The organism is Campylobacter sp. JMF_08 NE1 (assembly GCF_027737875.1).
Lineage (GTDB): Bacteria > Campylobacterota > Campylobacteria > Campylobacterales > Campylobacteraceae > Campylobacter_B.
The window spans coordinates 1-113,236 of sequence record NZ_JAOVUC010000005.1 but is presented as its reverse complement, the minus strand read 5'-3'; the positions used below and the strand labels follow the sequence as shown (position 1 = coordinate 113,236).

General features: G+C 39.0%; 130 protein-coding genes, 1 tRNA gene and 2 pseudogenes (1 of these 133 cut by a window edge). 70 read left to right on the top strand and 63 right to left on the bottom strand.

Annotated features, from left to right (window positions below):
• The 11 genes from rimM to OFN91_RS05685 form a co-directional block, all read right to left on the bottom strand.
• Positions 1–486: the 5' portion of a ribosome maturation factor RimM gene (gene rimM, locus OFN91_RS05735; protein WP_270858254.1), read on the bottom strand. 45 nt of this gene lie to the left of the window's left edge; the window shows 486 of its 531 coding nt (coding positions 1–486); it begins with the start codon at positions 484–486; the stop codon falls past the left edge of the window.
• The gene (locus tag OFN91_RS05730) at positions 479–721 is read right to left on the bottom strand and encodes a KH domain-containing protein (protein ID WP_270858253.1); all 243 of its coding nucleotides are present in this window, start codon (positions 719–721) and stop codon (positions 479–481) included. The genes rimM and OFN91_RS05730 overlap by 8 nt, the downstream gene beginning before the upstream one ends.
• A gap of 2 nt (positions 722–723) precedes the next feature.
• The gene (gene rpsP, locus OFN91_RS05725; protein WP_270858252.1) at positions 724–954 is read right to left on the bottom strand and encodes a 30S ribosomal protein S16; all 231 of its coding nucleotides are present in this window, start codon (positions 952–954) and stop codon (positions 724–726) included.
• Positions 955–1,034: 80 nt separating this feature from the next.
• The gene (gene ffh / locus OFN91_RS05720; protein WP_270865975.1) at positions 1,035–2,366 is read right to left on the bottom strand and encodes a signal recognition particle protein; all 1,332 of its coding nucleotides are present in this window, start codon (positions 2,364–2,366) and stop codon (positions 1,035–1,037) included.
• Between the two features lie 61 nt (positions 2,367–2,427).
• Positions 2,428–3,183: an RluA family pseudouridine synthase gene (locus tag OFN91_RS05715; RefSeq protein WP_270865976.1), complete on the bottom strand. Its 756-nt coding sequence runs from the start codon at positions 3,181–3,183 to the stop codon at positions 2,428–2,430.
• A complete protein-coding gene (gene waaA, locus OFN91_RS05710) occupies positions 3,164–4,327 on the bottom strand; it encodes a lipid IV(A) 3-deoxy-D-manno-octulosonic acid transferase (RefSeq protein WP_270865977.1) in 1,164 nt (387 codons plus the stop codon). Before waaA ends, OFN91_RS05715 begins: the two co-directional genes overlap by 20 nt.
• Positions 4,324–5,031: a zinc ribbon domain-containing protein gene (locus OFN91_RS05705; RefSeq protein WP_270873578.1), complete on the bottom strand. Its 708-nt coding sequence runs from the start codon at positions 5,029–5,031 to the stop codon at positions 4,324–4,326. Before OFN91_RS05705 ends, waaA begins: the two co-directional genes overlap by 4 nt.
• A gap of 10 nt (positions 5,032–5,041) precedes the next feature.
• Positions 5,042–5,764, bottom strand: coding sequence for a Nif3-like dinuclear metal center hexameric protein (locus tag OFN91_RS05700; protein ID WP_270858247.1), 723 nt, complete (start codon positions 5,762–5,764; stop codon positions 5,042–5,044).
• A complete protein-coding gene (gene glyQ / locus OFN91_RS05695) occupies positions 5,761–6,633 on the bottom strand; it encodes a glycine--tRNA ligase subunit alpha (RefSeq protein ID WP_270873577.1) in 873 nt (290 codons plus the stop codon). The genes OFN91_RS05700 and glyQ overlap by 4 nt, the downstream gene beginning before the upstream one ends.
• A gap of 9 nt (positions 6,634–6,642) precedes the next feature.
• Positions 6,643–7,137 (bottom strand): 5-(carboxyamino)imidazole ribonucleotide mutase, encoded by a 495-nt coding sequence (gene purE / locus OFN91_RS05690; RefSeq protein ID WP_270873576.1) that lies wholly within the window; start codon positions 7,135–7,137, stop codon positions 6,643–6,645.
• Positions 7,134–8,396 carry a peptidase U32 family protein gene (locus tag OFN91_RS05685; RefSeq protein WP_270873575.1) on the bottom strand — a complete coding sequence of 421 codons (1,263 nt, stop codon included), beginning with the start codon at positions 8,394–8,396 and terminating at the stop codon, positions 7,134–7,136. Before OFN91_RS05685 ends, purE begins: the two co-directional genes overlap by 4 nt.
• 72 nt (positions 8,397–8,468) lie before the next feature.
• Here OFN91_RS05685 and OFN91_RS05680 point away from each other — a divergent pair, with 72 nt between their 5' ends.
• Complete coding sequence (locus tag OFN91_RS05680; protein ID WP_270873574.1) at positions 8,469–9,254, top strand: histidinol-phosphatase; 786 nt, start codon at positions 8,469–8,471, stop codon at positions 9,252–9,254.
• A 15-nt stretch (positions 9,255–9,269) separates the two neighbouring features.
• Positions 9,270–10,325 (top strand): DUF3137 domain-containing protein, encoded by a 1,056-nt coding sequence (locus OFN91_RS05675; protein ID WP_270873573.1) that lies wholly within the window; start codon positions 9,270–9,272, stop codon positions 10,323–10,325.
• A 174-nt stretch (positions 10,326–10,499) separates the two neighbouring features.
• Here the strand turns inward: OFN91_RS05675 and OFN91_RS05670 are convergent, their stop codons facing one another.
• The 10 genes from OFN91_RS05670 to rpoD form a co-directional block, all read right to left on the bottom strand.
• Positions 10,500–11,390, bottom strand: coding sequence for an NAD(P)H-dependent glycerol-3-phosphate dehydrogenase (locus OFN91_RS05670; protein WP_270873572.1), 891 nt, complete (start codon positions 11,388–11,390; stop codon positions 10,500–10,502).
• 43 nt (positions 11,391–11,433) lie between these two features.
• The gene (locus OFN91_RS05665) at positions 11,434–12,390 is read right to left on the bottom strand and encodes a hypothetical protein (RefSeq protein ID WP_270873571.1); all 957 of its coding nucleotides are present in this window, start codon (positions 12,388–12,390) and stop codon (positions 11,434–11,436) included.
• 163 nt (positions 12,391–12,553) lie between these two features.
• Positions 12,554–14,017 carry an MBOAT family O-acyltransferase gene (locus OFN91_RS05660; protein ID WP_270873570.1) on the bottom strand — a complete coding sequence of 488 codons (1,464 nt, stop codon included), beginning with the start codon at positions 14,015–14,017 and terminating at the stop codon, positions 12,554–12,556.
• Positions 14,018–14,067: 50 nt separating this feature from the next.
• Positions 14,068–15,486 carry an Asp-tRNA(Asn)/Glu-tRNA(Gln) amidotransferase subunit GatB gene (gene gatB / locus OFN91_RS05655; RefSeq protein ID WP_270873569.1) on the bottom strand — a complete coding sequence of 473 codons (1,419 nt, stop codon included), beginning with the start codon at positions 15,484–15,486 and terminating at the stop codon, positions 14,068–14,070.
• A gap of 108 nt (positions 15,487–15,594) precedes the next feature.
• Complete coding sequence (locus tag OFN91_RS05650; RefSeq protein ID WP_270873568.1) at positions 15,595–15,780, bottom strand: hypothetical protein; 186 nt, start codon at positions 15,778–15,780, stop codon at positions 15,595–15,597.
• 25 nt (positions 15,781–15,805) lie between these two features.
• Positions 15,806–16,489 (bottom strand): F0F1 ATP synthase subunit A, encoded by a 684-nt coding sequence (locus OFN91_RS05645; protein WP_270858236.1) that lies wholly within the window; start codon positions 16,487–16,489, stop codon positions 15,806–15,808.
• Between the two features lie 78 nt (positions 16,490–16,567).
• Positions 16,568–17,902, bottom strand: a complete 1,335-nt coding sequence (locus OFN91_RS05640; protein WP_270873567.1) for a coproporphyrinogen III oxidase family protein — start codon at positions 17,900–17,902, stop codon at positions 16,568–16,570.
• A 64-nt stretch (positions 17,903–17,966) separates the two neighbouring features.
• Positions 17,967–18,305: an AzlD domain-containing protein gene (locus tag OFN91_RS05635; protein WP_270858234.1), complete on the bottom strand. Its 339-nt coding sequence runs from the start codon at positions 18,303–18,305 to the stop codon at positions 17,967–17,969.
• A 2-nt stretch (positions 18,306–18,307) separates the two neighbouring features.
• Positions 18,308–19,015, bottom strand: a complete 708-nt coding sequence (locus tag OFN91_RS05630) for an AzlC family ABC transporter permease (protein WP_270873566.1) — start codon at positions 19,013–19,015, stop codon at positions 18,308–18,310.
• Positions 19,016–19,058: 43 nt separating this feature from the next.
• A complete protein-coding gene (gene rpoD, locus OFN91_RS05625) occupies positions 19,059–20,936 on the bottom strand; it encodes an RNA polymerase sigma factor RpoD (protein ID WP_270872237.1) in 1,878 nt (625 codons plus the stop codon).
• 232 nt (positions 20,937–21,168) lie between these two features.
• Here rpoD and OFN91_RS05620 point away from each other — a divergent pair, with 232 nt between their 5' ends.
• The 13 genes from OFN91_RS05620 to OFN91_RS05560 are packed head-to-tail and all read left to right on the top strand — an operon-like array spanning position 21,169 to position 30,572.
• Positions 21,169–21,648: a 3-isopropylmalate dehydratase small subunit gene (locus tag OFN91_RS05620; RefSeq protein WP_270868740.1), complete on the top strand. Its 480-nt coding sequence runs from the start codon at positions 21,169–21,171 to the stop codon at positions 21,646–21,648.
• A 12-nt stretch (positions 21,649–21,660) separates the two neighbouring features.
• Positions 21,661–22,731 carry a 3-isopropylmalate dehydrogenase gene (gene leuB / locus OFN91_RS05615; RefSeq protein WP_270873565.1) on the top strand — a complete coding sequence of 357 codons (1,071 nt, stop codon included), beginning with the start codon at positions 21,661–21,663 and terminating at the stop codon, positions 22,729–22,731.
• A 12-nt stretch (positions 22,732–22,743) separates the two neighbouring features.
• On the top strand, positions 22,744–22,989 hold the full coding sequence (locus OFN91_RS05610) for a hypothetical protein (RefSeq protein WP_270873564.1): 246 nt from the start codon (positions 22,744–22,746) through the stop codon (positions 22,987–22,989).
• On the top strand, positions 22,979–23,398 hold the full coding sequence (locus OFN91_RS05605; RefSeq protein ID WP_270873563.1) for a CiaD-like domain-containing protein: 420 nt from the start codon (positions 22,979–22,981) through the stop codon (positions 23,396–23,398). Before OFN91_RS05610 ends, OFN91_RS05605 begins: the two co-directional genes overlap by 11 nt.
• Positions 23,379–24,476, top strand: a complete 1,098-nt coding sequence (locus OFN91_RS05600) for a CCA tRNA nucleotidyltransferase (protein WP_333720468.1) — start codon at positions 23,379–23,381, stop codon at positions 24,474–24,476. Before OFN91_RS05605 ends, OFN91_RS05600 begins: the two co-directional genes overlap by 20 nt.
• Before the next feature lies 1 nt (position 24,477).
• Entirely contained in the window at positions 24,478–25,089 is a 612-nt protein-coding gene (locus OFN91_RS05595) for a hypothetical protein (RefSeq protein WP_270873561.1), read from the top strand.
• A 60-nt stretch (positions 25,090–25,149) separates the two neighbouring features.
• Positions 25,150–25,638: a tRNA (cytidine(34)-2'-O)-methyltransferase gene (locus OFN91_RS05590; protein WP_270873560.1), complete on the top strand. Its 489-nt coding sequence runs from the start codon at positions 25,150–25,152 to the stop codon at positions 25,636–25,638.
• The gene (locus OFN91_RS05585) at positions 25,626–26,972 is read left to right on the top strand and encodes an endonuclease/exonuclease/phosphatase family protein (RefSeq protein WP_270873559.1); all 1,347 of its coding nucleotides are present in this window, start codon (positions 25,626–25,628) and stop codon (positions 26,970–26,972) included. The genes OFN91_RS05590 and OFN91_RS05585 overlap by 13 nt, the downstream gene beginning before the upstream one ends.
• The gene (locus OFN91_RS05580; RefSeq protein WP_270858223.1) at positions 26,969–27,103 is read left to right on the top strand and encodes a hypothetical protein; all 135 of its coding nucleotides are present in this window, start codon (positions 26,969–26,971) and stop codon (positions 27,101–27,103) included. Before OFN91_RS05585 ends, OFN91_RS05580 begins: the two co-directional genes overlap by 4 nt.
• Positions 27,087–29,108, top strand: a complete 2,022-nt coding sequence (gene glyS, locus OFN91_RS05575; protein ID WP_270873558.1) for a glycine--tRNA ligase subunit beta — start codon at positions 27,087–27,089, stop codon at positions 29,106–29,108. The genes OFN91_RS05580 and glyS overlap by 17 nt, the downstream gene beginning before the upstream one ends.
• Before the next feature lie 20 nt (positions 29,109–29,128).
• A complete protein-coding gene (locus tag OFN91_RS05570) occupies positions 29,129–29,518 on the top strand; it encodes a DUF4878 domain-containing protein (protein WP_270865118.1) in 390 nt (129 codons plus the stop codon).
• 19 nt (positions 29,519–29,537) lie between these two features.
• A complete protein-coding gene (locus tag OFN91_RS05565) occupies positions 29,538–29,930 on the top strand; it encodes a DUF4878 domain-containing protein (RefSeq protein ID WP_270873557.1) in 393 nt (130 codons plus the stop codon).
• A 3-nt stretch (positions 29,931–29,933) separates the two neighbouring features.
• A complete protein-coding gene (locus OFN91_RS05560; protein WP_270865120.1) occupies positions 29,934–30,572 on the top strand; it encodes a YiiX/YebB-like N1pC/P60 family cysteine hydrolase in 639 nt (212 codons plus the stop codon).
• A gap of 120 nt (positions 30,573–30,692) precedes the next feature.
• On the opposite strand, the gene OFN91_RS05555 is transcribed toward OFN91_RS05560, so the two are convergent.
• The 4 genes from OFN91_RS05555 to OFN91_RS05540 form a co-directional block, all read right to left on the bottom strand.
• Positions 30,693–31,742 (bottom strand): cytochrome-c peroxidase, encoded by a 1,050-nt coding sequence (locus OFN91_RS05555; protein WP_270858218.1) that lies wholly within the window; start codon positions 31,740–31,742, stop codon positions 30,693–30,695.
• Positions 31,743–31,919: 177 nt separating this feature from the next.
• Positions 31,920–32,639, bottom strand: coding sequence for a metallophosphoesterase family protein (locus tag OFN91_RS05550; protein WP_270873556.1), 720 nt, complete (start codon positions 32,637–32,639; stop codon positions 31,920–31,922).
• Between the two features lie 769 nt (positions 32,640–33,408).
• On the bottom strand, positions 33,409–33,846 hold the full coding sequence (locus tag OFN91_RS05545) for an ATP-binding protein (RefSeq protein ID WP_270873555.1): 438 nt from the start codon (positions 33,844–33,846) through the stop codon (positions 33,409–33,411).
• 37 nt (positions 33,847–33,883) lie between these two features.
• On the bottom strand, positions 33,884–34,381 hold the full coding sequence (locus OFN91_RS05540; RefSeq protein ID WP_270873554.1) for a hypothetical protein: 498 nt from the start codon (positions 34,379–34,381) through the stop codon (positions 33,884–33,886).
• 259 nt (positions 34,382–34,640) lie between these two features.
• Here OFN91_RS05540 and OFN91_RS05535 point away from each other — a divergent pair, with 259 nt between their 5' ends.
• The 9 genes from OFN91_RS05535 (at position 34,641) to OFN91_RS05495 (ending at position 38,839) form a co-directional block, all read left to right on the top strand.
• Positions 34,641–35,462: a hypothetical protein gene (locus OFN91_RS05535; protein ID WP_270873553.1), complete on the top strand. Its 822-nt coding sequence runs from the start codon at positions 34,641–34,643 to the stop codon at positions 35,460–35,462.
• Positions 35,463–35,536: 74 nt separating this feature from the next.
• Entirely contained in the window at positions 35,537–35,749 is a 213-nt protein-coding gene (locus OFN91_RS05530; protein ID WP_270872252.1) for a hypothetical protein, read from the top strand.
• 279 nt (positions 35,750–36,028) lie between these two features.
• On the top strand, positions 36,029–36,268 hold the full coding sequence (locus tag OFN91_RS05525) for a hypothetical protein (RefSeq protein ID WP_270873552.1): 240 nt from the start codon (positions 36,029–36,031) through the stop codon (positions 36,266–36,268).
• A gap of 3 nt (positions 36,269–36,271) precedes the next feature.
• Entirely contained in the window at positions 36,272–36,430 is a 159-nt protein-coding gene (locus OFN91_RS05520; protein WP_270873551.1) for a type II toxin-antitoxin system HicB family antitoxin, read from the top strand.
• A 3-nt stretch (positions 36,431–36,433) separates the two neighbouring features.
• Positions 36,434–36,709, top strand: coding sequence for a hypothetical protein (locus OFN91_RS05515; protein WP_270873550.1), 276 nt, complete (start codon positions 36,434–36,436; stop codon positions 36,707–36,709).
• Positions 36,710–36,715: 6 nt separating this feature from the next.
• Positions 36,716–36,937, top strand: a complete 222-nt coding sequence (locus OFN91_RS05510) for a hypothetical protein (protein WP_270872256.1) — start codon at positions 36,716–36,718, stop codon at positions 36,935–36,937.
• 1 nt (position 36,938) lies between these two features.
• On the top strand, positions 36,939–37,967 hold the full coding sequence (locus OFN91_RS05505; RefSeq protein ID WP_270873549.1) for a HipA domain-containing protein: 1,029 nt from the start codon (positions 36,939–36,941) through the stop codon (positions 37,965–37,967).
• Between the two features lie 48 nt (positions 37,968–38,015).
• Entirely contained in the window at positions 38,016–38,237 is a 222-nt protein-coding gene (locus OFN91_RS05500; RefSeq protein ID WP_270873548.1) for a hypothetical protein, read from the top strand.
• Positions 38,238–38,281: 44 nt separating this feature from the next.
• Entirely contained in the window at positions 38,282–38,839 is a 558-nt protein-coding gene (locus tag OFN91_RS05495) for a hypothetical protein (RefSeq protein ID WP_270873547.1), read from the top strand.
• A 443-nt stretch (positions 38,840–39,282) separates the two neighbouring features.
• Here OFN91_RS05495 and OFN91_RS05490 read toward each other — a convergent pair whose 3' ends face one another.
• The 13 genes from OFN91_RS05490 to OFN91_RS05430 form a co-directional block, all read right to left on the bottom strand.
• On the bottom strand, positions 39,283–39,510 hold the full coding sequence (locus tag OFN91_RS05490; RefSeq protein WP_270873546.1) for a hypothetical protein: 228 nt from the start codon (positions 39,508–39,510) through the stop codon (positions 39,283–39,285).
• Positions 39,511–39,563: 53 nt separating this feature from the next.
• Entirely contained in the window at positions 39,564–39,752 is a 189-nt protein-coding gene (locus OFN91_RS05485) for a hypothetical protein (protein WP_270872260.1), read from the bottom strand.
• Between the two features lie 258 nt (positions 39,753–40,010).
• Positions 40,011–41,504 (bottom strand): MobP1 family relaxase, encoded by a 1,494-nt coding sequence (gene mobP1, locus OFN91_RS05480; RefSeq protein ID WP_270873545.1) that lies wholly within the window; start codon positions 41,502–41,504, stop codon positions 40,011–40,013.
• A 12-nt stretch (positions 41,505–41,516) separates the two neighbouring features.
• On the bottom strand, positions 41,517–42,071 hold the full coding sequence (locus OFN91_RS05475) for a hypothetical protein (protein ID WP_270872262.1): 555 nt from the start codon (positions 42,069–42,071) through the stop codon (positions 41,517–41,519).
• Between the two features lie 383 nt (positions 42,072–42,454).
• A complete protein-coding gene (locus OFN91_RS05470; RefSeq protein ID WP_270872263.1) occupies positions 42,455–43,489 on the bottom strand; it encodes an AAA family ATPase in 1,035 nt (344 codons plus the stop codon).
• A 1-nt stretch (position 43,490) separates the two neighbouring features.
• The gene (locus OFN91_RS05465; RefSeq protein WP_270872264.1) at positions 43,491–43,736 is read right to left on the bottom strand and encodes a hypothetical protein; all 246 of its coding nucleotides are present in this window, start codon (positions 43,734–43,736) and stop codon (positions 43,491–43,493) included.
• A gap of 95 nt (positions 43,737–43,831) precedes the next feature.
• A complete protein-coding gene (locus OFN91_RS05460; protein WP_270872265.1) occupies positions 43,832–44,257 on the bottom strand; it encodes a hypothetical protein in 426 nt (141 codons plus the stop codon).
• Between the two features lie 106 nt (positions 44,258–44,363).
• Positions 44,364–44,648, bottom strand: a complete 285-nt coding sequence (locus OFN91_RS05455; RefSeq protein ID WP_270872266.1) for a type II toxin-antitoxin system RelE/ParE family toxin — start codon at positions 44,646–44,648, stop codon at positions 44,364–44,366.
• Positions 44,639–44,854 carry a hypothetical protein gene (locus OFN91_RS05450; RefSeq protein ID WP_270872267.1) on the bottom strand — a complete coding sequence of 72 codons (216 nt, stop codon included), beginning with the start codon at positions 44,852–44,854 and terminating at the stop codon, positions 44,639–44,641. Before OFN91_RS05450 ends, OFN91_RS05455 begins: the two co-directional genes overlap by 10 nt.
• A 459-nt stretch (positions 44,855–45,313) precedes the next feature.
• Complete coding sequence (locus OFN91_RS05445; protein WP_270872268.1) at positions 45,314–45,511, bottom strand: type II toxin-antitoxin system RelB/DinJ family antitoxin; 198 nt, start codon at positions 45,509–45,511, stop codon at positions 45,314–45,316.
• Between the two features lie 71 nt (positions 45,512–45,582).
• Complete coding sequence (locus OFN91_RS05440; protein WP_270872269.1) at positions 45,583–46,842, bottom strand: tyrosine-type recombinase/integrase; 1,260 nt, start codon at positions 46,840–46,842, stop codon at positions 45,583–45,585.
• 205 nt (positions 46,843–47,047) lie between these two features.
• Positions 47,048–47,123 (bottom strand) — tRNA-Lys (locus tag OFN91_RS05435).
• 161 nt (positions 47,124–47,284) lie between these two features.
• Positions 47,285–48,094: a lipid-binding SYLF domain-containing protein gene (locus OFN91_RS05430; protein WP_270866005.1), complete on the bottom strand. Its 810-nt coding sequence runs from the start codon at positions 48,092–48,094 to the stop codon at positions 47,285–47,287.
• A 110-nt stretch (positions 48,095–48,204) separates the two neighbouring features.
• On the opposite strand from OFN91_RS05430, the gene OFN91_RS05425 reads away from it, so the two are divergent.
• Positions 48,205–49,017: a M23 family metallopeptidase gene (locus tag OFN91_RS05425; protein ID WP_270865123.1), complete on the top strand. Its 813-nt coding sequence runs from the start codon at positions 48,205–48,207 to the stop codon at positions 49,015–49,017.
• Positions 49,010–49,888: a hypothetical protein gene (locus tag OFN91_RS05420; RefSeq protein WP_270873544.1), complete on the top strand. Its 879-nt coding sequence runs from the start codon at positions 49,010–49,012 to the stop codon at positions 49,886–49,888. Before OFN91_RS05425 ends, OFN91_RS05420 begins: the two co-directional genes overlap by 8 nt.
• A gap of 26 nt (positions 49,889–49,914) precedes the next feature.
• Here OFN91_RS05420 and OFN91_RS05415 read toward each other — a convergent pair whose 3' ends face one another.
• The 4 genes from OFN91_RS05415 to mobB are packed head-to-tail and all read right to left on the bottom strand — an operon-like array spanning position 49,915 to position 52,105.
• Positions 49,915–50,514, bottom strand: a complete 600-nt coding sequence (locus OFN91_RS05415; protein WP_270873543.1) for a LysE family translocator — start codon at positions 50,512–50,514, stop codon at positions 49,915–49,917.
• A gap of 35 nt (positions 50,515–50,549) precedes the next feature.
• Entirely contained in the window at positions 50,550–50,753 is a 204-nt protein-coding gene (locus OFN91_RS05410; RefSeq protein WP_270858212.1) for a hypothetical protein, read from the bottom strand.
• Positions 50,753–51,604, bottom strand: a complete 852-nt coding sequence (locus OFN91_RS05405) for a class 1 fructose-bisphosphatase (protein ID WP_270873542.1) — start codon at positions 51,602–51,604, stop codon at positions 50,753–50,755. The genes OFN91_RS05410 and OFN91_RS05405 overlap by 1 nt, the downstream gene beginning before the upstream one ends.
• Positions 51,605–51,616: 12 nt before the next feature.
• On the bottom strand, positions 51,617–52,105 hold the full coding sequence (gene mobB / locus OFN91_RS05400; protein ID WP_270873541.1) for a molybdopterin-guanine dinucleotide biosynthesis protein B: 489 nt from the start codon (positions 52,103–52,105) through the stop codon (positions 51,617–51,619).
• A 90-nt stretch (positions 52,106–52,195) separates the two neighbouring features.
• Between mobB and OFN91_RS05395 the strand changes: the two genes are divergently transcribed.
• From OFN91_RS05395 to OFN91_RS05385, 3 genes are all read left to right on the top strand, one after another.
• Positions 52,196–52,714: a hypothetical protein gene (locus tag OFN91_RS05395; protein WP_270873540.1), complete on the top strand. Its 519-nt coding sequence runs from the start codon at positions 52,196–52,198 to the stop codon at positions 52,712–52,714.
• Positions 52,715–52,785: 71 nt separating this feature from the next.
• Complete coding sequence (gene ypfJ / locus OFN91_RS05390; protein ID WP_270873539.1) at positions 52,786–53,670, top strand: KPN_02809 family neutral zinc metallopeptidase; 885 nt, start codon at positions 52,786–52,788, stop codon at positions 53,668–53,670.
• A 314-nt stretch (positions 53,671–53,984) separates the two neighbouring features.
• Positions 53,985–54,875 carry a hypothetical protein gene (locus OFN91_RS05385; RefSeq protein WP_270873538.1) on the top strand — a complete coding sequence of 297 codons (891 nt, stop codon included), beginning with the start codon at positions 53,985–53,987 and terminating at the stop codon, positions 54,873–54,875.
• A gap of 43 nt (positions 54,876–54,918) precedes the next feature.
• Here OFN91_RS05385 and OFN91_RS05380 read toward each other — a convergent pair whose 3' ends face one another.
• A complete protein-coding gene (locus OFN91_RS05380) occupies positions 54,919–55,152 on the bottom strand; it encodes a hypothetical protein (protein ID WP_270873537.1) in 234 nt (77 codons plus the stop codon).
• A gap of 124 nt (positions 55,153–55,276) precedes the next feature.
• On the bottom strand, positions 55,277–55,954 hold the full coding sequence (gene queC, locus OFN91_RS05375) for a 7-cyano-7-deazaguanine synthase QueC (RefSeq protein WP_270873536.1): 678 nt from the start codon (positions 55,952–55,954) through the stop codon (positions 55,277–55,279).
• 55 nt (positions 55,955–56,009) lie between these two features.
• On the opposite strand from queC, the gene ybeY reads away from it, so the two are divergent.
• Positions 56,010–56,429, top strand: coding sequence for an rRNA maturation RNase YbeY (ybeY, locus tag OFN91_RS05370; protein ID WP_270873535.1), 420 nt, complete (start codon positions 56,010–56,012; stop codon positions 56,427–56,429).
• Here ybeY and OFN91_RS05365 read toward each other — a convergent pair.
• The 6 genes from OFN91_RS05365 to mscL all read right to left on the bottom strand — a co-directional run bounded on the left by OFN91_RS05365 (position 56,426) and on the right by mscL (position 61,878).
• Entirely contained in the window at positions 56,426–58,300 is a 1,875-nt protein-coding gene (locus OFN91_RS05365) for a primosomal protein N' (protein ID WP_442868052.1), read from the bottom strand. The genes ybeY and OFN91_RS05365 overlap by 4 nt on opposite strands.
• Positions 58,288–58,734, bottom strand: coding sequence for a type II secretion system protein (locus OFN91_RS05360; protein ID WP_270873533.1), 447 nt, complete (start codon positions 58,732–58,734; stop codon positions 58,288–58,290). The genes OFN91_RS05365 and OFN91_RS05360 overlap by 13 nt, the downstream gene beginning before the upstream one ends.
• A 63-nt stretch (positions 58,735–58,797) precedes the next feature.
• Entirely contained in the window at positions 58,798–59,703 is a 906-nt protein-coding gene (asd, locus tag OFN91_RS05355) for an archaetidylserine decarboxylase (protein ID WP_270873532.1), read from the bottom strand.
• Positions 59,703–60,827 (bottom strand): metallophosphoesterase, encoded by a 1,125-nt coding sequence (locus OFN91_RS05350; RefSeq protein WP_270873531.1) that lies wholly within the window; start codon positions 60,825–60,827, stop codon positions 59,703–59,705. Before OFN91_RS05350 ends, asd begins: the two co-directional genes overlap by 1 nt.
• Positions 60,828–60,839: 12 nt before the next feature.
• A complete protein-coding gene (locus OFN91_RS05345; protein ID WP_270865135.1) occupies positions 60,840–61,478 on the bottom strand; it encodes a Crp/Fnr family transcriptional regulator in 639 nt (212 codons plus the stop codon).
• Position 61,479: 1 nt separating this feature from the next.
• The gene (mscL, locus tag OFN91_RS05340; RefSeq protein WP_270858204.1) at positions 61,480–61,878 is read right to left on the bottom strand and encodes a large-conductance mechanosensitive channel protein MscL; all 399 of its coding nucleotides are present in this window, start codon (positions 61,876–61,878) and stop codon (positions 61,480–61,482) included.
• Positions 61,879–62,002: 124 nt separating this feature from the next.
• Here mscL and gltX point away from each other — a divergent pair, with 124 nt between their 5' ends.
• From gltX to OFN91_RS05325, 3 genes are read left to right on the top strand one after another with little or no spacing between them, the layout of a single operon-like run.
• Complete coding sequence (gene gltX / locus OFN91_RS05335; protein ID WP_270873530.1) at positions 62,003–63,310, top strand: glutamate--tRNA ligase; 1,308 nt, start codon at positions 62,003–62,005, stop codon at positions 63,308–63,310.
• Positions 63,297–63,584, top strand: coding sequence for a YggT family protein (locus OFN91_RS05330; RefSeq protein WP_270858206.1), 288 nt, complete (start codon positions 63,297–63,299; stop codon positions 63,582–63,584). Before gltX ends, OFN91_RS05330 begins: the two co-directional genes overlap by 14 nt.
• Positions 63,581–65,239 (top strand): transglycosylase SLT domain-containing protein, encoded by a 1,659-nt coding sequence (locus OFN91_RS05325; protein WP_270873529.1) that lies wholly within the window; start codon positions 63,581–63,583, stop codon positions 65,237–65,239. The genes OFN91_RS05330 and OFN91_RS05325 overlap by 4 nt, the downstream gene beginning before the upstream one ends.
• A 191-nt stretch (positions 65,240–65,430) precedes the next feature.
• Here OFN91_RS05325 and tsaD read toward each other — a convergent pair whose 3' ends face one another.
• Complete coding sequence (gene tsaD, locus OFN91_RS05320) at positions 65,431–66,438, bottom strand: tRNA (adenosine(37)-N6)-threonylcarbamoyltransferase complex transferase subunit TsaD (protein ID WP_270873528.1); 1,008 nt, start codon at positions 66,436–66,438, stop codon at positions 65,431–65,433.
• Positions 66,439–66,599: 161 nt separating this feature from the next.
• Here tsaD and OFN91_RS05315 point away from each other — a divergent pair, with 161 nt between their 5' ends.
• From OFN91_RS05315 to OFN91_RS05245, 15 genes and pseudogenes are all read left to right on the top strand, one after another.
• Complete coding sequence (locus OFN91_RS05315; RefSeq protein WP_270866023.1) at positions 66,600–67,550, top strand: NAD(P)-binding domain-containing protein; 951 nt, start codon at positions 66,600–66,602, stop codon at positions 67,548–67,550.
• Positions 67,547–68,257, top strand: coding sequence for a tRNA1(Val) (adenine(37)-N6)-methyltransferase (locus OFN91_RS05310; RefSeq protein ID WP_270873527.1), 711 nt, complete (start codon positions 67,547–67,549; stop codon positions 68,255–68,257). Before OFN91_RS05315 ends, OFN91_RS05310 begins: the two co-directional genes overlap by 4 nt.
• On the top strand, positions 68,250–68,609 hold the full coding sequence (locus OFN91_RS05305; RefSeq protein ID WP_442867978.1) for a YkgJ family cysteine cluster protein: 360 nt from the start codon (positions 68,250–68,252) through the stop codon (positions 68,607–68,609). Before OFN91_RS05310 ends, OFN91_RS05305 begins: the two co-directional genes overlap by 8 nt.
• Entirely contained in the window at positions 68,588–70,021 is a 1,434-nt protein-coding gene (locus OFN91_RS05300) for a tetratricopeptide repeat protein (protein WP_270873526.1), read from the top strand. The genes OFN91_RS05305 and OFN91_RS05300 overlap by 22 nt, the downstream gene beginning before the upstream one ends.
• Positions 70,018–70,809, top strand: coding sequence for an indole-3-glycerol phosphate synthase TrpC (gene trpC, locus OFN91_RS05295; RefSeq protein ID WP_270873525.1), 792 nt, complete (start codon positions 70,018–70,020; stop codon positions 70,807–70,809). The genes OFN91_RS05300 and trpC overlap by 4 nt, the downstream gene beginning before the upstream one ends.
• Before the next feature lie 9 nt (positions 70,810–70,818).
• Positions 70,819–71,310: an HIT family protein gene (locus OFN91_RS05290; protein ID WP_270873524.1), complete on the top strand. Its 492-nt coding sequence runs from the start codon at positions 70,819–70,821 to the stop codon at positions 71,308–71,310.
• 2 nt (positions 71,311–71,312) lie between these two features.
• Complete coding sequence (locus OFN91_RS05285; RefSeq protein ID WP_270873523.1) at positions 71,313–72,308, top strand: bifunctional 3,4-dihydroxy-2-butanone 4-phosphate synthase/GTP cyclohydrolase II; 996 nt, start codon at positions 71,313–71,315, stop codon at positions 72,306–72,308.
• Positions 72,305–73,582 carry a DNA polymerase Y family protein gene (locus OFN91_RS05280; RefSeq protein WP_270873522.1) on the top strand — a complete coding sequence of 426 codons (1,278 nt, stop codon included), beginning with the start codon at positions 72,305–72,307 and terminating at the stop codon, positions 73,580–73,582. The genes OFN91_RS05285 and OFN91_RS05280 overlap by 4 nt, the downstream gene beginning before the upstream one ends.
• Before the next feature lie 9 nt (positions 73,583–73,591).
• Positions 73,592–74,131: a hypothetical protein gene (locus tag OFN91_RS05275; protein ID WP_270871015.1), complete on the top strand. Its 540-nt coding sequence runs from the start codon at positions 73,592–73,594 to the stop codon at positions 74,129–74,131.
• Between the two features lie 31 nt (positions 74,132–74,162).
• A complete protein-coding gene (lgt, locus tag OFN91_RS05270) occupies positions 74,163–74,981 on the top strand; it encodes a prolipoprotein diacylglyceryl transferase (protein ID WP_270873521.1) in 819 nt (272 codons plus the stop codon).
• Positions 74,982–75,077: 96 nt separating this feature from the next.
• Positions 75,078–75,779, top strand: a pseudogene (locus OFN91_RS05265) (fumarate reductase cytochrome b subunit); the annotation flags it as partial.
• Positions 75,780–75,807: 28 nt separating this feature from the next.
• A complete protein-coding gene (locus OFN91_RS05260; protein ID WP_270858185.1) occupies positions 75,808–77,826 on the top strand; it encodes a fumarate reductase flavoprotein subunit in 2,019 nt (672 codons plus the stop codon).
• Positions 77,819–78,541 (top strand): fumarate reductase iron-sulfur subunit, encoded by a 723-nt coding sequence (locus OFN91_RS05255; protein ID WP_270873520.1) that lies wholly within the window; start codon positions 77,819–77,821, stop codon positions 78,539–78,541. Before OFN91_RS05260 ends, OFN91_RS05255 begins: the two co-directional genes overlap by 8 nt.
• Positions 78,542–78,654: 113 nt before the next feature.
• The gene (locus OFN91_RS05250; protein ID WP_270873519.1) at positions 78,655–80,916 is read left to right on the top strand and encodes a dynamin family protein; all 2,262 of its coding nucleotides are present in this window, start codon (positions 78,655–78,657) and stop codon (positions 80,914–80,916) included.
• Positions 80,910–82,745 carry a dynamin family protein gene (locus tag OFN91_RS05245; protein WP_270873518.1) on the top strand — a complete coding sequence of 612 codons (1,836 nt, stop codon included), beginning with the start codon at positions 80,910–80,912 and terminating at the stop codon, positions 82,743–82,745. Before OFN91_RS05250 ends, OFN91_RS05245 begins: the two co-directional genes overlap by 7 nt.
• A gap of 15 nt (positions 82,746–82,760) precedes the next feature.
• Here OFN91_RS05245 and OFN91_RS05240 read toward each other — a convergent pair whose 3' ends face one another.
• Positions 82,761–83,174 (bottom strand): hypothetical protein, encoded by a 414-nt coding sequence (locus OFN91_RS05240; RefSeq protein ID WP_270865152.1) that lies wholly within the window; start codon positions 83,172–83,174, stop codon positions 82,761–82,763.
• Complete coding sequence (rarD, locus tag OFN91_RS05235) at positions 83,167–84,042, bottom strand: EamA family transporter RarD (protein WP_270873517.1); 876 nt, start codon at positions 84,040–84,042, stop codon at positions 83,167–83,169. Before rarD ends, OFN91_RS05240 begins: the two co-directional genes overlap by 8 nt.
• Positions 84,043–84,213: 171 nt before the next feature.
• Between rarD and OFN91_RS05230 the strand changes: the two genes are divergently transcribed.
• From OFN91_RS05230 to OFN91_RS05215, 4 genes are all read left to right on the top strand, one after another.
• Positions 84,214–85,554 (top strand): class II 3-deoxy-7-phosphoheptulonate synthase, encoded by a 1,341-nt coding sequence (locus tag OFN91_RS05230; protein ID WP_270873516.1) that lies wholly within the window; start codon positions 84,214–84,216, stop codon positions 85,552–85,554.
• 217 nt (positions 85,555–85,771) lie between these two features.
• Positions 85,772–88,048, top strand: a complete 2,277-nt coding sequence (gene phsA, locus OFN91_RS05225) for a thiosulfate reductase PhsA (RefSeq protein WP_270873515.1) — start codon at positions 85,772–85,774, stop codon at positions 88,046–88,048.
• A 9-nt stretch (positions 88,049–88,057) separates the two neighbouring features.
• Entirely contained in the window at positions 88,058–88,609 is a 552-nt protein-coding gene (locus OFN91_RS05220; RefSeq protein WP_270873514.1) for a 4Fe-4S dicluster domain-containing protein, read from the top strand.
• A gap of 3 nt (positions 88,610–88,612) precedes the next feature.
• The gene (locus tag OFN91_RS05215; RefSeq protein WP_270873513.1) at positions 88,613–89,542 is read left to right on the top strand and encodes a formate dehydrogenase subunit gamma; all 930 of its coding nucleotides are present in this window, start codon (positions 88,613–88,615) and stop codon (positions 89,540–89,542) included.
• Between the two features lie 81 nt (positions 89,543–89,623).
• On the opposite strand, the gene OFN91_RS05210 is transcribed toward OFN91_RS05215, so the two are convergent.
• Together OFN91_RS05210 and rpe are read right to left on the bottom strand one after the other, a co-directional pair.
• Positions 89,624–90,421, bottom strand: a complete 798-nt coding sequence (locus OFN91_RS05210) for a 3'-5' exonuclease (protein ID WP_270873512.1) — start codon at positions 90,419–90,421, stop codon at positions 89,624–89,626.
• Entirely contained in the window at positions 90,418–91,059 is a 642-nt protein-coding gene (gene rpe / locus OFN91_RS05205; RefSeq protein WP_270859291.1) for a ribulose-phosphate 3-epimerase, read from the bottom strand. Before rpe ends, OFN91_RS05210 begins: the two co-directional genes overlap by 4 nt.
• 150 nt (positions 91,060–91,209) lie before the next feature.
• Here rpe and rpmB point away from each other — a divergent pair, with 150 nt between their 5' ends.
• From rpmB to OFN91_RS05185, 4 genes are all read left to right on the top strand, one after another.
• On the top strand, positions 91,210–91,401 hold the full coding sequence (gene rpmB / locus OFN91_RS05200) for a 50S ribosomal protein L28 (RefSeq protein ID WP_270859292.1): 192 nt from the start codon (positions 91,210–91,212) through the stop codon (positions 91,399–91,401).
• 18 nt (positions 91,402–91,419) lie between these two features.
• A complete protein-coding gene (locus tag OFN91_RS05195; protein WP_270859293.1) occupies positions 91,420–92,550 on the top strand; it encodes a potassium channel family protein in 1,131 nt (376 codons plus the stop codon).
• On the top strand, positions 92,543–93,736 hold the full coding sequence (argJ, locus tag OFN91_RS05190) for a bifunctional glutamate N-acetyltransferase/amino-acid acetyltransferase ArgJ (RefSeq protein ID WP_270873511.1): 1,194 nt from the start codon (positions 92,543–92,545) through the stop codon (positions 93,734–93,736). Before OFN91_RS05195 ends, argJ begins: the two co-directional genes overlap by 8 nt.
• A gap of 77 nt (positions 93,737–93,813) precedes the next feature.
• Positions 93,814–94,323 carry a hypothetical protein gene (locus tag OFN91_RS05185; RefSeq protein WP_270873510.1) on the top strand — a complete coding sequence of 170 codons (510 nt, stop codon included), beginning with the start codon at positions 93,814–93,816 and terminating at the stop codon, positions 94,321–94,323.
• A gap of 121 nt (positions 94,324–94,444) precedes the next feature.
• Here OFN91_RS05185 and OFN91_RS05180 read toward each other — a convergent pair whose 3' ends face one another.
• From OFN91_RS05180 to ribA, 7 genes are all read right to left on the bottom strand, one after another.
• The gene (locus OFN91_RS05180) at positions 94,445–94,978 is read right to left on the bottom strand and encodes a type II secretion system protein (protein WP_270873509.1); all 534 of its coding nucleotides are present in this window, start codon (positions 94,976–94,978) and stop codon (positions 94,445–94,447) included.
• Positions 94,979–95,061: 83 nt separating this feature from the next.
• Positions 95,062–95,484 (bottom strand): peptidoglycan-binding protein LysM, encoded by a 423-nt coding sequence (gene lysM / locus OFN91_RS05175; RefSeq protein WP_270859298.1) that lies wholly within the window; start codon positions 95,482–95,484, stop codon positions 95,062–95,064.
• A gap of 480 nt (positions 95,485–95,964) precedes the next feature.
• On the bottom strand, positions 95,965–96,831 hold the full coding sequence (htpX, locus tag OFN91_RS05170) for a zinc metalloprotease HtpX (RefSeq protein ID WP_270873508.1): 867 nt from the start codon (positions 96,829–96,831) through the stop codon (positions 95,965–95,967).
• Positions 96,819–97,355 (bottom strand): hypothetical protein, encoded by a 537-nt coding sequence (locus tag OFN91_RS05165; protein WP_270873507.1) that lies wholly within the window; start codon positions 97,353–97,355, stop codon positions 96,819–96,821. Before OFN91_RS05165 ends, htpX begins: the two co-directional genes overlap by 13 nt.
• Complete coding sequence (locus OFN91_RS05160; protein WP_270873506.1) at positions 97,352–97,582, bottom strand: hypothetical protein; 231 nt, start codon at positions 97,580–97,582, stop codon at positions 97,352–97,354. Before OFN91_RS05160 ends, OFN91_RS05165 begins: the two co-directional genes overlap by 4 nt.
• A gap of 10 nt (positions 97,583–97,592) precedes the next feature.
• Entirely contained in the window at positions 97,593–98,168 is a 576-nt protein-coding gene (gene rsmG / locus OFN91_RS05155) for a 16S rRNA (guanine(527)-N(7))-methyltransferase RsmG (protein WP_442868051.1), read from the bottom strand.
• Positions 98,165–98,728, bottom strand: a complete 564-nt coding sequence (gene ribA / locus OFN91_RS05150) for a GTP cyclohydrolase II (RefSeq protein ID WP_270872441.1) — start codon at positions 98,726–98,728, stop codon at positions 98,165–98,167. Before ribA ends, rsmG begins: the two co-directional genes overlap by 4 nt.
• Positions 98,729–98,789: 61 nt before the next feature.
• Here ribA and hemB point away from each other — a divergent pair, with 61 nt between their 5' ends.
• Genes hemB through OFN91_RS05125 form a run of 5 tightly spaced genes read left to right on the top strand, consistent with a single transcriptional unit; the run spans position 98,790 to position 103,805 of the window.
• Positions 98,790–99,767 carry a porphobilinogen synthase gene (gene hemB, locus OFN91_RS05145; protein WP_270873505.1) on the top strand — a complete coding sequence of 326 codons (978 nt, stop codon included), beginning with the start codon at positions 98,790–98,792 and terminating at the stop codon, positions 99,765–99,767.
• Between the two features lie 14 nt (positions 99,768–99,781).
• The gene (gene argF / locus OFN91_RS05140; RefSeq protein WP_270873504.1) at positions 99,782–100,702 is read left to right on the top strand and encodes an ornithine carbamoyltransferase; all 921 of its coding nucleotides are present in this window, start codon (positions 99,782–99,784) and stop codon (positions 100,700–100,702) included.
• A complete protein-coding gene (locus OFN91_RS05135; RefSeq protein ID WP_270870545.1) occupies positions 100,703–101,185 on the top strand; it encodes a DUF2603 domain-containing protein in 483 nt (160 codons plus the stop codon).
• The gene (hemN, locus tag OFN91_RS05130; protein WP_270873503.1) at positions 101,172–102,536 is read left to right on the top strand and encodes an oxygen-independent coproporphyrinogen III oxidase; all 1,365 of its coding nucleotides are present in this window, start codon (positions 101,172–101,174) and stop codon (positions 102,534–102,536) included. The genes OFN91_RS05135 and hemN overlap by 14 nt, the downstream gene beginning before the upstream one ends.
• Positions 102,537–102,539: 3 nt before the next feature.
• Positions 102,540–103,805, top strand: coding sequence for a (Fe-S)-binding protein (locus OFN91_RS05125; RefSeq protein WP_270873502.1), 1,266 nt, complete (start codon positions 102,540–102,542; stop codon positions 103,803–103,805).
• Between the two features lie 31 nt (positions 103,806–103,836).
• Here OFN91_RS05125 and OFN91_RS05120 read toward each other — a convergent pair whose 3' ends face one another.
• Entirely contained in the window at positions 103,837–104,055 is a 219-nt protein-coding gene (locus tag OFN91_RS05120; protein WP_270859308.1) for a hypothetical protein, read from the bottom strand.
• A 130-nt stretch (positions 104,056–104,185) separates the two neighbouring features.
• Between OFN91_RS05120 and OFN91_RS05115 the strand changes: the two genes are divergently transcribed.
• The 9 genes and pseudogenes from OFN91_RS05115 to OFN91_RS05075 all read left to right on the top strand — a co-directional run.
• Positions 104,186–105,088 (top strand): helix-turn-helix transcriptional regulator, encoded by a 903-nt coding sequence (locus OFN91_RS05115; protein ID WP_270873501.1) that lies wholly within the window; start codon positions 104,186–104,188, stop codon positions 105,086–105,088.
• 65 nt (positions 105,089–105,153) lie between these two features.
• A complete protein-coding gene (locus OFN91_RS05110; RefSeq protein ID WP_270872435.1) occupies positions 105,154–105,459 on the top strand; it encodes a YtxH domain-containing protein in 306 nt (101 codons plus the stop codon).
• A gap of 17 nt (positions 105,460–105,476) precedes the next feature.
• The gene (locus OFN91_RS05105) at positions 105,477–106,031 is read left to right on the top strand and encodes a hypothetical protein (RefSeq protein WP_270872434.1); all 555 of its coding nucleotides are present in this window, start codon (positions 105,477–105,479) and stop codon (positions 106,029–106,031) included.
• A gap of 146 nt (positions 106,032–106,177) precedes the next feature.
• Positions 106,178–106,984, top strand: a complete 807-nt coding sequence (locus OFN91_RS05100) for a GTPase (RefSeq protein ID WP_270872433.1) — start codon at positions 106,178–106,180, stop codon at positions 106,982–106,984.
• Positions 106,984–107,418, top strand: a complete 435-nt coding sequence (locus OFN91_RS05095) for a hypothetical protein (RefSeq protein WP_270872432.1) — start codon at positions 106,984–106,986, stop codon at positions 107,416–107,418. The genes OFN91_RS05100 and OFN91_RS05095 overlap by 1 nt, the downstream gene beginning before the upstream one ends.
• Before the next feature lie 96 nt (positions 107,419–107,514).
• The gene (locus OFN91_RS05090) at positions 107,515–109,197 is read left to right on the top strand and encodes a dynamin family protein (protein WP_270872431.1); all 1,683 of its coding nucleotides are present in this window, start codon (positions 107,515–107,517) and stop codon (positions 109,195–109,197) included.
• Between the two features lie 69 nt (positions 109,198–109,266).
• The gene (locus tag OFN91_RS05085) at positions 109,267–111,471 is read left to right on the top strand and encodes a dynamin family protein (protein ID WP_270873500.1); all 2,205 of its coding nucleotides are present in this window, start codon (positions 109,267–109,269) and stop codon (positions 111,469–111,471) included.
• Positions 111,455–113,029 (top strand): dynamin family protein, encoded by a 1,575-nt coding sequence (locus OFN91_RS05080; protein WP_270873499.1) that lies wholly within the window; start codon positions 111,455–111,457, stop codon positions 113,027–113,029. Before OFN91_RS05085 ends, OFN91_RS05080 begins: the two co-directional genes overlap by 17 nt.
• 3 nt (positions 113,030–113,032) lie before the next feature.
• Positions 113,033–113,236: pseudogene (locus OFN91_RS05075) on the top strand (HP0729 family protein); the annotation flags it as partial.

Genomic DNA, 113,236 nt, shown 5'->3' with positions numbered 1-113,236 from the left:
GCGCTCATCAAGTGAAATTTGAACTACAAAATTATCTAGATATGGCACAAAAAATGTGCTAGCAAGCCCTAAATTTACAAGCTCACTCGCTGTTTTTACCTCGAAAAGATACGCGCTGCCACTCTCCATTATGTCGCTTACTTCGCCCAAAATTTCGCCATCTTCGCAAACGCTAAGCCCCAAAATATCAAAATAGAAAAATTCGCCTTTTTTTAGCGGGCAATTTTTTCTAGTGTTTTCGATAGTTTGATAAAGGGTTTTATTTACTAAATTTTGGGCTAGTTCAATGCTCTCAAAACCTACGAATTTCACAGTGGAATTTGATTGTAAAAATGCAGAAATTTCCAAAACGGTGCCATCTTGTAAATAAAATTTGGCACCTTTTTTAAATTGTTTTGGGAAATCGCTTTTATCGTGAAGTCGCAATGCGCCTTTTAGGCCGACTGTTTTGCCGAGCTTAGCGACTTCGAGCAGGTTTTCAGGCATCTTTGGCTTTAACCGTGATTTTGTAGTTACTCGGATCCTTGGCCTTATAGCCCATGATGACCGTTTTTATGGCGTTAATCATTTTGCCGTCTTTGCCGATAAGTTTGCCAGTATCGGCCTTATCAGCGTAGATGATAATCTCTGTGAAATTATCGCCAGATTTTAGCTCGGTAGAAATCGAGTCTGGGTGATCTACGATTAGCTTTGCGTATTCTTTTATAAAGTTTTCAACCATGATTATTTGCTTGTGATTTGAGCAACTCTATCGCTTAGTTTAGCGCCTACGCTTTTCCAGTAAGCTAGTCTTTCGCTATCTACTTTGACATTGTTTTCGTCTTTTAGAGGGTTATAATAACCGATAGTCTCGATAAAACCGCCGTCGCGTCTTTTTCTGCTATCTGTTACAACTATACGATAAAAAGGTTTTTTCTTTCTACCTAATCTTGTTAGTCTAACAACTGTTGCCATTTTTTCTCCTTGAAATTTTTAAAGTTTTAGAACTTGTAAATACCCAAAATTTGGGCATTGATAAGCTCTAAAACCGAGAATTATCTCGGTTTTTGCACAATCGAGGCTAGCCCTTGCATACCGCCTTTTGACGAGAATTTTTTAGCAAGTTTTGCCGCGTTTGTGAATTGTTTCAAAAATCTATTGACCTCGACTTGCGACAAACCTGCGCCTTGGGCAAGTCTGCGTTTGCGAGAGTTGTTCAATAAATCTGGATTTTCGCGCTCTTTTGGCGTCATAGAATCAATCATAGCTTTAATATGTCTAATCTCTTTTGAATTTTCCAAATCAATATCTTGGATTTTGTTTGCCATGCCAGAAAGTCCAGGAATCATGCCGATTAAATTTTTCATATTTCCTAGCTTTTTGACGCTTTCGAGCTGCGAAATAAAGTCGTTGAAATTAAATTCGCCTTTTTTGATTTTTTTGTTTAATTTTTTTGCCTCTTTTTCGTCGAAAACAGCCGCTGTTTTCTCGACCAATGTCGCTAAATCGCCCTCTCCCATGATACGGCTAGTGATACGATCTGGTATGAAACCCTCTAAATCAGCGACCTTTTCACCCGTTCCGATAAATCTAAGTGGAATTCCTAACTGATGTGCGATTCCAAGGGCGATTCCGCCTTTTGTATCGGCGTCAAATTTGCTCAAAATCACACCGCTGATTTCAAGCACTTCGTTAAATTTAGCCGCTGTTTTCACGCCGTCTTGACCGCTCATCGCGTCAGCGACATAGAAAATTTCATGCGGATTAATCTCTTTTTTGATATTTGAAATTTGCTCCATTAGCGCTTCGTCGATTGCGAGGCGTCCAGCAGTATCGACTAAAAGCACATCATATAATCCAGCTTTTGCTTTTACAAGGGCCTCTTTTGCGACTTTGATAGGGTTTGTTTCGTTATCTAGGGCAAAAAGATCTATCTCGTTTGCTTCGCAAAGTTGTTTTAGTTGCTCGACGGCTGCTAAGCGTTGCAAGTCGCAAGCTGCGATTAACACCTTCTTTTTTCTAAGTTTTAAGAAATTTGCGAGTTTTACAGTGGTGGTTGATTTACCGCTACCTTGCAAACCTGCCATAAGCACGATTGTAGGGTTCGTATCAGCAAAAACAAAGCCCTGATTGCTGCCTTTTGGCGCTGTTAAAATCATGGTTAGGTTGTTTTTGATTGAATCTAAAAATTGCTTTTGACCGATTCCGTTGATTTTGACATCGGCTTCTACTAATGCTATGAAATCTTTGGTTACTTTGTGATGAACATCTGCCTTCAAAAGTGCCTTTTTGAGGGTGTCAAGCGCGTTTTTGAGCGCTTTTTCATCATCGATTGTTTTTAGCTTATTAACCGCATTTTTAAATGATTCACTGATTATCTCAAACACTATCGTTCCCTTATAAAATTATTAAACCTACGATATTACCAAAATTTAACTTAAATAGCTGTTAATATTGCATATTTTTTGGTATATCAAAGCCAAATTCGTTAAATTCGCCTTTTAATGGAGCGATAAATTTAAGTCCTAAAATTTCGGTTTGGTATGAGTGCAAAAACATACGCTTTGATTTGCTTTTGGCGTATTTTTCATCGCCGATTATGCCGTGAGCGAGGCTGGCTAAATGCACCCTGATTTGGTGCGTTCGACCAGTTTCGATTGTGATTTTGACAAAGGATTTTTTACCGCTTACCATGAGCGGAAAAACATTTGTAATCGCCTCTTTGCCGTTTGGCGAAATTTTCGAAATCGCGCCGGATTTGCCCTTGATTGTGAGGATTGGGTCGGTGATTTTGATCTCTTCGCTGACTATGCCATTTACGAGGGCAAGATATGTTTTTTTTACGCGCATGGCTTTGAATTCGTTTATCGCTTTTTGGCGAAATTCCTCGTTTTTAGCCAGCATTATTACTCCGCTTGTCCCCTTATCAAGGCGATTTAAGAGAATTGCGTGATAAATTTTTTCTAAATTTTCGCACTCCAAAAACGCAGGTTTATCCACGGCGATGATGTTTTCGTCCTCGTAAATCAGCTTTGGTTTTTCCATTTTTGCGACGCTAAAAATGGTTTTTTCGCTCATCATTTCGCGCGCTACGCTAAGCTTTTTGCCGTGCGCGCTCACAAGCCCAGCATCTATTAGCGCCTTGGCTTCGTTGTTTGAAATTTTTTCTTGGATTGCTAGAAGTTTATAGGCTTTTTCTTGCATTGATTTCGTCCTTTATGATTTTTATAATGCGTTCTAAATCGCAAATTTGCAAAATTTCGCTCTTTTGGGGCGGGTTTTTTAGCGCGTCACCAAGCTCGCTAGCTTCGCAAATTTTGATATTTTTTACTAGATTATACAGCGCGTTTTGGTTGTGAAAATACCTGCCGCTGATGATTTTAGCGCCAAAGCTAGCAGGTTCGATTGGATTGTGTCCGCCGATATTTGGCACAAAACTGCCACCAAGGATTACAATATCGCTAATGGCGTAGAAATTTATCAGCTCGCCGATTGTATCAAGCAGTATAAAATCGCTTTTGAAATTTTTGTTTTCGCTAAATTTCTCAAAACTCAAATTTAGCTCATCTGCCCAAATTTTCGCGATTTTGGCGCAGTGCTCGAAACGGGCAGGGTGGCGTGGAGCAAGGATAAATTTGAAATTTTTGTTATTTTGCGCGAAATTTTTAAGTCCTGCTAAAATCAGCTCCTCTTCGCCCTCGTGCGTGCTAGCAATCGTGATAGTGGTGCAGTTTTGAAATTTTGGCAAATTTTTGCTTGGAGAGCTAGAATTTGCGCTTTTGATATTTCCAGCTACGATTATGTTTTTTGCGCCAAGCTCGCTAAGACGGGCCTTATCGCGCTCGCTTTGGGCTAAAACCAAATCAATATTTTCAAAAATTTTATTGTAGTAAAATTTAAATCGCAGATAGTTTTTGTAGCTTTTATCTGAAATTCTAGCGTTTAAAAGCACGATAAAAGAGCCGTTTTTTTTCGCGCTTCGCACTAAATTTAGCCACAACTCAGCCTCGAAAATCACGGTAACTTTGGCCTTTTCTAACCAAAATGGAAGCAGATTTTCAAATGGCAAAAAGCGCGAGTTTTGCGTGATTTGCTTCGCTGCTGCAAAGCCCGTGTCTGTGGTTGTGGTAAGGGCTAGGCTATCGAAATTTGAGATTAGGTTTTTAAGCGCATTTACCTCGCCAAGACTGCAAGCGTGAAAATGCACATCGCAGGGGTTGAATTTCGGATTTTTAAATAGCAAAAACCTAGCAGGAAGGCTTTTGCGATATTTTTTTTTGATGGCTAGCACCGCCAAAAACGGCAGTGCAAGTAGCCAGATAAGAAAAGAAAAAAGTGTATAAATCACTCTGCTTCTTTGTATAAAATTCTGCCACAATACGGGCAGGTTACGATATCATCGCTTTTGATAACTGCGCTATAAACTCTGTCGTTTAATCTCATGAAACAGCCATAGCAGGCTTGTTTGCGCACTGGAACGACAGCTGTGTTACTAGCCCATTTGCGGATTTTTTCGTAGAAGGATACGGTTTTTGGATCCATTGATTTGATTAGTTTTTCGCGAACTGAATAAATTTTCGATCTGCTCTCCTCGACCTCGCCCATTTGGGTGCTAACCTCTGCTTTGATCTCTTCAAGCTCTGTCTCAAATGCGCTTTTTTGCGCCTCTAAATCAGCGATTAGGGCTTTTTTTGTTTCGACATGTTTTTCTAATCTATCGATTTGCTCGTTTGCAGCACTTAACTGCTCTTTTGTGATATCGACCTCGACGCTAAGGGCTTTGATCTCTTTTTCTGTTTTTAGTGAGGCTGATTTTTTCGCGCTACTTTTTGATTTAGCGTTTAGCTCCGCGATTTGAGCGTTTGTGAGTGAAATTTGCTCACTTAGCTCCTCGATTTCAGTGTTTAGCACATCGATTTCGTTTTTGGCTTTGTCGATTTGATTAACTTTCGAATTTAGTCTTGCTTGGGCTGCTTCGATTTTTGGCTTGAAGCTGTCTAGTTCTTTGTCGTGTTCGCACAGCTCGACTAACTGATTTAGATATTTGTTCATGATTTTCCTTTTAGTAATATTTAAATGGATTTTTTTGTTCGTTTATTATAACTTTTATTTTATCTTTTGGCAAGTGTGGAGCGAGGCAAGCCCCAAAGTAGCGCTCACTTTCAAAGTGATTGATATCTATCAAACAGACCTTATTTTCTAAATTTTGTATCGCACTATGATATTTGATATCACCTGTGATGAAGCAATCCACGCCCAAATTTTCATTTAGCTCGCTTCCGCTTCCTGTGCAAAGCGCGATCGTTTTGATATGCGCTTTGGCATTTACAGCCCTGATTATAGGCATGTTAAATTTGGCTTTTATGTCGCTTACAAGCTCATAAAAGCTCATATCCACGCGCATGAATTCCAAAAATTCTCTGCTTTCATAAATTTCATAGCCCAAAATTTCACGCGCGACATATTTATTTAGCAGATGTTTGTCGAAATTCGTGTGCATGGCAATGACGCTGATGTTTTTTTGGATTAGTTGATAAATCAAATTTGAGGGATAAATTAGCGGATTTAGCGATTTTAATCCCTTAAAAATCAGCGGATGATGAACGATGAGAAGCGAGCCTGGCCAGGCTTTTTCTACTAATTCGCTAGTAACATCAAGGCTAAGATAAACTTCGCCTATCTCGCTTCCTGCTTCGCCTAGTAAAATTCCGCTATTATCCCAGCTCTCGGCGTCCTCAAAGGGCGCGAGAGTATTTAGAATTTCATAAATTTCGCCTAGTTTCACGAATTTTCCTTAGCCAAATTTTGCAAGTATTTTTCTGAATCGGCATAGCAAAGCGCGCAGTTTTTCGCCATATCACGGATTTTTAGGATATAGTCTTGTCTTTGGGTTACGCTGATTGCGCCTCTGGCATCAAGGACATTGAAGGTGTGTGCTGCTAGCATGCAGTAATCATACGCTGGTAGAGCCAGTCCCTGCGCTAGGATAGATTTGCACTCGGCTGAGGCGTTTTCAAACTGCGCAAAAAGCCTATTTGCGTCTGCGACTTCGAAATTGTATTTAGAAAACTCAAATTCGCTTCTTTTATGCACATCGCCATAAGTTACATTTTCGTCCCACGCTATGTCATAGACATTGTCCTTGTTTTGTAGATACATGGCAAGTCTTTCGAGCCCATAAGTGATCTCGCCACTGATTAGCTCGCAAGGGATTCCACCTACTTGTTGAAAATATGTGAATTGCGTAACTTCCATGCCATCTAGCCAAACCTCCCAGCCTAGCCCCCAAGCGCCAAGAGTTGGGCTCTCCCAGTTATCCTCGATGAAGCGAATATCGTGTTCTTTGAGATTTAGCCCCAAACGCTCCAAGCTTTTTAAATACAGCTCTTGGATATTATCTGGGCTTGGTTTTAAAATCACTTGAAATTGATAATATGCGCCAAGGCGGTTTGGGTTTTCGCCATAACGCCCGTCAGTTGGGCGGCGGCTCGGTGCTACATAGGCTACATTCCACGGCTTATTTCCGATAGCGCGCAAAAATGTAGCTTGGTGGTATGTGCCAGCTCCACTTGGCATGTCATAAGGCTGGACAAGTAAGCAGCCTTGCTCGTGCCAGTAGTTTTGAAGTGTTAAGATGATTTGTGAAAATGTCATAGTTTTCCTTTATAAAATTACTTCGATATTTTGTGAATCTTTTTGTAATGCTTCTGCTTGTTGCGCTCTGTTTGCAAGCAGTTTTGCAGCTAAGCTCTCATCACTTAGGGCTAGGATTTGCACGGCTAAAAACGCTGCGTTTTTCGCCCCTGCTTTGCCGATAGCTAGGGTCGCCACAGGTATTCCACCTGGCATTTGCACTGTGGCATATAGCGCGTCCATGCCTCCTAGCGCGCTTCCACCAAGAGGGATTCCAAGCACAGGTTTGGTTGTGTTTGCTGCCACGGCTCCTGCTAAATGAGCTGCCATGCCAGCAGCGCAGATAAAGACCTGCGCGCCCTTTTTCTCGGCGTTTGCGACATACTCGGCGGTGCGTTTTGGTGAGCGGTGAGCGGAGCTGATTATCATTTCATAAGCCACGCCAAATTCTTTTAGGATTTTCGCGCACTCATTTACGATTTCATAATCGCTTTTCGAACCCATTATTATCGATACAAATTTCACTTTATTTCCTTTCTTAAAAAGCTAAATTCTGGCAAATTTGCAGGAAGTTTGATTTCGTTTAAATTCCCGCTGTGAATTTCGCTAAATTCTTTGTTATTTCTGGCAATCAAACGGCTAAATTTGATAAATTTTTTACCCCCGTTTTCAAAAATTTCGCCAAATTCGTTTTGGCAAGGCTTAATTTGCGCTCCAAAAGGCGCGAAAATTTCATAAATTTCGCCTAGCGCGATTTTATCTTTGACGCTGATAAACTCGCCGTCATTTGAAATAGCGCAAACTTGGTGCGTGCCTTCTTCGATACTTGTGTTTAAATTTTGCGTATCGTCGCGCTCGTAAGGGCGTTTGATGAGGTATCCGTCGCTAAAACCGCGATTTTTCAGCGTCGCTAGCTCGCTTTCGTAAATTTCAGGCTCAAATTTACCGCTAGCTGCGTCATCAATCGCGCGTCTGTAAGCGTTCGTGGCGCATGCGACATAATATTCGCTTTTGGTGCGACCCTCGATTTTGAAGCTATCAATCGCGCCTGTTTGGAGGATTTTTTCGGCGTGGCTAGCTAGTTTGAGATCTTTGGCGTTCATTATGTAAGTGCCCTCGTTTTCGCACTCTTGCAGGCGAAATAGGGCGTTATTGTCGTTACTTTTGGCGTAAATTTCGTATTTGAAACGGCAATCGTTCGCGCAACTGCCTCTGTTGCTAAATCGCCCGCTTTGAACCGCGCTGATTAGGCAGCGCCCACTGTAAGCAAAGCACATCGAGCCATGCACGAAAATTTCGATTTCTAAATTTGGCAAATGCTCTTTGATTAGCACGGCGTCTTTTAGCGTCATTTCGCGCGCTGCTACTATGCGTGTAGCCCCTAGCTCGCTCCAAACCTGCGCGTCAAGCCAGTTTAGGACATTTGCTTGGGTCGAGATATGTAGCGGAATATCTGGGGCGAATTTTTTTGCCAAACGCGCTACGCCAAGGGTCGCGACCAAAATCCCATCTACGCGCAAATCTTGCAAGTATTCAAGGTGGCGCGCGAGAGTGTCGATTTGGACATTTGTGGGAAATCCATTTACCGTGGCGTAGATTTTTTTGCCCATTTTATGGGTAAAACAGACGCCCTCTTCAAAGCTAGTTTTATCAAATTCCTTTGCGCTTCTTTGGCGAAGCGAAAATGCCCCCGTGCTCGCATACACGGCGTCTGCGCCATAAGCGATTGCGATTTTTAGTTTAGTTAAATTTCCTGCTGGACTTAGAAGTTCTGGTTTTTTCAAAAATAATCCTATAAAATTTTTTAAAGCGTGATTTTACTACAATTTAGCAAAAAAATATTTTAAGGAAGCAAAATGAAGGTCGATTTACACAACCACACAACCCTTTGCAACCACGCTAGCGGGAGCGTTTGCGAGTATGTGCAAAGAGCGTGCGAGCTAGGGTTTGATATCTATGGATTTGCCGATCATGCGCCGATGAATTTCGATGAAAAGTATCGTATGAGCTTTTCGCAGATGAGCGAATATGAGCGCATGATAAATGAAGCAAGGTCGAAATTTGGGGATAAAATCGAAATTTTAACCGGCTATGAAGTGGATTTTATGCGAAATCGCGCGCTTATTGATGAGCGAGTTTTGACGCGCAAATGCGATTACTTAATCGGTTCGGTGCATTTTTTGGATAATTGGGGCTTTGATAATGAGGAATTTATCGCGCAGTGGAGCGAGCGCGATATAGACGATATTTACGCTGAGTATTTTGCGCTGATTTGTGCGCTGTGTGATAGCGGTAAATTTGACATTTTGGGACATTTTGATTTGATTAAAATTTTTAAATTTACCCCTAAAAAGGATATTAGAATTCTAGCGCGCGAAGCTGTGAAGGCTGTGAAAAAAAGCGGTATCACGCTAGAATTAAACGCCGCTGGACTTCGCAAAATGGTAGGTGAGATTTACCCAAGCGACGCGCTTTTGGCTGAGTTTGCGAGCGAGGGCGTGGATATTAGCTTTGGTTGCGATGCGCACGCTGTGGCACAAGTGGGCTTTGGATACGATGAGCTGATGCGCAAGGCTAGGGCGTTTGGCTGGGATAAGATTGCTTTGTATCGCTCACGAGATAAAGAGCTAGTGAAATTTTAAATTTAAGGCAAGAATTTGGATATTTACGAACTAGAAAATTTAAGAAAAAATACTTTAAAGGAAATTGATAATTTAAAGCCTTTTGTTATTTTGGGGACTTTTGTAATCCCGAGTTTGGTTTTGATAATTTTTCATTATTCTGGTTATGATGTAAAAAGTGCAAGTATTCCCATTGCTTTTATTTTATGTTTGCCTATGATTTTTTATATTGCGGATATTTTTGAGCTTGATAAAACGCCACAAATAAAATATATGTTGTTTGCCAGAATTACACCTATGATATTTTTTACAATAGCAACAAATTTGGCAGAAAAATATCCAAAATTTTTCTATATTGTAGTTATAATTTTTACTATTTTTTCAATGAATTTAATTTATAAAATGTGTATGAAAAGCATAAAAAAATCAAAACAGAAAAAGTATCAAAAAGAATTTAAAATTCAATCTTTGAAGCCTTATTTGGCAGAGTTTGGTTATGATTATAATGAAAATGGTTTAATAGAAAATATGTATTTAAGACATAGTAAAATTTTTAGAGAAAGTATTAATTATATAGAAAGTGGTAATGATAAAATTTGTGGAAAAGTCGATGGAATAAAATTTACTTTTGTAGATATAGCTCTTGTTGATACTATAAAAGGATATGATATTTACGGCGTATTTTTTCATGCTAGTTTTAACAAAAAGGCAAATTCAAATTTATTTGTAATTTCAAATGACACCACAAATGACAACGCCAAACAATTTAAAAAAATCACAATGGATAATAGCGAATTTAACGCTAAATTTAGCGTTTATTCAAATGATTTGCAAAATGCAATGTATATTTTAAGTCCTGCGTTTATGAAGCGACTTTTGGATTTGAAAAGACGGCTGAATTTCCCAATCAGCGTTAGTTTTGCGGGAGATAAAATTTACATATTTTTAGATACGGGCAAGGATAATTTTGAGCCAGACATCGATAAAAGTGTTTTACGCGCAAACCCAGCTTTTACCATAAAACGAGAACTTTCGCATTTTTTATCAATCGTTAAAACTCTAAATTTAAATACAAGAATTTGGAAAGCGTGAAATTTGGCTAAATTTTGCGTGGAATTTTGTAGAATTTTGCCATTTTGGTAGCTGTGAATTTAAAATTTGTAGATTGCCACGCTCGTTTCACTCGCTCGCAATGACACTTAAAAGCGAAATTTCGGTGCAGTATCCTAAAATTTGCGAAGCGAAATTTAAAAATTTCACTAAATTTTAGTGTTTTTTCAGCAAATCTTGCAAACTTTCCTTGACATTTTTGCCATTTAAAATTTTATTCACTTCGCTTGAAATCGGCGTGTAAATCCCATGCTCTTTGGCGATTTTTTCGACTGCGCGCGCAGTATATACGCCCTCTGCGACCTCGCCAAGCTCGCTTAAAATTTGCTCCAAACTTTTGTTTTTAGCTAGGCCTAGCCCCACGCGGTAGTTGCGCGAAAGCTCGCTAGAAGCGGTCAAAAACAGATCGCCAACCCCGCTAAGACCCAAAAATGTGTCGTCCTGCGCGCCAAAAAACTTGCCAAATCGTGCGATTTCGACGATTCCACGCGCGATGAGGCTGGCTCTGGCGTTGTTACCTAGCCCCAGTCCGTCGCAAATCCCGCTGGCTATGGCGATGACATTTTTATACGCGCCACAGATTTCTGCGCCGATGACATCGGTGCTGGCGTAGGTTTTCATGTATGGCGGGAAAAGCTCTGCAATCGCTTCGGCGAGGGCGAGGTTTGCAGAGCTTACCACGAGGGCACAAGGCAGTTTGCGCGTAACTTCGCTCGCAAATGAGGGGCCTGAGAGGTAGGCGAGGTTTTGCGCGCTCGTGTGGCGCTCGAAAATCTCGTTTAAAAACCTGCCACTGCTGGCCTCGATGCCCTTTGAGGCGACTAGGATTTTTTGGTTTTTGTTTGTGAAATTATGGGCTAAAAACTCCGCCGTGTGCTGAGCGGCGATGACAAATACTAGCATTTCGCAATCCAAGGCTTCTTCGATACTGACGAAATTTGGCAAATTTCGCGGTGTGCGCGAGGTTATGACGCACTCGTTTTTTTCGCTTAACGCGCCACAAAGCGCACTTCCCCATTTACCTGCCCCGATGATTGCTATTTTCATTTTGCCTCTTTTTTGAAAAATTTAGCTAGGATTTTAGCAAAATTTATTTTATTTTTTCATAATACGGCATAAGGTCGAATTCGCGGGATTTTTGCTCGAATTTATCGTAATATTCGTCAAAATTTTGTGGCGTCAAAAGCCCTGTGCCGTCTTTTAAATACAAAAGCATTTGAGAGTTAAATTTATGCGAATAGTGCGTTAAATCTTTGTAGTTTGCGATATCATCAGGATAATCCGTATCACCCCAAGCGTAAATTTTTAGATTTTTGTAAATTTGGCTTTGCTCTACCAAATAACGCAAAACTTCTTTTGTAACCAAAAAATCTCGCTTTTTAGTGTGAAATTCTATGGCATTATGTATGCGAGAATACGGCGGCAAGACGATATAAAACTCAGTTTGTGGGTTTTGCGAAACAAATTTTAAAATATATTCATCGACATATATTTTAGAATTTGTAATTTGTTCGTTTAAATTCTTCAAAATTTGTTTTTTGCTACTGTTTATATAATTTAGCCTGTTTTTTATATCATCAATATTAGTTTTTGCATTTGGTGTCTGCATTTTTATCCAGTTTTCAAAACCATAATCATTGATATTAAATTTACTAGCCCATTCTCTTGGTGTATCGATATTAAATTTTTGACAAGAAAAAAGTGATTTTAGTGTTGTTATAAAAACATATTTATCAAAATAAACTTTATATTTTTCAAATTTATTATTTGCATACAAAGGTTTAAATTTAGAAAAATTATATTCTGGTGCACCTTTTCTTGCGCCAATAATAACATTGTAATCAAATGAATATATAATTTTTTTTAATTGTTTTTGTCTTAAAATATATTCCAAAATTAAACTTCGTTCAAATAAATCACTACCTGCGAGTGATAAATTTACAAATTTAGCGCCTAAATTCTGTGAAGCTTCTTTTGCAGAAGTATTTTCTAGCATAGAGCTTCCTAAAACAATGCTATCAAAATTATCATAGTTATTAATAATCATAAAAGCGTTAAATCGCATATTTAAATCCGCAGTTTCACAAAAATATGGTTTATGAAAAAATCTAAGCGGATCAATCAACCAAATAGTAAAAAGCAAAATTAAAAAGAAAGATATAAAAAATCCAAAAAATGCCAAAACTAATTTTTTATGCACGGTTAAAACCTTAAAAATTAAAATATATAAATTCGCTATACTCACCAAAAAGTGAAACATAGGTAGATACAAAAAATATCAACGAAAAATAAAATGAATATCTAAATTTATTTTTATTAACGCTAAATTCAATTGAATTTTTAAAAAAATTGCTAAAAAAGATTGCAATAACTAAGATATATGGTAAAAACATTAAATAATCACCTTTTACAAGCGCTTTGATTATTTCTAAAAATTCGTAATTTTTCCAAAAAGTTAGACTTGATAAATCAATGCCATTTACCCCAACCATACCTTTTAGCACTTTTATAGCATCATCAAACGAATTTGCCCTAAAAAATACCCATGCAAAATTTACAAAATTAAATGTGATTATCCAAGCTAGGATTTTTGGTAGTTTGATTTTTGTAAGCGACCAAAGGCGGTGGATTACCAGTGCTATGCCGTGCAAAAAGCCCCAAAATACAAATGTCCAACCAGCCCCGTGCCAAATTCCGCCGATTAAAAAAGTAGCAAATAAATTTAAGCAGGTCCGAGTTAGCCCCCCCCTATTTCCCCCAAGCGGAATATAGATATAATCACGCAAAAATCGCCCCAAAGTGATATGCCACCTACGCCAAAAGTCCTGTATGTCAGTAGCTTTATAAGGCGAGTTGAAATTTATAGGAAGTCGTATGTTAAATAAAAGTGCAGCACCTATCGCCATATCGCAGTATCCGCTAAAATCAAAATAAAGCTGAAAAGTATAAGATAGCGAAGTCTGCCACGCCGTAAAAAACTCTAAAACCTCCATTTTATCAAAGCCCTGTGTGGCATAAACGGCGAAAGTATCAGCGATGACGACCTTTTTAAAAAGCCCCATTGAAAAGATAAAAAGCCCTAGCAAAATGTTGCCATAATTTTTGACTTTATTGCGAATTTTGGCAAACTGCGGCATCATTTCCTTATGATGAACAATCGGACCTGCGATGAGTTGCGGGAAAAACGAGACAAAAAGAGCATAAGATAAAAAATCATACTCTTTTGTTTCGCCTTTGTAGCTATCGACTAGGTAGGCGATTTGTTGAAATGTAAAAAACGAAATCGCTAACGGCAAAGTAAGTTTTAAAAACTCAAATTCGGTGCCAAAGATAAAATTTGCGTTTAATATGAAAAAATCTGCGTATTTAAAATAGCCCAAAAGTGCAACATTTCCACAAATTCCAATGATAAGAAGTGTTTTTGGTGAGATTTGCTTTTTTAAATTTGCGTTGCCAAAATTCCTTGATAAATACGAACCAATCGTGAAATTAAAAACCATAGAAACTAGGATTAATGGCAAATACGCAGGGTTCCACCAGCTGTAAAAAAATAGACTAGCCACGACCAAAAAAGCTTTTGCCGCTTCGCTCAATCTTTTGTGATTAAGCCAAAAATATACAAAAAATGTTATCGGCAAAAATGCAAAGATAAAAACTGGGCTATTAAAGAGCAAATTTAATCCTTTAAATTATTTTAAAAACGCTCAAAATTTGAAAAATGTTATTAAAGCTTTTGCTTCAAAAGCTCATTTACTTTTGCTGGATTAAACGCTCCCTTGCCTTCCTTCATAACCTGCCCTACAAAAAAGCCAAATAGCTTATCTTTTCCGCTTTTGTATTCTGCGACTTTGTCGGCGTTTGCGCCTAAAACTGCGTCGATTATAGCGATTATCGCGCCGTCATCGCTAACTTGTTTTAAGCCAAGTTTTTCGATTACGCTATCGACGCTTTCATCATTTTCCATTAAGAAATCCAGCACCTCTTTTGCCGCTTTTTGGCTGATTGTGCCGTCTTCAATGCGGGTTAAAAGCTCGTTCATTTTCGCGCTATCAACAGGGCTGTTTTCGATAGTTACGCCGTTTTTAAGGCGGCCGTTTAGCTCGACATTTAGCCATGTTACGCATAGTTTTGGCTCGCGCCCTGCGTTAATCAAATCCTCGAAATACTTCGCATTTTCATAGGTTGAGATGATGACTTCTGCGTCCTTTGGTTTGATACCAAGCTTTTCGACATAGCGAATTTTTTTCTCATCAGGCAGTTCAGGGATATTTTGCCCCTCTTTCATCATCTCATCATCGACTATCACAGTTAGCAAATCAGGATCAGGGAAATAGCGATATTCTGCGCTATCTTCCTTGCTTCTCATTGATTTGGTTACAAATTTATTCGTATCAAAAAGCCTAGTTTCTTGATAAACTAGCTCGTCGTATTTGCCATCTTCCCAAGCTGAAATTTGGCGCTGGACTTCATATTCTATGGCTTTTTGGATAAATTTAAATGAATTTAAATTTTTGATTTCAACGCGAGTGTAGAGCTTGTCATCGCCTTTTGGACGAATGCTGACATTGACATCGCAGCGGAAAGAGCCCTCTTGCATGTTTGCGTCGCTGATATTTAAAAAGCGCAAAATCGAGTGCAGTTTTTTCAGGTATGCCACAGCTTCATCGCTAGAACGCATATCAGGCTCGCTTACGATTTCAAGAAGTGGCGTTCCTGTGCGGTTTAGATCGACTAGGCTTCTGCCGTTTTCGTGGCTGTTTTTACCCGCGTCCTCTTCTAGGTGCGCTCGCGTGATACCTATGCGCTTTTCCGCTCCGTCAATATTGATAAAAAGCTCGCCGTTTTCGACGATAGGGATTGTAAATTGTGAAATTTGATACGCTTTTGGCAAATCAGGGTAGAAATAGTTTTTTCTATCGAAAATCGACTTGCGATTTATGGTCGCATTGACCGCGGTGCCAAAGCTTATGGCCTTGATAACAGTTGCTTTATTTAGCACAGGAAGTGCGCCCGGCAAGGCTAGGCAAGTAGGGCAAACATGGGTGTTTGCTTTATCTCCGAAGCTAGTGGCGCATGAGCAAAAAATCTTGGTTTTTGTATTTAATTGACAATGAACTTCAAGTCCGATTATGGTTTCAAACATAAATTTTACCTTTAAAACAAAATTCTGTGATTTTACTACTAATTAAATTTGAAATCGGTTAAATTTTGAAATTTCAGCTCAAAATTTGGCAAAATTTGAGGCTAAATTTTACTTTTTGTTTTCTAATTGCTCTTTTAAATCGAGCAAATCGACTAAAAGGCAGGTGATGATGACACACACGACCCCGGGAACTGTGCAGATTAGCAGAAATTTAAGACCTAAAAAATAAAATGCAGGATATGAAAAAAAGATAAACGCACCGACGAAAATCAGTCCGAACGATGCGCCTACCAAAAAGTATAAAAAATTGCGTTTAAAATTAATGCTCATCAACTACTACGGCACCAGCTAGATAAACATAGCTAAGAACCATAAAAATGAAAGTTTGCAAAATCGCCATAAAGGTTAGTAGCGCATAAGGCACCATAGGCACGAGCGCAGGGAATAGCGTAAGCATAACCAAAAGGAACATATCATCGCCCTTGATATTTCCAAAAAGACGGAAAGATAACGACACAACGCGCGCGAAGTGTGAGATAAGCTCGACGATAAACATAAATGGCGCAAGAGCCTTTACTGGACCCATGAAGTGTTTGAAATATCCTACGACACCATGCTCTCTAATACCCTCGAAATGGTAATAAAACCACACACAAAGTGTCAAAGAAAGCGTCAAATTTAGGCTAGAAGTAGGGGATTCAAAACCAGGAATTAGACCGATAATATTGCTTAAAAATACAACCAAACCAAGAGTTGCTACAAGTGGGAGATATTTTTTGGCTCTTTCTTCGCTACCCATTGTGTCCTTGCCGATAGATAAAACACCGCCAACATAAGCCTCAGCGATATTTTGCATACCGTGTGGGACGAGTTGAAGTGAGCGAGTAGAAAAAATCGCAATAGCTATAATGATAGCAACTACTAAAAAGAAATAAAATAGATAAATAAAAGTGTGGTCGTAAGTAAATAAACTACCAGCGAACAAGAATATGTCTTTTAACATAAATTACCTTTTGGGATTAAAATTTTGCGCACATTTTACCTTTTTAATCGTTAAATTTGGTTTAAAATTTGAGCGAATTTAAGCAATTTGTTGCGCATTTTGCACTTCTTCTTCCATAATCGCGATATGCTTTGCGCGCTTGATTTTAGCGTCATCTTTGAAGGTCGCTCTGACCTTATCCATGCCTGTGTAGAACTCCTTCATCAAAATCACGCAAAGATATTTTCCAAACTGCGTCGTGGTGATTTTGCCGCTTTCCACGCGGATTGCGTTTGAAAGCCTAAGTAGCGAGATTTCGCGCCCTAGCTCTTTGCGTAAATTTATGCCGTTTGCGCTTTGGAATTTTGCCATGTCAATCTCGCCGTTAAAAAGCTCGGTCAAAAATATATATTTTGCCCTCTCACTCTCGCTAAAATCGCATGTGGCAATCACTGTGCTTTTGCCCTCTTTGATACGAGCTGAATAATCGCTTAGGTTGAAAGCATTTATCAAAAGTCTGCCGTCCAAAAAGCTAAACGCACCGCTTCCAATGCCCAAATATTCGTGGTTTGCGCCCACATACTCATCGGCGATATTTGAGCTTTCCCTCGCAAACGCCCATGAGTTGTTTTTGTGCCACGAGCTAAATTCATCGCAGATTATTTTGTAAAATTCCTCTTCATTATCCACACTGCTTATGCCTAAATTTCGCGCAATTTGATCGCGCATTAGAGGCGATTTCATTAGCGGATACATGGTGATTTGCTCTGGATTTACGGATTTTGCCATAGCGATGTCGTGGAGTAAATTCTCTTTTGTTTGAAATGGGAAATTAAAAATCAAATCAAGGCTTAAAATCGGCAACACCCCAACTGCCTTGCTTAGTTTTTCGCGCAAAACCTCGCCACTGCCGAATTTCTCATATCTCGCAGCCTTGCGCAAAATTTCATCATCGAAGCTTTGCACGCCCACGCTTAATCTATCGATTAGCCCACGAAACCTTGCAAGCGAGGCAGGATCGATGTGGTTAGGGTCGCTTTCGCATGAAATTTCCTCGATATTAAAAAGCGATTTTGCAAGCTCTAATGTGCGCAAAAGCTCGTCCTCATCGATTAAGGTTGTGCCACCTCCGACATAAAGTGTTTTGAAATCATATCCTGCCTCTTTTGTGCGACGCATTTCTGTTCTAAGTGCGCTAAAATAGGCTTTGCAGGCGTCTTTGTCATAGGCGTATTTGTGAAAAGAGCAATACGGACAAAATGTGTGGCAAAACGGCACATGCATGTAGAGCATGTAGTTTTTCGCTGGATCGGGGATTTTCTCTATATTTTGATCAGAAATATCGATTCTAAGGGAATTATAAAGTGAATTTTGCATTGTTTTACTAGCATATTTTTTGGCAAAATTTTGGATAAAATTTGTGATTATTTGCATAAAGCTTAAACCTTCTTTAAAATAAAAAATTAACTTTTAAATTTAGCGAAATTTATCTTAAAATTCATATAAATCGCAGAAAAATCGTGTATAAAAGCGTCGGAACTGCGATTGTAATCAGTGAATTTCTAAATTTAGCGTGCGCCAAAAATGAGAGCGCCAGACAAAACACGAGCCCGCAAATAGTGGCGAAAAATGCGGTATTTTCGCCATTTTCGCTAAATTTTGGAATCATAGTTTTTAGCGCATAAATCATAAGCACTATCATAATCACAAGCCCGGAGTTTTTTTGCAGATACACGAGCGTGGGGTTTTTGCTCTTTTTTTTAAAGAGCCAAAACGGCAAAAATCTCGTAAGCACGGTAGCTATGCTAGCCATTGCGATATATGCGAAAATCTCCATTGCTAGGGCCTTTCGAAAAATTTGCGAAATGCTAAAAGCGCAAAAATCGCGCAAAGCAGTGTGCCAAAAAGGTAGTATTTCACGGGGAATACAAACAGCCCCGCAAACGCGCAAATAAGGCTAAAAATCAAAATTTTATGCTGTGGGTTTGATTTAAACATTTCGTAACTTAGCATAGCAAAAAGCGCCACAAGGCTAAATTCAACCCCGCTAAAATCGATATTTAAACTAGCTCCAAGGATCGATCCAATCGCCACACCGCTAATCCAATACGAGTGGTTAAAAACAGCCGTGAGATTATAAATCAGCCCTAGCTCGCGCGCTCTTTGCTCGCTAATACCATTTTTGCGCTCATCATCGCTTAAAAAAACGCGAGTTTTAAGCAGGGCAAATGTCTCATCAGTAAGCGCATAAATGGGATAAATTTTGCGTGGGATTGCGCGCAGTTCGTCGATGAGCGACATTGTGTAGAAAAAATGGCGAAAATTTAGCAAAAACGAGATGATAAAGGTATCTATCAGCGAGGCGCCAGTTACGATAAACGCCACCAGCACGAACTCCACGCTCCCTGCATAGACTAGCAGGCTAGTTATCATCATCACCCAAAACTCCAATCCCTGCGAAATGCCGTAAATTCCAAACGCGATTCCAAGCGGAATATAGCCTAACATAACCGGTATTGTGGATTTGAAAATTTCGAATTTGCTCATAAGACGGGGTAAAATTTCGCCCAAAAAGGGCGAAATTTAAATTTTAAGATTCAATGTAGGTTTTGAGTTTGCGACCGATTTTTGGGTGTTTTAGCTTTTTGATCGCAGAACTTTCGATTTGGCGCACGCGCTCTCTGGTGATATTTAGCTCTTTGCCGATTTCCTCTAAGGTGCGGTCGCTCTCATCGTCTAATAACCCAAATCTCATGCGAATCACCGTGCGCTCGCGATCGTTTAACTGCTCTAAAATATCGTCGATTTGCTCTTTTAAATCTGATTTTAGGATTTGCTCGATTGGCGAGATTGAGTTTTTATCCTCGACAAAATCGCCGAATTTGCCGTCGTCCTCGTTGCCGATTGGCGCTTCTAGGCTGATTGGTTCTTTTGTGATTTTGATGACTTGCTTGACCTTATCCACGCTAAGTCCCACTTCCTCGGCGATGACATTGATATCTGGTTCTTTGCCACCTTCTTGGATATATTTGCGTGTGATTTTGTTTATGCGATTGATAGTTTCAATCATGTGGATTGGGATACGGATTGTGCGGGCTTGATCGGCGATTGCGCGTGAAATGGCTTGGCGTATCCACCATGTGGCGTATGTAGAAAATTTGTATCCTCTGCGATACTCGAATTTATCCACAGCCTTCATAAGTCCGATATTTCCCTCTTGGATTAGATCCAAAAACGGCAAACCGCGATTTGTGTAGCGTTTGGCGATACTGACGACAAGACGCAAATTTGACTTTGCCATGCGCGCTTTTGCGTTGTCGCTTATGCGTTTGCCTCGCTTGATTTGCTCTAAAATTTCTTTTAGTCTCTCAGGCTCTAAGTTGAAGCTTTTTTTGCTTGCCTCTTTTGTCAAAAATAGCTTTTTGATATCCACATAAGTCGATACCATGGTCGCTTCTGGCACACGGGCGATGATATCTTCTTTGCTTAGTTTTGTTATGTCTTTTAGGATTTTTTCGTGGTTTTCACGAAGCTCTTGGCTAAACATTGGAAGCTTGTATTCTAGGCGTTTTAGCTCTTTGTCAAACCCTGCGTCGCTTTTAAGGGCTGTTTCCATGGATTTGACGATTTCGGTAATTAGCTTGCTAGTTGGACCCAAATCCATAAGTTTTTCTTTTAAAATTTTCTTTTTAAATGCCAAATTTAGCTTAGATAGTGTGTCGTTGCTATCTTTGATTTGTTCGGCGTTTTTTTCGGCAAATCTCATCCACTCTCTTTTGGCTTTGTCTAGGGCTTTGAAGCTTTCGATGACTTTTAGAGTGCGTTTGTCGTTTTTCTTAGGGGCTTTTTTGACCTCTTTTTCCTCATCTTCGCCCTCGCTCTCATCATCGCTAAAATCATCGTCGATTTCCTCGTCCTCAGCTCCCTCTTCGTCGCTATCATCAAAGCTTTTGAAAAGCTCTTTTACACGGCGTTCGCGGTTGATTAAAGGCTCTTTGTAATCCAAAATAAAGTCGATTAGGTATGGCACAGAGCAAAATGCGTCGATGATGATATCCTCGCCAAGCTCGATTTTTTTGCTGATTTCTATTTCGCCGTCTTTGGTCAGAAGCGGGATTTGTCCCATTTCGCGCAGATACATACGCACTGGGCTATCAGAACGCGACCACTCCAAAAGCTCGACATCATTTGAGATATCAAAATCATCGTCCCAGCCCTCGTCAAGTAGCCTTTTTTGGGTAGCTTCTTTTAATTTTGCGTCCTCGATATTTCGGATTTTTGAAATTTCAGCAGCCGAAATCAGCTCCACATCGTATTTTTTGATAAGAGTTTCGATTTTTTTTACGACAGCTGTCTTTGGAGCTGTATCGAAAAATTTAATCAATCTTTCAAAGGTTATGTAGCTTTTTTGGTTTTCTTCAAAAAATTGTTCAAGCGTAGAGTTAAGTTCTTTTGCTGATACTGCCATCAAATCTCCTTGTCTGCAAAAATAACCTTTAATTATACCCAAATTTTATAAAACAAAACTTAAACTTATAAAAAATTCCCAAATTTAGGGCAAAATTTCAAAATTTAAAATTTGGCTGAATTTTTGAAATTTTGCAAAATTCATACGCTGTTTTTTGCTCGAATTTGATTTAAATTTAATCTAAGTTTTGCTAAAATCAAAAGTTTATTTTAAAACTGAAAAGGTGAAAATTATGGCAAAAGTATGGAAGTTTGCAGACAATATCGACACGGACATCATCATCGCGGCTAGATATTTGAATACATCTGATGCAGATGTGCTTGCAAAGCACATTATGGAGGACGCTGACAAGGATTTTTATAACAAAATTTCGCAAGGCGACATCATCGTAGCTGGTAAAAATTTTGGTTGCGGCAGCAGTAGAGAGCACGCTCCAATGGCGCTAAAAGCGGCAGGTATTTCGTGTGTAATCGCGAAAAATTTCGCTAGGATTTTTTATCGCAATAGCTTCAATATGGGGCTTTTGATTTTAGAGTGCGACCAAACTGATGAAATTGGCGAAGGCGATGAGCTAAAAATCGATTTGGATAAGGGAATAATCCAAAATTTGACCCAAAATACGCAGTATAAATTCGGCGCAATTCCACCATTTATGCAAAAACTGCTAAATGCAGGTGGCGCGATAAATTATGCGAAATCTCAAATGAAATAATTAAGGAAATTTATGAAAACTTATAATGTTTGCGTCATAAAAGGCGATGGAATCGGTCCTGAAATCGTGGAAGAAGCGGTTAAGGTTTTAGATAGTGTGAGCCATAAATTTGGCTTTGAGTTAAATTTCGACTACCATTTAATGGGCGGTTGCGCTGTCGATATTTTCGGCGTTCCGCTCCCTGATGAGACACTAAATGCCGCCAAAGCAAGCGACGCTGTGCTTTTTGGAGCGATTGGCGGGGCTAAATGGGACAATTTAGCGCGACATTTACGCCCTGAAAGCGGACTTTTAAAACTTAGAAAAGAGCTTGGTGCGTTTGCAAACCTGCGCCCGGCAATCATTTTTGATGAATTAATCAATGCTTCCACTTTAAAACCAGAAACCGTCAAAGGCGTGGATATCTTGGTCGTGCGCGAGCTAACAGGCGGAATTTACTTCGGACAACCACGCGAAAAACACGAAAAAAGCGCATTTAACACTATGGTTTATAGCTACGAAGAGATCGAGCGAGTATCGAAAATCGCCTTTGAAGCGGCGATGAAACGGGGCAAAAAAATCACACTAGTCGATAAGGCAAATGTGCTAGAAACTAGCCAGCTTTGGCGCGAAGTAGTCGCGGAGGTGGCAAAATCATACCCAGAAGTTGCGCTCGAACAAATGTATGTCGATAACGCTGCAATGCAACTCGTGCGCGATCCTAAGCAGTTTGATGTGCTACTAACTGAGAATTTATTCGGCGATATTTTAAGCGATGAGGCGAGTATGATTTGTGGCTCGATTGGACTTTTGCCAAGTGCTAGTATCGGTGGCAAGGTAGGAATCTACGAGCCGATTCACGGCTCTGCGCCTGATATCGCAGGTCAGGGAATCGCAAATCCGATCGCAACCATAATGAGTGCTGCGATGATGCTACGATACGCATTTAATGAGGTCGAAGCGGCGCAGTGTATCGAAAACGCCGTGAAATCGGTCTTGCGCGATGGATACCGCACCAAAGATATAGCGAAATTTGACGCCAAAGAGATCTGCTCGACAAGCGAGATTGGATCAATCATCAGCGATTATACGCATAAATTTTAATCTGAGCGCAAAATGGGCGAAGCGATAGAAGAAATCCTAAAAATGGAGCGCGAGGGCGATTTTTACGGCGCTTTGGCACTTGCTCGCACGCTCTTGCGCGTAGATTCAAACGACAGCGACGCGAGGGTGGCATTTGCCAGAGTTAGATTAAATCACAGGATAAAAAGCGGTGTAAATATGCAAATGAGCGAGATTTTCCTAAGTCCTGGTGGGCATAAAAATCGTGAGCTTAAAAGGTGGCTAATAAATGGATTATGAGAACGAATTTAACGATATCATTAACGCTGTAAAAAGCGAAATCAAAGCGCAAAAACAGGTGCAAAATTCGCAAAATTCTACCAGCGCGGTGAGTTTTGCTGAGTTTATCGAGCATTCAAACGATGAATTGAGCGCTGATTTAAACAGCGACGAGATTGCGCAAAATTTGGGCGATGATGATAGCTTGAATTTTAGCGAGATGAATTTTAATACTCCTAAAAGCAAGGCTAGCGCAAACAGCGATGAGGTGGCGTTTTTAAGCGCGATTAGGGAGCGGATATTGGTGCTTTTTGAGGGGCTAAATTCCTTCGATAGCACAGATATCGAGGCTAGGGTCGAGCTGAATTTGAAATTTATGGAATTTTTACTTGCGAGTATCGAAAACAGACTTGAAAATCTATCAAAATAGCGATTTTATCGCTATTTTTGACCTTCTTAAAAAATATACAAAAAGAGCGTATTTCGTTGGCGGTTTCGTGCGCGATTTTTTCTTGGGGCGCGAAAGTGGCGACATCGACATCGAAGTTTATGATATAAATCCGCAAAAATTTAGCGAAATTATGGGCGAGCTTGGCGCACTTGGGACTGGAAAGCAGTTTTTCGTCTATAAATTTCACAATTTCGACATTGCTCTGCCTCGCACCGAAAATAAGGTCGGAGTGGGGCACAAAGCCTTTGAAGTCGCCCTTGCAAATGACGAAAAAATCGGTGCTAGGCGCAGGGATTTTACGATAAATTCGATGATGATAAATATTTTTAGTGGCGAGGTGCTAGATTTTTACGGCGGGTTAAATGATTTAAGGGCCCAAATTTTGCGCGTTGTCGATGAAAAAAGCTTCGTCGAAGATAGCCTAAGAGTGTATCGCGGGGTGCAGTTTGCGGCGCGGTTTGGCTTCGATATCGAGCCAAAAAGTTTGGAATTAATGCGCCAAATCGATACTTCTGATTTGAGTGTGGAGCGGATTTGCGCTGAGCTAATCAAGCTTTTTAGGGCTAAATTTCAGGGTTTGGGGCTAGTAATCTTGCACGATTTGGGGCTTTTTGAGAAAATTTTTGGCGTGCAAATTTCGCGGGAGCGGTGCGTAAAAATCGCAAATTTTATCGATAATGGGCGGAAATTTGTAAGCGACGAGGCGTTTTTTTTATACGCAGTTTTAAATTTGCTAAACTTAGACAAAAAGCAAATTTTAGAAAATTTAAAGCTAAATTCGCATTTTAGGCGCATTATAAACGAGCCGTTTTATAAAAAAATTAATGATGAAAAACTAATGCAAATTTCACTGCAAATGCCGATAAATTCGTGGCTGGGTGCGTATAACCAAACTCGCGTAAATAGTGCTAAAAAACTTGGAATTTATGAGAAAAAATTTATTTCAAAAATTAAAAGCGAAGCCATCATAAATGACGGCTTTAAAGGCAAAGAAATCGCAAACGAAATCAAACGCCGTCAAAAAGATGAAATCAAAAAATATTTAAAGGAAAGATAAAATGAAAGTATTTGGGCTGTTACTTAAATTAATAAAATGGGTTTGTATTTTGATAGTAATTTTAATTTTATTGCTAGTATTGTATATTATTGCTTTTTATACTATTAGTTCTATTTCTCAGCCATATCGTGAATTTATCAGTGCTAGGCATGATAATTTAGAAGAAGTTAAGATATTAAGCGAAGCTAAACCAGAAGAATTGCTTTTATATCGTAGAAAAGAGCAAACAAATCTTTCTGATAGTGCAACCGATATTTGCTATGTAAGCTATATCGGGCTTGATAAAAGTCATGGCATAACACCAGACAAACTAGAAAATAACGGATATAAACAAATTGAAAAAACACATTGTGTTGCAGATGCGAATAACTTAGCTGATTTAAAATCATCTTTTGCGGCACCAAATTTTAGCTATTTGGGACATGTTAAGGGAAATAAAGAGTTTTTAGTTTTTGGTTCTAAGAAAAATTTAGATATTACTTCTATCAGTGATACAAAGACTCAAATTTGGCATAAAGAGGGCTATGAGATTGTTTTATATCCACAAGAAAATATCATTAGGGTCAATAGACTATGGACTGAATGCTGGGGTTTTCTTGGTATGTGTAATTAAAAGCGTAAATTTAGAGAGTTTTTAGTAAAATCATCGGTTTGAATTAATAAGGAAGGCTTGATGTTTAATATCGTTTTAGTAAATCCCGAAATCCACACAAACACAGGCTCGATTGGGCGCATGTGCGTGAATTGTGGCAGTAGATTGCACCTAATCAAACCGCTTGGTTTTGTCATTGATGATAAGCATTTGCGTAGAGCCGGTCTTGATTACTGGGCGAATTTGGATTTGAGAATTTGGGAGAGCTGGGACGAATTTTACGCGGCAAACGAGGCACACAAAGAGCGATTTTTTTTCGCTACGACCAAGACAAACAAGCTGTATTACGAGGCTAAATTTCAAAAAAACGATTTTATATTTTTTGGCGCAGAAGGTCATGGTTTGCCACTTGATATAATGAGAATAAATCGTGAAAATTGTATAACAATTCCCATGACTGCGCTTGGGCGAAGCCTAAATTTGGCTACGAGCGTGGGTATTATCACATACGAGGCGATTCGCCAAAATCTGGGCGAATTTGATTTTAGGAGCGAGATTTGCGAATTTTAGCCCTTCTTTTCGTCGCACTTGCACTCTTTGGCGCAGAGCTGAAAATCGCCACTTACAATGTCGAAAATCTCTTTGACGGCGAAAACAACGGCAACGAATACGAGGATTTCCGCCTAGAATCTGGCAAATGGAACAAGACAAAATATAAAGAAAAATTAAATAAAATTGCGAGCGAAATTTTAGAGATAAACGCTGATATAATCGCACTTCAAGAGATTGAAAACGAAGGCGTTTTAAAGGCTTTGGCAAACAAAACGCAGTATAAATTTTATAAATTTTCAAACCCCAAATCAGCCCCAGCTGGCGTGGCGGTGCTATCAAAAATCCCGATAATTTCGAGCGAGTATTATCGTATGAGTAGCGTCAAAACCCGTGATATATTAAGAGCGGATTTTGAGTTTGAGGGGGCGAGATTTAGCGTGTATGCCCTGCACATGCTTTCTGCACGCAATCCTATCGGGGATAGAAAAAAGAGTTTTGATTTTTTAGCAAGTGTCATAAAAAACAAAAAAAACAGCGTGATTTTGGGCGATTTTAACACCGGCATTGGCAAAAATTCGCTTTTAAACGAAATTTTGGGCGAGGGCAAATTTGTCGATTTGTGGAGCGATAATGTCTGCTTCGCAAATAAACTAATCGCGTGCAAATCCCACGATAGCGGGGCTTTGCTAGATCATATTTTGCTTAGCGATGATTTTTTTGGCAAGGCAAAATTTGGCTATAAAAAAGGCTCGTTTAAGGCCGAAAGCGTGGCGCAAAGCTCCGATCATATCGCGCTTAGCTTTGTTTTAAGCAGTGAAAAAATTTCACCAAACAAACCCAAAAGCTTAGCCGTGCAAAACCCAAATTTAGAGTTAAAAGAGGCGCAAATTTCTGAAATTTACGGCGATGTAAATTCTGCCCCATTTATCCTAAAAAACGCAGTCGTAACCTACACCAACAAGCACGGAAGCGCGATTTCGCAAGGTAGCAAGGGTGTGTTTGTGTATGGGCTAAGTGGCGTTAGCGTGGGCGATAGGCTAGATCTTGCCGTGCAAAAAGCTAAAATTTATAGGAAAAAATTCGAGCTTAGCGAGGCAAAAATCCTCAAAAACCACGGAAATATCGGCAGTATCGAAAAATACACGCTAAAAGAGATTAACTATCACACCCTCTCTCCGGGCGATGTCGTAGCGCAAATCTGGGGCGATGTGACGGACGGGCAAATCGTGGTAAGTGGGCGAAAATATAAAATTTATTCCAAAAAAGGCAAAATCAAAAATCAAAAAAATGCAAAATTTAATAACGCGTATTTTACGATTTATGATGAGCAAAAGGAGTTTATAGTTCAATGATACATCTGCTTATGATGACCGCATTTGTGCTGTTTATGGCGTTTTTGGTCATCGGGTTTAACAAACAAATGATAGAAAAAAATAATAAACGAAATCAAGAAAAGGAAGAGAAAAATGAAATTACTTATTGAAATCGGAGTCGAAGAACTCCCAGCAATCCCGTTTTTGAAGGAATACAAAAACATTGCGCCAAAATGGAGTGCGGTTTTGGAAAAATACCGATTGCAAAGCGAATTTAGCTTCGAATTTACCCCTCGCAGATTTGTCATCTGCCACGAAAATTTCGCTAGCACACAAAGCGACAGCCTCATTGTCCAAACTGGCGCGCCAAAATCAGTTGCCCTAAAAGACGGCGCATGGAGCAAGGCCGCGCTAAGCTTTGCTAGCAAATGTGGCATTAGCGAGAGTGAATTGAAATTCAAAGAAATTGATGGCAAAGAGGTGCTGTATTTTGAGAGCGTGCAAAAAGGTGAGCCTAGCAAAAGCGTGCTAGGTGCGATGATTGAGGAGTTTTTGGGTAGTTTAAATTTCGGTAGAGCTATGCGCTGGGGCGAGGGCAAATTCGAGTTTATCCGCCCGCTTCGAAGTGTGGCTTGCTTGCTAGGAAATGATAGCGTGGAGTTTGAAATTTACGGCGTAAAAAGCGAGCTAGCGTTTTTCCCACACAGAAGTTTTGGTTATGAAAAGGTGAAATTTACTAGCGCAGAGGAATACTTTGCGCTTTTGGAAAAACACGGCGTGATTTTAAGCGCGCAAAAACGCAAAGAAAAAATCCTAGCCGAATTTAAAGAAATCGAGAGCGCAAATGGCGTTACAATCGAAATCGACGAGGATTTGTTAAGCGAGGTTGTCGCCATTACCGAGCACCCAACCGCGCTACTTGGCAGTTTCGAGGCTGAATTTTTGGCAGTGCCAAAAGAGGTAATTATTACTTCAATGAAGGAAAATCAACGCTATTTCCCAGTTTTCAAAAATGGCAAGCTAAGCAACCATTTCGTCGTCGCAAGCAACGCAATCACCGATGATAACAGCCTAATCGTGCGTGGAAACGAGAAAGTTTTGCGCGCAAGATTAAGCGATGCGATGTTTTTTTGGCAAAGCGATCTAAAATCAGGGCTAAATCCAGAAAAACTAAAAAGCATTTCGTATCTAAGCGGGCTTGGCTCGATTTATGATAAGCAAGTCCGCGAAATCTCTGTCGCAAAAGAGATTGCTAAATTTTGGGATAAAGAGTTAAGAGCCGAGTTTGGCGGGGATTACACTGGCGCGCTAGAAGAGGCGATAATGCTTAGCAAAGCGGATTTGGTTAGCACTATGGTGGGCGAATTCAGCGAGCTTCAAGGCATTATGGGAAGTTACTACGCTGCGCATGCGGGCAAAGACAAGCTAATCTCTCGCGCGATTTATGAGCAATACCTGCCAAATTCCGAGGACAGCGAGCTTCCTGTGGGCGTATTTTCGTCGCTCGTGGGGGTTGCTACGAAATTTGAAAGCCTAGCAGGTCTATTTAGCATAAATAAAATTCCAAGCGGAAACAAAGATCCTTACGCACTGCGCCGCGCGGCCGCTGGAATTATCAAAATCGTGCAAAATTTGGGGCTAAATTTGGATTTGGGGGCGTTGGTTGAAAATATAGCGGTGCAATATTCTGGGCTTGATAGCGATAAATTGTTGGATTTTATCAAAGATAGACTTTATGCTATTTACGATGTCAATCCATCTATTATAAAAGCGTGCCTAAACAGCGGCGAAGATGATATAAAGGCTCTTGGTAGCGCGATTATGGCGCTGGATAAAATTTCAAAAGATGAGAAATTTAAGGATAATTTCGACACCTTCAAACGCCTATCAAATATCATAAAAGATGAAAAAATCGGTGCTGTCGATGAAGCGCTTTTCCAAAACGAAGCTGAGGGCGAGCTAAATTCGGCGTTTAAGGCGATTAGTGTGAGCCAAAACGAGCCTGAGGCTTACCTAAATGCGCTTTTTGGCTTAAAAGATAAAATCGATATGTTTTTTGAAAAAGTAATGATAAATGTAGATGATAAGGCTATCAGGGCAAATCGTATCGCAAATATCGGTCAAATTTACAATGCGTTTTTGCGTGTGGCTGATATCAAAGAGATTAGTTTTTAAATTTTAATAAAGGAGTAAAAATGAAAAGGTTAATTTTAGCGTTTTTTGCTATGTTTTTTCTAATCGGTTGTGGTGGCGGTGCCGAAGATACGGCCAAAGCATGCGTAGAGGCTATATATAAAGGCGATACACAAAAGGTCGTTAGCCTGATCTATCTAAGCGAAGCAGAGATGAAAGATGAAAGCATAAAACCGATGCTAGAAGGCAAGCTTGGTATGGGAATTGCGGGTGCTATGGATAGGGCTAAAAAGCACGGCGGTGTAAAAAGCATTAAAATTGTCGATAAAAATGTCGGCGCAGATGTCGCAAAGGTCGATATCGAGGTCGCTTTCAAAGACGGAACCACCAAAATGGAGCCTACTAGCTTACGCAAAAATCACAAAGGACAATGGCGAATTTTGCTTAACTAACGAAATTTAAGGGGAAAAAATGAAAAAAGTATTTTTATCAGCTATCGCAATGGTTTTTCTAGCAGGTTGTGGGCAAAGCCCTGAGGAAGTGGTGAAAAGCTATGTCGATTCGGTAGGGTGCAAAGGAGATATCGAAAAAGGCGCGAGCCTAGTGTATCTAAGCGAAAGCCAAATGAAAGATGAAGCCACAAAGCGCAAGGTAGAGAGCAAGCCAGACTCGATGTCAGGCACCACCACAAGAGACGCTATGAGGCGCGGAGGGTGCAAAACAATCGAAATCACCGATAAAAATATCGGCAAAGACGCTGGCAGAATGAAGGTCAAAATAACCTTTGGCGACGGCACTACCGAAGAACTTGACGCCAGGGTGCGCAAAAATCATCAAGGCGATTGGAAGGTAGTATGGCGATAGTTTATGAAATTTAAATTTTCGCTTTTTATTTTTTTGGGATTTGCGCTTTTTTTGGCGGTGCAAATCCCGCAAATCCGCCAAAATTTACCGCAATTTTTCCAAGATAAAAGCTTAAAATTTCAAACCCTAAATTTGCAAAATTTAACAAATTTGCCAAATTTGGCGCCCAGCGATCTGGTTTTTCGCCTAGGCGATGAGTTTGATAGCGCGCTAATCGCGCAAATGAGCGAGTGGAAGTATTCACATGTGGGGGTAGTGATAGATACTGCGCCGACACAAATCCTGCACGCAATCAGCGACAAGCGATACGCTCAAAACGGCGTTGTGATAAGCTCGCTAGATGAGTTTGTATCTCGTGCGCGTAAATTTGGCGTAGCAAGGATAAATTTTTTAAGCGCACAAGAGAAGCGAAATTTGATAAATTCGCTAAATTTACGCGTGGGTGAGGAGTTTGTTTTGGCAAAATCGACTGAGCCAAATTTGTATTGCACCACGCTAATAGAGCATGAAATCGCGCAAATTTATCCAAATTTCGCCCCCGCTTACACCTATATTGACGCGCCGTTTTTTCGTGGCAAGTATCTATTTCCACGCGCACTTGCTGAATTTAATGGCACCGAAATGATTTACGAGAGCGAGTGAAATTTCGCCATGAATTTAGCTATGAAATTTAGCTGTGAAATTTAGTGAGAAAATTCGGGCATAAAAAAAGCTTGCCAAATTTGGCAAGCTTTGTGTGTCCGACGAGAATTTTATAAAACCTTAGTAATCTAACTCTGGTTTTGGAGTAGCATCTGTTCTAGCTGGCAATACTGGGTATTTTAGAGCTGCATCAGGTAGTTTTCCGCTTAGAGCGTTGAAGAAAGTAACGATTTTGTTTGCTTCATCATCGCTGATTTCGATACCAAGTTGAACGCTACCCATTGCTTTAACAGCGTCTTTTAGTGACCAGATTGCGCCATTGTGGAAATATGGAGCTGTATCAACAATATTTCTTAGAACTGGTGCTTTAACCATACCGTTAGCATCGCCTTTGAAATCGCCAACATTAGCGAATTCGTATTTGCCTGCTACTTCGAACGGTTGCATTGTGCCGCCTAGGTTGATTCCGTTGTGGCAAGATACACAACCTTTATCGATAAATGTTTTTAGACCCTCTTTTTCGGCGTCAGTTAGGGCTTTTGAGTCGCCGTTTAAGAACTCATCATATCTTGATGGAGTTACAAGTGTTCTTTCGAAAATTCCTACTGTTGTAGCGAATAGATCGAAAGTGATTTTTGTATCTTTGCCATAAGCATCTTGGAATTCTTTAACATAGCCAGGGATTGAGTTAAGTAGTTTTTCTACGCTCTCAGGAGTTGCAGCCATTTCAGGAGCAGCTGTTGCTGGACCTGCTGCTTGCTCAGCTAGGTGAGCTGCACGACCATCCCAGAATTGCGCTGAGTTGAACACTGAGTTTAGTGTTGTAGGCGCATTGATATGGTGTGGGTTTGGAGTCCATTTGTGACCTGTTGAAGCTGGAACGCCGTCAGTTCCGCCGATTGCTAGGTTGTGGCAGGTATTACAGCTGATGATTCCACTTCTTGAAATTCTTGGGTCAAAATATAATTTTTTACCAAGTTCAACTCTTTTGTCAGTTGTTGGGAAATCTTTTGCATCTGGTGCTGCGCTCTCTGCAAGTTTTGCGATTTCAGCAGCAGTTTTAGGTAGTGCTTGTAGGCCACTATCTTTTGCAAGTTTTGCCAAATCATCAGCTGCGAATACTGAGCTAGCAACAACTACTGAACTAAGTAATAAAAACTTAACTTTCATTTTCCTCTCCTTTAAAAAAATGTAAATGGATTTTAAAATTTATTAAATAAAAAGTTACTTAAAAATTTAAGCGAAATAATAAAAATTCTTAAAAAAAAAAAAGATATAATTTATCGCAAAAAGGTGCTAGAACATAAAAAAATTACAAAATTTTATTAATTTAAGTTTTTTTTAAATTTAAAGCCGAATTTCTTCGATTTCTTGATAAATCACCCGAAATTTATCATCGATTTTAAAGTCCTCGTGAAAATGCCCAAAATACCACTTTTTGAACTCTATTTTGTCGTAAAAATCCTGCAAAATTTTCGAATTTACATCATCAATTTTCGCTGCCATTGATAGTTTTATCACGCGCGGTATGACAAATCTGGGGCAGGTGTGCGTGATAATGATATCGACATTAAAGCCGTGTTTTGCGAGGTTTGCGTTCGCTTCGCAGATATCGGCCTGGCTTATCATTTCGCCCTCCCACCACGAAAAGCCAAGCTCTCGCCTATCTCGGTCGATACTAAACGCGCCACCCATGGTGAAAATTTTGCGCCCTGCGATTTCATAGACTTGCCCCCTCATTAAATGATACACACTTTGCGAAATTTTATGCACTTTGCCACCAGCAAATTCGCTGATTTCATAGGCGTTTAATCGGTCGAAATTTTCATGGTTGCCGTCGATAAAAAGCGTGGTAAATTTACGCTCGTTGAAGTATTTTAGCCACTGCTCCTCGCGCGCGTCGCTTTGAAACATATTCCAAACAAAGCCAAAATCCCCAGCGATGATTAAAAAATCATCTTTGCAAAGCGCACTTTCGAATTTCTCAAACTTCTTAAATCGCGCCATTTCGCCGCTAAACCCGCGCCAGCCGCCGTGCGTATCGCCTGTGATAAAAATTCTATTCATTGCCTGCCTTTTTAAATTTTTGTTTGATTTTTGCTTTTGCGATATTTATTTTATGCGTAAAATCCTAAATTTATGGAATTTTCATTATGTTTTAAATTTTGTATTTACCAAAATACTGACCCAAAAAACGATTACAACTATAAAATTGAAATTTTTGTATTTTATCGGAAACGAAATAAAGCTCAAAGGAAAATTTGGTGGTGTCCCGTGCAGGCTTCGAATTATACCTTTGAATATCCATAAAATAGGGATTTTATTATTTTATATTTTTATAAACTTACCTTATTACTTACTATAACTATGAAAATTATTAGAAAATATGTAAATTTTAAAATGGAGAAGTGTAGCATATTTTTCCTTTTACAGAATAAAATTTTGTTTAAGTTTCGAATAAAAAGTATAGAAACCTTAAATGCAAATTTTTAGTAGTTTTTGCTTAATTAAAACTTAAAAATACAATTTTAGCGATATTGCTACGATTTTTAATGCCTTTAAAATCGTATGAAGCCCCTTAAAATGGGAATTTTAGTCTTTTTTAGCCTTTACGGTTTTAAAATGGATTAAAATCGTAGGAAAGCCCTTAAAATGGGAGTTTCAGCACCTCACGATTTTAATGCCTTTAAAATCGTATGAAGCCCATTAAAATGGGGCTTTGTGCGTAGTGGTATGTCTGTGTGCGTGTGCGTATATGAAAAAAATGGTTTAAGGAAAGAGAAAACTTAAAATATAGTTGCGTTTTAGAATAGGGCTGTTATATCCTAAATTCTATTTACTGCCATTTTTGTTTTTGTGATTTTTTGGCTTTCATTTCTTCTTTGAGTTGATAAGCCAAAATTCTCTTAACTGCTACAAAATCAACTTCATCAAGCAAATTTTCATCTTTTAATTCCGCTTCTGCTTCTGCAATTTCTTTTCCAAGCTCATCAAATTTGCTATCATTTATTAGCATAGTTGCATATTCGCCAACTAATGCAGGATTGAATTGTGGCTCTAATTTATTGTATTTCAAATTTTCTTTTTGATATTCAACAATAAAATCTTGTAATTTTTTGGCAAATGTTGTTTTGCCAACACCAGCAGAGCCGTAAATATTTATCATAAGTCTATTTTTTGGATTACCTTTTTGAAGTTCTTGTGGTATAATTTCGGTATCGGCAGTTGCTGAAAGTGCATTTGCACCAAATGAATTAACTTCATTACCGCCCATCAAAGCTTGACTTTGAGTGTGAAGAGAGCGGACGGCTTCACCAGCAATTGCCTTTTTGAAGTTCTTGTGGTATAATTTCGGTATTGCCGTTCTTGTTGGTTGAAGATGTGATACCTGTAAAAGCTTTCTGTGGCGAGTATGACTCGAAGTTTGGAGAACGGTATAATAAATCTTTCTCATCTAATTTTTTCAATTTATTTTCTAGCAATAATTCTAATGTTCTTTTTAATTGTTCGCTTATTTTATCCTTTGAAACTGCGTTTCTAATTCCAGCTTCCGTATAGCCTATTTGTTCTGCAAGTTCTTTATAATTCATACCTAGCTTTTTGGATATTTTTTTAACTGGATTTACATATTCAAAATACAATTTTTTTAAATTTTGCATTGTAAATACAATTCTATCTACCCATTTTTTATCTTGATTTAGCATACCCCTAGCTTGGATATATTCGATAAAATCATCATACTCATCAAAATTAAAATTTTGCTCTTTTAGAAAATCATCTATGATTTTTTTGTCTTTTTCGTTTATCATTGCTTGCCTTTATTAAATTTTGCGTTATTTTAGAATATTTTTCTTTATTACCGATTTGGGGGTTTTGCTCTAAACTTTATCTAAAAATAAAATATCATTTAAGAGTTCTAAAAAATATAAAAGACAATCGTAAAGCAATAGTTAAAAAAGTGGTAATATTAAAATAATTTAGTTTATATTAACTTAATAGATTTTATATTAAGTTAATATTTAGTTTATTTGATTATAATAGGCAAAAATTTAAAACAAGGAGAACACGATGTTTCAAATAATCAATCCGAACACGAAAGAATTAACTCCACTGAATACGGAAGAAATAACGACACAGATTTGGGAGTTCATACAATATCCACAAAATCACAAAATACTTCCGATATTGACAAAGGGGCTGTTTTTGGAGATGATGAACAAACCATTACTAACGGCAATACCATTGGAGGACAATGAAATCGAGGAGGAGTGGATACCCGAACTGATACTGAAAAAAGTGTTGGAAGTTCAGGAGGAATTGAACAACCTGCCACAGGAACAATTAACGGAACAACGGATTTTGAAAGCGAAAGTGGAGATAGGCAAGTATATAGCACGACACAGAATAAATTATATAATGGCTCATCATCTCAAACCACAATGTATGCTGGGACTGGAAACAGCTTTGGAGGGGATATGGGTCAGGCAGGAAGCCGAACTCAGGGAGATACTACCGATAGAGATAGTGGAACTAACGAGGGACACTTCACTTCCGCAAGTGGGAGAGCTGGGCAGATGGGTGTATCGAGTGGGAATACTATGGAATTGGGCGATGCAACTCAAAACGATGGGTATGCTACAAGACCTACAAGCGAGAAATCCATATTTCAGTCAGAGCCTATCGGAGAAACTAGCACAAGCTCTACAATGGCAGGAACTCAGGGAGATGGAAATTCTAACACTTCCACAAGCCAAAACGATGAGAGAAATGGGGAACACGGACTTGGAGATATTCAAAGCGATGGGGTTGAGTATATACAAGGAGTATCTAACAATGCCACAAGCAGTGTATCCGATGAGCGAAATCGAAGCGAGGGCGTTTCACTACTAAATGAAAATGGAGCTGATAATAGTGTCAGCTCCGAAATTGAGTTGATATAGAAATTTTATTTGAAAGGATTAAAAATGTTAAGCAAAGAACAATTAGAAATGTTTGAAAAGGTTAGTATCCATATGACAAAAATGGAAAATGACCCAGAGTATCGCAAGAAAATCGAAAAAGAACTTTATCGTGGCGCACCTGATGAATTATTAGATGAGCTTGAAAAAGAAATTGCAGAACAAGAAGAGTTGGAATATGAGAAAAATTCAGTTAGTAAGCAAAATAAAGAGAATTGATTTTAGCTCAAATTCTTGGCTAAATGAAGTTTAAGAAAAAGCAATAACCAAAAATCTCTAAATCTAAATTTGTTGAGTTTTCCTTGCAATTAGTCGCCTCCATATTAAATTACGATATTTTATATTTACTTAATATAATTAATTATAAAATATTTAAAGAATTTGATTTATAAAAATAGCATTAATCAATAAAAGCAAATAATGAATTGGTTGTAGTAGATTAATATAAAAAGTTTTTAGTGAAATCAAAAATTTTAAATTTAATAAAAGGATAAGGCGATGCAAAACAATATAGCCGGAGAAGTAGCTGCAACAAATATTTCCGAGAATGCTGATAAAACGGCTGAAAAAGAGGCAAAAAAGTATAAACGCAAAACAATCCAAGTCAGCGTTTATTTGCAACCAAATGAAATAGAATATTTGGATAAAATGTGCCATACACATTTTTTGACACGACCGACATATTTGCGAAAGCTGCTTGTCGAAGATATTCGTAAAAATATAAATGAAAGGATATAGGCTATGATTTTACAAGCAATTATTGAAAAAGATGAATACGGCTATTTTGCTTATGTTCCACAACTTCAAGGTTGCGTATCGCAGGGCGATACCTACGAAGAAGCATTAAGCAATATTAGGGAAGCTATGGAGCTTTATTTAGAGAGCTTACAAAAAGAATAAACGATGCAAATCACACTTCTGATACAAAACGGTAATCAAAGTATTTTTAATGCTTTGAAGGCATTTTTAAAAACATACCCTGAATTGGATTTTAAAATTGAAAAAAATAATTCGCCAAAAATCTCTAACGGCTACACAAAAGAATTCGAAGCTAAAATTTTAAAGGAAAATGAAGCCACAATGAAAGCATATAAATCAGGTAAAATAAAGAGCTATTTAAATGCCAATGTAATGCATGAAGATATTTTTGCTATAAATAAAAATAATAAAATGGAGTAAAATAAAATGTTACATGATAACGATGATTTGATTTTAGACGAAAGGACTTTGCCGTTATATTTACAGCAAGATATACAAGCTTATAAAGCTTGTATAGAAGCAAACGATAAATTACATTTAGACCTTTATTGGGGTGAATTATATGGATCTATAAATTCGGCTCAATATGGATATGAAATTTCAAAAGAAATTGCAGATTATTTAAGAAAAAAATATTTAGGAATTTAAAATGTGTAATGAGATTGATTTTACAACTTGTAAGAGAAATGTGAGAGTATTCAATGGGGGTAATGGTTCAAAAATCGGAATTATATATAACAATGAAAATTATTTACTAAAATTTCCGCCACAAGGAAAAGATACAACAGAATTATCTTATACAAATAGTTGTTTCAGCGAAGATATTAGTTGTAAAATTTTTAAAACATTGGGGCTTAATTCGCAAGATACAATGTTAGGTAAATATAAAGATAAAATTGTAGTAGCTTGTAAAGATTTTACCGAAATAGATTATAAATTATATGATTTTGCAAGTTTAAAAAATACAATAATAGATAGCGTAAATAATGGGTATGGAACAGAATTAAAAGATATTTTAACCACTATTGAAAACCAAGAAATTTTTCAAATAGATAAACAAGAATTAAAAGATTTTTTTTGGAATATGTTTATTGCCGATAGTTTATTAGGTAACTTTGATAGGCACAATGGAAATTGGGGATTTTTGATTAATGAAAAAACAGGAGAACATAAAATCGCACCTATTTACGATTGTGGTTCTTGTTTATTTCCACAAGCCGATGAAAAAATGATGTCTGAAATATTAACAAATCCCAAAGCATTAGAAATGCGAATATATACATTTCCAAATTCTGCCATAAAAGAAAATAATGTCAAAATTCGACCATATCATTTTTTAACAAATACTAACAATATGGATTGTTTAAAAGCTTTACAGAGAATTACACCAAAGATAGATTTAGCAAAAATAAATTCGATTATTGACAACACACCATATATTTCTAATTTGCATAAAGATTGTTTAAAAATAATCATTAAAGAAAGAAAAGAAAAAATTTTAGATTATGCGTTGAATTTGGCATACGAAAAAGGCAAATTAACAAAAGAACAATTAAAAGAAAAAGCAGAAAACAATCAAGTGAGTGTTGCGAGTGTTCTATCAGAAGCTCAAATGGTAGCGAAAAAGCTAAAAATTGGTAAAAAAAATAGCAGTAAGAGCAAAGAAATAGATTTTTAAGTATATTTTCTATTAGCTGAAATTAAAAAATTAAATGGAGCAAAATCAATGGATAACAATATAACTTTTGAGAGTGTTAAAAACTATATAGAAACAATGCCAGTAGATGTGAAATACTACATAATAATCGCTTGTATTCTTTTGGTTGTTTTTGTGATTATGTTTATAAGAAACAGAAAATATTATAAGCTAGTAAAAGAATACAATCTGTTGATGATGGAACGCAACGAGCTAGAAAGACAAATAGTTCAGAAAGTTAAAAAACTTTAATTTAAGTATATCTTTTTGTAGATAGAATTCATAAAGGATTTACTATGTGGCTAATTAGTTTAATTTTATGGTTGCTTCCGATTTCTATTTTGATTGATTATGATTATTTAGAGTTTAAAAATAAAGCAGAAGAGCGTTTAGCTTTCTATGTTCCTATTATTTTTGTTCTCTATTTAATTTTTAATGAATTTTATAAGTGTTTAGCTAGAACAAATTTTGAAATATCATCTGTGTGGATATTTTTATTAGATTTGTTTTTCCACGAAATTTTTGTAGTCGGATTAGGTTTAATGTTTATGGTGTTTTTATATATAAAAATATTTAAATATGTCGTGCGACCTTTGCGTTCTGTGTTACACGAATTTATCTATGTTTTTATGGATTTTGTTTTTATGCAAGACCACGAAGATTTTGTGAAAAAAGGCGAGTATTATGCTTGGACGGAATATTTAACGCAAAATAAAGTAAGCGAAGCACAATTTAGCAAAATAGCACCATTTGAAACTTTGAAAGATTTTGAGAATTGGGCAAATGCAACAAACGATGAAAATGTTCAAAGAGTTTATAATGAGATAATGAAAAAGCAAAAAGGTGAAAAATAAAAACAAAAAATCTTTTTAAAATATATTTATTATTTTTTTAGGTTTATATCCCTAACAACTCGATTGAATTTAGATAATCTCCATACCATTGCATAAGCTTCTTTAAATGCTCTATTTGCGCTCTTTTACGCACATAGGCATTTTTGCTAGACACTTGACAATAATAGAATAAATAGCAATTTTATATCGCTATTTTGGGCTTTGTGGATTAATTATAATGAAAAAGAAAGCAGAAAATATATTAGGTGGTGTCCCTGGCGAACTCGATAATATACTTATAAAATACCGATAAAATCAATATTTTAGTGTGTTATTGCTTTTATATTTTACCTAATTATTTACCTAATAGCTAAAATTTAGCCATAAACTTGCATTAGAACACACAATTCCATAAACTATTTCTTTATTATCTAATCTCTATGCTTAATTTTTTCCCTAAAACACTAGTCGCACTTTGCAAAGTTTGCAAAGTCAAGGAAGTATTTGTGGTATAATTTCGGTATCGGCAACAGATGAAATGTTCTTTTGAACCAGTCGTCCGTCAAGACTTTGGGCTTGATTGTAGGGGGTGTGTGGGCGTCCCTACCATCTGTTGTCATTTCTTGTTTTTGTGATTTTTTGGCTTTCATTTCGGCTTGGATCTGATATGCCAAAACTCTCTTAACTGCCACAAAATCAACTTCATCAAGCAAATTTTCATCTTTTAAAAAATCTTCAAATGAATTTAGTGCTTCTTTTTTTCATCTTTTTTTTCGCTTTCAGAAATTCTTTTTTTAATTCTATTTAATAACCAGCTTGGAGCACCTTTATAAAGTTCTTTTTCGATTTCTTTGCAATATTCAGGGTCGTTTTCCATTTTTGTCATATGGGCACTAGCCTTTTCAAACATTTCTAATTGTTCTTTGCTTAACATTTTTTATCCTTTCTTTTATAAAATGAATTATAGTATAACATAACTTACCTTATTTTAATATAAAATAAGGTAAGTTAATACAAATTATATTTTAATATTCAATGCCACTACCATTAGTTCTATCTGTATCGGTTTTTTTAGTTGTAGTTGTTTTGTTGAGTTCCTCCTTTCTTAATTTTAAATTTGTTTTTATTTCTCTTTTACAGATATTTGGGGCTTCTCCCCAAAGAATTTTCTTGTAAAAGGGAAAAAATGTTTTTACACTCTACTAAATCCACGACTTCTGTTTGGCGGCTCTTTCTCTTTACGCATTTTTCTAGCGACTTCCATCATTTGCTTGTGTATGACTAATGCTCCTAAGACTTCTGATTTTTCTGTGCTTAATAGTTCTGATAGTTTTCTAGTATCATCAAAGTTCTTTGGTTGGTTTGCTACATAGTTTTTATGCTGTGTTGGTGTAAAGAAAATATATTTGCTTTGACCACTCTTTCTGTTTTCTCGCTCTTTGAAATGCGTGTAAATTCCTTTTTCTTGTTCTTGTTTGATTTTTTCTTTGTCATTTAAAGGCGTTTCCTTAGCGTTTTCTTGCGTTTTAACTTTTATCGTTTTTTCGTTTTGCGTTGAAATTTCAGCCACTAATTGCTCATTATTGGGTTTTGAAATTTCATTTTGTGGTGAAATTTCAGGTGCGTCTATAATCTTATAATCATTTGGCGTAAAATGTTTGAGTGGATTTAGCACCTTTTCGGCTCTGTTTTCGATTGAAGCGCCCCAAGTCTTTTTATAAAATGTCTTTTCTATGTATTGATTTTTTCGTTTATCGAATTTTCTTATAGTTTTTGGGGTTTCATCTACGATTGCAAATCTAACATATTCGCCGATATTTATATCGTTTTCTGCGACAACTCTTTCTAAATCATCAGCCCAAATGTCAATCTCTTTGCCTTTGCTTGTGCGATAACGCACAAAAAAGCTTTCTTGGTTATCTTGGTTAAATTTATACGGAGCTCTGCCAAAATCCACAACTTCATAATGGTGCGGTTTGTGTCTAGTGCTATCGTAATAGTAGTTTTCGATCACTTTGCCTTTTTTCTTTGTGGCTACTGCTTCTACGCCCAAATCTCTTAAATTTTCGGCAAATTTCTCTCTCATTTTTTGCAAATCTGCGTTGTGGGGATTTATTCTATCGCCCCATATATCTTTGACTTTTAATACCAAATGGCAATGTGGATTGTCTGTATTTGTATGCACTGCAACGGCATAGTGGTTATTTGGATACATTTCGCTTATAGTTTTCATCGCACTTGCTTTGATTTTACTTGGTGGTGCATACTGAGCATCTTTCATCGAAAATACGATATGCAAGGCTTCTCTTTTTTCTTTTTGATTGTTTTTTTCAAGGTCGTTTTGTGTAGGGATTTCATAATATTTGTTGAAACTATCGGTTGCTTTTTTCAATTCGCCTTTGCCAAATACTTCAAAATCGCTTGTCATTATCTCTTCGCCGTGGCGTGAAATATAGTTAAGATGAGCCCTTAATCCATTGAGGGTTGTATTCGAACCTGTGATTTTAACCACAACTTCTTTTTGTGGCTCTTGCAAAAAGCTAGGTTTGCTGCTTTGTGTTATTGTTCGATTTTTGTATTTACCTAGCTTGTTTTTATATGCGTATGAGCTTTTAGACTTTTTGTCTAATGCAGTCCAAACCTTTTTGGCTTTCCACTCATCATCAAATACTTTTTTCTTGCGCATTATTTTGCCTTTTTAGAATTTATCTCTCAACTTCGCTCGGTAATCTGTAACCAAATCATTGATGGTTTTGATTTGAGTGTTTATGTCTGTAAGTAATCTCTCTAATCCATTGTAATTTATATTCAAATTAAATGGGTCGTGTGTTCTTAAATATCTTATAATTTCGCTTATGTTGCGACCTAAAATATTTAAATCATTTGTTGCTTTTGTCAGCTCTTTCATCTCTATGTTGTTGAATACTTTTTCATTGCCATAAATGAAATTTAGAAGTAGAAATTTTATCTCTTTGGTTGCTGATGAAAAACCATTTTTTTCTGCTTGATTTTGTAAAAATTTATATTCTTGCTGTGGTATAAAAAATCGAATTTCGACACTATCTTTTGCCATAGACATTGGCTGTATTTTTTCGGAATTTTTGTCAGATTTTTTATCAATAAATTTAAATAATGCAACATTAACTATATCGGAAAATGTCTGATTTGTGTTTTGGATTTTTTCGTTTATTTGTTCCAAAAGCGTATCATCAATTCTCACACCTTTAAATGTTTTTTTACCCATTTTTTTCATTATCCTTTCTATCATTTTTCTCAAACAAGAGCGTCGCAGACACTGCCTTTTAATCCGATTAATGTAAAACATTTAGGAGTTTTGTTGTTAAACAAAACGGATAAATGTGTTTAACATTTCGGATTAGATTGTTAAACATTTTCCATTTTGTTGTTAAACAAAATGGATAAATCTGTTTAACAAATCGGATTAAAAAGGCGTAATCCTGCATTATTATTATTTTTAAATAACTTAGAAATAGATACATTTCACATTTGAAATACAATATCTATTTCCCTTTACTGATAAATCTTTTTTCAATCGGTGAATTTCAGTTGGCAAAAATTCATCAGTAAAGGGAAAGAGTTTTTACTAGCTCTTTCGCCTTAGATTTGTGATTAAATTTACAATGGACTATAATAACTTTTGATAATGCAGCCATTGTTATTTTCTTTTTCGATTTTAAAGTAAATTCCGTTGTATTTAGCAAGTAAATTCCACAAGCTATTAAGCCCTAAAATTTCTACTTGATTTTCACTTGCGATTGCGTTAATTTTCTTTGCAAGAAGCGATTGTTGAATTCTACCTTTTTTGATGACTTCTCTTGCAATTGCAAGAGTGTGTCTTTCTTTTTGATTTAATCCATAAAGGAGAAAATCCGAAATTTCTACCGAGTGAGTTTGTGTATCTATGATAAAAGCATAAGACTTGATTTTATATCTTGGTTTTTGTGGTTCGAGCGTAAAAATAATTTTATTTTTACCGATTTCATACTCATCGGTTTTGTTATCTAAAAAATAAGAAGCGTCTGGCGTTTCAGTAAAACCAGTTGAGCCTTTTGCGATTTTGTTATTTTCATCTCCGTATTGTTTGGGTTGGTGGTGTAAAAAAATAATAGTGGCATTTTTGGCTCTTAATGTTTTTAAATTTGATAAAAAATCATTTACCTCTTTATCTGATTGCATATTGATATTCATAAAATCTCTAATGCTATCAAAGACTAGCAAGGTATCTGATAAATCATCGGCTCTTTGTGCGAAATCTTTCACGAAATCATATTTCGATTTTTTATCGGCTTGATTTTCGAAAATTTGTAAATGAAATTTTTGTAGATGATTTTGCATAATCTCATATGTCTTTCTATCTGCATAGACTATCTCTGTATTATCGGCATCGAGATAATAAATTTCTTTAACCTTGTCGTTATCTAGCAAAAATTTACACAGATAAAGCGCAAGAATACTTTTGCCAGTTCCTGGTTTGCCATAAATATTGATTATGGTTTTTTTGGGTATAAAATTTGGTATCAACCACTCTACTTTTTTATTTTTTAGCTCATCTATATTTACAGAATTCGAAAATTCAGCTATAATTTCCTTTGCTTTATTTTTACAATTTTCCCCCACGCTCTGTGGGGGTTGGGTTGTTTTATCTTTCATTTTATTTTCCTTTGCGAAGACCTGTCTTTTGTGTGTCTAGTTTCAAAAGCCACTCATCAATTTTTGCTTTGTTGTATAACACTCGATTTCCTACTCTTGTAAAAGGGATAGGCGGAATATGTTTTGCGTTTTCGGGTTCGTAGTTTATGCGCATACGCAACTTGCATTGATGCTTTACGCTTATGTGATACTGCTCTTGTAGTTGTTGTGGGGTAAGCCAGTCGTTTTGCGAGGTGTTAGTTTCCATAATTATCCTTTCTTTTTTAAATTTGGATAATTATAGATTTTTTTTAATAAAATGTCAAATAAAAAATCGTTTTTTATTATAATATTTTTTATTATCTATATTTTTTTAACAAAATCTAGTAAAAATATCTTTAATTTTTCAATTTCATATTCTCTTTCTTTCTCTCTTTCCTTTAACTCATAATTTTCTAGCAATAATTCTAATGTTCTTTTTAATTGTTCGCTTATTTTATCCTTTGAAACTGCGTTTCTAATTCCAGCTTCCGTATAGCCTATTTGTTCTGCAAGTTCTTTATAATTCATACCTAGCTTTTTGGATATTTTTTTAACTGGATTTACATATTCAAAATACAATTTTTTTAAATTTTGCATTGTAAATACAATTCTATCTACCCATTTTTTATCTTGATTTAGCATACCCCTAGCTTGGATATATTCGATAAAATCATCATATTTATCAAAATCGAAATTTTGCTCTTTTAAAAATTTATCTATGATTTTTTTGTCTTTTTCGTTTATCATTGCGTTGTCCTTAATTTTCGATTATTTTAACATAAATTATTTTTAATTTCTTTTTAATAAGATTTTTTTATCCTATAAAAGAAAAATGAAATTTAAGGCTTAAAGTTTAGTTCGTTGCTTTCCATAAATTTGATTTGTAAATGCCTAGAAGCAATATTTCGGTATCATTAACGAAATATGGTATGACATATTTTTTATAGATAAAATCCCTTGCTTTATCATCATCGAAACTTACAGATTTTCTAAAAGCAAAAGGCTGTTGGGCTATGATTTGCAAATTTTGCAGAAGTTCGGTCTGAAATTCTATGGCTTTACTGATACTATCTTGTGCGATGAAGTCGGAAATTTGATTTAACTCATCTACAAAACGCTCTGATTGTATTATTCGCATTTGATATATTTCCAACCGCTACCAAGCGTTGAAGTCTTTAAAATGCCGTTTTTATAGGCTTTTAAATCGGATTTATAATTTTGCATTTTTTCATCAAATTCGCTAGGTTCTGCATTGTCTAACTTAAAATCAATATTTAGTGATTGAATTAATTTTATGATTTGTTTCATTTTGCTTTCACTGGCTCTGATAGTCAAAGTTTGCATTGTTTTCCTTTTGAATTTTTTGTGATTATATCTAAAATATTTTAACTTTTGCACTTTTTTGGCAAAACACGCCAAATTTGCGTTTTAAGCGTTTTAAAGTGTTAGGTGGTATGAAATATCGAAAATTTGTTTCAAAGCGAAATTTGAGTGATTTTTTCCTTTTACTGATGGGGTTTGGGGCAAAGCCCCAAGTTAAATTTGGTAAAAGTTCAAAACTGCTTCGCAGTTTTGATTTACCGATTGTATTTTTTTGATTTTAAGAATTTAAAACAACGCATTATTTTTTTGATATTTTTTTAAAAATATATAGTTCTCCCCTCCCTTTCTCTCTATTAAGGGTTAGAGCTTGGATTTTTTGACAAAAGAATTTTCCTAATGATATACCCTTAAAATTAATAAATATTTAATAAGAGTGTATCTATAAAAGAAAAAGCCCTATTATAGAGCTGTCAATACTTTTTAAGCTTCATCATTTGGTATATGCGAAATCGTGCTAGATTTTCTCTTGGTTCGCAGTTTAAAGGGTATGCCGTTATAAAGTATAACTTGCTTAAAAAACGCATTTGTAGCCGAACTAATCGTAAGTCCTAACTCGCTAAAAATTTTCTCTACTTCTTTCTTGTCTTGGTCATTGACCTTAATGCTGACATTTGCCATTTGTAATCCTTTTCATTGATAAAGTATGGCTATTATACTACTTTTTAATGAATTTATTCTGTAAAAGAAAATTATATCCCTAATGGCTCTATGGAATTTAGGTAGTCGCCATACCATTGCATAAGCTTCTTTAAATGCTCTATTTGCGCTCTTTTTCGCACATAGGCATTTTTGATTTGGTTTTTCTCTTTGTGAGATAAGGCAACTTCTGGTGCTTGATATGGTAAGCCCATTGTTATCAATTCGGCTGAATTTAACTCACAAATAGTGTCAAATGTGCTTCTAAATCCGTGTGAAGTAGTTCTTTTAAACCATTTTCTTTTGCCCCCTAGATTGATGATAGCTATTCTTAATCCATTGGTTGTAATATGGGTTAGCTCCCCCTTTTCGTTTATACTAGGGAATACATACTCGAAATTTCCACTTAATAATTTTTGCTTTTTTAGAATTTTGATAGCATAGCTAGATAAGGCGACAATGTGTTCATCAATATCTGTTTTCATTTCTTCGCCTGGTATAGTCCAAATTCCATTTTCCAAATCTATATCAGCCCATTTTGCTTGTGCTGTATTTTTAGGGCGATTAGCGCAAAGCATTTGCAGATAAATGGCGTGTTTGCAATGAAATGTATTGTTGGGCTTCCACGCCTTTAAATCGCTTAAAAACTCTTTTATATCGCTTTCCTCTATGAGCGCAGCATAATGTGTTTCTTTTTGTTTTGCATATTGCTCTTGTAGTTTGTAGGCTGGATTATAGCTAATAACTCGTTCTAAAATCCCTATATCGAATATAGCATTTAACTCACGGCATAGCCTATTTTTATTATCGCCTATGCCTTCTTCGTTCATTTTATCTGTGATTTGTTTTAGCATCATAGGGTGTTTTTCTATCTCTCTAATATCAATGTTACCTAGACTTGGTGTAACCCATCTTTTATGGCGATTTTCTATGCGTTTGATTGTATCCTTTGATATGTTTTTTGCTCGTTTGACATTTAGAAATTTCTCTAAATATTTTTCATAGGTATATTTATCGTAATTATTAGTTTTTAGCTCAATGATTGTTTTACCACTAATTAGCTTTGCAAGTTTATCTCTTGCCTCTTTTCGTGCTTGTTCTACGCCGTATAAGCCTTTTTCATATTTGCCCAACTTTAACTGCTTTTTCTTGCCACTTTCAACACACCAAAGAAAAAATCTCTTTTCGCCATTAGGGTTAATGCGAATATAAAGTTGCGATGGCTCACCGACTTTTTTATAATACGCTTTATCGCTTGGTTGCAACTCTCTAATCATTTTATCTGTTAAATACGCTTCTGCTTTTCTTGGCATTGTGAAGTCCTTTGTTCGTAGAATTTGTAAAAATGTATCAAAACTTACTTATCAAATTTTAAACTTACTTTACAACTTACCATATAAAATTAAATAAATTATAAAAAAATTATGTTAAAAATAAATAAAAATGAAGTTCAGTTCCCTTGTTTTGGGATTTTCGGAATTAAAATTAAAATAAACGGAATTGATGTTATATGTATAGTGGTGTCCCGTGCAGGCTTCGAACCTGCGGCCCTCTGATTAAGAGTCAGATGCTCTACCAACTGAGCTAACGAGACACGAACTTGTATTTTATTCATATATATATAAAAAATAGGTTAAATTTGGCAGAATTTTCGAAAATTTGATTAAATTTAAATGATTTGTTATTGAGAGTGAAATTTCATAGATAAATTTAATGAATTTTAGGCTCCCTTAGCGAGAGCCTAAATTTGAGAAATTATTTTTTTGTTTGAGTTTTGCTTGCTTTTGCGCCTTTTTTGTAAGGGCGGTCAGAAACGATTGGTTTGCCATCAGCGTATTTTTTCTCGATTTTTGCAAACTCATAATTTGCGCCTACATTTTTAGCTGAGCGGACATTGCCCATTGTTAGGTATTTATAAAGAACATCTTTTAGGTTTTTAGTGTGTTCTGTATTGCGTGGAGAATCGTTTAAAATATCCTCGTAAGCGTAAATTCTCTCATAATAATCGTTTGTTAGTTGATCATCGATTGTGATGCGACCGCTATCGATTGTGACGCCAGCATATAAGCCTGTTTGTTCGCCTGGGGTTGCAATCCATGCTGAAATATCAGGTAAATCAGTAGCGCGACCAGCTTTCGCACCGTGTCCGCCAAATGCTGCACCAGCGCTTACTTCTAGTGTATCAGCACCTGTGAATACATCTTGGTAAGATTTAGTTGTGTGGAAAAGTAGCACAACATCGCTTGTCTCGTATCCTGCTTGGATACCTACACCAAAGCCTTTGTATTTGATGAAAATTGGAGCACTCCATGTGCCATCAGCATTTTTTACGCTAAAAATTCCATCGCCGTATTGGATAGAAGCGCCAGCTGCTAGGCGTTTGACATCTGTTAGGATCGCTACTGCTTTTGCGCCTTGTAGATATTTTTGATCTACATGGAAACCGCTAGATGCGCCAAATGATCTCATAACATTAGTCGCTGCGATGACTTCTTGATTTGCTACGACATCAGCGTGCAAAAAACTAGAAACTACAAATGAAGCAATTAATAAAAATTTTTTCATATGTTTAATCCTTTTAAAATAGAAATTTAGTTATTATAACAGCAATTTCATTTTTTTTAGCTAATTTTTAACAAAAAATTGATGAAAAATAACAAATTTTTGGGAAAATAATGAAAATTTTGGCGATTTTAGCATTATGCGCAGTTAAAATTTTTGCTTTATCGATAGTAAATGGTGAAGCAATTGTTTTGAAATTTAACAAAAACACGAGTGAAATTTTAGCAAATGGCAAAAAAATTCCCCTCGTAAATTCACTGGGTAGTGATGAAAAAATTGCAATTATCGCTGCAAATTACAGAGCCAAAAACGATATCAAACTTAAAATCACCCAAGATGGCAAAACCACAACCGAGATTATAAATTTAATCAAAGGCGATTACAAAAGCGAGGCATTTTCCGTCGCTCCCTCTAAGGTAAAACCGCCAAAAGAGGCCAAAGCTCGCATAGAGCGCGAACTAGCCGAAGCAAACAAAATTTACGCTAAAACTACGCCAAAAATTTTATTACAAAAACCTTTTTTATTACCTTCAAATGCTAAAATTACATCCGCATTTGGCAATGCGCGCACCTTTAATGGCGAGTTGAAAAGCTACCATTCAGGCACGGATTACCGCGCTGCTATGGGCACAGATGTGCATAGTGTGGGCGAGGGCGTGGTCGTGATAGCAAAGGACAGATATTACGCTGGTGGTTCTGTGGTGATAGACCATGGTGCTGGCGTGTATTCGCAGTATTATCATTTAAGTAAAATTTTGGTAAAAGTAGGTGATAAAATAGGCGGTGGCGATAAGCTAGGGCTAAGCGGTGCTAGCGGGCGCGTGAGTGGGCCACATTTGCACTTCGGGATCGCTATAAATGGTGTGAGTGTGAATCCTTTGGATTTTATAAATAAATTTAATAAAGTGGTGTTTGAAAATGAGTGAAAACAAAAAATTAACCCCAAAAGAGTTGATAAAAGAGTTGATCGAAGGTAGCGAATATACGCTCAAAGACTCGGTAAAAGGGCGCGTGCGCATAGTAGGGCGAGATAAAAAAATCATAAATTTCCTCCCAAGACAATTTGGCGTAGAGAGCCTCAATGACAAAATGAGCCTAAGCCCAGAACAAATCGAAAAAATCAAGGCAAATTTCTTATCTATTTTGCGCGAGGGGGCAAAACCAGCCACGAGTGCCGGAATCACTGGCGAGGCTAGTATGGAGCAGGATTTGCAAAGTGCTACAAAAAAATCGGTCAAAAGCAAGCCGAAATTTAACCTAGCGTCTAAAAATAAAACCTTGCAAGAAATTTACGAGGGCTCGAAAACAGCTGCCGCTAAATCGCAGAGCAAAAGCGCGCAGTATTTCACGCCAGTGGCCGTGCGCAAGAAAAACACAAAAATCCCATGCAAGGTGAGAATTTCGTTTTTGCGCAAAAGTTGCAGTGACGAAAAATTAGGAATCCTAGCTAGGGTGAAAATTCCGCTTTTAATGGAAAATTTCGGACTAAATGATGTCATAAACTCATCTGAACACGCGCAAATGGCGAAAAAAATGGTTCGCACAATCGCGAATTTGTATGTCGCCAAAGATTTGCGTGGCGTGCGCATAGAGGGTCCTGTGTGCCTATCTATGGGCTTTAAAAGCCAAATGGCAGATATCAGCAACCACGCCTTTGTCTTCAAACTCATCGAGGATACTTTGGTAAATAACCGCGTCATCACGGACGATAACGCTAGCGTCGTCAAAGAGATAAAAATGTATAAACAAGACGAATTTGACGGCGTTTTGGTCGATATTTTAAAGACAGATAGATAATCGCTTCAAAATTTAATCGCTTAAATTTAAGCGATTAAATTTTTCACCACTCCCCAAAGAAGTTTTGCAGCATAAAACACCAAAATCGCCGTAGAAATGTAAGCAAACGCCCTAGCCACGCTATCTGGCAGGCGCGCTCTGTTTTTATAGATCACAAGCGGAAAAAGCGTAATCCACGATAAAATCGCTACAAAAAGCCCTAGCAGCGAGAGAGCGAAATTTTCGCTACTCACGCTAGCGGAGACACTGAGCCAAAACATAATCACATAAGGATTTAGCAAATTTAGAAAAAAGCCTTTTGAGTAAATTTTGGCGTGCGTGCCAAGCTCGACGCTTTTGATTTCGGGTGTGTTGCGCGCGCTTTTGTAAATTCCATACGCAATATATAGCAAAAAACACGCCCCAAACACCGAAATAATCGCAAATACAAGCGGAATTTTGGCAAGTTGTGAAATCCCAAATGCACTAAGTGCTAGATAAACCATATCCGCACTCATTGCGCCAAGCCCCAAGCAAAGGGCTTTTGTGTAGCTTTGCAGCGCGTAAGACATAATCAAAACATTAATCGGACCGATTGGCACACTCACGCCAAAGCCCATTAAAATGCCGTTTATAAAGGCGTTCATCAATTTCCTTTAAATTTTTAGTGTGAAATTAAAATTTAAAATTCAAAATCGCCAGTGCTACCTTTGGACATGCTCTCAAACACGGCCTTGACATACTTATCGCGCGTTTGGCAGTCTAGGATTTTTTCGCACTGGCTACAACTTTGCAAGCCATTTTGCGCTTGGCAATCTTGCAAAATGGCTAAATTTTTGTCTAAAATTTGCTCGAAAATATCGCGTTCTTGGTTATTTTCTGACATTATTTTTCACTTTGATAAATTTCGTGCATTTTAGCAATTTCATATTTCGATCCGAAAAAACACGGAGTGGTTTGGTGAATTTTTGAAATTTCAAGCTCTAAAAGCGAATTGTTTTTTCCGTCGCTAGTAGCACCGCCAGCACGCTCGTAGATATAGGCGAACGGCAACACTTCAAACGCCATGCGAAGCTTGCCTGCTGGGTGATCGCTCGTGGCTGGATAGCTAAATAGCCCACCACCTTTTAGCAAAATTTGGTGCAGGTCGCTGACCATGGCTCCTGAGTATCTGAGGCGATAACCCTCGTCAAATAGCGTTTTTACGAGCACTCTGTGCGTATCGCTCCAACCTTTTTGCGTCGCTCCCGTGGCGTTTAGTTTGCCTTTTTCGTTTAAAATTAGCTCTTTTGCGAAGGCAAATTTGCCCTCCCTGCCAAGCCTGTATAGCTTCGGAGTATCGCCTAAACATACGCAAAGCTCGATTCTAGGGCCATACACGCTATACACTGCTCCGCGCAATGAGCTTGGTGAAATTTCGCCCTCATAAATCGCAAAAATCGAGCCCACGGCGAAATTTACATCTACTAGGCTAGATCCGTCGAGCGGATCGTAAGCTACTATAAATTTGCCGTTTTCATTAATGCTTAGCATTTCCTCTTTTTCTTCGCTAATTAGCGCCTTTACGCACTCTACGCCGCGAAATTCGCGCTCGATTATCATATCGCTTAGCACATCGAGTTTAAGCTGTGTGTCGCCAGTGGAATTTTGCGTGCTAGCGTAGCCGAAATCAGCGTATTTTAGCTCTTCGCTGATTAAAACGGCGATTTTTTCTATTGTTTTTACGATTTCTTGCATACTCTCTCCTTTTTAAACTTTTTTAGCATTATCAAGTATCCATTTTGCGATACTTTGCGCGTCGTTTATGTCGAAATTTACAGGGCAAGCTTTATCCATTTGCGCTCTTGGCAGATTTGTCGCAATGGCTTGCGAAAACGGCAAATACGCCTCGTCGATTTTGTCCCTAAATAGGCTGATTCGTGGCAGGGGCAGTGTTTTTAGACCCTCCACAATCAAAATATCAAAATCACCAAATCCAGCGATAATTTCGTCTAAATTTCGCATTTGTTTCAAAAAATATGTCGTGCGCGTAGGGCTTACGACCGCCACATCTGCGCCAACTGCGCTAAATTTCGCGCTGTCCTTGCCCTCGGTGTCAAATTTGGCCTTGTCTTTGGGGTCGTGTTTGACGATAGCGACCTTTAAATTTTGCTCGATAAAAATTTGCGCTACCTTGCAAATTAGCGTTGTTTTGCCAGTGTTTGACGGACCTGAAAACGCAATGGCTAGTCTTTTCATCTCTCTCCCTTAAAAAACCTTGATTGTATCAAATTTAGCCTTTTAAAAAGCAAAATTTGATAATATACGCCAAAATTTAAAGGAAGAAAAATGCAAAATTTAACTATTTCAAAATTTACGCACACTCTGATTTTAGGGCTGTTTGCGCTAGGAATTTGCTCGTGCGCTAACAAAGAAAAAGTCCCTCATGACCCGGTCAAAAACGAGTTTATGGCATATACGCAAAAATTCGAAAGCGTCAAAGAGGGCGATAGATACCTGGGCGTGGCGACCTATCTAAACCCCACAATGCCTGAGATTCGCAACGAAAGAGAAGATGAGTTTTTCTTGCTAACCTCGTATCCAAAAGAGATCGAGATTAAAAATGTGCGTGTAAATGGAAGTGACGAAAATGTCAGTGTGGAGCTAATCGCCGATGAGAGCGAACTAGCTAGCAAAGAGGTTTTTAAAATCGCGTGGTCTAATCGCTACAAAATCAGCGCGCCAAAAACGCAAAAAGATAATCTCGTGCTTAGCTTTACGACCTCAAACGACCTAAATGCGAGTGTGAAATTTCGCAAGGTTTCAAAGTCGATGTATTGGCACCCTAAGCTCAAACTCGATGATTAGAGTGGGCGTAAATTTTGCTAGAAATGAAATTTGTGATAAAATTTTAAAAATTCAAATTTGAAGGATAAAAAATGAAATGGCGTGGCGGAAATAAAAGCTCAAATATCGACGATATGAGGGCTAGTAGCGGTGGTGGCGGAGGCGGAGTAAATCTCGCGCTTTTGATTCCTGTGGTGAAATTTTTGGTAAAAACGAAATTTGGCAGAATCGTCCTAGCCCTTGGCGTGGTAGCGGCGTTTATGGGTTATAATCCGCTAAATTTGCTAAATTTTACCTCTGCTGGCGGTGGAGCTGCGGCTAGTAAATTCGAAAACAACGAAGCAGCGCAGGAAGCCAAGGATTTCGTCTCTACCGTGCTAAGGCAAACCGAAGATGTTTGGGGCACGATTTTTGCGAAATACGGCGCGAAATACTCTGAGCCAAGACTGCTTTTATTCCACGGCGCGACAAGAAGCGGGTGCGGGTATGCTAGCTCGCAAGTTGGGCCGTTTTACTGCCCAGCTGATACTAGGATTTATTTGGATACGGATTTTTTCTCTGATTTGGCGAAAAAACACCACGCAGCTGGCGATTTCGCGCAAGGCTATGTCATCGCGCACGAAGTGGGACACCATGTGCAAAACCTGCTAGGAATTTTATCTAACGCCGATAAATTAAAGGCCAGAACAAACGAAGCTGGGGCAAACGCGATTCAGGTTAGAGTGGAGCTTCAAGCCGATTGTTTGGCGGGTATTTGGGGACATCATCAATACAAAATTTTAGAAGATGGCGACTTGGAAGAAGCCCTAAATGCCGCCACGATGATAGGCGATGATACATTGCAAAAAAAGGCGCGTGGGTATGTGGTGCCGGATTCTTTCACGCATGGAAGTGGCGCACAAAGAAAAGAGTGGTTTTATAAAGGCTTTAAAACGGGCGATTTGAGTGCGTGTTTGACGGGCTTGGAGAGTTGGTAAAATAGGAATTTCAGTAAATTTGGCGAATTTTTGCGACCCTGCACGGGTTTTTTAAATTCGGAATTGAAACGAGCCTAGCTTTCACACAAAGCTCACAACGATAGACAAAAACAAGTCTTATCTTTTGATGAGCTTTGTGTGAAATCGTCGGCATTTGTTATTCAAATTTAATAAATTCTGTATTGAAAGTATTGTAGGATTGGCATCCTTGCTCACAAAAATAAAAATTCGCTTTTTGCGATGACGATGAAAATAAAATTTAATTTTGGCGGGCAAGGATGCCCACCTTGCGAAACTAATTTTAAAGGATTAAAATGACAAATGAATCTATCATAGAAAGTGCCCTACAAATCTCTGAAAGTGACCACAATAATAAAGAAAAAATTAAAAATAAATGCAACGATATAATTGCTAATTTGGGTGAATTAAATGCGTATATTTTTTTTAAACAATCTGATTTTTGCGACAAACTAATATGTAATAATGATATAAATGCAAAAGAAGCAACCGCTGATTATTCCTATGATTTTAATGGTATAAATGTAAATATAGAAGTAAATACGCAACAAGAAACCAAATCTAATAAAAAAACAACTTCTATATCAGCAGGGGCTACAAAATTTAAAAATTGTCATATAGATATAACTTCTTGTTGCCCATTTGGATACGATGAAGATATAATACTTGCCAATGTAATAAGTAAAATCAATATGATAAAAGAAGATGAAAAACAATTCAAAGAAAATGAAATAAATATTTTATTTGTAGATTTATCGTTTTTAGCTCCATTAAATTTATTGAAATATCATGAACAGCCACTCGTAATAGATATGAATAATGATGAATACATTATTCAATGCGGTTTAATTTGGCACAGCGTGTATGGAAATAAAGATGATATTTTATTTGACAAAATAGATATTAACATGCCATTTGAAACAAGTGTATATAAAATTCCATATAAAATGAAATTTTATAACAAAAGCAAAATTGATTTTATTATATTTAAGAACTATGAAGAATTCTTTATTTATCAAAACCCAAACAGACAAAATTCTTTAATCAATACTGAGTTTTATAGAAAAATAAAGTCTTTAAAAGCAAGTGTGCTTTGGTTAAATGAAGATGGCAGGTTACAAGATAAAATTAAATACCACAAAGACATAATAAAGTATTTATTAAAATTTAAGGAATTAGTATCGTAAGGTGGGCATATTTGCCCACCATTTATATTTTTAAAGCAAATTTTCAAATCCTAATCGGATTTTCAGGCAGGACTTCGATTTGTATGTTTGGTTTTTTATTTTTATTGCTCGAATTTTGGTCGTTAAAGTGCATTTGAAAACTTTTATTTAAATTTTCTAAAATGTCGCCAAACATCTTTTCAAGTTCGCCATTATCAATATTTTCGTTTAAAATGGCATTTACATCACCAAAAAATTTGCCAAAACTTTTATCAACTTCTTTGGCTAAATTTTCCAAATCTTTCCCAAAAATTTCAAAGGTTTTATTTGGTTTTTGCAGATTGCTTCATCTTTGTAAAACAGTTCTTTGTAATCACAATAACGGCGAAATTCGGGGCAGTATCGCCAAATCCGCTAGTAAATCAAATTTCGATTTCATACTCGATTGGATCTTTTACGCCGGCTTTTGCAAAGCCATTTAGGCGCAATTGACAGCTATCGCACACGCCACAAGCCTTGTGCGAGTTTGTGTAACAACTCCAAGTAAGTCCCAAATTTACGCCGTTTTCAAGCGCACGCGCCACAATCTCGCCCTTGTTCAAATGCACCAAAGGCGTTTTAATATCCACACTAAAATTCGGCGAAGTGCCCGCATTTATCGCGCTTTGCATTTTTGCGATAAATTCCGCCGTGCAATCAGGATATCCGCTACTATCCTCCTGCACCACGCCGATGAAAATCGCCTCACACCCCTCACGCTCGGCAAGCGCGCCCGCGATACTCAAAAACACGCCGTTTCGAAACGGCACATAGGTGTTTGGGATCTCGTTTTTGTCGATGTTTGCGCCCTTTCGCACTTCTAGGCTCGTATCTGTAAGCGAGTTTGCGCCGATTTGCGCGATAAATCTAGCATCTAGCGTGTATCGCCTCTGCGCGCCTAAATCATCGCAAATTCTCTCGAAACACTCGCGCTCTTTATCCTGCGTGCGCTGAGCATAATCAAAATGCACTCCAATGACCTCATAACCTGCGTTTTTGGCGATATACGCGCAAGTCGCGCTATCCATACCGCCACTGATGATACATAAAGCTTTTTTCAAATTTAATCCTTTTTTGGTAGAATTATAGGCAAATTTTGATTTAAAGGGCTTGAAATTGATACTTTGTGAAGAAAATTACCCAAAAATTTTGGACGAAATTTTAGCCACGCTTAGCGCAGGTGCGGTCGAGCTAGTCTTCGTGCGAAGCGAGGAAATGCGCGAAATCAACAAAAGCGCGCGGGGGGTCGATAAAACCACCGATGTGCTTAGTTTTCCGCTTGAAATTGTGCCAGGTGGTGCGAATACTGCCCCGATAGGCTCTGTTGTGATAAATTTGGATTTAGTAGAGCAAAAAGCGTTAGAATTTTCGCACTCAAATAACGATGAAATCGCGCTTTTATTCACACACGGACTTTTGCATATTTTGGGTTTTGATCACGAAATTGATAACGGGCAAATGCGCGAAAAAGAGTGCGAAATCATCGCTAAATTTAACCTTCCAAAAAGCCTAATCGTGCGAACAGATGAAATTTAAGAAAAATTAATCGGATCCATATCGATCTCAACGGGCAAATGTGCTAGAAGTGCGCCAGCCTTTAAAAGCGGCGTGTGCGTGGTAGCACGAAGCAGTATTTCGTAGCGAAATTTGCCCGCAATCAGCGCAATTCCAGCCTTGCCGTGCCCTATGATTTGCAAATTGGCTAGTTTTTTAGCTTTTAGCGCGCTGTGCAAAATTTCAAGCCCGCTAGCGCAAATTTTAGCCGCCTCTGCCTCGTTTTTATGCGAGATTAAAACACGCAAAAGCCTAGTGTATGGCGGATATAGCGGATCTCGATCCTCGCTTTCTTCTTCTAAAAAAGCGTCATAATCCTGCAAAAAATCCTCGAAAAACGCCCTTTGCAGAGTCTGTATCACGACCCTGCCTTCGCCCTTCCTGCCGGCTCTACCTGCTACTTGCATGCCAAGGGCTAGGGTCTTTTCGCGCGCCCTAAAATCAGGGTAGTTCAAATGCTCATCAATCCCCATAATCACCGCCAAATCCACGCCATGGTAATCATGCCCCTTGCTAAGCATTTGCGTGCCTACCAAAATGTCGATTTTATGGGCGTTAAAGTCGTTTAGTAGGGTTTCTAGCTTTCTTTGGGTCGTAATCTCATCGCGGTCAAATTTAGCGATTTTTGCCTCAGGGAAATTTGCTTTTAGCTCCTTTAAAAGCTCGCTAGTGCCCATTTTTTTGGCCTCACTTACGCTTTTGCCACATTTAGCACAAGGCTGTTTGTAAAACGCGCTGTATCCGCAATAATGGCATTTTAGCGCCTTTTCCTTTTCGTGATAGCTCATACCCACGGAGCAAAACGGGCATTTGATAATCTCGCCACAACTCTTGCAAACCATATATTTGAAATTTGCGCGTGTGGGCAAAAACACCACCACTTGGCGATTTGCGCCTAGACTTGCGCTGATTTCTTTTTTTATTTTGGGCGTAAGGGAAGTTTCGCTCTCGTCGTAAATGTAGCGTTTGTGCGTGGCGTGATAGGTGCCTTTGAGCCTGAAATTTGGCTGTTTGGCAAAGCTTGTGAGCGAGGGCGTGGCTGAGCCAAGCACGGTTTTAACGCCACATTTGTGCGCGGCGAAAATCGCGAGATCACGGGCATTTATGCGTGGAGCAGAGGCCGATTTGTAGCTATCATCGTGCTCCTCATCGACGATAATCGCGCCAAGGTTATGAAACGGCAAAAACAGCGCCGAGCGCGCGCCTGCGATAAGGCGAATTTTGCCTGCGAAAAAATCGGCTAAAATTTGGCGTTTTTTAGCGGGGGTGATTTTGGAGTGCCACACGCCAAGAGCCTCGCCGAAATACCCTTGCAAGCGCTTCGTCATTTGCGGTGTGAGCGAGATTTCTGGCATTAAAAATAACGCTTGTTTGCCAGAGTTTAAAATTTCTGCTATGAGCGAGATATAAACCTCGCTTTTGCCACTTCCTGTATCGCCAAAAATCAGCGAAACGGCGTTTTGCTTGGCAAAATTTAGAGCTTTTGTCTGCTCTGGGGTCAAATTTGGCGTTTTTGTGAAATTTAGCTTTTCGCAAGGCGCGCAATTTATGCTCGAATTTGGCTCAAAAACTCCAAACGCCACGCCGATTTCGCAGATATAAAAATGCGAAATAAACTGCGCCAGCTCCACCTGAAACGGCGTGAAATTTAGAGGTAAAATCTCGGTGATTTCTTTCGTGCAAAACTCAGGTTTTGGCACTTCGCGCAAAATTACACCGCGTTTTTGGGCGTTTTTTACGGGAATTTGAACTATTTGATATGGTGAAATTTGTGAATTTGAAAAATAGGTAAGCGGTTTTAGTCTTGCCCCTAAAACCGCAATTTCATAGTAATACAAGCTTATTCTGCTAATGCTTGACAGTTTTTATCTGTATGAACGCAATCAAAAGTGCCAACCTTGACACCCTTAGCGTCAGCTTCTGCTCTTGTTCGATAATATGTAAATGTTGTGCAATTCTTAGCCACACATGCTTGATAAGTTCCGTTTTCATTACGATGCCAACCATTTCTAAGATCTTTACCTGCATCAGGAATATCATTTTGCAAAATATTGTCAAATAAACCTGAACCAGTGCTTTCTAATACAGGCCAACTAGCATTGCCTTCTAACTGCATTTCAGCTTTTTTTAGTGCAATACCAGTTCTGATAGCCGCTACATCGCCTCTTATTTTTGCACTCATTGCGTCGTCTCTGGTGACGGCTAGTCTAGGCACAGCAACACCTGCTAAAATGCCGAGCACAACGATAACAAAAACCAACTCAATCATAGTAAATGCGTTTTTCATATTAAATCCTTTGATTTAAAATAGATTTAAGTATAGCCAAAATAAAATTAAGCTAGCTTTAAATTATTTTAAGCTAGCGATTTTTTGCGCAAATTTTACCCTTTGCCCTTGTGAAATTTCAAACTCCAAAAATTCCTCCTCGGCAATCATCACTATCGTAGAGCCAAGCTCGAAATTCCCGATATGTTCGCCCTTTTTAAAGCTCACGCCCTCGCCATAATCGAATTTATTATAATCAAAATTTAAAATTTCCCTAGCCTTATCGTTAGCCTTAGCGTTAGTTTGAATCCTCTCATCGAAGTCAAATTTCATCTTGCCTACATTTAGCGCCCCTACAAAAACCAGCCACAAAAGCCCGCCATTGCTCATTTTGCAGAGCAGAACCACGCGCTCGTTTTTAGCATAGAGATTTGGCACTTTTAGCAGATATTTTTTTGCCACGCTGTGAAGCTCGCCCGGGATATATAGCGCACCAATGACGCTAAGATCGCATGGAGCGTGATAGTGATGATAGTCTTTTGGGCTTAGATAGATGTTTGTGTATATCAAATCCGCCGACATTTTAAAATCTCTGGAAGTTTTCATATCATCTAAATTTAGCAAACTAATAAAAATTTCGGAATTTTGCTTTTGCAAATCCCCAGCCCAAGATTTAAGCCCCAAAAGCTCCCAAATATCGTATTTATGCCCCTTTATGCTAAACGCGCTAAAATCACTCGTGCGCCCACACTCAAAAATCACTCCGTCGCTCGGGCTCAAAAACGCGCTAGGCTCGGCGCAAATTTCACGCTCCCTCACCAAACGCCTCGTAAATAGCGCATTTAGGCTATCGTAATCACCTGCGCCTAAAAATTCGCTCATATCAATCTCAAAAGCGTCAATGTATTTTTGATTTATAAACTTCTGCACAGGGCGCGGAAATTTTACCCCAGCGATGACCCCAAAACAGCGTGAAATTAGCTTTTTCATCACTCTCTCCTTAGTCTTAGTAGCGCGATTTCTGCATCGGCAAAAATCCTCATCGGAGGCCCCCAAAATCCAGCCCCACTGCTCACATAAATTTGCTTCGCTCCGTCATTATATAGCCCATGGACATATTTTTGATCGAGTGCTACAAGCAGGCTAAATGGGAAAATTTGCCCGCCGTGCGTGTGTCCGCAAATACACAAATCCACCTCATCTTTTACATGTAAATTTATAAATTTTGGCTGATGAGCGAGCAAAATTTTAGGTTTATTTGGATCTGCCATTTTTAGGGCTGCCCTGAAATTCGGCTCTAATTCATTAAATCTCACACCGCTTAAATCGTGCGTGCCAAGCAGATTTATCCCCATAAACTCCACGCTCTCGTTTTGCAAAACCCTCACGCCCTCGCGCTCCAAAGCTTCGATTAAGCCCTTCGCGCCTCTGTAATACTCGTGATTTCCTGTCACGAAAAACACAGGCTTTTTTAGTTCGCGCAAAGGCTCCAAAATATCGCCTAGCTCGTGAGAACGCAAATCAAACATATCGCCCACGATACACACGCCGTCGTGGCTGGTAGCGTTTATCTGCGCTACGATAGTCTGCAAAAAATCTTTTTTCAAAAACTCGCCCAAGTGTATGTCGCTCACCACTGCCAAATTCAGATCCTGGCTTAGATTTTTGATTTTGATATCGACCTCGTTGATTTTCGGAGTTTTAAGCGCGTTGTAAAAGCCCTTAAAAAGGTAGCTAAACGCCATTATTACGAAGGTTACATCTACGCAAATTTTAATAAATTTGCGCCTACTCTCGCTAAATTTGGCAAATTTTGCACTCACATTTAAAATATCATAGGCTAGGCACAAAAAGAAAAGCGAAAAGCTACTAGCCACGCAAACGACGCAAATTTTGTATAAAATTTCATCTTTTAGTGCGCCGACAAAAACGCTTCTAGTAAAAAACATACCCTCGAAAATCACCAAAAATAGGCAAAAAACTATCAAAAACGGCTTTATTTTTTTGAATTTATCATAAATTTCAAACCTAGCTGAGATTGATTTGTAAATGTATAAATTCAAAAAAACAAAGAGCGTCGTGGCTACAATTGGAAAAATATATGGGATTTTCACTCTTACTCCAAATCAGATAAATTTTTCTAATTTTTCTCTATCAAAGCCCGAAATTTCGCCATCTTTATCGACCAAAAGCGCGCCAGATTTTTTAAATTTCGTAATCGTGCGAGAAAATGTCTCTGGGGTGATATTTAAAATTTTGGCGATTTTAATGTGTTTTGAGCTGGTAAAAATATCAAAATTTTCGATGATAAACTTTGATATTTTTGCCTCGCTAGGTAGCACGACGCTGTTTTCAAACGCAAATTCTAGCGCCCTAAGCTTCGCCGAAATTGATTTTATAATGCTAATGCAAATCTCAGGCTCGCTCAAAAATTCTTCGACAAATTTTTCATAATCTATTTTTAAAACCTCGCCACCGCTAGCAAAGCGCGCGCTGGCTGGATAGGGGATATTTTCGAAATTTACAGCCTCAGCCACGAAAGACATCGGGCGAATTTCGTGGATATAGATTTCCTTGCCACTAGGGGCTGTTTTGTAAATCTCGATTGTGCCTTTAAGCAAGATGATTAAATGAGAGCTTGTATCGCCCTCATAAAATAAAATTTCTCCCTTTTTAAAAGCCTTTTTGCTACTAATCTGCGCTAATCGCTCGATTTTGGCCTCATCAAGCCCCTTAAAAAAAGGGATAAATTTCAAAATTTCCATATTATTTTTTTAGTAAATCCCTGATTTCGCTTAGAAGTTTGATATCTTCGCTAGGCTCAGCTGGCGCCTCAGGCTCGGCTGGTTTTTCTTTTTTAAGCTTGTTGATCGCCTTAATCGCGCAAAAAATACAAAATGCGATAATGATAAAATCAACCGCTGTTTGGATAAATGAGCCGTAATTTATCGTCACGGCTGGTGTTTCGCCCACAGCCTCTTTTAAAACGATTTTTAAATCGGTAAAATTCATACCACCTGTGATAACTCCGACGATTGGCATAATGACATCACCTACTAGTGAAGTTACGATCTTGCCAAAGGCTCCACCGATGACCACACCCACTGCCATATCGATGACATTGCCTTTCATTGCGAATTCTTTGAATTCTTGAATAAAGCTCATTAAAAGCCTCCTTTGGGAAATAAAAGGATAGATAATAACCTAATTTTGCTTACTTTTTGCTTTTTATTAGGTAGAAAAAAGTATAATGGCGAATTTTGAAATTTAATAAAGAAAAGGAAAATTTATGTATAGATTTGCGCCATCACCCACAGGCGATATGCACATTGGAAACTTACGCGCCGCGATTTTTAACTATATCCGCTCGCTTCAAGATAAAAGTGGATTTATTTTGCGTATCGAGGATACCGATACTGCCCGCAATATCGAGGGCAAAGACAAAGATATAATGGAAATTTTAACCCTTTTTGGTATCAAATGGCAAACGCTGTATTATCAAAGCAAAAATTTAAAATTTCACCAAGAATTCGCCGCTAAACTGCTCCAAGAAGGCAAGGCGTTTTGCTGCTTTTGTAGCGAAGAAGAACTAGCAGAGAAAAAAGAAAAAGCCAAAGAAAAGGGCGTAGCGTATCGCTACGACGGGACTTGCGAGCATTTAAGTGACGCTGAGGTCATAGACAATCCAAAGCCATTTACAATTAGACTTAAAAAACCAACCAGAGTTTTGAAATTCACAGACGCTATCAAAGGCGAGATTAGCTTCGAGCCCGAAAATATCGATAGTTTCGTCATCATGCGCGCGGATAAGACCCCGACATATAATTTCGCTTGCGCCACTGATGATATGTTAGAGGGTGTAACATTTGTAATCAGGGGCGAGGATCATGTCAGCAACACCCCGAAACAAAACTGGATTAGGGAGTGTTTGGGATACACAGACGAGATTTCATACGCGCATTTGCCGATTATTTTGGGGCCTGATGGCAAGAAAATGTCCAAACGCGACGACGCAAGTAGCGTAAAATGGATGCTAGATACTGGATTTTTGCCTGAGGCGATTGCGAATTATTTGGTTTTGCTTGGAAATAAAACCCCGTGCGAGGTTTTTAGTATCGAAGAAGCGGTGGAGTTTTTCGATATCACCAAAATTTCAAAAGCACCTGCTAAATTTGACATCGACAAGCTTGCATTTATCAACCGCGAACATATCAAAAGAGCGAGCGCTAAGCGCATTTGCGAGCTTTTTGGCGTAGATGAAAGCAAGGTAGAGTTAGTGAAATTTTACACCCAAGAATCCAGCCTAATCCCAGAAATCAAAGCAAAAATTAGCGCAATTTTTAGCCAAAAAGAAATTCCAAGCGAATTTAGCCAAAACGCTGAAATTTTGCGAAATGAAATTTTAAATTTAGCCCAAATTCCAGCCGAATTTAACGAGTTAAAAACAATTCTTATGGAAAAAACCGCTCTCAAAGGCAAGGCGTTTTTTATGCCACTTAGATTGCTTCTTACAGGCGCGCCTCACGGACCAGAACTAAATGAACTTTACCCGCTTATAAAATCATCAATCAAGGAAATCCTAAATGCTAGCAAATAGCCTAATTTACGGCGTTTTAATCACTCTGCACTACGCCATACAAGCCTACATTTTGCTTGTGTTTGTTGCCTGCGTGCTTAGCTTCATACGCCCAAATCCGTTTAACAAATTTGTCCAAGCGATCTACAAGCTTACAACCCCGGCTTTCAAACTCGTGCGCAGGTATATCCCAACCACGCTTGGCGGGTTTGATTTCGCCCCGCTTGTGATTTTAATCGGCCTTAGCGTGATTGATAATGCGATAATTTATGCCTTACAAAGGAGTGTTTTTTGAAAATTTTATTTAAATTTAGCCTAGCGGTGGCACTCTGCGCGAGTTTTGCCGTAGCAAATGTCAAAAGCTACGAAGAGATAAAAAACGAGCCAAAATCTTTGGCGAAAGATTATTACATTTACCGCCTAGCCACCGAGACCAAATACGACAAAAACGAGCTAAAAGCCCTTAGAAAGGCTGGAATTTACCGATATCGTGGCAAAATAAAAAAGGAACTTGATAAAATTTTAGGCGCGTTTAAAGCTCTGCCAAAGCCAGATAAGTGCGCAGGTGTAACGAGTGCGAATATACTAGACGCGAATTTAACCTGCCAAAAAGCAAGAAGTTATCCAGCGTTTGTGGCAAAGCTAAGCCCCAAAACTCGCTCGGCATTAATTAGCAAATTTGAAAATAGCGGAAATTTGGGCGCGATGAGTGCAATAAATTTGCTAAAAGGCTTTAATTCAGGCTCGCCGGCGCAGTATTTTAAAGAGAGTGGTCATGCGCAAAATTATTTTGCATATTATCAATTCAAGGGCGATGAGAGCTTGCTAAACATAAACGCAAGCCCCGCTTTTATCACAGATATGGCGCAACTCTCTGGCTTTAAAAGTGTGCTTGAAGACGCCGTAATCAAGCGCAAATATCCAAATTTGCGCCAATCTATGCTAGGAATTGATCCGCAAAAAGTGGATAAAGAAATCGCGTTTTTGCTCGGCGTAAATGCTCTAACTTATGGCGATGAGGCGCAGGCTTTGGCGTATTTTGGGCGCGCAGCAGCTACGATAGAGAGCGTGCATAACTCGCACAATGCGAAATTTTGGGTCTATTTGCTAAGCAAAGATGAAAATATCTTGCGCGAGCTTGCCAAAAGCAACTATTATAGCCTCTATTCGCTCTACGCAAAGGAAATTTTAGGCGATAAAAGCCTAAATATCATAAATCCAACCCCAGCGCGCGATAAAATTTCAAACTATGATATCAAAAACCCATTTAACTGGGTTCGCACCAAGGCCAAAGCCGATAAAATGGGCAAAGCGGAGCTTTTGGAGTTTGCGAAGAAATTCGACACCAAAGAGAGCCTTGGCGAGTGGGCATATATAATGAATAAGGCTAATGGCGGGCGCGACAACTATTATCTAACGCCATTTATGGAGCATATCGGCACTACTGATTTGCACCGCCAAGCGCTGATTTTAGCCCTTGGCCGCCAAGAATCACGCTTTATCCCAAGTGCCGTTTCGACCTCGTATGCGCTTGGTATGATGCAGTTTATGCCATTTGTAGCGAACGATATCGCCAAAAAGCAGGTTAGTATCGAGGGCTGGGATCAAGATATGATGTTTGATCCAAAAATCGCCTACAAATTCGCCAATATTCATATCGACACACTCGAAACCAAGCTACTTAGCCCCGTTTTTATCGCATACGCATACAATGGCGGACTAGGATTTACGAGCAAACTTCTAAAACGCGCAGATTTGTTTAAGAGGGGAAAATACGAGCCGTTTTTGTCAATGGAGCTAGTAACTTTTGCTGAGAGCAGGGATTATGGCAAGAAGGTTTTGGCAAATTATGTGATTTATTCGCATATTTTAAACCCAAATTCAAAGGTAAGCGTGCGCGAGGAGCTAGATAAGCTCTTAATCCCAAGCAAGAGTGATAAAATCCGCTAAATTTATTGCCATTGAAAGAAACGGCGTAAGCCGTTTCAAGGCAATCTACGAGTATAAAATTTAAAGCGTGTAAATTTGCTGTCATTGCGAGCAAAAGCAAAGCGTCAAGACGCTTTGCCGAAGCAATCTAGTAAAATTTAAATTCAAAATTTAATCCAAATTTAGCATTGAACGATTTTTAAATTTTAATTTCACTCAAACGCAGAGTTTAAATTTAGGCTTGGGATTATTTGTAAATTTTGCGGTGCGACAAAGCTTTGTTTGCGGTATTTCTCCAAACCTGCGCGCGCTATCATCGCAGCATTATCCGAGCAAAATTTCAGTGGCGCAAATAAAAGTTCGCACTCGTGCGCGTCGCATAAATTTGCCAAATTTTGCCTCAAATGCGTATTCGCACTAGCCCCGCCCACGACGCCAAAACGCCTAAATTTGCGCTCATCAAAGACCCGCGAGAGTTTATCCATGATATGCTCGCAAGCACTTTTTTGAAAGGCGTAGGCGATATCGCACTTATCTTGCCCCGCTAGTTCGCCATTTTGCGATAGTTTTTCGATTTGCACACGAACGGCATTTTTAAGCCCTGAGAAGCTGTATTGTAGGCGTTTATCGCCTTTTAAAGGCACTGGAAAGCTAAATTTTGGTTTGCCATTTTTGGCTAAATTCTCGATTATCGCGCCGCCTGGATAGCCAAGTCCTAGCATTTTGGCGCATTTGTCAAAACTCTCGCCAAAGCTATCATCGCTAGTGCTTGCAAGCACGCTGATTGCGCCTCTGGCGTCAATATCAAGAATCATCGTGTGCCCGCCACTTACTAGCAAAACCCCAAGCGGAAATTCCGCTTCTTTGTCCAAAAATAGCGAATAAATATGCCCGATTAGGTGATTTACGCCAATTAGTGGCAAATTTAGCGCAAGGCTAAGAGTTTTTGCCATATTCACGCCCCCTATCAAACTCACGCTAAGTCCTGGCGCGTGCGTTACGGCGACGGCTTTAAGAGAGCCAAAAAATGGCTTCGCGCGCTCTAAAATGCGAGGCAGTGCTTCTGTGTGAAGACGCGCAGCTAGTTCTGGCACGACACCGCCGTATTTGGAGTGTTCGAGTTCTTGGGAGATTTTTTCGTAAAATTCTAATGCGAAATTCGAGCTGTTTAGCACAGCAATCGAGCTGTCATCACAGCTACTTTCAATGGCTAAAATCATTATTTTCCTTTAAATTTTTTCTAAATTTAGCATTTTTGGGCTAAGTTTTGGGTAAAAATAAAACAGACTAATTAAATCTTTAAAATTTTAATAATTTTTACCATTTATAAATAAATTTTGATTATAATCAAAGGTTGTAAAATTTAACACAAAGGAAAAAAATGATAAATGTTTATGATGTAGTTGTCATCGGTGGCGGTCCTTGCGGAATCGCGGCCGTGGTCGAGGCCAAAAGAAAAGGCGTAGCCAAGGTGCTTTTGCTAGAAAAAGGCGATAATCACTCTCAAACAATCAGACAATTTTACAAAGACAAAAAACGCGTAGATAAAGAATACAAGGGCATGGATAGCGAAACAAAGGGCACGATTAGCTTCGAGACTGGCACGAAAGAGAGCGTGCTGGATTATTTCGATAGCTTGCTAGATCACGGCGATATCGATATTTACTTCAATAGCGAGGTCGAAAAGGTCGAAAAAAAGGACGATGGGCTATTTTGCATAACCACAGCCTCAGCTGGATTTGTAGCGCGCAATGTCATCATCTCAATCGGCCGTATGGGCAAACCAAACAAACCAAGCTACAAAATCCCGCCATCAATCACACAAAGGGTAAATTTCAACCTCGATAAATGTAGCGTCAATGAAAAAGTCCTAGTCGTGGGCGGTGGCAACTCAGCCGCCGAATACGCGCTCTCGCTATGCAAAACGAACACCGTTACCCTATGCTACCGCAAAGAGAGCTTTACAAGGCTAAATGAAATTAACGAAGAAGATATCAAAAAAGAGGCCAGAAACGGCGACATTATCTTGCGCCTTGGGCTTGATATCGAAGCGCTAGAAAACGAAAGTGGCAAGGTGCTAGTGAAATTCACAAACGGCATGGAGTTAGTTTATGATCGCATAATCTATGCAATCGGTGGCACGAGCCCTGTGGATTTCCTTAAAAAATGTGGCGTAGAATTCGACGAAAACGGCGTGCCAAGCGTCGATGAGAGGTGCGAAACAGCCACAAAAGGGCTTTTTGTGGGTGGAGATTTGATTACCAGAAACGGCGGTTCGATCGTCGTAGCCTTTAACCATGCTCACACAATCGTAGAAAATCTGCATTTATGAGACTTTTCCAGCTAAAAAGTGGGTATCGCTACACTAGCGATACCATTTTTTTATGGAATTTTATCTGCGAAAACTGGCTTAACTCTCGCGCCACAAATTCTCTTAAAATTTTAGATGTTGGGGCAGGGTGTGGGATTTTGGGGCTGATGTTGAAGCGGGATTTTCCAAATTTAGATTTAAGCTTGCTTGAAATCCAAGAGCAAAATTTAGAAATTTTGCGTAAAAATTGCGAGCAAAATTCATTGCAGCCTCAAATTTTACACGAAAATTTCGCAAATTTTAAAAGCGAGCAAAGATTTGATTTAATCGTTTCAAATCCGCCATTTTACAGGGAAAAAATCCTAACTAGCCAAAATTCGCACATCGCGCTAAGCAAAAGCGCCACAAGCCTAAGCCTTAGCGATTTTGTGCGTGTTAGCAACACTCATTTAAAGCCAAAAGGTGCGTTGATTTTTTGCTACGAGGCGGGCAAAATCTCGCAAATTTGCGAAATTTTACAAAGCTATAAGCTAAATTTGACCAAACTTGCTTTCATCTATCCTAACGAAAACAAGCCCGCCAAACTCGCACTTTTTTTGGCGCAAAAAAGTTCGCGCTCACTTTGTGAAATTTGTGCGCCGATTTATACATTTCTTAATGGTGAAAAAAGTAAAATAACGGCTAAAATTTATGAAAAAGCTGGTTTAGAAAGTGTCGATATTGAGTGAGTTTGACTATACCTTCGATAGTAGCGCCTGCGAAAGCTGCGGTGGCAAGTGTTGCACGGGCGAGAGCGGATATATTTGGATAAATGACGCAGAAATCGAGAAACTCAGCGAATTTATGGGGATAGATAAGGCAAATTTTATCCGCGTATTTTTAGAGCGCGTTGGGAATAAATTTAGCATAAAAGAAAAACCATATCTTGACGGTATGGCGTGTGTGTTTTTCGACGAAAAGCACCGAAACTGCGGGATTTATGAATACAGACCAAATCAATGTAGAACCTTTCCATTTTGGGAATATTTCAAAGAGCATAAAGATGAATTGGAGAAAGAATGTATTGGGGTAAAATTTTAACCGCTTTTTTGGCTTTTGGTGCCATAAATTTGGGCGCTAGTGAAACCAAAAGCGATGCGATAAAAGATATGAATAAAAGCTCGGTTATCACAAATACTGCGCCGGTATCCGAGCAAAACGCTAGCGAAAATGTAGCGCAAAAGGCCACCACACCGCAAAAGCTAAAAGAGGCGATGAAAGCTTACGATGAGGCTGAGCTAAATTTCGATTTGCTAACTGCGCTAGAACTAGCCAATAAAGACCCGCAAAGCGCGATGAAGCTTTACGAAAAAGCCTTTTTAAAGACAAATTCGCAGGTGTATTTGCTAGAAGCCTTAAAGCTTGCGTTTTTCTTAAAAGATAGCAAAGCAACCGCGCGCTACCTAGCTTTGGGCGATAAAATTTTAGCCGATGATAGCGAGTATTTGCGCGTAAAAGTGGGGTATTATATGGGGCAGGGAGAGATACTTAAAGCCAACACTACCGCACTTCATTTAGCAAATTTAGAGGTAAATTCGAGAAATTATTCGATTTTGGGCGCGACATATTATGCAATGGATAATTTCGCCCTAGCCAAGCAGTATTTCGAAAAGGCCTATGAGCTGGAAAAATCAGAGGAAAATTTAATCCGCCTTAGCGATGTGCTTTTAAATAGGCTTGATAGTAGCGACGCTGCGGTGCGTATCATGGAGACGCATAGGCGAATTTACGGGTGCGCTAGCGGTATGGTGTGCGAGGTTTTGGCTGATGTGTATCGTATGCAAAAAAAATACTTCGAGGTCGCCAAACTCGATGAGGCGCTGTATGAGAGCAAAAAAAATACAAAATTCCTAGACGATATGATTGGGATTTATTATTATATGAAGGAATTTGATAAAATCATCGAAATTTTGCAAAAATACGATTATAAAAAAGATCTCATAATGGACGCTTACGCCCAGAAAAAGGACTTCGCCACAGCTATGAGATTAGCGCGCGAGGAGTTTTCGAAAACCGAAAATTACGATTATTTGGCGAACGAGGCGATTTATCTGTATGAATCTTTTGGCGATAAAAAAACGCCAGATCAAATTAACGAAGTCGTGGCGAAATTTGAAAACATAGCTAGCAAGCTAAAAGATCCGGTGCATTTGAATTACTACGGATATATTTTAATCGATCATGATTTGGATATCAAAAAGGGCATTGATTATGTCGAGCGCGCCCTAAAAGACGAGCCAAATTCGGTTTATTACATAGACTCGCTAGCATGGGGGTTTTACAAACTTGGCGAGTGCGAAAAAGCCAAAGAGTGGATGGACAAGATAAAAGACGATGAGTTTTACACTAGCGACGAGGGCAAGGGGCATGTAAGCGCGATAGAAAAATGCGTGATAGACAAAAATATCCAAAAAATAGGCGAAATCGCAGGCGGAATAAAGGCGCAAAAATGATTTTAGATGAAATTTTAGAAAAAACGCGCGAGGATTTGGCTAGGCGCAAAGAAAAATTTAGCTTTGATATGCTTGGTCGCACTCTAAGTGCTAATCCCATGATACCGCGCGACGCGAAAAACGCGCTAAAAAGCACCCCGGATAATCCACTCCGCATAATCGCAGAGGTAAAAAAAGCAAGCCCTAGCAAGGGCATTATCAGAGAGGATTTCGATCCGCTTAAAATCGCTATGGAGTATGAAAAATCAGGCGCGAGTGCGTTTTCTATTTTGACTGAGCCACACTATTTTAAGGGCGATATTAGCTACATTTCGCAAATCAGGCGCTATACAAACACGCCGATTTTGCGCAAAGATTTTATAATCGATGAGTATCAAATCCTAGAAGCGCTCGTGTATGGGGCGGATTTTGTGCTATTAATCGCAAAGGCTTTGGAACAAAAAGAGCTTAAAAGACTTTTGGAATTTGCTAGGCATTTGGGGCTTGAAGCGCTCTTTGAAATTCATGATAAAGATGATTTAAAAAAGGCGATTTTCGCAGGGGCTGATATAATCGGCATAAATCACCGAAATTTGCAGACTTTCGAGGTTGATTTGAGTTTGTCGGCAAATTTAATCCCGCTTATCCCAAATGGCAAAATTATCGTCGCAGAAAGTGGGCTGGGCTCGCACGAACAGCTACTCGAATTAAGCGCGCGCGGGGTCGATGCGTTTTTAATCGGCGAGAGTTTTATGCGCCAAGATGATGTCGGCGCGGCACTTAGAGCAGTGAAATTTGGCGAAAAATAGGGGGAGAATATGGATTATATTTGCGCTCCGTGGAGAAGTGATTATTTTACCGAAAAACGCAGCGATTGCCCATTTTGCGCAGCCGCAAAGGCAAAAAAGGGAGAAAAGTGCGTAGGCGTGGTATTTCGCGCTAAATTTTGCTTCGGGCTTATGAATTTATATCCATACAATCCCGGGGCTTTTATGGTGATTCCTTACGAGCACACCGATAATATCGAGAATTTACCGCTAGAAGCGTGGTTAGAGATGAGCGAATATGTCCAAAAGGGCGTGCGAGTGCTAAAAGGCTGTCTTGGCGCAAAGGGGGTAAATATCGGTATGAATCTAGGCGTGGCAGCTGGGGCTGGGATAGCCGAGCATGTGCATTATCATCTAGTTCCGCGCTGGGAAAGGGATACGAATTTTATAACAACTATCGCAAATGTGCGCGTAAATGGCGTCAGCTTCGCTCCGCTTTATGAAAAGATAAAAGCTGGATTTGAAAATTTGAAGAAGGATTAAAAATGGTAAGTGTAGAACAAGCTATACAAGATATGAAAAATGGCAAGATGATTGTCATGGTCGATGATGTGGATCGCGAAAATGAGGGCGATTTGATTTTTCCTGCGACTTTTACGAGCGCAGAGAAGGTAAATTTCGCTATCACACACGCTCGTGGCGTGGTTTGCGTGGCACTGGACGAGGAAATCGCCAAAAGGCTAGATTTGCCCCTAATGGTCGATAAAAACACCTCTTCTCACGAGACGGCCTTTACTATCACAATCGACGCAAAAGACGCAACCACAGGCGTTAGCGCGTATGAGCGAAATATGACAATCGAGCTTATGGCGCGCCCAAACTCCACCCCAAGCGACTTCGTGCGCCCTGGCCACATAAATCCGCTCATCGCCAAAAAAGGCGGAGTGCTCGTGCGCACAGGTCACACTGAGGGCTCTGTGGATCTTTGCAAACTAGCCGGAATTTCACCAAGTGCGGTGATTTGCGAGATCGTAAATGAAGACGGCACGATGGCAAGGCGCGATGATTTGGAGAAATTCTGCGAAAAATTTGGCATAAATATGATTTCAATCGCCCAAATCGTCGAATATAGGCTAAAACACGAAACTTTGGTTAAATTTGGCGAATTTAGCGAGGGCAAAATTTGCGGTAAGCCTTGCAGAGTTTGCGAAATCACAGACCACGACGACAACGCTCACAAAGTCTTTATTTTCGGCGAAATTGGCGAAATTTGCAATGTAAAATTTCATAAAATTTCAACCGATTTAGAGTTTATGCAAGATGAAAATTACGATGATTTTATGCAAAATTTAGAAATTTTAAGCACGAGCGGTGGCGTGATTGTGGCGCTAAATTCGGCTTCGCACAAGGGCGATTTCAAAAGCTATGGTATCGGAGCGCAGATTTTAGCGCATTTGGGGATTAAAAAAATCAAAATTCTTTCAAATTCCAGCCCGAAAGAATACGCTGGACTTAGTGGATTTGGGATAGATATAGTTTGATAGCGCATATCGATTTAGACTGCTTTTTCGTATCTGTCGCAAGGCTGATAAATCCCGCTCTTAGCGGACTTCCTGTCGCAGTTATCGGCGGAAATAATGAGGAAATTTTCGCTAATAAAGACGAGGGCTTTGGGGCGAAATTTCACTTCGATGAGAGCGCGCAAAATTTTAAAATCCAAGCCCAAAAAGAGCAAAATTTGCAAAATTTCGGCGATGAGCAAAAAAGGCTAAAATCTTTGCAAAAAGGGGTGGTTTTAAGCGCTAGTTACGAGGCTAGAAAATTTGGCGTGCATTCAGCGCAACCCCTAAAAATGGCGCTTCTAGCCTGTCCAGAGCTAGTGCTGGACGCGGCAAAGCACGGCGTGTATGGCAAGATTTCAAACCAAATTCATAAATTTTTGCTAAATTTCACGCCAGAAATCGAAAAATTTAGCGTTGATGAGTTTTTTTTGGATTTGCGTGGCACGAAATACAACGAAAACGCGCGCGAGTTTGCGCTCTTTTTGCAAAGCGAAATCAAGGCGAAATTCGGGCTTCCTAGCAGTGTGGGGCTAAGTGAGGCGAAATTTATCGCCAAGCTCGCCACCGATTTAGCCAAGCCTTTTGGGGTGCGTGAAATACCAATCTCACGCCTTAAAACCGAGCTTAGAGATATCGAAATTTCAAAATTTCCAGGCGTGGGAAAATCTATGCAAAAAACGCTCGCAAAATACGGGATTAAAAGTATCGGCGACGCGTGGGGACATAGAGAAATTTTCGAAAAAATGGGCAAAAACGGCGAGCAAATTTTCGCTCAAATCAGTGGCGATACGAGCGAGCGGGTGCAGGTTAGCAGGGAGCGCAAAAGTATCGGTCTTGGGCGCAGTTTCGAGCCGTGCTTCGATAGGGACGAGATCAAAAGGCGCATTAAAATCCTCTCTCGCCACCTAGCTAGCGAGGTTTTAGAGGGTGGGCTAAATCCACTTACTTACGAGGTCAAAATCCGCTACAAATCGCGCGATGAGAGCTCTAAAAGGCTTAGTCAGCATAGGCCTTTTAGCCTAGATTTGCTCGATGAGACGGCGCTTTTGCTTTTTGAAGCTATTGATGTGCATAGGGGCGATGCGATAATTCATGTGTCGCTAAATTTGTCAAATTTTGGCGCAAATAGCGCGGATTGTGCGACGCTGCTTTTCGATGAAATCGATAAAAAACGCCAAATTTTGGATAAATCAATGAATCAAATTTGGTCAAAATTTGGTGTAGAAAAAATTAAAAAAGCTAGTGAAATTTAAGGAGAAAACATGAAAGTAGGGGAACTTTATTCGGTTATGTGTATAATTTTCGCGACGAATTTTAAGGGCGCGATAAGCAAGGAAAATTTCGAAAAACTTGCTAGCAAATGGATTATAATCAACGAAAATCCAGAAAACAAAAAAGGCCAAGAGCTTTGGGCAGGGGTTAAAAATAGCGATTATGAGGCCATTTGCGCTGATTTTGAAAATCTCAAAGAGGCCTTTGATATGAGTTATTTCAAGCTAATAAGTGCGAGCGAAGTGAGCGTTTTTTACGAAAAATGTCGCTTCAAAAAGCCTTTTGCGGATTTGCCAGATACACACGCTGCAAACATGCTAGGGCTGTTGGCGATGATTTTCAAGCAAGATACAAACGAAAAATCGCACAATATTTTGGGCGAGTATTTGACGAATTTTATCATGCCAAGCCTGCGCGGGCTAGCTGGACATTTGCAAATCAATGCTAAAAGCGATTATTACAAGGCGTTTGGGTATTTTTTGGCGGATTTTTGCGTGGTTGTGAAAAATAGCTTGGGGCTTAAAATTTAGCCAAATTTACAAATTTAATTAGGGGCGAGAGTTGGAGTTTTGGAACCACATTTACGAAAAATTTGACCCAGTTGCGTTTAGCGTCGCCGGTTTTAGCGTGCATTGGTATGGCATAATGTATGTTTTGGCCCTGCTAATTGCACTCTTTATGGCCAAATGGATTGCTAAGCGTGACGGGCTGAAATTTAGCAGTGCGGTGCTGGATAATTATTTCATCTGGGTCGAAATCGGCGTGATTTTGGGCGCTAGGCTCGGATATATCGCTATTTATTCAGGCGAGGCGCTGTGGTATTTCACTCACCCGTGGCAAATTTTCAACCCCTTTTATAACGGCGAATTTATCGGAATTCGCGGTATGAGCTACCATGGGGCGGTGGTTGGATTTATCATCGCCACAATAGCGTTTTGCCGTCGCCACGCCCAAAACAAGTGGGCACTGCTCGATCTTGTTGCGCTTAGCGTGCCGCTTGGGTATTTTTTCGGGCGGATTGGGAATTTTTTAAACCAAGAGCTAATCGGGCGCGCAACCGATGTGAGCTGGGGGATTTTTGTAGATGGCGTGCTTCGCCACCCTAGCCAAATTTACGAGGGTTTGCTCGAAGGAATTTTGATTTTTGTGATTTTATTTTTTAGCAGGAAATTTAAGAAATTCGACGGCGAACTGATTTGCAACTACGCTATTTTATACACATTTATGCGCTTTGTGAGCGAATTTTTCAGAGAACCAGACGCTGGGATTGGGTTTGTAATCGCTGGGTTTTCAATGGGGCAAATTTTATCGCTCGTTATGTTTTTGGCGGGTGTTATATTAAAAATTTCTTTGAAATTTCAACTAATAGGGCGTAATTAACTTTACTTAAAGTTAAAAAATACTATAATGTCCCGTTAAAGTTAAATTTACAAATTGTTAGTAATTTAACTAACTAATTTTCTATAAGGAGAGCTCATGAGCGAGCAAATCGAAGGCTTCTTAGGTATCCGCACGGATCGCACAAAAAGCCGTATGCCAGCGCGCCTAGACTTAATCCAAAGTATCAGTGGTGGAATTTTGGGTCTATTTATGTGGGTGCATATGATGTTTGTTTCTACTGTATTGTTCGGTGGAGACTTTTTTACCAAAGTTGTTGAATTCTTAGAATTAAGATTTTTGAGCGACAGCCCTTCTATGAGCTATATTACATCTTTCTTAGCTCTTGCTGTATTTATCATTTTCTTTATTCACGCTGCGCTAGGTATGAGAAAAATGCCAATCAATTTCCGCCAATGGCAATCATATCGTGCTCACATGAAACGCTTCAAACACGAAGATACTTCACTTTGGTGGGTTCAAGCAATCACTGGCTTTATTATGTTCTTCTTGGGTGCTGCACACCTTATTTTCATCATCACAAACTCTGATAAAATTTCAGGTGATATGTCAGGTGCTCGTGTAGTAAGCCATTTTATGTGGTTGTTCTACCTAGTATTGCTTTTCGCTGTTGAACTTCACGGTAGCATTGGTTTATACAGACTATGCGTTAAATGGGGTATTTTCGAAGGTCCTGATGCAAAAGAAAGTCGTAAAAAACTTAAAAAATTAAAATGGATTGTTTCAGCTTTCTTCTTAATTTTAGGTCTTTTATCTTTGGCTGCATTTATCAAAATCGGTGTAAATTTATAAAATAGGGAATTGAAATATGAATGTTAAATATTATGATGCATTAGTTATCGGTGGTGGGCTTGCAGGCCTACGCGCTGCGGTAGCTGCTGGCGAAAAAGGGCTTAGCACAGTAGTTTTAAGCCTTATTCCTGTTAAACGCTCGCACTCAGCAGCAGCACAAGGTGGTATGCAAGCAAGTCTTGGTAATTCTAAAATGAGTGAAGGCGATAATGAAGATGTGCATTTCGCTGATACCGTAAAAGGTAGCGACTGGGGTTGCGATCAAGATGTAGCTAGAATGTTTGCTCAAACAGCTCCAAAAGCTATTCGTGAGCTAGCTGCGTGGGGCGTTCCATGGACTCGTATCACAAAAGGTAAAAGAAGCGCGATTATCAACGCTCAAAAAACAACAATCGAAGAAAAAGAAGAAGTTCATGGTCTAATTCACAGCCGTGACTTCGGTGGAACAAAAAAATGGAGAACTTGCTACACAGCTGACGCTACTGGTCACACTATGCTTTTCGCTGTTGCAAACGAGGCATTAAAACACAATGTCGATATCCACGATAGAAAAGAAGCAATCGCTCTAATCCACGAAAACAACCGCTGTTATGGCGCGATTGTTCGCGATTTAGTAACTGGCGAGCTTACAGCTTATGTTGCAAAAGGCACACTAATCGCAACTGGTGGTTATGGTCGTGTATATCGCCACACAACAAACGCTGTTGTTTGTGAGGGAACTGGTGCTGCTATCGCACTAGAAACAGGCGTAGCTCAATTAGGAAATATGGAAGCAGTTCAATTCCACCCAACCCCAATCGTTCCAAGTGGTATCTTGCTAACTGAGGGTTGCCGTGGTGATGGTGGTATCTTGCGTGATGTCGATGGATATCGCTTTATGCCTGATTATGAACCAGAGAAAAAAGAACTAGCTAGCCGCGATGTTGTTTCACGCCGTATTATGGAGCACATCAGAAATGGTAAAGGCGTTCCTAGCCCTTATGGATACCATGTTTGGCTTGATATTTCTATCTTGGGTCGTGAGCATATCGAGAAAAACCTTCGCGATGTTCAAGAAATTTGCCAAATTTTCAATGGTATCGATCCTGCTGATACAGAGACTTACACAGATGAAAATGGTCGCAAAAGAGGTAAAGGTTGGGCTCCAATCCTTCCAATGCAACACTACTCAATGGGTGGAATCAAAACAAAAGCAACAGGCGAAAGCCCAACACTAGCAGGTCTATTCTCAGCTGGTGAGGCTGCATGCTGGGATATGCACGGATTCAACCGCTTGGGTGGAAACTCAGTTTCTGAGACAGTTGTCGCTGGTATGATTGTAGGTGATTACTTCGCAGATTTCTGCGCAAGCCACGAAATCGATATCAAAACAACTTCAATTGAAAAATTTGTAAATAAATCACAAGCTTATCTACAAAGCCTACTTGATAAAGATGGCAAATACAATGTATTTGAGATCAAAAACAAAATGAAAGATATCATGTGGGAACATGTTGCGATTTTCCGCACAGGCGAGGGCTTGGCAAAAGCTGTAAAAGAGCTAGAAGAGCTTTACAAAGAATCAACAAATGTTAAAATTTCAAACAAAGAGCTATTTGGAAACCCAGAGCTAGAAGAGGCTTATCGTGTTCCTATGATGCTTAAACTTGCACTTTGCGTTGCAAAAGGCGCACTAGATCGCACAGAGAGCCGTGGCGCTCACTACCGCGAAGACTTCACAAAACGCGATGACGCAAACTGGCTAAAACGCACACTAGCGACTTGGAAAGATGGCGATACATTGCCAACTCTAACTTACGAGCCACTAGATATTATGAAAATGGAAATCCCACCAGCGTTCCGTGGTTATGGCGCTAAGGGTAACATTATCGAGCACCCAGATAGTGCTAAACGCCAAAAAGAAGTTGATGACATTAGAGCAAAAATGGAATCAGAGGGCAGAGGACGCTATGAAATCCAAGAAGCACTAATGCATTATGAGTTGCAACCAAAATATAAAGCACCAAATGAAAGAGCAGGTATAGGATATGAGTAGAAAAATCACAATTAAAGCGTTTAAATTTAATCCGCTAAGCAAGGTTTCTAAACCTCACTTTGCGACTTATGAGCTTGAAGAAACAGATGGTATGACACTATTTATCGCACTTAATGTCATCCGCGAAAAATTTGACCCAGAGCTAAGCTTCGACTTCGTATGTCGTGCTGGTATCTGTGGTAGCTGCGGTATGTTAGTCAATGGTAAGCCAGCGCTTGCTTGCCGCACACTAACAAAAGACTATCCAGAGGGCGTTATCGAGCTTATGCCACTTCCTGTATTCAAACTACTAAAAGATTTGAGCGTAGATACAGGTAACTGGATGAACGCGATGAGTAAGAGAGTCGAGAGCTGGATCCACACTGACCATGTAACTGACATCTCTAAATTAGAGAAAAAAGTCGAACCAGAAGTAGCACAAGAGGTTTTCGAGCTAGATCGTTGTATCGAGTGCGGTATCTGCGTGGCAGCATGCGGAACTGCGATTATGAGAGAGGATTTTATCGGTGCTGTTGGTATCAACCGCGTAGCTAGATTTAAAATCGACGCTCTTGATAACAGAACAGACGATGATTTCTACGAGTTAATCGGCGATGATGACGGTGTGTTTGGTTGTATGAGTTTGCTAGGTTGCGAAGACAACTGCCCTAAACACCTTCCATTACAATCTCGCATTGCTTATATGCGTAGAAAACTTGCCGCAAAAGGCAAATAATCCTATGACGCTTGCAAAATTTTTGCAGGCGTCTTTCTACTTTTATAAAATTTTGAAATTTTATTGCAAAACTTATCAAATTTCTAACCATTTCAACCCAAAAAAGGTAGTTTATGAATAATTTTATGAGTAAAATTTGGGGTTCAAAGAGGCTTTTTATCGATGAGAGTCTAACTCGCACTATGCCTAGCGATATTGCTGCGCTTATGCTATGCACAAATTCACAAAATTTTGAAAAATTTAAATCGTTGCAAAGTTTTAGAGAAATTTTAAGAGAGCTTGGCGAAGAGATTGGAATCTATGCGATTCAGTCGCTACAAATCGGCGCAATCAACGCGATTTGCAAGCTTAAAATTTCCAAATTAAGCGTTTTGATGATGGTTGAAAATTTAAGCAAAGAAGGAATTATTAGCAAAAGCGAGTATGATGAAATTTCAAAATTTTTGCTTCAACTTCAAAGCGATTTGAGCGAAAACGAAACCCCAAATTCGCCCGCAAATTTCGCATTTTACGGCAAATTAGAGAGTTTGGATATTATTAGCGATGAGCTAAAAGCACTTTTGAGCGCCAAAAGCGAAGATGAACTTGCAAATTTGGTTTCAGGCGCGGATACTGGCACGAGCGCAAATTTGGGCGAGTATTTGAATACTAGCGCGAGCGAAAATGCGAGCGAAAATTCAGATACAAACCCAGGCGCAGGTTTTCTCGTTTGCGCGAGCGAATTTGAAAATTCACTCTTTGAGCGCACAAACGCCGCCAAATTAAACGCCAAAGATGCAAATTTCACACTCTCTGTTACTGGCGTAATCAACGCTGGGAAATCCAGCATGCTAAATCGCCTTTTGGGATTTGATATTTTAGGGACTTCAAATATCCCTGAAACGGCGAATTTAACGCTTCTTAAAGGTAGCGATAAGCCTTATGCTAAGGTCAAATTCTACGATGATGAGGAGCTTGAAATTTTGGGTTTTGCGCAGGAATTTCACTCGAAATTTCAAAACCAAAGCGAAGCCATAATCGAGCCAGAAAAACTGCAAGAATTCACCTCTGCCAAGTATGAAATTTCAAAATTTATCAAATTTATCGAACTTGGTATAAAAAGCGATTTTCTAAGCGATAAAATCACCGTCGTCGATACCCCAGGGCTAGACGATAGCGTGGTTTTGCGCGAGGAGCTGACGAAAAACTTTATGTTTTCAAGCGACGCGATAATCCACCTAATGAACGCCTCTCAAAGCTCGACCAAAAAGGATATGAGCTTTATCGCAAGCACCCTAAAAAGCTCGAAAAACAACTCTCTCATTGTGGTTTTAACACATGCTGATTTGCTTAGCCAGACCGAGCTAATCGACGCGCTTAGATACGCGAGGGCTAGCATTTGCGAGGAGCTTGGGGCGTTTGGGTTCGATGAGGGGCTGATAGAAAATGTGAGCTATTTTTGCATAGACAGCCATAGCGGACGGGGCATTGGCGAGCTGAAATCTCACCTTTTCGAGCGATTTTTCGGCGAAAATTCAGCCAAAGCAGATGAAATTTTATCCTCATACAAAAAAGAGTTATCGCTGATTTGCGAGGCGTATTTGGCTGATTTGCAGGAGCAAAACGCCGATTTTAGCGCGAATAAAAGCGAGCTAGCTCAAAAATGCGAGAACATAAACGCCGAAATTAGCGCCCTAAATGCAAATTTAGCTAAGCTAAAAAACGATTTAACCGGCGCGATTAGCAAGCTTAGCTACGATGATAGCACGCTTTTTGCGCCGTTAAAATCAGCGATTTTGACGATTAAAGACAGGGTTTTAACCGACATAAATTACTCGAAAAAAAATAAAAAGCAGATTGATTTTTCTAGGCTAGAAGTCATCGCAAACTCTGGCGTCAAAGATGTCATCACGGACATTTTTCGCTCGTTTTCGCAAAAGATTTCGCGCGATATTTCTGATATCAAAGAGCTTTTGGGAAGCGATTTTAGCGAGGTAAATTCGCTTAAATTTGACACGAAAAAATATATGGACGAAAATTTCGCCCAGCCAAATTTCGCTAAATTTAACGAAAGCCTGCGTGAAATCGTGCGCAAAAACAGCGATTTTGGCGCATTATCAGCGAGTTTTGACGCGCTATTTAGCGAGTTTTTCGCTAAGCTAAATTTAAAATCTAGCTTCGAAAACATCGCCAAAACCTGCACGCAGGAATTTAAAGAAAATGTCCTAGCCCTTTTTGCTAGCAAAAAATCTAGCCTAGATTTGCGCCAAAGCGAGCTTGAAAGCGCGCTTAAAGCAGGCGATGAAAACGCCGAGCAAATCGCCAAAAACGCGCGATTGGTGCGAGAAAAAATAAATTTGGTAAATGGATTAATTAAAAGGATCGAGCAATGCTAAGGGAATTTATCAGCGAGTATAGGGCGAAATTTTTACCCAGCACGAAGCGGGGATTTTGGGGCGATATGAGCAGGGCTGTTAGCGAGCTAAAAGACCCGAGTCTGCACCCTAGCGCGCATTTAAGCAAGGTTTTAGATGAAATTTTGCTCGTCGAGTCTGAGCCTCTTAAAATCGCGGTTGTGGGGCAGTTTAGCAGTGGTAAATCGACATTTTTAAACACCTTGCTTTCTAGCGAAGTTTTGCCAACTGGCGTCGTGCCAGTTACTGCCAAGGCCACTCACATTAAATACGCCCCTTATGAAATGATGAGCGTAGCGTATAAAAACGGCTACACCCAAACCTTAGAAAGCTCGCAAATTTCGGACTTCGTCGATCAAAGGCGGGAGCTAAAAGATATCAAAAATATAAATATATTTTTGCCACACGAGCTTTTGAAAAAGATAAATTTCATCGATACCCCAGGGCTAAATTCACGCTCGAACGCCGATACTAGGGAGACATTGGAGATTTTCGACGAGGTTTTTGGCGTGCTTTGGATTTCACTCATCGACAACGCCGCTAGAAAGAGCGAAACAGCTCAAATTTCGCTTTTGCCAAAATTTTTAAGCAAAAACTCAATTGCGATTTTAAGCCAAAAAGATAGGCTAGGCACCGAAGAAATCGAGCGTGTGCATAATTACGCTAAAACGATTTTTGGCGCAAATTTCGCCTCTATCGTGCCAATCTCATCAAAGCTAGAAAAAGCTGGCGATAGCCAAAACAGCGGGTTTAGCGAGGTTAGAGAGTTTTTGGACGGGCTTGATAAAAACCGCATTAGCTTTGCCAAATCTAGGCTAAATTTCATACTTGCCGAGCTTAAAAACGAGCGGGCAGGGTATTTGGAAATACATAAAATTTTAGAAAACATTATCGCTTCAAACAAAGATAAAATCGCCGAATTTTGCGCCAGTGAGCGCGAAATTTATAAAGAGGAATTTAGCAAAATTTACGCCTCGATTAAAGAGACCTCGAAATTTATCGCTAAAACCATGCAAGAAGCCCTAAGCTCGAAGCAAAACGAGTATTTCATAAGCGCGACGCAGACGAAAAAGAGCTTTTTTGGCACGCAAACCTCGAAGGGATACGAAAAGGTAGCCTACGAGGCGCCGTATTTTAACACCGACGCCGCGCTTTCGAAGCTGATTTACAACGACGATAGGCTAAATGTGATTTTTCGCCGTTTCAAAAGCGAGCTAGTCAAAACGCAAAACGCCATGAGCGAGGCGATAGAGCGCATTTATGCGGGGTTTGAGAGGGAAATTTTGCTATTTAAAGGTAGGTTTGAAAACTACGAGCGCCAAAGCGATTTAGCCTCTATCATAGAGGCTTCAAATATCGCTAAAATCGCAAGCGAAGTCTATGGGTTGTTTTTAAAAGACGGCGAGAGGGCTGTTTTTCAAATCTGCCAAAAAATCGCGCTGTTTTTCGAGCAAATTATGATAAAAATCGCCTCAAACTATACAAACGCCGTAACCCTAAGCGCGAATTTCATCGCAAACAAAATCGCAAAATCAATCAGCGATTACGAGGAAGAACCAGGACTTTATCAGCTTTTTTATCCCTCTTATGAGGACTTTGAAAAGGCGGTTTTAGGGGGACTTCATTACTATGAGTTCGAAAATGACTTCGTAGGGTCTAGCTCGTTTGTGGATAAAATTTATTCAGATTTTAGCGCGCAGATTGCGCAAATTTTCGAGGAAAATTTAGCCAAAATCGCAGATTTTAAAGCCACGCAAGAAAATGCGCTTACGATTTTTAGCGCACTTGAAAATTTGCAAAGCCAAAATTAGTCTAAATTTCTAAATTTAGACTAATTTCGCAAACTCACTTCCTAGTTTTTCTCGCCAATTATCGGCGATTTTTTCGCCCTCTTTGGCGTATTTTAAAATCACGCCCTCGCATTTTTGCAAAAATTTAAAGAGCTTTTCCTCCCAAATTTCGGGGCTTTGGTTGCTTTTGTGCATGGTTTGGATAAAGACTAATTCCTTGCTAAGATTTGCGATTTCATCGAGTGCTTCGTCCCTTTGGCTCTCATCTTTTAGCTCTAAATTTTGCAAAGCTAAAATTTCGCCATCAAGTATGTCGCAAAAGCTCAGATATTTGGCGTTATTTGGCACTTCCTCTATCATATCAGCGCGCGAGGCTGCGCGCATTACCTGCGAATAAACGATAAAACCTACTATCAAAAAAACCGCCAAAATCAGCGTTATATTAACCATTTTTCCTCCTTTTTAAGCTATCAAATCCCACTATCGCAAGCCCTAGCCAAATGAGCGAAAAGCTGAAAATTTTGTAAAAACTAAGCTCCTCGCCGTATAAAAACACAGCGATTAACATGCTCATCGAGGGGCTAAGATACTGCATAAATCCGATTGTAGAAAGCGGCAGATACGCAGTCGAAATCGCAAAAGTAATTAGTGGTAAAACCGTGATAACTCCGCTAAATGCGAGCAGTGCGCCAGTGCTGTGCGCCCCAAATGCGCTAGTGCCTGAATATGCGCAAAACCCCAAATACGCGCACGCAAGCGGGAGCATGAGCGTGGTCTCGCAAAACAGCCCCTCGAAGCTAGGCACGGCGATTTTTTTGCGAATTAATCCGTAAAATGCAAAACTTGTCGGCAAAATCAGCGACACAAACGGCAGTCTGCCAAGTGCGTAAATTTGCACGCAGATTGCCAAAAACGCCAAAAATAGCGAAACCTTCCCTGCTAGGCTTAGCCGTTCTTTTAGAAAAATTGCGCCCAAAAGCACCGATAATAGGGGGTTTATGAAATACCCTAGGCTCGTGGATAAAATATCGCCCAAATTTACCGCCCAGATAAAAATGCCCCAATTTATGCTAATCAAACAGCCTGTGCAAAGAAGTGCTAATGCCTTTTTGCGATCTGATAACAAAAGCGAGATATTTTTTAGCTTTTTTGTAAAAAACAAAAATAAAAAAAGCAAAACAAACGACCAAAAAATTCTGTGTGCTAAAATTTGTGTGGCATCTACATCTTGGATAAATTTGAAATAAATCGGAAAAACGCCCCACATAAAAAAGGTCAAAAACGCGATTATTAGCCCTTTTGTGCGGTCGTCTTTCATAAAATTCCTTAAATTTGTGATTGATTTAAAAGGCTTGCATTTTAAAATTTAATTGATTAATAACTGCTTATTTTTGGCGTGAAATTTAGGAGTAAATTTATATTTTTGAAATGAAATTTAGTCATATTTAGGTATAATGGCAAAATTTTTAAAACCAAAAAAGGAGAATTTATGAGTTGGGATAGATCGTCTTGGAAAAATTTCAATATCTTACAGCAGCCCACATACCCTGATATGGGCGCAGTCGAGGCCGTCAAAGAAAGGCTCTATAACTTCCCGCCACTAGTTTTTGCTGGCGAGGTCAGATCTTTAAAAAGCGATCTTGCCAGAGCCACAAGGGGCGAGGCGTTTTTACTTCAAGGTGGGGATTGCGCTGAGAGTTTTGCGAATTTTAGCGCAAACAATATCCGCGATATGTTTAAGGTAATGCTTCAAATGGCGATTGTAATGACCTTCGCCGCTGGCAAGCCTATCGTAAAGGTCGGACGCCTAGCAGGTCAGTTTGCCAAACCTCGCAGTAGCGATTACGAAGAGGTCGGCGGTGTGAGGCTTCCTAGCTATCGTGGCGATATCATAAATGGCTTCGAGTTTAACGAGGCTGCGCGCGTGCCAAATCCAGAGCGTATGGTCGAGGCATATCACCAAAGTGCGGCTACGATGAACCTTTTGCGTGCGTTTTCACGCGGTGGTCTAGCGAATCTGCACGAGGTGCATAAGTGGAATTTGGGCTTTTTGAAAAGGGCTGAGTTGCAGGCGAAATTCAACGCCCTAAGCGATTCTATCTCAAATGCGCTGAAATTTATGGACGCATGCGGAATAAATACACAAAGCGCACCAATGCTAAATGAGACGAAATTTTACACTTCGCACGAGGCGCTTTTGCTAAATTACGAAGAGTGCCTTACACGCATAGACAGCACGAGCGGGGACTGGTATGATTGCTCGGCGCACATGGTTTGGATAGGCGAGCGCACTAGGGGAGTTGATGATGCGCATGTGCATTTTATGAGCGGTATTAAAAACCCTATCGGCGTAAAAATCGGACCAAACGCTAGTGCGCAGGATATTTTGCGCTTAGCAGACGCGCTAAATCCAGAAAACGAGGCTGGCAGGCTAAATATCATTATCCGTATGGGCGCGGATAAAATCGGCGATAGGCTACCAAAAATACTGCGCGAGCTAAAAAGCGAGGGCAGGGAAATTTTATACAGTATCGATCCTATGCACGGAAACACCGTCAAAGCGGGCAATTACAAAACGCGCGAGTTCGATATGATTTTAAAAGAGGTTCAAAGCTTCTTTGAAATCCACAAGGCCGAGGGCACGAAAGCTGGCGGAATCCACCTAGAAATGACAGGCCAAGATGTCACAGAATGCACAGGCGGGGCGTTTAATGTAACCGAAGAGACGCTAAAAGAGCGCTACGAAACCCAGTGCGATCCGCGCCTAAACGCTGATCAAGCGCTCGAACTTGCCTTTGTAATCGCTGATAATTTAAAGGCAGTGGATTAAAATTTTAAAATTTAATTTTGCCTATAAGCCAAATTTGCCATTTTTGGTGAATTTGGCTTTTTTAATGGTTAAATTTTATGTTTATTAAAATTGTATATTTTTAAAAATTCTACCCAGTGATTCCAAATTTAGCGCATATTTAATCACTAGGTTTATAAGTAGTAATTAAGTTTTATTTTGTCATTATTTCGTATCCAATTATCAAGGAGGATACGATATGGATAAATCAAGACGAAATTTTCTCAAAGGTAGCGCAGGAATCGGCACATTAGCTGCTTTTAAGCTCCAAGCAGGCGCAAATACGGCTGATTTGCTCGGCAAAGAGAGCAAAAAGGTCGCAAGTGTGTGCGAAATGTGCTCTTCGCGCTGTCCGATTGAGGTTAGAGTAGAAGACGGCAAAGGGGTTTTCATCCAAGGAAATCCAAAATTTGGCAACAAAACCTCAGTTTGTGCCAGAGGTGGCGCAGGTGTAAATCAACTCTACGATGATCAAAGGCTCGTAAAACCGCTAATCCGCGTGGGCGCGCGTGGAGAGGGCAAATGGAAGGAAGTAAGCTGGGAAGAGGCGTTTAAATTTGCCGCTGATAAACTCGCTGAAATTTCCGAAAAATACGGCCCGCAGAGTGTCGTTTTTACCTCCAAAGCTAGCGAAAATCACAACCAAATGATAAATTTCGCCTGTGCCTATGGTAGCCCAAATATCTACTCGCACTGGTCGTGCTGTCCTGTGGCGTATCGTATCGCGCTTCCGCATACTTTCGGCTCTGATATGCAAAGGGATTATGGCGATGCCAAATATATCGTAAATTTCGGCCACAATCTTTTCGAGGGAATTGATATTTCAAAAACCAAAAAGCTAGCCAAAACAGCCGCGAAAAAAGACGCAAAACTGCTAGTTTTAGAACCGCGTTTTAGCGTGATTGCAGCCAAAGCCGATGAGTGGCTTCCTGTAAAACCTGGCACCGATTTGGCGTTTGTAATGGCGCTAATTCATGTTTGGATTAGGGACGGAAAATACGACAAAGAATTTGTCGAAAAATTTACCACTGGAATCGAGCAAGTCATCGAAGCGACCAAAGAAACCACGCCAAAATGGCAAGAGAGCATCACTGGCATAAAAGCAGCTGATGTCGAGCGAATCGCAGATGAAATTTGGGCCGCTGCGCCAAAAGTCATTATCGACTGGGGTCATAAAACCACCACTACAAGGGCAGAGTATCAGCGCACAAGGGCCATAGCAATAGCAAATGCGCTAATGGGAAATGTTGAGAAAAAAGGCGGAATTTATTATAGTAAAGATTCGAAAGTTTTCAACAAACTTTGCAAAGAAGATCTATTTCCGACTATCGCCGATCCTGATAAAAATTTTAAAATTCCAAAAACGGCTAGGATTGACGGATGCGGGGAAGAGGGAAGTCCAAATTTCTTTATGCCACGCAAACACGGCGTTTTAATGGAAATTCCAAAGGCGATACTAAGCGAAAAACCATACCCCGTCAAAGGCTGGGTAAGCACGAGATTTAATCATTTAATCAATGTCGCCGATACAAACACAACGCTAAAAGCAATCGAAAAGCTCGATTTTATCATGGTTACGGACATTTATATGAGCGATTTCGCAAATTTAGCCGATGTGGTTTTCCCAGAGGCTAGTTATTTAGAGCGCGATGAGAGTATCCAAAACAAAGGTGGCACCGCACCTGGATTTGTCATGCGAAATAAGGTTGTCGAGCCAATCGGCGGGACAAAAAGCGCGTATGAAATTTTTAGAGAGTTAGCCAGAGTTATGAAAATCGACGAGCTTTATACTTGGAAGGATATAAATGAATTTCGTATGCAACAAGCTAAGGGAGATGCTGAGTTAATCGCAAATTTGATGAAAGACGGATATGTAACTTGGAAAGTGCCAAAAGTGTATTATTTGGAAAAAGAAAATGTAGCGAAATTTGTAGAAAAATACCCTGTCGCGGCTGAATTTGTAGATGAAAATGGACAAATGAGCTCGCAGATGAAATGCAAAACTCCAAGCGGAAAAATTGAGCTTTTTAGCGAACAAGTTGAAAAAGTTTTCCCAGGGGAAGGCTGTATCAATGCAAACGATATGGATGTCTATAACGGCCACAAATACTGTCTCACAAGCGGTAAAATCGCCACTCACACAAACGGCCACACACAAAATGTCAAAATTTTAAACGAAATGACAAAGGAATCGCCGCTTTGGATTAGCCCAAATACGGCTAAGGCCGAGGGGCTAAAAACAGGCGATTTGGTGCTAGTCAAAAACGAATTTGGCGAACAAAAGGTCAAAGTTTTCGTAACCGAGGGTATTAGAGATGATACGCTTTTTGTATATCACGGCTTTGGACATGCCAGAAGCGGTATGAAGAGGGCAGAGGGTCTAGGAATGAACGATAGCGTGCTTCTTGATCCCAAAGCAGGGGCGGTTTGCGCGACAATGGTTACAAATATCGGCGTTGATATAGTTAAAATTTAAGGGTGTGAAATGAAAAAATTTGTAATGGTTCATGATGAAAATTTATGTATAGGCTGCCAAGGTTGCGTGGTAGCGTGCAAGAACGAAAACGGCGTAGGCGAGGGCGTTAGCAGGCTCGAAATTTACGGCGTTAGTAGCGGTGTTTTTCCAAATTTGAAACTTGATATAAAAAGACAAAGTTGCGTAATGTGCGAAGAAAGCCCGTGTGTGAGCGTTTGCCCAACAAATGCAAGTTTTAAAACCGCTGATGGCGTGGTGATGATAGATGAGAGAGAGTGCATAGGGTGCAAATACTGCATTTTGGCCTGTCCTTACGAGGCAAGATATGTCAATCCAGCCACAGGCAAAGTGGATAAATGCACATTTTGCTATGATAGCCGCGTAGTAAAGGGCGAAAATCCAGCCTGTGTGAGCGTATGCCCGACAGATGCGCTAATCTTTGGCGATGCGAACGATGAAAACTCAGCCGTGGCTAAAATTTTAGCCTCTGGCGTAAAATATCCAAAGGAAAATTTGGGCTTAAAACCGCGACTTGGCGTGATTGAGAACTACAAAGGATAGATTATGGAAAAGATAAAATTTATATTTTTGAGTTTGGTTTTGAACTCATTTGCGTGGGCTGAAAATTTCAGCGTAGGTTCGACCTCGCTGTGGGAAGAGTCGAAATTTAGCGCGCCTGATACATACGCTAGTGGATACGCGCCATTATTTGTAAATTTGCAAAGTGGGGCTAGCAAAATCGCCTTAATCGCGCTAGTTGCGCTAGTTGCTATTTTTGCTTTTCACTATTTTGTATTTGGATCAAAGAAATTTTCGCATAACGGAGAGAGAGTTTTAGCATTTAGTGGATTTGAGCGTTTGATACACTTCGTCGCTGCGATTTCGTGGGTAGTGCTCGTGCCAACTGGGCTAATAATGCTCTTTGGCAAAAGCTTTGGCGGAGGGCTCGCTGGGGTTTGCAAATGCCTGCACCAAATCGCCACAATCGGCTTTGGCGTAGCGATAATCCCGATGTTTTTAATGTGGGTAGTAAAAATGTTTCCAAGCGCGTATGACATAAAATGGCTAGCGATTTTGGGCGGATATTTAAGCAAGACCAAAAAGCCAGTCCCAGCTGGCAAATTTAACGCAGGGCAAAAAATGTGGTTTTGGGTCGCGATTTTAGGCGGAGGCGTGATGATAGCAAGTGGCGCGCTAATGTATTTTAGTGACTATTACGCGGCTTCTAGCACGCAAATTTTAGGCTTAAACGGCCTTGAAGCCTTGCGCCTTAGCGCGACGCTTCACACGATTTTGGGCATTGTTTGCGTGGTGTTTTTCATCGTGCATATTTATATGTCGGTTTTCGGTGTCAAAGGCTCGATTTCATCGATGATTGATGGATATAAATGCGAAGAAGAAATTTATTTGCTCCACAATTACTGGTATCAAAACCTCGTAAAACAGGGCAAAATGCAAAAATCTCAATTCGAGAGTCAATACAAAAATCTATAAATTTAATCCGAATTTGGCTTTGGCTAAATTCGGAAATTCTTTTAAAATTTCGAAATTTTGCGTGAAATTTGCGGGTAAAATTTAGCTTAAATTCGCTGTTGCGTTTGGTTTTTTCAGCCCTGCTGTGCGGGAAAACAGTATCAAATCCTCCGTGCTTTGCACGCTCCATGGAAGTGCGCTTATGGCGTGAGCGAAGATTTCCTTGCACGAAATAGCGTCGCTGTAAGCCCTGTGGTGGGTGTTTTCGATACCCAAAAGCTCTTTTAGTGCGCCGAGATTGTATTTAGGCGACTCTATCGTGCGACGCGCTAGCTCGACGGTGCAAATTTTGCGGTTTAGCAGCATGCCAAACCCGCATTTTTGCATACTTGCGTCGATAAAACCATAATCAAATTTGACATTATGCGCCACAAAAATCGCGTCGCCTAAAAATAGTCGAAACCACTCTAAAACGCTAGCTAGGCTTGGCGCGCCCACCAAATCGCGCGCGCTAATCCCGGTTAGTTCGGTGATACCCTCTGGCACAAAATTTGCATAAACGAAGCTCTCAAATCTATCCAAAACTCGTCCGCCTTGCACCTTTATCGCGCCGATTTCGATGATTTGACCGCTACTTAGCCCGCCACTAGTCTCGATATCCACAAAGCAAAAAATCTCGTCTTCTATATCGGTTTCGCGGGTTTTAAGCGTGATTTTGCCGTTATCTAGCTTGATGACATTTAGCCCCATAGCGCGCCACATGCTAAAATCTTTTGGCTCAAAAAGTTCCGCAATTAGCTCGATTTTTTGCGCTTTGGCGATAAAATCGTGGTAGTTTATGCTTTTTTGCGCCAAAAGTTCGATTAGGTTATCAAGCCCTTTTCTGCTGTCTTGGCTCATACTTTTAGGGCTTTGATAGCTTCGCTGTAATCGTTTGATGAAAATACGAAATTTCCAGCCACGACGATGTCTGCGCCTGCGCTATCTAGCTCGGCGACATTTAGTCCATTTACGCCACCATCGACTTCGATCATACATTTTGCGCCCCGTTTTTCGATCAAATTTCTAAGTTCTGAAATTTTGCGCAAGGCTGAGGGGATAAATTTTTGCCCGCCAAAGCCCGGATTTACGCTCATTAAAAGCACCATATCAACCTCGTCTATGATGTAATCAAGCGCGCTAATTGGTGTGTGTGGATTGAGTGTGATAGCGGGGCTGACGCCGTTTTTGCGGATATAATCTATCAAGCGCAAAGGGTGTTTTTCTTCCTCGATATGAAAGCTTAAAAATTTCGGTTTTAGTGGCAAAAACAAATCAGCGAAAAACGGCACATTTTGCACCATTAAATGAATATCAAGAGGCTTTGTGGAGGCCTTGGCTACGGCATTTACGACAAGTGGGCCGATTGTGAGATTTGGCACGAAGTGTCCGTCCATGACATCGACATGGATCAGATCTGCTCCCGCATCGCATACTGCGCGCACTTCCTCACTAAGCCTGCCAAAATCAGCTGATAAAATACTAGGGGCTACATACATATCAAATTTCCTTATCAAATTTATAAAACCCGCAATTTTACTAATTTTTCTCATAAATTTTGCTAAATTTAATACTTTGTATAATTTAAGCAAATTTTGAAATTTTTTAAGATATAATCGCCGTTTATTTTCAAATTATAAGGATTTATTATGGCAAGAAGATGCGCAATCACTGGCAAAGGTGCGATGGTAGGAAACAATGTAAGCCACGCAAACAACAGAACTAAGAAAAAATTCCAAGTCAATCTACGCACAGTTCGCGTTCAGCTAGAAGACGGCACTACAAGAAAAATCAAAGTAGCTGCTTCAACTTTAAGAACAATGAAAAAACAATCAAGATAACCTTAAAAAGAGGAATTTATGTCTATTTTAGGCAGAATAAAATTATTCCTCAACTGGTCCGGCTCTACTAAACCGGACATTAACCTTTATAGCGAAATTTACGACGAACTACGCCCATTTAGACTTCCACTAATTATCATTGTTTTAATGCAGTTAGTGGGGACTTTGGGCTATATATTCACCGCTGGATTTTCGCTAGTTGATGCAATTTATCAAGCAGGCATGACATTTACCACCGTCGGATTTACCGAGGTGGCGCCAATCCCGCCTGCTGGCAGACTTTTTACAATCGCATTTATTTTGATGGGCTTTGGGACATTTTCGTTTTGTCTGGGTGTCGTCGTCGAAGTTATCAAAAAAGGAACACTGCAAAATTTAATCAGGGAGCAAGCTATGATAAACAATATCGCAAGGCTCAAAAATCACTACATTATATGCTATAACAACTCGTATTGTGCGGAGTTGGCGAAAGAATTTCGTGCCAATCATATCCCATTTGTCGTCATTGATCCAAACCCAGATTTGGCAAAAAGCGCTGATGAAAATTTATACCCATACTACATAATCGGCGATCCGCACGAGCAAAAAACGCTTTTAAAAGCGCACCTTTCAAGCGCAAAATCCATAATCACGCTAAGTCCAAATTTAGCCGATAATATCGCTATTATCACGCTTGTTAGGCTTTATGAAAAAGAGCTAGGGCGTATTACGCCGTATTTTATCATGGCGAATTCTGACAGCGACAGCGACAGCGAACGCCTTAAAAAACTTGGCGCAAATTCTGTCGTATTGCCGTCCAAACTCGCCGCACAGCGCCTTTCTGCGATTAGCGTGCGCCCAGATATGGAAAATATCCTAGAACGCCTCGTTTATCAAAAAGACTCTCCGATTGATATCGAAGAAATTTTAGTCCCTGAGTTTTCGTGGATGAGGTTCAAACGCCTCAAAGAAACCCGCCTCAAAGAGATGACAAACGCAAATATCGTGGGCGTAAAGGAAGCGAACAATCGCTTTGTAGCTATGCCTGATGGGGATTATCTAATCGGCACTGGCGCGAAACTGCTAGTCATCGGCACAGCCGAGGGTATCAGGGATACCAAAAAGCTAATTAGAAGCAAATACAAACCGCAGGAGATGAAATATGTATAAAATCACCCCTTTGCAAAACGGCCTAGAAAATATCGATGGATTTTATTTTGGCGGGCTAAATTCGGGCTTTAAAAAGGTCGGAAATGATTTGGGATTTATCAGAGCCGACGAGCCGTTTGCTATAAGCGCGATTTTTACGAGTAATAAATTTGCCGCTGCGCCAATAGCGCATTTTAGGCGAATTTTAGAGAAAAACGGCGGGGAATTTCGCACAAATTTCATTTTGATAAATTCTAAAAACGCAAACGCAATGACTGGCGAAGCTGGTATTGGCGATATAGATGAAATTTTCTCTGAAATTTCAAAATTTACGCCCTTGGTAAATCCTGTGATGAGCTCAACCGGCGTCATTGGATATAGATTAAAAAAAGAAAAAATCATAGCTGCTGCGAAAAATTTCGACCTTATGGCGCGCGATTCTGAGGGCATAGCCACGGCTATTATGACGACAGATACGCTAAAAAAGGAGTTTGCTTACGAAGTAAGCTTAGATAGTGGCGAGAAATTTCACATAGCAGGCATTTGCAAGGGTGCGGGTATGATAAATCCGGCTTTGGCGACTATGCTTTGCTATATTTTAACCGACGCGAAAATCCCGCACTCTGATATGGGCGAGCTTTTAAGCGAGGCTGTGGAGGATAGCTTTAATAGGGTCAGTGTCGATGGCGATACTAGCACGAACGATACCGTCATGCTAGCGACCAGTGCGCGCGCTAGCTATGATAAAGAGGCATTTCGTGCCGCGCTGAAAAAAATCACGCTAGATCTTGCCTTAATGCTAGTGCGCGATGGCGAGGGTGCGAATAAGCTAGTGAAATTTAGGGTTTTTGGCGCGAAAAATGATAATGAAGCCAAAAAGGCTGCCAAGGCTTTGTCAAATTCTCCGCTTGTCAAAACAGCGATTTATGGCGAGGATCCGAACTGGGGGCGCATAGCCTCTACAATCGGTGCGTGCGGGATAGAGTGCGACGCCGAAAAACTCGTGATAAAATACGATGACGCGCTTGTGTATGATAGCGCGCACCGTGAGCTAGATGAGGAACGCGAAAGGCTAGCGCACGAAGTAATGCAAAAGGCCGAATTTGAAATTTCATGCGATTTAGGGCTTGGAGCGGGCGAATTTAGCGCGTATGGCTGTGATCTGAGCTATGAATATGTCAAAATAAACGCAGATTACAGGTCGTAAATTTAGCGAAATTTGCGCCTGTAAGGGTGGTTTATCGAAAAATATCTATGAAATCAAATAAATTTATACAATTTATTTTGGAAAATATTTATTACATTTTGTTTTCTGGGGTGCTGTTTTTTATATCGTTTAATATAGAAACTAATTTAAAAAACACCGAATATATCGAAGGAAAAGTAACATCTATCGGGGATATAGCGGTAAAAAATTTTAGAGATCAAGTTTTATCGCCTAGAAAATATTACAATGTCTGCATTAAAAATAACGCTGGGAATAGCTGTATTAAGGTCGTAGAGCCAAATTTAGGATTTGAGCCGATAGTTAGTTATTTGAGCAAAAATAATTATTTTTTTACATTTTGGGTAAAAAAGGAAAGTTTTGGCGATGTTTATAAAATTTACAAAGCGCTTGTTTATGAAGACGAGCAGAAAACAAAAATTCTAAAATTTTATAGTGGAAAAGACGCCCAAATCGTAAAATTTTCACAAAAAGAGCTTCGATTATACAAAAATTTTACCTTATTTTTGGCGATTGCGTTTTTGTGGTTTGTATTTAAAAGAAGAAAGTTAGTTCGAAATTGGTTATAAATTATTTTCGCCACGCTGCTTTTAAAATTTGAAGCAAGTATCGTAGGGTGGGCGTTTCGCTCGCCACAATGAGAAAACAGAACTAAAATTCAAAGCTCCTTAAAACCGCCAAAACCAAATTTTACCTAAATTTATTCGGATTTAAGCCGCCGATTCGTGTGCCTTTGGCTGTTTTGTTCGCGCCGGTTTCGTCTGTGTATGTGAAACTCGCATCGCGCATTGATTTCATCGTGGCTTGATTGTGCGCTAGTTCGCACGCATTTGACGCACCCGCACTCATACCATCTATGCGCACCCAAGCGCCTGTGTATTCGCTCACGCCGTAAGTTAGGGCGTAGCAAGGTTTGTTTTTGACTCTGATGTGCATTGACACGCTACCGCCGTTAGCTAGGCACGAGCCGTTGCCCGCGTGCGCGCCACCAGCGGCTGAGCTAAATGTGGCGACATTGCTCATAAAATTTGGATTGTTGCTAAGACAGCCGTTTGCGTTGTAGTAGTTTGTGATATCGCTAGTAAGGGTCTTTATATTTGTCATCAATCGCACGATTTCAGCATCGTCCCTGCTAGCGTTCATTCTAGGCAGAGCGATACTAGATAAAATTCCCAAAACAACGATAACAAAAACAAGTTCGATCATAGTAAAAGCGTTTTTCATAACCTGCTCCTAGCTAAATTTTGGGTGATTATACAAAAATTTGAAAAATAAAAAAAGAGTAGGGCGCGTTTGCGCCCATAAATTTAGATTTTTGGAATTCTGATTTTTTGACCTGGATAGATTAGGTTTGCGTCTTTGATGACCTCGCGATTGGCCTCGAAAATCACAGGGTATTTGTTAGCATCGCCGTAGAATTTCTTAGCGATTTTTGAAAGGTTGTCGCCTTTGACGATAGTGTAGTAGTTCTCTTCGCTATCTTCATTGACGCCTTCGATTTCTACGCTTGAAATTCCATTTACATTTCCTGCGATTAGAGCGGCTTTTTCAAGAGTTTCTTTGTCGGCGTTTCCGCTTACTTTAACGACATCGCCCTCGATTTTGACATCTAAGCCCTCGATTGGGGTAGAAGAGAGGTTTTTGGTAATCTCGTCTTTGACATTTTGCTCGTCGTTTCCGATACCAAGTAGCTTTTTACCAGCATTTGCAACAAATGAAAGTAATCCCATTTTTTCTCCTTTGATGAAAAATAAAATGTGATTTTAACGCAAGATAGTAAATATTTGAAAAAATGAAAATTTGTGATTATTGTCTGTGCGTATGCAAAAATGCGAAGCATTTCCGTAAAAATAAAACCAGCTAAATTTTAAAAAGCAACGCTTTTTAAAATTTAGCCACTTCTAAGGTTTTACAGGGGTGGGGGTTGGTAAGGGGGAGGGTAGCGTCTCCTAAAAAGCGCGCCCTCCCCCTTACAAAGAATTTCAAAATTTCGCCTAAAATTTAAAAAATCGTTCAATGCAAAATTTGGGTTGAATTTTGAATTTAAATTTTTCTGGATTGCTTCGAAAACTTCGTTTTCTCGCAATGACAGCAAATTTAGCGTAAAGAATTTTAAAGTCGTAGATTGCTTCGCTTTCTGCGAAAGCTCGCAATGACAGATTAAAGCAATTTAGTGTCAAATTTTAAATTTGACACTAAATTTGCAAATTTTACTTTTGGGTAGCGATATTGCCTTTTAGCTCTTCGAGTTTTGCGATACGGTCGCTTGTGCTAGGGTGCGTGCTAAAAAGCTGAGAGAAATTCGCCTTAATCCCGCTAAATGGGTTTATGATAAACATGTGCGCAGTCGATCCCGTCGCAGAGTGCATGCGGTAGTTTTTGGCGTAATTATCCAGCTTGGATAGAGCAGAAATCAGCCACTCAGGGTGCCCTGTAAGTGCGGCTGCACCGGCGTCTGCTTTGAATTCTCTGGTGCGCGAGATCGCCATTTGGATTACGCTAGCAGCTAGTGGCATTATCACTGCGCCGATAAGCAAGAAAACGCCGTTTGCGCCACCGCGATTTTGCGAGTTTGAGCCTGCAATCGCGCCAAATTTGGCGAAATTCGCTAGCATTGCGATTGCGCCTGCAAACATCGCTGCGACCGAGCCGATTAGGATATCGTAGTGATTAACATGGCTTAGCTCGTGAGCTAGCACGCCCTCGATTTCTTGCGGGCTCATTAGATTTAGCAGGCCTTGTGTAACGGCGACTGCGGCGTTGTTTGGGTTGCGACCTGTGGCGAAAGCGTTTGGAACTTGCTCGTTGATGATATAGATTTTTGGCATTGGTAAATTTGCCTTAGCGCAAAGGCGATCGATTATGTCGTATAACATAGGCTGACTCTCGGCCGTAACTGGCGTAGCGCGGTAGTGTTTCAAGACTAGTTTATCGCTGAAAAAATAGCTGAAAAAATTCATACCGCACGCCACGACAAACGCCATAATCATACCCTTTTGTCCGCCAATTAGGCTGCCGACGAACATAAAAAGTAGCACTAGCCCGCTCATTAGCAGGGCGGTTTTTATTTTTTCCATATATCCTCCTTGGATAAATTTTTCGCACTGATTTTTGTGTCTAAATTTTTGATTTTTCCGCCTAAATTTTTGGTTAGACCGATTAGACCTTGCGGATTGATATGTGGCAGGTGAAATTTGCGTCCGCCCGCAAAAAGCCCGCTTAAAAAGGATTTTGGGCGGTTTGCGATGGCTTCTTTGAAAACCACGGCGTCGATTCCAAGCTCGGCAAGCTGTTTTAGAGCGCGAGTGGAGCTGATAAACATCGCGATTTTGGCGTCAAAAAGATAGTCGTTGGCTAGCTTTTGCGCGAGTGGGGCGGTTTTTTTATTTACGATGATAAACCTCGCACCTGCGCCGTTTGCGAGCAAAATTTCGTTTAGGTTGTTTGTAATGACGCTGAAATTTTTCTCCGTGCTTTTGGCTAGCGAGATTAATTTAGGATCAAATTTAAAGAGCAAATTATCGTATCTGAAAACCTCGTCTGTGTGTTTGATAGCGTAAAACGGCTCGTAATCAACCAATTCATGCCCTAGAATAATCATTTTTTTTCCTTTATTTTTGCCAAGCAAGATTTGCAAATTTGGCGAGAATTATGCGAGATAAGCGCGCCTTGCTCGTAGTATGTCCCGCACTCATCGCAAGGCATTAGCGCTGTTGGCTCTTGTTCGCCCTTTGTGTCTGTGCTCTCGCCCTTTTTGGCGCGAAATTTCGGCACGATTAAAAAATAAATTAACGCAATAATTATCGCTAATGATAAAAGTTTTCCCATTTTTGGCCTCTTAAATTGGTTTTGAAATTTCACTTATTAAAAGATAATTTCTATTCTCTTCGTTAAAAACTTGCGTCTTTGCGCCTGCGAATTTTACCCTAAATTCGGTGATTTCATCATCTACGCTGCTACCTTTATAGAGCAAAAAGTGCGTATTGCTATCATAAAATCCATCACAAATTTCGACTAAATTTTTCGTTTTCATCACAGCTCTTGAAGTTATCAAATCAGCCCTAAATTTTAGCGAATTTTCGATTTTTTCTCTATGAATTTCGACATTTTTTAGCCCCAAATTTACCTTAGCGTAGGTCAAAAACGACGCTTTTTTGGCGATTGGCTCGTATAAATGCCATTTCGTGTGGTTTAAAACCATAGCCAAAAATATCGCCGGAAACCCAGCCCCGCTACCGATGTCAATGGCGATTTTAGGGTATTTTGGGATAAATTTCACCCCGCCAATACTATCGGCGATAATTTCGCTTAAATCATCGTAATTCGTAAGGCTGTGGATTGCGTTAAATTTACGCAGACACTCGCCAAATTTAGCGCACTTTTCGTCGAAATTTTCAGGCAAAATCAAATTCACAGCAAATGCCCCATTTTATCTTTTTTTGTTTTCAGATAATTCTCGCTAAATTCGTTAGCTTTAATGATAATCGGTATGCGCTCGACGATCTCCACACAATGTAAATTTGATAGCTTTTCAGGGTTGTTTGTGAGTAAATTTATCTTTTTGATTTCATAGTGTTTTAGGATAAAATCCACGATTTCGTAAGTTCGCTCATCTGCCTTGAAACCTAGCTGATGATTTGCCTCGATTGTATCAAATCCCTTATCTTGGAGCGCGTAGGCGTTGATTTTATTTAAAAGCCCGATATTTCGCCCCTCTTGGCGCAGGTATATCACCATACCGCCGTTTTTTTCTATGTATTTTAGGCTCTCTTCGAGTTGGTCACGGCAGTCGCATTTTAGGCTTCCGATTGCATCTCCTGTGAGGCACTCGGAGTGGATTCGCACATTTACGATTTCATTTAACGGCATTTTTGCGATTACTAAGTGTTCTTTTTCGTTTTCTTTGAAGGACTGCACCTTAAATTTACCGAAGCGTGAGGGCAAATTTGCAATCTGCGAAATTTGAATATTCATATAAAATTTACTCCATTTGTGATATTATAAATCGATGATTTTACCCAAAAAAGGAAAAACAATGTTTAAACGATTTAGAAGAGTGCGCATAAATCCCGTAGTAAGGGAGCTTGTGCGCGAAACTTCGTTAGAGATGAGAAATTTTATTTACCCGCTTTTTGTCGTTCCTGGAAAAGGTGTCAAAAACGAGATAAGCTCTATGCCAGGCGTATTTCAGCTGAGTTTGGACGAAATTTTAAAAGAGTGCGAAATTTTATCAAATTTGGGAATTAATAAAATTTTGCTTTTTGGAATTCCAGAAATCAAAGATAGCATTGGCTCTGACGCGCTTAGCGATGATGGCATAATCGCCACTGCGCTTCGCGCGATTAAGGATAAATTTCCAAAATTTATGGTGATTACGGATTTGTGCTTTTGCGAATACACTGACCACGGACACTGCGGGATACTAGATCATGTTCATCAAACCGTAAATAACGACGCCACGCTTGAAATTTCAGCCAAACAAGCCCTAATCCACGCCAAAAACGGCGCTGATATGATAGCTCCAAGCGGTATGATGGACGGCATAATCACCACTTTACGCTGCGCACTTGATAGCAATGGATTTGAAAATTTACCGATTATGGCGTATTCGACGAAATTTGCGAGCGGGTATTACGGGCCGTTTCGCGATGTAGCGGAGAGCGCGCCTAGCTTTGGCGATAGAAGCTCGTATCAAATGGATCCAGCAAACCGCCTAGAAGCGATAAATGAGAGTTTAGAGGACGAGGCGCAAGGCGCTGATATTTTAATGGTAAAACCAGCACTTGCGTATTTGGATATAATCCGTGATTTGCGCGAGCGCACTTTGCTTCCGATTTGTGCGTATAATGTCAGTGGCGAATACGCGCTTTTAAAAGGTGGAGCGAAGCTTGGATTGATCGATTATGAGCGGGTTTTAATGGAGACTATGATAAGCATAAAACGCGCAGGAGCAGATATGATAATCTCATATCACGCAAAAGAAATAGCTGAGCTTTTGCGTAAATTTAGCTAAATTTAGGAGTGAATATGCGACATTTTTTGACTTTTGAAGATTTTAGCAAAGATGAAATTTTTGAAATTTTGCGCCTTGCGGCTGAGATTAAAAAAGAAGCCAAAGCGAAGGATTACAAGCCGTATCTAAAAAACCAAACCCTAGCAATGATTTTTGAAAAAAGCTCGACTAGAACGCGCGTGAGCTTTGAGACTGGTATGTATCAGCTAGGCGGACAAGCGCTGTTTTTAAGCTCGAAAGATATTCAACTAGGTCGTGGCGAGCCTGTGAGGGATACTGCGCGCGTGATTTCTAGCATGGTCGATATGGCTATGCTTAGGGTTTATAAACAAAGTGATTTGGAGGAATTTGCCAAATACTCAGCCGTGCCTGTGATAAACGGCCTTAGCGACTATCTCCACCCAGTGCAGTTAATCGCGGATTATCTTACTATGCAAGAGCGTGCTAGTGGGGACTGCGTCGCGTATATCGGGGACGGAAACAATATGGCGCATACTTGGATTTCGCTGGCTTCGATTTTGGGATTTGAGCTTAGAATCGCTACGCCAAAGGGCTATGAGGCTGACGCTTCTATCGTAGCACAAGCCGAGAAAAACGCCAAAATTTCAGGGGCAAAAATCATCTACACTCACGATCCGCGCGAGGCAGTCTGTGGCGTAGATGTCGTTACGACTGATACTTGGGTTTCAATGGGACAAGAGAGCGAAAAAGAGCGCAAAGTTAAGCTCTTCGAGGGATTTTGCGTAGATAAAGATATGATGAGCCTAGCTAAAAAAGATGCTATTTTCTTGCATTGCTTGCCAGCGTATCGCGGATACGAGGTCAGCGATGAGATTATAGAAGCTCATGCGGGCGATGTTTTTAGCGAGGCTGAAAACAGACTGCACGGTCAAAAGGGCGTAATGGTATGGCTAGATAGACACAGAGGTAATTAAGTGGAAAAAAACGACAAAGCATTAACAAAAATTGATCAAATCAATGAATTTTTCGGTATCGAGGACGCTAATAGCACGGTTTTTGAGATTTCGCACGACCCTGGGACAAACGAAAAAAAACTAACACTAAAAAAGGGTTCATGGAGCGACGAGGAGCCGTGGTTTGGGATAGATGAGAGTGGCGAATTGCACACAATGGTATCTTTAAAATCGCTAAATAATCTAATCCAAGTCGCAAAAGGGGCGATTGCAGAGAATTTCAACCTAAAATTAGAGCGCTCGATTTTACAGCAAGCCCCAGTGGATTTTGGCGATGCGTGGATCGTGTGCATGGACGAGATCCGCAAAATCACGAGCGAAAACCCAAGCATAAAAAAGATAAATTTAGATTTGGACGCCATAGTTTCGCGCGTGAAGCAATCACACCCAAATTTATTTATAGATATCGAAGAGTTAGTAAGGAGCAGAAATGGCAAACATTGATTTTGACGCGTATGCTAAATTTTCGCGCCCAGGACCGCGCTACACGAGCTATCCCACTGCGCTAGAATTTAGCCAAAATTTCAGCTATGAGCAGTATATAAACGAGCTAAAAACCCAAGACAAAAACGCTCCACTTTCGCTTTATTTTCACATGCCGTTTTGCCGTTCGGCGTGCTATTTTTGTGGCTGTAATGTCATCTACACTGGCAAACGCGATAAAATGGACAGGTATTTAGACTACATAGATCGCGAAATGGATATTTTGTGCGAGCATTTAGACGCTAGCAGGATTGTTACGCAAATGCACTTTGGTGGTGGCACACCGACATATTTCGACGCCGAACAACTTGATCGCCACATAAAAAACATAAAAAAACATTTTAAAAATTTCAGTGCTGACGCTGAGATTAGCTGTGAGATTGACCCTAGATTTCTTACGCAGCAGCAGCTTGATGTGCTTATCTCGCATGGATTTAACCGCATAAGTTACGGCGTGCAGGACTTCAACGAGCGCGTGCAAAAAGAAATCCATAGAATTCAGCCTTATGAGCTGACAAAAAGCGTAATGGATATGGCGCGAAAGGCTGGGATAAAGTCGATTAATATGGATTTGATTTATGGTTTGCCATATCAAAATTTAGCGACTTTCCAAGAAACGCTAAATTTAGCCCTTAGCCTTAATCCAGATCGTTTTGCGATATTTAATTACGCCCATGTTCCATGGATAAAAAAATCAATGCGAAAATTTGACGAAAGCACGCTTCCTGCGCCAAAAATCAAGCTTGAAATTTTAAAATTTACCCATGATTTTTTGACCGCTAATGGATACGAGCCAATCGGCATGGATCACTATTCTAAGCCAAGCGACGAGCTTCATGCTGCGCTTAAAGACGGCACGCTTCATAGAAATTTCCAAGGCTACACCACAAAAGGTGGCGCGGATTTGATTGGCATTGGGCTAACAAGTATCGGCGAGGGTGCGCGGCATTATGCGCAAAATTTCAAAGATATGGCGCCTTATGAAGAGGCGATTGATAGCGGTAAATTGCCGTTTTTCAAAGGAATTTTGCTAAATAGCGAGGATTTGCTTCGCAAAGATGTGATAATGGGTCTAATGGCGAATTTCAGGGTAAATATCAAAGAGATTGAAGCCAAACATAATATTAAATTTTTCGAGCATTTTGCAAATTCTCTAAAAGAGCTTGAATATCTTAAAGATTTTGTGAAAATTTCAGACGATGAGCTTAGCGTAACGCCGACTGGAACGCTTCTAATCCGCAATATCGCAATGTGTTTTGATGAGTATATGCACAAAAATTTGGGCGAGAAAAAATTCTCAAAAACGGTGTAAAAAATGTATGATTTCAAAACCCTAAGCGATAAATGCGTAAAATGTGGCAAATGTATTCCAGCCTGCACGATTCATAATATCAATAGCGACGAAGTTACCAGCCCACGCGGGTTTTTGGACCTGCTTGGTGCGGTCGAGCGGGGCGAACTCGAACTCGATAAAAATATGAAAAATATCTTTGAGAGCTGTTTTTTATGCACGAGTTGCGTCGATGTGTGCAACGACTCCCTGCCTACCGATACCGCGATTGAAAACATGCGCCACAAAATCGCGCAAAAATTTGGCATAGCGTGGTATAAAAGGGCTGCGTTTTGGTTTTTAAGCCACCGCAGAGTTTTGGATTTGGCAGCTAGGCTAGGGTATTTTTTCGTGCCGTGTGCCTTTAAGACGCAAAAAGACAGCGAACGCGGAAATACGATGAAACCGCGATTTTCGGTGCCGATGATGAGCGTGGAGCGCACACTGCCTAGCTTAGCGAAAAAAAGCTTTATGAACTCGCACGCCGAGTTTATCGACAATGGCGGAAGCAAAACTATCGGGCTTTTTATCGGCTGTATGGGAAACTACGCATATACTGGCATTGGCGAAGCGTTTTTGAAAATCGCAAAAGAGCTTAAAATCAATGTGAATTTGATGAAAAAGCAAGCCTGCTGTGGTGCGCCGCAGTATTTTACTGGGGATTTTGGCTCTGTGGAGAAAAATGCGAAATTTAACATAGAGTATTTTGAAAAAATGCTAGCTAATCTCGATGCTATCGTTGTGCCAGAGGCGACATGCTCTGGTATGCTAAAAGTCGATTATGTGCATTTTTTCGAGGGCGATTCGCATTGGCAAGAGCGCGCAAAGGCTGTGGCGAGTAAAATTTATCTAGCGACGGAGTATTTTGATAAATTTACAAATTTAAAAGAAATTTTATCAGAGCGCGGAAAAATAGGGCAAATCACCTACCACGATCCGTGCCACTCACGCAAAATGCAAGGAATTTGGCGCGAACCGCGAAATTTGCTCTCGCAAAATTACGAAATAATCGAAATGCCAAACGCCGATCAATGCTGTGGATTTGGCGGTGTAACAATGCAGAGCGAAAAATATCATCTCTCGCGCAAGGCTGGCTTAGACAAGGTCGCCTCGCTCAAAGATAGCCCCCTAAAAATCGTAAGTGCGGAGTGTAGCGCGTGCAGAATGCAGCTAAATAACGCCTTTGGCTTAGCGCAGATCGATATGAAATGCGTAAATCCGTTAGAACTGATTGCTAGGGCGTTGGGGTAGTCTGGGTTAAATCTAAATTTAACCCCAAATTTCAATCTTCGTAGGCGTTTTCTTCTGCTTCTGGCTCTTTTGGGCTGTTTTCTTGGATTAGCATGCGGTTGGTTTCGATCTGTTTTTTTAGCTCGTCGTAGTTGCTCTCGGCTTGGTTTAGTCGCTTTTCTAGCGCTGTGATGCGCTTTTCGGAACGAGAAATAAAATAATACACCACATAAATCATAAATATAACGATAATCCAAGGAACGATTTTCATCTTTTTACCTTTTTGTAAATTTCAAAGCGTGATTATAGCATAAGTTAAATTTACCAAAATTTTAACTTTTAATTGCTTGGTTTTAAGGCGAAAAAGATACAATATAAGCTTTATTTTTAGGTAATGGACAATGAAAAAGATAATGGGCAAAACCAAAGATAGTCGCGAAAATATCGCCATTAGACTTCTTAAATTTATGCAATTTGCGTTTTTGGGCGAGAGCTTTCGCGAGAAAGATTTGCAAAGCGAATTTGGCGTAGATGTTCGGACGATACAGAGGGATTTGAAGGCGCTTAGAGCGTATGGATTTGAGTTTGAGACCAAAAACGGTGTAACTCACGCAAACTGCGTTGGGGGGGGGTTTCTAGATACCTGCTCGCTTAGCCTAGCACGAAATTTAGGCATTAGCGAGATTTTCCCTAGCTTTGGAAGCGAGGAAATCACAGACCTGCTAAACGGCGTTTATAAAATCGACGCCAAATTTGACAAATTTGCCCCAAATTCCACGCTCAAAAGGGATTTTGAGGAGATTTGCTACGCTATCAAAAATCACAATATTTTAAATTTCACTTACTCGGGCAAGGAGCGCACCGCAAAGCCTTATGCCTTTATTTTTCGTCTTGGGGTGTGGTATGTGCTATGCGATGAAATGGGCGTTTTAAAGACATTTACATTTGAGAAAATTTCAAATTTAGATGTTTTGGAGCAAACCTTTTCGCCAGAAATCAAAAAACTAGCCCAAATCAAAGAAAATAAAAATCACTGGTTTTCATCTAGTCCCATAAATGCGAGATTGCGTGTGGATAATACTGCGCTTGCATACCTTGGGCGCAAAAAATTTTTCATCACACAAAATTTTATTGATAAAAACGACAAATTCGCCATACTCGCCGTAACTGCGGCGTTTGAAGATGAAATTTTAAATTTCGCCAAGCTTTATCTACCCTATGTCAAAATCATTGAACCGCCAAATTTACAAAGTAAATTTGAAAAAATTTTGCAAGATTATCTAAAAAATGGCGGAAATTTATGAGAAACGACAAACCCTGTCGCAGCCATTTCGTAAAATACCATAAATTTTTTACGAAAGGATGAAAAATGTGGAAGTTTTTCTTAGGTTTAGGCGTAGGTGCGATAGCAGGAGTAGGTGCGTTAGCGTATGTCAAAAGTAGGTGCGAAGAAGATGACGAATTCGCCGAAAAAGTCGATGATGTCATAGAGAGCGTTTGTGATGGTTTCGAGAGCGTGAAAGACGCCATAGAAAGCACGGCTTCAAACATTTCTGAGGTTATTGACGAAAAGTGCGAAGCCATAGACGAAGCTTTTGGTTGGGGCAAGAAAAAGAATAATGCGTTTCTGGGAGCTGATATTTGCAAACGATATTTAAATGTGAGAGAAATTTAAAAAACAAGGAGAAAGATATGGATTTGGGAATTTTTGATGAAAGCGCGGTAGTCGGTGGTGTAAGTGGTTTTGTAGATACGGAGGCGACGCTTAGCGAGCTTGATGAGAGTTTAGATGATTTGAGGCAGAGATTGGCTGATATATCTGAGGAGGCTGAGGAGTTTGGCTGCACTGGCGGATATGACAAGACAAATCTACAAAGCGAGTGGGCAAAAAACGCCCCAGAACTCATTAGACAATGGGATTTGGAGGTGAATTTGATAATCGCGCTTTGTGAATTTGCAATCAAAGAAATCGATGAGAAAAGTGCGAAACTCGAACAAGCCAAGGAGGCTATGGACGATAATGATGAGCTATGCGATAAAATCGATGAAAAGCTAGATAGTGGCGAAGATTTAAAATATGAATTTGAAGATATTTTATCTGACGCTAGGGATTTGCAAAAAACGCATGATGAGAAAAATGAAGTGAAAATCGAAGTGCCAAGGGTAAATACTGGAAGTCAAATTGGCGGTGTCTTGGGTCTCGTAAAAGACATGCTTGTGGGAGATAAACCATTTCCTCGCTCTTAGAAATCGTAGGCTAATGTGCGAGTGAAAATTTGCGAATTTGCAAAATTTCTAAATTTGCGAATTTCACTCGCCAAAAGCCTTTAAATTTCGCTAAACAAGTCCGCTAAATGCGGGTTGGTTTAGTCAAATTTTATAAAAGGATTAAGATGAGTATCGACGAAAAAAGAAAACTTGTAGAAAAACTAAAAAATTTGCAAGATGAAAAGCCGATTGTTTTGTGTATGGGGATTTATAATAGTGGCAAAAGTTCGCTTTTAAATGCTTTGATAGATGATTTTGAAAACGAAACTTTTAAAGTAGCCGACAAGCGAGAAACGCTAGAAACCAAAAGCGTGGAGCATAGGGGCATTATTTACACAGATACTCCCGGGCTAAATGCTACGCTAAATGATGATGAAAAGGCTCTTGGCGATGAGTTTATGTCCGATGTGAATATATTTTTGCACTCTTTATCTGGTGGTGAGCTGAAAAAAGATGAGATAGGCTATTTGCATAGTCTGATAAATGAGCTAAATAGCGTTAAATCGTTTTTTGGTAAGACAATCTTTGTCATAAATCATATAGAAGAAAAAAGCGATGATGATATTCAAAGAGCCATAGAAAAAATAAAAGAGCAAATTCAAAGTGAATTTGGTGCAAATGCGAAAGTTTTTAGCATAGAAACTTTAAGTTATGTTGATGGGAATTTGCAAAACGATACAGAGCTAATAAAATGTAGTGGTATAAATGAGCTAAAAGAGCAGATAAATACAATGTGCAGACCAGATAAAATTTATGAAAATAGGGAAGCAAGACTAGAAAAAGCCGTAAAAATTCTGATTTTGGCACTGCAAGAAAAAATCGACGAAAATAATAAAGCTGTGCAAAATATAAAAGAACAAGAAGCTCAAATTTTAAAAAGAGTGGAAGAAGCAAATCAAACTATACAAAATATGAAAGCGAGATTAAGATAATGGCGTGGTCTTTGCTTAAATTTTTGCGTGGAAGCGGTGGCGTCTGTGAGCCAAAAAATGATAAAACTACAAATAACGATGACGAGCCACAGGCAGAAACTAAGAGCAATCATAGCGAACCAAAAGTAGAAAAAAAGAGAAAAGAGTTATCTCATAATGAAAAAATTTACGCAAGTATTAAAGAGTATAAAAAAGGTGTGCTTAACTCAATAAAAAATGATTTTGGAGTTGAAGTAAGGCATTATAATGACAAAGGCGATATATATGCTCTTGGTTTGGTTAATAAACCAAATGTCGCACTTGTAGCTGCATTTTCGAATAATGCAGTCAAAAAATATGAAATGCTTTTTCACGGCATAGATACGAGCTATATAAAGCAAGAAAATGAAAAAATTCGAAAAGAAATTGAAGAGATAAGGAGATTATATAATTAAAAGAAAAATGAGTAAATTTTACTTGTGAAATTTGCTTCATCAAACAAATTTGAAATAGTTTGTTTGATGAAGTAAAAATTTTTTTAAGGAGAAAATATGAAAAATTTACAGGTTAAATACAAATCGTATTTAGATGAAGTTTGTGGGATTTTGCAAGGTATTGGCTTTGATACAACCAAGCAAAAAGAGTTAAGCAAAGCCATTGACGAAGTGCGTTTAATCGCCCCAGTTATCGGTGGATTTAGTGCAGGGAAAAGCACTTTTATAAACTCGTTTTTAAAAAATCAAATTTTATCTGTGGCTATTACACCTGAAACAGCTCTTGCAACAGAGCTTATATATGATAAAAACGAGCGTTTCGAAGCCGTTTTTGATGATGATAAATTTGATAATTTTGAAATTTCAAAAAGCAAATCTATAAATGAAAATTCAGATAAATACGAGTATGTTAAAGCGTTTTTAGATAATGAAAATTTAAAAAATATCGAACCGCTTATTTTAGTCGATATGCCAGGCTTTGACTCTCCTGTATCATTGCATAATAAAGCTATCTTAAACTATCTTTCCAAAGGTAAATTTTTTATAGTTTTAATTAGCGTCGAAGAGGGCGGTATAACAAATAAAGTTATGCGTGAATTACAAAATATCAGTGAGCTTTCAAAAGATTTTATAGTATGTGTAAGCAAAGCAAATTTGCGTTCAGGTGACGATGTAGAGCGTATCAAATCACATATAAAATCACAGCTTCAAGATTATTTTGACTACGATAAAGAAGTCGTTGTTATCGGATTAGATGATGGCGATAATTTGGGCAAAATTTTATCATCAATCGATAGCAAAGAGCTATTTAAAAGTATTGTTTTGCCTGATTTAAAAAGCGATAGTTTTACGATAGAAAGTGCCATTACTACGCAAATAAACACACTTCAAAATGATAAAGAAGCAAGCGATAAAGCCATAAGAGAGTTAGAAAGCGCAGTGGCAAAATTGCAAGATAAAAAAGAAAGTGCTATTGCTGATATTCAGGCTAAATACAGCTCAAACACAGCAGATAGTATCGTCAGAAGCATAGAGCGAGATTTGTATGATAGCGCAGATAATCTAGCAAATTTGGCTGTGAGTGGGGCAGGTTTTGAATCCGAGCTAAATGACATTATCCAAAATACGCTTATTAGGGAGAGTAGAAGAAAGCTAAATTCTATTAGTTCAGATATAGTTGGAGATTTTAAATTTGAATTAAAAGGGCTAAATTTAGCAAATTTTGCCATAGATGATACTTGGCTAGAAAAAGTTTCAAGTGGCATAGAAAGTTTATTAAACAATGCTATGGGTGGTTTAAATTCATTAAGCACAACTATGAAGGAAAATGCTGAAAAAGCAGGTAGGGTCTATAAGGCTCTTACTACTATTTTAAGTATTGCGACAAATGTTGTAAATCCTGTTTTAGAACTTGTAGTTGTATTCTTACCAGAAATTATTTCATTTTTTACAAAAAATAGTAAAAAAGATGAGATAAAAAATCAGATTATTTCAAGCGTGATACCAAAAATCAAAGGCAGATTAAAAGATGAAATTAATGCTGTTTTTGGCGAACAGATTTCAAATATCGTTGCGGCTGCAAGCGATGAATTTGAAGCTCAATTAACACAAAAAAGAGATGAAATCGCAAAAGCCGTATCTTTAAGAAGTGAAAATGCCAATGAAATAGAAAATAAAATTTCAGCCCTAAAAGATGCGAAAGAGAGACTTGCAAGGCTATCAAGCGAGAATTTGTATTAGAAGTGGCATTGTTTGCAAATTTTTTCAATGAGAATTTGCAAACTTAATTTAATCAAAAAAGGAAGATTTATGGATATAGTAAAATTAACACAAAATTTAGAAAAAGTCATTGAAAAATACAGTATCGATACTAGCAAAGTTATAGATTTATCGCTAGAAAAAAGCGAAAAACTAGCAAAACGAATAGCTGAAATAAACGATGAAAATAGATTGCTTAAAATAGGTATTATCGGTCGTGTCAAAGCAGGAAAAAGCTCACTTTTAAACGCTTTGTTTTTTGACGGAGAAGACATTTTACCAAAAGCCGCTACACCGATGACGGCGGCTTTGACTGTGCTAAGGTATGATACTGCACCAAAAGCTGAGATTGAATTTTATGATGAAGATGATTTAGAGACAATCAAAACAAGTGCTAGTGAGTATGATAAAAAATTTAAAGACGAATATGAAAAAGCGTTTAAAAATTTACAAGACATAGCACAAAAAAAGGGACAGCTGATAGATAAAAAAGATATTGAAGAAAGAGCACAAAGAAGCGCTAAAAGAGTTTTAGATGAAAATAAAACATTATGCGCTTATAAAGAACAACAAGTTATGCTAGAAAACTCGAATTTATCTTTTTCATCTCTTAAAGAAAGTAGCCAAATTAGTGCTGATACTATGGCGGAATTAAAAGAAAAATTGAAAGATTATGTCGGGGCAGATGGCAAATTTACAGCTTGGACAAAGTCTGTCATACTCTATATAAACAACGAAAATTTAAAAAATGTCGAAATCATTGACACCCCGGGCGTCAATGATCCGATAGTTTCGAGAGAAGAACGCACAAAAGAGTTTTTAAAGGGTTGCGATGTCGTGTTAATCGTAAGTTCGGCAGGACAATTTATGAGCAATTCTGATATGGATTTATTAGAGAGAATTAGCACAAAAGACGGCATTAGAGAAATTTTAGTCGTAGCTTCGCAAACTGATAATCAACTCTATGGTAGTGAAAAAGAAAAATCGCGTGGTGATTTTGATTTGGCACTACAAAATATAAAAACGACGCTAAATTCACAAAAAAATACAAATTTAACAAATTTTTCAAATTCGCTAAATAGCTTTGAAAAATCGGTTTTTAATATAAATGAAATGCTGAAATCAGATTTAATACTGACTTCAAGTGCCTCTTATGAAATCATTAAAAAATTTGACAACCAAGCAGTGTGGGATGAAAATTTAAAGGTAGTTTGGGCAAATCTAAACAAACATTATGGCGATTATTTTTCTAACAAAGAAAGCGCTTTGTTAAATTTAGATAAATTAAACGGCGTCAAGGCTATAAAGTCTAAATTTGACGGCGTTAAAATAAAAAAAGATGAAATTCTAAAACAACGAAAAGCTGAATTTGAAGAAGTTTGGCACAAAAATATAAAAGCTTTTCAAAACGAGCTAATCAAAGTGCAAGAAAACAAAATAGAAAAAATCAAAAGCACCGATATAAATGAGCTAAATGAAAAAATCAAAAATATGCAAACTATAAAAGACAAGGCTATATCAAATGCGGATATGGCTTATGAGAGTTTGATAGAAGAATTTGGGTTTAATACAAAAAATAGATTGTTTAAACAAATGGATAAATTTTTTAATGCAACCGAAGAAAAGATGGATAGTAGTGAAGGTTCTAGGTCTTATGAAGTTCAGGTTAAGAGAAATTGGTTTATAGATTTATTTTCTAAAAAATATGAAACACGCTACGAAACTACCGTAAGAGCCGGTGCGGTAAGCTCTGCTTTAAATAAGTTTTGTAATGAACTCTCAAATATGACAGAGTTAGAATATGAAAAAAATATTATGGATTTTAAAAAATCGCTTACTAGTAAAATTTTAGAAGCCATAAGATTTGATTCTAGCGTAGATGAGATTTTAGACCTTGATATTATAAAACTAGCCATTATAAATATCGTAAAAAAAGTAGAATTTCCTACTATCGAAAAAGAAGAGCTACCTAAAAATTTAAGAAAAAGTGGAGAGCTTACGGGATACAGCGCCGATAGGTTTTTAGAAGAAGCAAGAGATTTTGTTTATGATTTGCAAAGCAGTGCAAAAGAAAAAATCAAAAATGCCATAGGAGCATTAACGCGAGATTTAAAATCGCAAAATATCGGTAAAAATATATTTGCTAAATATGATGAAGATATAAACGAGCTTAAATCAAACATAGAAAACACTAAGCGAAGTATAGAGAAGTTTAACCAAATCATAATGGAGCTTAAAAATGTGGATAATGCTTGAAAAAACGCACATTAGGCTTATGAAAGAAGCAGATGAGAAATCGTCTGCTAAAATGATAAATTTAGAAAATGAGAGGGAAAAAATGAAGAGTGATTTAGAAAAGTTAAATTTTAAAAACAATCAGAATTTAAAAGATTTGAAAAATTTACAAAGCAGTTACGATGAATTAAATTTAAAACACACGCTAATTTCAGAAATTTTATCATCTAAATTAGAAAATAGTGGTATTAGAAAATTTGATGAAATTTTAAATAACGATTATAGAGATTTTGCCAAAAAAGAAGATACACTAGCCAGCGAAGCAGAACAACTTATAATCTTGCAATCCATAAAAGATGAGCTTATAATGATTGCTAGCTGCAAGGAGCTTTTTGACAAGACTTTATTGCCTGTTGGTGGTGGATTTAGTGCTGGGAAAAGTGAATTTATAAATAGCTTTATGAGTGGTGGCGTAAAACTAGCTAGGTCTATCGAGCCGACAACTGCTATCCCTATGTATATCATAGATGGCAAAAGTGGGATTTTGGGTTATAACAAAACAGGCGGAGTAACAAATTTTGAAAAATCTATAAATTTAAAAAATTCACAAGGAAAAATTGAAAATTTTATAGCAAAATTGACGCATGATTTTATTTCGAAATTGGGCTTCAATTTAAAACAAATTTTACCTTTTATGGTTTTAACAACAGCTATGAAATACAAAAATATCTGTTTTGTCGATACTCCTGGATACAATCCAGCCAAAGTAGGAGCGCAAAGTGATGATAAACAAAGTGCAAAAGAATTTTTAGCTCAATCAAATAAATTTATATGGTTAGTCAGTGCAGAAAGTGGCACTATAACCAATGATGATTTGAATTTTTTAAATGAACTAAATTTGGATAATAAAGAGCTTTATATAGTCGTAAATAAATCTGATTTAAAAAGCGATAGCGATATACAAAATATCATAGAGAAAATTTCAGGCATATTAGATGACAATATGATAGATTTTGTAGGGATTAGTGCTTATAGCTCTTTAAATAAAATCACAGGGTATTATGAAAAAAAATCACTCGATGAATTTCTTGGCGAGTGTGATAAAAAATCAAACAAGCTAAATGAGATTGTAGATAAAATTTATGGTGTTTATAAAGAGTATAGATGTGCAATGGAAACAAGTCTTGACAATAAAAAAGAAATTTTGGACGAATTAAAAAGTATAGGTTTAGATTTTATCGAACAAAGCGGAGATTTTGATAACAAAGCCACAAAAAATCTACAAGAATTTAGTAAATGGGATTATTTCAAATCTGAGTTAGAAAAACAAAATTTAAAAAATTTAGAAAAGGTTATAAATGGCTTTATAGAAGCGATTGGCGAAGTTTTTGGCGAGAAAATAATAGTAAATTTCGATGAACGATATAAAAACGATAATGTAAAAACTCCTAAAAAGAAAAAGAGTGTAAAAAAGGCTGTTTCTGATAAAAAAGAAGTGGAAACAAATGAGGTCGGAAAAGGTTTAAATGGTGTTGTTTCTTTACTATTGGGTAGTGCATTTTTAGGTATGGGTAGGTGAAAAATGAAAAACATCCTTATCCTTTACAACCCATATTTAAAGGCAAATGTCATCGAAGAGCATATAAAAATTTTGCTCAGCAAAGGCAAGGTCGCATTTGGCAAGGTCAGAGCCAAGGATAGGGATATGCAAAATTTAGATGAAGACGCCCTAAACGAAATTTATAATAGCACGAACGCAAATGCCTATTTCCAGCTGTTTTTGAGT

Coding starts and splice junctions, on each gene's coding strand:
- OFN91_RS05730 (WP_270858253.1), bottom strand. CDS start 721: ATGGTTGAAAACTTTATAAAAGAATACGCAAAGCTAATCGTAGATCAC.
- rpsP (WP_270858252.1), bottom strand. CDS start 954: ATGGCAACAGTTGTTAGACTAACAAGATTAGGTAGAAAGAAAAAACCT.
- OFN91_RS05715 (WP_270865976.1), bottom strand. CDS start 3,183: ATGCAAGAAAAAGCCTATAAACTTCTAGCAATCCAAGAAAAAATTTCA.
- OFN91_RS05705 (WP_270873578.1), bottom strand. CDS start 5,031: ATGAACAAATATCTAAATCAGTTAGTCGAGCTGTGCGAACACGACAAA.
- glyQ (WP_270873577.1), bottom strand. CDS start 6,633: ATGACATTTTCACAAATCATCTTAACACTTCAAAACTACTGGCACGAG.
- OFN91_RS05680 (WP_270873574.1), top strand. CDS start 8,469: ATGAAGGTCGATTTACACAACCACACAACCCTTTGCAACCACGCTAGC.
- OFN91_RS05670 (WP_270873572.1), bottom strand. CDS start 11,390: ATGAAAATAGCAATCATCGGGGCAGGTAAATGGGGAAGTGCGCTTTGT.
- OFN91_RS05665 (WP_270873571.1), bottom strand. CDS start 12,390: ATGATTATTAATAACTATGATAATTTTGATAGCATTGTTTTAGGAAGC.
- gatB (WP_270873569.1), bottom strand. CDS start 15,486: ATGTTTGAAACCATAATCGGACTTGAAGTTCATTGTCAATTAAATACA.
- OFN91_RS05645 (WP_270858236.1), bottom strand. CDS start 16,489: ATGTTAAAAGACATATTCTTGTTCGCTGGTAGTTTATTTACTTACGAC.
- OFN91_RS05640 (WP_270873567.1), bottom strand. CDS start 17,902: ATGCAAATAATCACAAATTTTATCCAAAATTTTGCCAAAAAATATGCT.
- OFN91_RS05635 (WP_270858234.1), bottom strand. CDS start 18,305: ATGGAGATTTTCGCATATATCGCAATGGCTAGCATAGCTACCGTGCTT.
- OFN91_RS05630 (WP_270873566.1), bottom strand. CDS start 19,015: ATGAGCAAATTCGAAATTTTCAAATCCACAATACCGGTTATGTTAGGC.
- rpoD (WP_270872237.1), bottom strand. CDS start 20,936: ATGGCAGTATCAGCAAAAGAACTTAACTCTACGCTTGAACAATTTTTT.
- OFN91_RS05620 (WP_270868740.1), top strand. CDS start 21,169: ATGGCAAAAGTATGGAAGTTTGCAGACAATATCGACACGGACATCATC.
- leuB (WP_270873565.1), top strand. CDS start 21,661: ATGAAAACTTATAATGTTTGCGTCATAAAAGGCGATGGAATCGGTCCT.
- OFN91_RS05610 (WP_270873564.1), top strand. CDS start 22,744: ATGGGCGAAGCGATAGAAGAAATCCTAAAAATGGAGCGCGAGGGCGAT.
- OFN91_RS05605 (WP_270873563.1), top strand. CDS start 22,979: ATGGATTATGAGAACGAATTTAACGATATCATTAACGCTGTAAAAAGC.
- OFN91_RS05595 (WP_270873561.1), top strand. CDS start 24,478: ATGAAAGTATTTGGGCTGTTACTTAAATTAATAAAATGGGTTTGTATT.
- OFN91_RS05590 (WP_270873560.1), top strand. CDS start 25,150: ATGTTTAATATCGTTTTAGTAAATCCCGAAATCCACACAAACACAGGC.
- OFN91_RS05580 (WP_270858223.1), top strand. CDS start 26,969: ATGATACATCTGCTTATGATGACCGCATTTGTGCTGTTTATGGCGTTT.
- glyS (WP_270873558.1), top strand. CDS start 27,087: ATGAAATTACTTATTGAAATCGGAGTCGAAGAACTCCCAGCAATCCCG.
- OFN91_RS05570 (WP_270865118.1), top strand. CDS start 29,129: ATGAAAAGGTTAATTTTAGCGTTTTTTGCTATGTTTTTTCTAATCGGT.
- OFN91_RS05565 (WP_270873557.1), top strand. CDS start 29,538: ATGAAAAAAGTATTTTTATCAGCTATCGCAATGGTTTTTCTAGCAGGT.
- OFN91_RS05560 (WP_270865120.1), top strand. CDS start 29,934: ATGAAATTTAAATTTTCGCTTTTTATTTTTTTGGGATTTGCGCTTTTT.
- OFN91_RS05555 (WP_270858218.1), bottom strand. CDS start 31,742: ATGAAAGTTAAGTTTTTATTACTTAGTTCAGTAGTTGTTGCTAGCTCA.
- OFN91_RS05550 (WP_270873556.1), bottom strand. CDS start 32,639: ATGAATAGAATTTTTATCACAGGCGATACGCACGGCGGCTGGCGCGGG.
- OFN91_RS05545 (WP_270873555.1), bottom strand. CDS start 33,846: ATGGGCGGTAATGAAGTTAATTCATTTGGTGCAAATGCACTTTCAGCA.
- OFN91_RS05540 (WP_270873554.1), bottom strand. CDS start 34,381: ATGATAAACGAAAAAGACAAAAAAATCATAGATGATTTTCTAAAAGAG.
- OFN91_RS05535 (WP_270873553.1), top strand. CDS start 34,641: ATGTTTCAAATAATCAATCCGAACACGAAAGAATTAACTCCACTGAAT.
- OFN91_RS05530 (WP_270872252.1), top strand. CDS start 35,537: ATGTTAAGCAAAGAACAATTAGAAATGTTTGAAAAGGTTAGTATCCAT.
- OFN91_RS05525 (WP_270873552.1), top strand. CDS start 36,029: ATGCAAAACAATATAGCCGGAGAAGTAGCTGCAACAAATATTTCCGAG.
- OFN91_RS05520 (WP_270873551.1), top strand. CDS start 36,272: ATGATTTTACAAGCAATTATTGAAAAAGATGAATACGGCTATTTTGCT.
- OFN91_RS05515 (WP_270873550.1), top strand. CDS start 36,434: ATGCAAATCACACTTCTGATACAAAACGGTAATCAAAGTATTTTTAAT.
- OFN91_RS05510 (WP_270872256.1), top strand. CDS start 36,716: ATGTTACATGATAACGATGATTTGATTTTAGACGAAAGGACTTTGCCG.
- OFN91_RS05505 (WP_270873549.1), top strand. CDS start 36,939: ATGTGTAATGAGATTGATTTTACAACTTGTAAGAGAAATGTGAGAGTA.
- OFN91_RS05500 (WP_270873548.1), top strand. CDS start 38,016: ATGGATAACAATATAACTTTTGAGAGTGTTAAAAACTATATAGAAACA.
- OFN91_RS05495 (WP_270873547.1), top strand. CDS start 38,282: ATGTGGCTAATTAGTTTAATTTTATGGTTGCTTCCGATTTCTATTTTG.
- OFN91_RS05485 (WP_270872260.1), bottom strand. CDS start 39,752: ATGTTAAGCAAAGAACAATTAGAAATGTTTGAAAAGGCTAGTGCCCAT.
- mobP1 (WP_270873545.1), bottom strand. CDS start 41,504: ATGCGCAAGAAAAAAGTATTTGATGATGAGTGGAAAGCCAAAAAGGTT.
- OFN91_RS05475 (WP_270872262.1), bottom strand. CDS start 42,071: ATGAAAAAAATGGGTAAAAAAACATTTAAAGGTGTGAGAATTGATGAT.
- OFN91_RS05470 (WP_270872263.1), bottom strand. CDS start 43,489: ATGAAAGATAAAACAACCCAACCCCCACAGAGCGTGGGGGAAAATTGT.
- OFN91_RS05465 (WP_270872264.1), bottom strand. CDS start 43,736: ATGGAAACTAACACCTCGCAAAACGACTGGCTTACCCCACAACAACTA.
- OFN91_RS05460 (WP_270872265.1), bottom strand. CDS start 44,257: ATGATAAACGAAAAAGACAAAAAAATCATAGATAAATTTTTAAAAGAG.
- OFN91_RS05455 (WP_270872266.1), bottom strand. CDS start 44,648: ATGCGAATAATACAATCAGAGCGTTTTGTAGATGAGTTAAATCAAATT.
- OFN91_RS05450 (WP_270872267.1), bottom strand. CDS start 44,854: ATGCAAACTTTGACTATCAGAGCCAGTGAAAGCAAAATGAAACAAATC.
- OFN91_RS05445 (WP_270872268.1), bottom strand. CDS start 45,511: ATGGCAAATGTCAGCATTAAGGTCAATGACCAAGACAAGAAAGAAGTA.
- OFN91_RS05440 (WP_270872269.1), bottom strand. CDS start 46,842: ATGCCAAGAAAAGCAGAAGCGTATTTAACAGATAAAATGATTAGAGAG.
- OFN91_RS05430 (WP_270866005.1), bottom strand. CDS start 48,094: ATGAAAAAATTTTTATTAATTGCTTCATTTGTAGTTTCTAGTTTTTTG.
- OFN91_RS05425 (WP_270865123.1), top strand. CDS start 48,205: ATGAAAATTTTGGCGATTTTAGCATTATGCGCAGTTAAAATTTTTGCT.
- OFN91_RS05420 (WP_270873544.1), top strand. CDS start 49,010: ATGAGTGAAAACAAAAAATTAACCCCAAAAGAGTTGATAAAAGAGTTG.
- OFN91_RS05415 (WP_270873543.1), bottom strand. CDS start 50,514: ATGAACGCCTTTATAAACGGCATTTTAATGGGCTTTGGCGTGAGTGTG.
- OFN91_RS05410 (WP_270858212.1), bottom strand. CDS start 50,753: ATGTCAGAAAATAACCAAGAACGCGATATTTTCGAGCAAATTTTAGAC.
- OFN91_RS05405 (WP_270873542.1), bottom strand. CDS start 51,604: ATGCAAGAAATCGTAAAAACAATAGAAAAAATCGCCGTTTTAATCAGC.
- mobB (WP_270873541.1), bottom strand. CDS start 52,105: ATGAAAAGACTAGCCATTGCGTTTTCAGGTCCGTCAAACACTGGCAAA.
- OFN91_RS05395 (WP_270873540.1), top strand. CDS start 52,196: ATGCAAAATTTAACTATTTCAAAATTTACGCACACTCTGATTTTAGGG.
- ypfJ (WP_270873539.1), top strand. CDS start 52,786: ATGAAATGGCGTGGCGGAAATAAAAGCTCAAATATCGACGATATGAGG.
- OFN91_RS05385 (WP_270873538.1), top strand. CDS start 53,985: ATGACAAATGAATCTATCATAGAAAGTGCCCTACAAATCTCTGAAAGT.
- OFN91_RS05360 (WP_270873533.1), bottom strand. CDS start 58,734: ATGAAAAACGCATTTACTATGATTGAGTTGGTTTTTGTTATCGTTGTG.
- asd (WP_270873532.1), bottom strand. CDS start 59,703: ATGAAAAAGCTAATTTCACGCTGTTTTGGGGTCATCGCTGGGGTAAAA.
- OFN91_RS05345 (WP_270865135.1), bottom strand. CDS start 61,478: ATGGAAATTTTGAAATTTATCCCTTTTTTTAAGGGGCTTGATGAGGCC.
- mscL (WP_270858204.1), bottom strand. CDS start 61,878: ATGAGCTTTATTCAAGAATTCAAAGAATTCGCAATGAAAGGCAATGTC.
- gltX (WP_270873530.1), top strand. CDS start 62,003: ATGTATAGATTTGCGCCATCACCCACAGGCGATATGCACATTGGAAAC.
- OFN91_RS05330 (WP_270858206.1), top strand. CDS start 63,297: ATGCTAGCAAATAGCCTAATTTACGGCGTTTTAATCACTCTGCACTAC.
- tsaD (WP_270873528.1), bottom strand. CDS start 66,438: ATGATTTTAGCCATTGAAAGTAGCTGTGATGACAGCTCGATTGCTGTG.
- OFN91_RS05315 (WP_270866023.1), top strand. CDS start 66,600: ATGATAAATGTTTATGATGTAGTTGTCATCGGTGGCGGTCCTTGCGGA.
- OFN91_RS05310 (WP_270873527.1), top strand. CDS start 67,547: ATGAGACTTTTCCAGCTAAAAAGTGGGTATCGCTACACTAGCGATACC.
- OFN91_RS05300 (WP_270873526.1), top strand. CDS start 68,588: ATGTATTGGGGTAAAATTTTAACCGCTTTTTTGGCTTTTGGTGCCATA.
- trpC (WP_270873525.1), top strand. CDS start 70,018: ATGATTTTAGATGAAATTTTAGAAAAAACGCGCGAGGATTTGGCTAGG.
- OFN91_RS05290 (WP_270873524.1), top strand. CDS start 70,819: ATGGATTATATTTGCGCTCCGTGGAGAAGTGATTATTTTACCGAAAAA.
- OFN91_RS05285 (WP_270873523.1), top strand. CDS start 71,313: ATGGTAAGTGTAGAACAAGCTATACAAGATATGAAAAATGGCAAGATG.
- OFN91_RS05275 (WP_270871015.1), top strand. CDS start 73,592: ATGAAAGTAGGGGAACTTTATTCGGTTATGTGTATAATTTTCGCGACG.
- OFN91_RS05260 (WP_270858185.1), top strand. CDS start 75,808: ATGAATGTTAAATATTATGATGCATTAGTTATCGGTGGTGGGCTTGCA.
- OFN91_RS05255 (WP_270873520.1), top strand. CDS start 77,819: ATGAGTAGAAAAATCACAATTAAAGCGTTTAAATTTAATCCGCTAAGC.
- OFN91_RS05250 (WP_270873519.1), top strand. CDS start 78,655: ATGAATAATTTTATGAGTAAAATTTGGGGTTCAAAGAGGCTTTTTATC.
- OFN91_RS05245 (WP_270873518.1), top strand. CDS start 80,910: ATGCTAAGGGAATTTATCAGCGAGTATAGGGCGAAATTTTTACCCAGC.
- OFN91_RS05240 (WP_270865152.1), bottom strand. CDS start 83,174: ATGGTTAATATAACGCTGATTTTGGCGGTTTTTTTGATAGTAGGTTTT.
- rarD (WP_270873517.1), bottom strand. CDS start 84,042: ATGAAAGACGACCGCACAAAAGGGCTAATAATCGCGTTTTTGACCTTT.
- OFN91_RS05230 (WP_270873516.1), top strand. CDS start 84,214: ATGAGTTGGGATAGATCGTCTTGGAAAAATTTCAATATCTTACAGCAG.
- phsA (WP_270873515.1), top strand. CDS start 85,772: ATGGATAAATCAAGACGAAATTTTCTCAAAGGTAGCGCAGGAATCGGC.
- OFN91_RS05220 (WP_270873514.1), top strand. CDS start 88,058: ATGAAAAAATTTGTAATGGTTCATGATGAAAATTTATGTATAGGCTGC.
- OFN91_RS05215 (WP_270873513.1), top strand. CDS start 88,613: ATGGAAAAGATAAAATTTATATTTTTGAGTTTGGTTTTGAACTCATTT.
- OFN91_RS05210 (WP_270873512.1), bottom strand. CDS start 90,421: ATGAGCCAAGACAGCAGAAAAGGGCTTGATAACCTAATCGAACTTTTG.
- rpe (WP_270859291.1), bottom strand. CDS start 91,059: ATGTATGTAGCCCCTAGTATTTTATCAGCTGATTTTGGCAGGCTTAGT.
- rpmB (WP_270859292.1), top strand. CDS start 91,210: ATGGCAAGAAGATGCGCAATCACTGGCAAAGGTGCGATGGTAGGAAAC.
- OFN91_RS05195 (WP_270859293.1), top strand. CDS start 91,420: ATGTCTATTTTAGGCAGAATAAAATTATTCCTCAACTGGTCCGGCTCT.
- argJ (WP_270873511.1), top strand. CDS start 92,543: ATGTATAAAATCACCCCTTTGCAAAACGGCCTAGAAAATATCGATGGA.
- OFN91_RS05180 (WP_270873509.1), bottom strand. CDS start 94,978: ATGAAAAACGCTTTTACTATGATCGAACTTGTTTTTGTTATCGTTGTT.
- lysM (WP_270859298.1), bottom strand. CDS start 95,484: ATGGGATTACTTTCATTTGTTGCAAATGCTGGTAAAAAGCTACTTGGT.
- htpX (WP_270873508.1), bottom strand. CDS start 96,831: ATGGAAAAAATAAAAACCGCCCTGCTAATGAGCGGGCTAGTGCTACTT.
- OFN91_RS05165 (WP_270873507.1), bottom strand. CDS start 97,355: ATGATTATTCTAGGGCATGAATTGGTTGATTACGAGCCGTTTTACGCT.
- OFN91_RS05160 (WP_270873506.1), bottom strand. CDS start 97,582: ATGGGAAAACTTTTATCATTAGCGATAATTATTGCGTTAATTTATTTT.
- ribA (WP_270872441.1), bottom strand. CDS start 98,728: ATGAATATTCAAATTTCGCAGATTGCAAATTTGCCCTCACGCTTCGGT.
- hemB (WP_270873505.1), top strand. CDS start 98,790: ATGTTTAAACGATTTAGAAGAGTGCGCATAAATCCCGTAGTAAGGGAG.
- argF (WP_270873504.1), top strand. CDS start 99,782: ATGCGACATTTTTTGACTTTTGAAGATTTTAGCAAAGATGAAATTTTT.
- hemN (WP_270873503.1), top strand. CDS start 101,172: ATGGCAAACATTGATTTTGACGCGTATGCTAAATTTTCGCGCCCAGGA.
- OFN91_RS05125 (WP_270873502.1), top strand. CDS start 102,540: ATGTATGATTTCAAAACCCTAAGCGATAAATGCGTAAAATGTGGCAAA.
- OFN91_RS05120 (WP_270859308.1), bottom strand. CDS start 104,055: ATGAAAATCGTTCCTTGGATTATCGTTATATTTATGATTTATGTGGTG.
- OFN91_RS05115 (WP_270873501.1), top strand. CDS start 104,186: ATGAAAAAGATAATGGGCAAAACCAAAGATAGTCGCGAAAATATCGCC.
- OFN91_RS05110 (WP_270872435.1), top strand. CDS start 105,154: ATGTGGAAGTTTTTCTTAGGTTTAGGCGTAGGTGCGATAGCAGGAGTA.
- OFN91_RS05105 (WP_270872434.1), top strand. CDS start 105,477: ATGGATTTGGGAATTTTTGATGAAAGCGCGGTAGTCGGTGGTGTAAGT.
- OFN91_RS05100 (WP_270872433.1), top strand. CDS start 106,178: ATGAGTATCGACGAAAAAAGAAAACTTGTAGAAAAACTAAAAAATTTG.
- OFN91_RS05095 (WP_270872432.1), top strand. CDS start 106,984: ATGGCGTGGTCTTTGCTTAAATTTTTGCGTGGAAGCGGTGGCGTCTGT.
- OFN91_RS05090 (WP_270872431.1), top strand. CDS start 107,515: ATGAAAAATTTACAGGTTAAATACAAATCGTATTTAGATGAAGTTTGT.
- OFN91_RS05085 (WP_270873500.1), top strand. CDS start 109,267: ATGGATATAGTAAAATTAACACAAAATTTAGAAAAAGTCATTGAAAAA.
- OFN91_RS05080 (WP_270873499.1), top strand. CDS start 111,455: ATGTGGATAATGCTTGAAAAAACGCACATTAGGCTTATGAAAGAAGCA.